The sequence below is a fragment of the Ktedonobacter robiniae genome (genome assembly GCF_016587375.1).
GTDB lineage: Bacteria > Chloroflexota > Ktedonobacteria > Ktedonobacterales > Ktedonobacteraceae > Ktedonobacter > Ktedonobacter robiniae.
On record NZ_BNJG01000001.1, the window covers coordinates 3,958,084 to 4,073,426 of the forward strand.

Here is a 115,343-nt window from a genome sequence, read left to right on the forward strand (position 1 = left end):
TATGTAGCTTATATGCGCGCTCATCGGCAGGCTCCTCCTCTTTGGCGGGCTTACGTACGTAGTAGCCGTTGATCTCTTTTAAGACGAGCAGGGCATCGGGTTCATCAAGGATGCGCGAGCCAGGCTCGCGCTCTTCACGCTCATAGTCCCAGAGGAGCGTTTGCAGACCACGATCTCTGGCCTCCTGGCTCTCGGCGTAGAGTTCTCTGAGGCGCTTGCCCAGGTGATAGGCAAACCAGAGATCCGAGCGCGCATCCCCAGGAGGATCAACGGCCTTATCGCGCCACTGCATCAAGCGTTGGGTATTGGTAAAGGAGCCTTCCTTCTCGGTAGAGGCGGCGGCAGGCAGTAAGAAGACCTCGGTCTTGATCTGCGTGGGATCTACCGGCCCTGGACCCTTATACCAGAAAGCGGCGCTCTCCACCTCGTACAGATCGCGCACGACCATCCAGTCAAGCTGCTGCAAGGCTTTACGTTGCAGACGCGCATTGGTGCTGCCCGCGGCTGGATTCTGACCGAAGAGGATATAGCCCTTAACCTTCCCATCCAGCATGGCATAGGTCGTGGCCAGGTGCGAGTGGTCGCCAGTAATCTTGGGGAGGTAGCGATAGCCGCTATCGCTCTCTTGATCAAGGACGGTCTCCTCGCCATACCAGGCGGTGAGCAGGCTCTTGATATAGGCCGGGAAGTTGACCCACCAGCCTGTCTTCTGCCCGGAAGTGGCAATATACTCCTCCAGCGTATTCTGGGCTGGCACATGCGCCGTACTCGGCTGAGCTCCTTCCAGGCGTTCAGAGGTCTGTGTTTGAGGCATGGCCGCTGGCTGAGGCATATAGCCTGCCAACAGGTCATACAGTGTCGGGACGTCAGTAGAACCCTGGATAGAGGCATGTCCGCGCAGAGCTAGAATGCCACCTCCGGGACGCCCAATATTGCCCAGCAGGAGTTGCAGGATGGCTGCCGAGCGAATGATCTGCACGCCCTTGGATTGCTGTGTCCAGCCGACCGCGTAGCAGAGTGCCGTTGTGCGCTCGCGGCCCGAGTTGTGAATGAGTGCCTGGGCCACCTGGAGCCACTGCTCACGGGGAACGCCGCAGACCTCTTCAACCATCTCAGGAGTATAGCGCGCGAAGTGGCGACGCATTATCTGGAAGACACAGTTGGGATGTGCAAGTGTGGGATCTTGTAGGGGCTTGCCATGCTCATCGCGTTGGTAGTCCCAGGATTTCTGGCTGGTGTAGGTCCCACTCTCAGCGTCATAACCGGAGAAGAGTCCATCAAGTTCTTCTGTATCTTGAAAGTCCTCGCGTACCAGCATGGCGGCATTGGTATAGTGCTGCACATACTCCTTAAAGTAGGACTCGCTTTCGAGCACATGACGAATCAGCGCGCCCAGGAAGACGATATCGCTACCCGCGCGAATGGGGAGGTGCAGGTTGGCCAGGGCCGAGGTGCGCGAATAGTGCGGGTCGATATGAATGACCGTCGTACCGCGTTCCTTGGCTTTGACTACATTGGCGAATGCCACCGGATGAGCCTCCGCCATATTGCTGCCCATGATTAAGATGCAATCGCTCTCAACGAGATTCTGCGGGAATGACGTGGCTCCGCCACGTCCATATGTTGTACCCAGACCGGGCACAGTCGAGCTGTGTCATATACGGGCCTGGTTCTCAATTGAGACAATGCCCAGGCCGCCGGAGAGGAGCTTCTTGATCAGATAATTCTCTTCAACATCCAGCGTTGCCCCGCCCAGAGAGGCGATCCCCTGGGTATGATTGACCTCGCGCCCATCAGCGAGGCGTTCGACAAAGGTCTCGTCGCGTGTCTGCTTGACCAGTTGCGCGATGCGCTCCATAGCCCAGTCGAGGGAGACCTCTTCCCAGTGATCGCTGTAGGGCGTGCGGTGAAGAACCCTGGTTAAGCGACTAGGGTTCATGGCGTATTGGAAGGTTGCTGAACCCTTGGGGCAGAGTGTGCCATGATTGATGGGACTTTCGGGGTTGCCCTCGATATCAATAACCTTGCCATCTTTGACATATACATTTAAGCCACAGCCGACTGCACAGTAGGGGCAGACACTATGGACAAGCTTGGCGTCGCGGATACGTGGAGCCTTGCTCAGGCTCTCCTTGCTAAAGGACTTTGTATTTGCGCCAACTTGCAGAAGCTCGGTAAAGGCGGATCGCACCGTCTTTGGCAGAGAAGTATGTTCATCCATCTCAATCATCCTTTGAAAAGCACAAAGCTGCTGCCAGTGGATAGCGTGTGAAAAAAGCGTGATGAAAACGGTGTATAACCAGAGCTATGTTCTTTCTATACGGATTGTAACATAGCTCTGGTTTCGTAACCAGGAAAAAGTCACCTGAATATACCTGCTTATTAGTTGCCAGTGCTCGGAGCAATCGTTTGAGCCTGGCGGCGTGCCAGCACCTGAGCCAGCAGTGGCAAGGCACAACTGACAAGCATCAGTCCCGCCAGGATAAAGAGTGTCGTCTTATAGTCGATGCTGGCAATCAGTAAGGGCCCAACGATACCGCCCGCACTCCAGGCGGTCAGCATCGCGCCATAGATCGTGCCAGAATTTTTCGAGCCAAAGAAGTCCGCCGCGAAGGCAGGCATGGTGCCGAAGCCTCCACCATAGCAGAGACCGATGAGTGAGGCTGGGATAAACAGGAGCGCGATGGCTCCGATAAAGGGTGTCGCCAGGAAGGCCAGAACCTGGACCAGGAAGATAACCAGGAAGGTATATGGGCGTCCAAGCGCGTCGGAGAGCCAGCCCCAGAAGAGCCGTCCCGCCCCATTAAAGATCGAGATGGTAATCACCAGGGTCGAGGCGACACCCGCGCTCACGCCAGTAAACTTCTGTGCCAGGGGAGAGGCTACAGATATGAGCGCTGCTCCCGCGGTCACATTGAGGGCGAGAATGAGCCAGAGCAAGTACCAGCGTGGCGAGCGCAGGGCCTCGCCCAGGGTATAGTTGCGGGCGCTTCCCTCTTCCTGTTGTTTCAATGTGGGAGTCCAACCGGCGGGAGCATAACCCTCAGAGGCGGTACGAAAGAACTGTGCTGCTACAACCACGATGATACAGTAGGCGATGCCCAGAATGATAAAAGTCGTGTTGAGTTTATACGCTGGAAGCAAGAGGTTCGCGGCGATCGGGCCAGTCAGCGCGGCCCCCGCGCCAAAGCCCGCGACCGCCAGCCCTGTAATAAAGCCGCGCCGATCAGGGAACCACTTGATGAGCATCGCGAGCGCCACGATATAGCCCAGACCCAGACCAATACCACCGATAATACCGTAGGTGAGGTAGAGTAGATAGATGTTTGGCGATGCAAACGCCGCGAGTAGAACACCTATGCCATACAGAATTCCTCCCACTGTTGCGATGGCACGTGGCCCAAAACGGCTATTCAAATAACCACCAAAACCGGCGGTAATACCCAGGGCCAGGAGGGTGATACTGAAGGTCAGATTGGCCTGGGCCTGTGAGACCTTGTAGAGACTGATTACAGGCTTGAGGAAGACGCTCCAGGCATAGACTGCTCCTAACGCTAACTGCATACAAAAGGCTGCGATGGCGATGGTCCAGCGGTTGATGCCGGTACCGGGTGCGGTATGACTCATTGAATACTCCTTTGTAGAAACAAATTGAGCATGCCGAGAATATATGGTAGAGACGTTAAGCAAGCACACATGTCCGCTACAAGATGCGAGCAGGAGTGCCTATGCTTGAACGGTCTCAATGCCATCGATGAAGATGCAAAAGTGCGTGTGCAACCATAAGGCGCATCGAGAACGGTTTCCGGGTCAGGAGCCGCACTATATTTGGAATGCGGCACTCTTTTGGCAGCGTTGCCTAAATCTTCGCATTTTTTCGGACAAATGTGTATAGTACTTCGGTACCAATGACACGCAGAGAAGAATGAAGAAACATAAACTCTTCAATTGCCGCTAGAGCAAGCGTATATGATGGGAATCTAGTTTTGTTTTCTAATAATTCTAAGGTTTCTAAGTGTTCCTTCACCTTGCTAAACAAATTCTTATACGTTATACTAGCGACAAATTGATATAAAGAGATACGGCCGATTCCGGCGTTAGATAGTTTTGGTAGTTTTTTAGCCCGTTTAGTAAGCACAATAAGCACAGTAATCACAGCGATCACAGAGTCAATCACAGAGTATAGAAGGGTCTAGCGTCTGCATGGAAATGCCTCCAAAGAATAACCGCGAAACGAGAAAATCAAACCCACAAAGTTCAGCCCAGAAGGCAGCACGAAAGAAGAATGCCATCTTGCGTTATAGCCTGGCGGGTTCGTTAATTGTTGTCGGTATTATCTTGTTAGGAGTGGCGCTGGCACGCCTGGCTGGTGTTAGCTTTGGTGCGTCAACCGTCCAAGAGAAACCGATTAGCGCCGTATTGACCATGGCGCAGCAGCATAAGCTGAAGTCGGTCTCGCTTAGTGGCAATGACGTTACCGCGACAGCCGCTGATGGCACACAGATCCACGCGGTCAAAGAAGAGGGTCAGCCTGTCACGCCTTTCTTTACCCAAAATGGCGTCACGGTTGATGTTCAGGATCCGCAGAGTGGTCAGTGGGTGCAGGGACTTGAGGCTCTGGTGTTGATTCTCCTGGTTGTTGGTTCCATGGTGTTCTTCATGCGCCGCAGTGGTGGTATGGGTGGTCAGGCAGCTCCCTTTGCACGCTCGAAGGCGAAACGTTTTAGCGAGTCTCGTCCGTCGATCCTCTTCAAGGATGTCGCTGGCGTTGAAGAGGCCAAGATGGAGCTGCAAGAGATTGTAGAATTCCTCAAGCATCCTGCCCGCTTTACTCAGATGGGTGCGCGTACCCCGAAGGGCGTCTTGCTGGTTGGTGCTCCAGGCACAGGTAAAACGCTTATTTCGCGAGCGGTCGCCGGCGAGGCTGGAGTCTCTTTCTACAGCGTCAGCGGTTCTGAGTTCGTTGAGATGTTTGTTGGTGTAGGTGCGGCGCGTGTACGCGACCTCTTCAAAGAGGCCAAAGACCATTCCCCATGTATCATCTTCATTGACGAGATCGACGCCGTTGGTCGCCAGCGTACCAATTCAGGTATGACCGGCAATGATGAGCGTGAGCAGACCCTGAACCAGTTGCTTGTTGAGATGGATGGCTTTGATAAAGAGACCAACATTGTGGTGATTGCTGCCACGAACCGCCCTGATGTGCTTGATCCCGCGCTGCTGCGTCCTGGCCGCTTTGACCGTCGTGTGATGCTTGATAAGCCTGACATTCGTGGCCGCCTGGCGATCCTGAATGTGCATGCCAAGGGCAAGCCCATGGCGCAGGGCGTCCTGATGGAAGACCTGGCACGCCAGACCGCTGGCTTCTCTGGTGCCGACCTGGCGAACCTCTTGAACGAGGCCGCTCTTCTCGCCGCGCGTAATGGCCTGACCGAGATTCAGAAGCCCCATCTTGATGAGTCCATTCTGCGTGTGATGGCTGGTCCTGAGCGTAAGAGCCGTGTGATCACCGAGGCTGAGAAATCCATCATTGCGTACCACGAGGTTGGACACGCCATCGTTATGCGCTCGGTCCCAGGTGCGGACCCCGTGCAGAAGGTTTCCGCCATCGCTCGTGGCATGGCCCTGGGTATTACGGTTCAGGCCCCTGCCGAGGATCGCTACCTCTTGCGCCGTTCGGAATTGCTTGCTAAGATGGCAGGTGCCATGGGTGGACGTGCCGCTGAAGAGATTATCTTCGGTGATATCACCACCGGTGCGAGCCAGGATATTGAGTATGTAACCGGTATCGCGCGGCGCATGGTCTGTGAATTTGGCATGACGCCTCTGGGCAATGTAGCGCTCAAGGCTGATGCCGATGGCACAAGCCCATTTAGCGCCGAGACCGCAGCCAAGATCGACGCCGAGGTCTCCATGCTGGTCAACCAGGCCTATGCTACAGCGCTCGACATCCTGCGCGAGAAGAAAGAGAAGTTGATCGAGATCTCAGAGCACCTGATCCAGGTTGAGACCATCGATGGTGCGGAACTGGACTCGATGTTATTCGCCGCATAATCAGGATTATATGACACGAACATTCATTGCCCTTGAAATGAATGATGCTCAGCAGCGCCACCTGTCGGAGGTAATCCGGCAGGTGGCGCTGTCTTTTCCCGGCATTCGCTGGGTCAATCCCGAGAGCATCCACCTGACCTTAGCCTTCCTGGGAGAGCTTGATGACGAGCGCCTGGAGAAGGCGATTGAGGCCGCACAGGAAGCTGCCCAGCAGGCGGTACCATTCAGTTACCGTTTGACGCAATTAGGGGCCTTTGGCCCCCTCACGCTCCCCGCGTCATCTGGATGGGGATTGAGGAGCCAACGGGCAAACTTGAGCGCGTCTACCGGGCGCTGAACCGCGAACTCCGCGCGCAGCGCTTTGAAGTGGAACGGCGGCCCTTCTCGCCACACTTGACGCTAGCGCGTGTCAAGACGCCCCTTGATCCTGTTGCGCAGCAGGACTTGCAAGCCTTGTTACAGAGCAAGCAACAGGGCCTGACCACGAATGAAGCGTACGCGATTACAAGCCTGCACGTCATGAAAAGCGAGCTCTCACGTGGTGGCGCGCAGTATACCCTCCTGAGAGAGTGCCAGTTTCAGCGTTAGGGCTATGATGCGCTACTTACGTACGTGCACACTGGTCGACATGGTGAAGGATGGCAGGCGTTTCGTTGGGGCTCATCGATCACGCATGAACCACGTAGGCGCGCGCGTAAGTAGCGCATCATACTTCACGGAGACGCGTAAAACCCATTACGCTGGTGGCGGCGATGATAAGGCCGCAGGTGGCGATGGCCTGGGGAACAGTGAGATAGGCATAGAGCAGAGCCGCCAGCATAGGACCGAGAATGCTGCCCAGCGAGGAGGTCATGTCGTAGAGGCTGTAGACTTTGCCGATATGCTGTGAGGGCAGCTCGGTCTGCATCATAATCGCCAAAGGAATGTCTCCCATTGGTCCACCGGTCGCCGCCAGGGCCGCGCCAAACATGGCCATTGCCAGGCTGGGCTGGCTGATCATCAGGATGAAACCACCGCCAACGATGAGGCGCCCAAGCAGCATAACTCTCACTGGGCGCCGTAAGGGCAGACTCCCAATAAGAAGATTGCTGACGACATTTCCCGCTCCGTAGGCGGCAACAATCAAGCCGTAGGCGCTGACTGTCCCTTTGAGCACCTGTGAGGCGAAGAGCGGGATGCCGATGATGAAGCCTGCGCTCCAGGCCATTGAGATGAAACCACTGGCAAAGATGGTCCAGGCGATAGGCCTATGCCCACGAATGGCCTGGAGTGCCTTCCGGATATCCAATACAAGGCCGCCCAGACCTTTGCTTGTGTGCTGCGTGCTCTCTGAGGCTTTCCAGGCGAAGTGACGACCCATAAGCAAGATGGCTCCCGCTGAAATGAGAAAGCTGAAGGCGTCTATGGTAAAAAACTGGCTTAACGGGAGAAACGTGATTAGAAGTGCCGCCAGGCTGGGGCCAAACGTACGTGCCAGGCGTCGCGTGATATCCATCAGGCCATTTGTGGCCTGGAGCATTACTTTGTCTGGGACCAGGGCGGGAAGGCTTGCCTGTAGGGCAGGGTTAAAGAAGGCTCCCAGGCTGCCTACCAGTATCGCCACGAGTGTAAGTTCCCAGAGCGCAAGTGGACCGTAGAGTGCCAGGAGCGGAAGTGTGCCCACAGCCAGGGCACGCAGAATGTCAACTGTGAGCATCGTATAACGGCGATTCCAGCGATCCGCATAAATGCCTCCTAAGATCCCGAATAGCAGCGCTGCCGCCGCTTCTACGCCTGCAATGAAGATACCTCCCTGACTGCCAGCAATTTTGATAGCTAGCCAGAGCATCGCGATTTGATAGAAGAAATCTCCCATTGCTGAGAGCACCTGCCCCGACCAGAGCAGAGCCAGGTGAGGAAGTCGTAAGACTCGAAGAAAACGCATGGCAATATATCTATCCTTGATTGTGATGTGCAAAGTATAGTGCGCGCGTATGATATTATTCAATCTGATAGCGATAATACCTGCTATCGAATTTTTCTATGGCTGAAGTGGGCTTGCAAGATGGATTATGAGCAGCTACTTACCTTTGAGCGCATTGTACGCGAGGGCAGTTTTAGCAAAGCGGCCCGTTCGCTTAATATTGCCCAACCAACAATTAGCGCCCGTATCCAGGCCCTGGAAGCAGCGGTTGGCGGAGCGCTTTTTCGCCGAGGGGGGCGCTCAGTTTCCTTAACTGAGCGGGGAGCGAGTTTTCTTCCCTATGCCCAGCAAGCCCTGACGATTCTTGCTGAAGGCGTAGAGACGGCGCGCTTGACGCAATCGGGGCAACGAGGACGCGTCACACTCGCGACAATGCAATCGCTCTCGGGAAGCTTTCTGGGTTCGGCCATTGCCAGTTTTTATCGTGCTCATCCGCAGGTTGACCTCGCTGTGCATATCGCTCATAGCCATGAGATCATCGCGATGCTCATCGATGGTATCGTAAAGCTAGGGCTGATTGGCTATCCCTTTCACAATCATAATCTGCGCATCCTCTTGCGGCTACGCGAATCCCTGGACCTGATATTGCCGGTGACGCATCCATTGGCGAGTCAGAAAGAGGTAACAATCGAACAATTACAGCGTGCTGGTTCACCCTTCTTATTTGCAAAGTGGAATGCGTCTATTGATATGCTGATGCAACAAGTTGCCGTTCCTGGTCAGCCCATGCTGGAGGTGCCTTTCAATGCAGCACGTCATCTGCTGTTAGAGGGCATTGGAATAGCATTCCTTACGCGTGCTTCAGTAGAGGAGGAGCTGCGCACTGAGCGCCTTGTTTCTATGCGTGTGAGTGATGGACCAGCTTTATATCGCGAGAGTGCGCTGGTATGCCTGGCGCATGATGAGCCACCTTCGGCAGCAGTGCGAGACTTTGTACGTACTCTAACTGCCGAGGCTGCGAACTCCTCCGCCTTTAGCGCTATCCATCAGGATAAGAAGCTATGGTCTGAAGCGTGAAATTTTTGTGTGTCCACCTTGAGCTATGGGCAATCTATCTGTATGATTGGTCTTTGGACTGTGCAATCTATCTATACTGTGTAGGGGGCCTGGAAATGACATGGAAGGGGGTTGACAAGAGTTAGTAGTTAGGGTATCCTCCACAATAAGTAAATGACACAGGTCACACGCACTGGCGAGGTTGCTATGCGCAGTGACTTTACTGTGTGCGTTATTGTTACACGAGACGTTGCTATTGGCAGGCATGGCCTTGCTAAAGATGTACAAACTTTGTAAAAGCGAAGCGGAGAGAAGATAATGGCAGCGACATACACAGCGCAGATGCGGTCAGCAATGTTTGCTGACAAATGCCACGCTCGTAGTATGTCCAGTATGCCTGAAGCGATGTCTGCTGCGTCTCAGTGTGCTGCTCAAATGAACGCGAAGAAGAGCACTGCTTCTAAAACCGACGTAATCTACACGTCGGTTTTTTTGTTGGCTGTGGTCCTTCTGACTTCCGTATTCTTCATTAACGTTGTATTCTTGCTTAGCTTGCTTGGCCTTATTAGCCTTATTGTACTTCTCCTTAGCAGCCTTACCGGACTGAACGGGTTTGCGAGTCTGGTAGGGCAGAGTAAGAAGCGAGCCACGAGAATTGCAATGGGAGATTAACGGGAGCAACGAAGCGACCAATCCAAAGAAGGTAACCTGATGAGGGCCTCCCTGGTGGAGGCCCTTTTTTTGTTATCTTTGAAAACTGCTGCGGAGGAATTATGGCAATCGCGACCAATATTATGCAGGAAGCAGGAAACACCCGCGAACGAAACGCCGGGGCACGCGAGCTGACCGGAAGCCAGATTGTGTGTGAGGCACTCGTCCGCGAAGGTGTGGATTTTATCTACGGTTATCCCGGTGGCGCTATTATACCCTTCTATGATGCGCTGTCCTCTTATCCCGCCTTACATCATGTACTGGTACGTCATGAACAGGCGGCGTCGCATGCCGCTGATGGCTATGCGCGCGCGACCGGCAAGGTAGGCGTGTGTGCCGCCACGAGTGGTCCAGGCGCGACAAATCTGGTCACAGGCTTAGCGACAGCCTTTATGGATTCAACCCCTATGGTGGCAATTACAGGCCAGGTGGCGCGTACCTTTATTGGGCGCGACGCTTTCCAGGAAACTGATATCATCGGCATCACCCAGCCAATTACCAAGCATAGCTACCAGATTCAGCGTATCGAAGAGATCGCTCCCACGATTCACGAAGCCTTTCGTGTGGCGCGGAGTGGCCGCCCTGGTCCTGTGCTGGTAGATATTCCCAAGGATATTCAGCAGGGCAAGGGCTGGTATGATCCCACGCAATATCAAACCTCAGAGGAGCAACTACGCGAAGAGCGGGAGCGGCTCGAGCGCCCGGCTCCTCGCTTGATTGTCCATGCCATCGAACTGCTCGCCTCCGCCCGGAAGCCCCTCATTATGGCAGGTCATGGTGTCATCCTATCGAGCGCCTACAAAGAGCTGAAGGCCTTTGCCGAGAAGGCCGACTTACCTGTGATCACCACGCTTCTAGGGCAGAGTGCCTTTCCTGAGGATCATCCTTTGCACCTGGGTATGCCAGGCATGCACGGCCCGGCGCACGCCAATCGCGCTATTAGCGAGGCCGATGTCATCGTTGGCGTTGGTTTGCGCTTCGACGACCGGGTGACCGGGAAGGTAGCCGAGTTCGCGCCTAAAGCTCGCATTATTCACATCGATATCGATCCCTCGGAGATGCACAAGGTCAAAATCGCGACTGTACCCATTGTGGCGGACGCACGTATCGCCCTGGAGGCTCTGGCAGAAGCGGTTCAGCCCGCAGATCACCAGGAGTGGCGGCGCGAGATCCGTTCGTGGCAGGGCGAGAGCGAGTCACGCACCGGTGTTGGTCAGTGGAACCCTGCCTTCCCCAGTCCCATAGACATCCTGGGAGAGATACGCAAGCAGACCGATGGCAACGCCATTATCGTTACCGATGTCGGACAGCACCAGATGTGGACGGCCCGCCACTACACCTGGACGCGCCCCAATAGCCACATCACCTCCGGCGGACTTGGTACTATGGGCTTCGCCCTTCCCGCCGCGATGGGTGTGAAGATGGGTATGCCGGACGACTTGGTGTGGGCTATCGCTGGTGATGGCGGCATCCAGATGAATATCCAGGAGCTGGCGACACTTCAGCAGGAGCGTGTTCCTGTTAAAGTCGTCATCATGAACAATGGCTACCTGGGCATGGTGCGCCAGTGGCAACAATTCTTCCATTCGCGCAACTATTCCGAGACGCCCATCACGGGTCCAGACTATCTCAAGCTGGCAGAGGCGTACGGGGTGACAGGTATCCGCGTCACAAAAAAGGAAGAGGTAGCCGCCGCGATTCAGCGCGCCATTGAGACACCGGGAACCGTGATTGTCGAGTGTATTATCGAAGCCGAGGCCTGTGTCTATCCCATGGTTGCCCCTGGATCGGCTATCACCAGTATGATCGAAGAGAGTGAAAGGAGTGCCTAAGATGCTGGCAGCGCCAATGTCTAATTTTTCAGCAAGCGGCCCTGCCGCACGTGCAGGCCAATCGGAGAAGGCACGCGAAACCGTCCAGGCACATACGCTCATCGCCCTGGTCCAGGATCGTACCGGCGCCGTTGACCGGGTGGTTGGCCTGATGCGGCGGCGACGCGCGAATATGCAGACGCTTGTCCTGGGTCGTAGCGAGGTTGATGACGTGGTACGCGTCACCGTCAGCGTTGACGACTCTGAAGTGGCGGTTGAGCACCTGATTGAGCAACTGCGCAAGATTCTGGACGTGCGCAACGTCATCAACATTCCAGAGCAAGAGGCCATTTCGCGTGAGCTGGCGCTGATCAAAGTCGCCTATACGCCCGCGCAAAAGGCCGAAATCTTTGAGATCGCGCAACTTTTTAGTGCGCATGTCGTCGACGTGGCTGCGGAGACCATGACCCTTGAGATTAGCGGCAGTACAGCCAGGGTCGAGAAATGCGTTGCGCAGTTGCACCCATATGGCATTCGTGAAGTGGCCCGTTCGGGACGCGTCACGATGGCACGTGGCACCAACGACTAGGTGCCATGCGCGCCTGGCCTCTGACGAGCGACCAGCAGCCAGACTTCTATCTTTATTGACATACAGAGCCCACATTACCTTTTTATACGAAACCAACCCCCATTCGGGGCATAGCGCCACTTACGTGGCTAGCGCTTCGCGCTCAGGTTTCCGATAGGCAGTACATAGAAATTATCAATGAGGAGTGAAACACTATCATGGCAGCAACTATTTACTACGATTCCGACGCAAATCTCGATTTCATCCAGCAGAAACGCATCGCCGTCATTGGTTATGGTAGCCAGGGCCACGCGCATGCGCTCAATATGCGAGATAGCGGATGCGAGGTCGTCATTGGCCTGCCCAGCGGGAGCAAGAGTCGCGCCAAGGCCGAGGCCGAGGGCCTGCGCGTAATGACCCCGGCTGAGGCCTCTGCCTACGCGGATGTGATCATGATCTTGATCCCTGACCAGCATCACCGCGAAGTCTTTGAGCGCGACATTCGTCCCGGCCTGGCTGCCGGCAAGATGATCCTGGTTGCACATGGCTTTAGCCTGCATTATGGCCAGATCGTTCCCCCCGCCGATGTCGATGTTGCTATGGTTGCTCCCAAAGGACCAGGCCATATGGTACGTCGCCTCTATGTTGATGGCGCGGGTATCCCCGGCCTCTGGGCGGTTCACCAGGATGCGAGTGGACAGGCAGAGGCGCTGACCCTGGCCTATGCACGCGCCATTGGCTGCACGCGCGCGGGCGTTCTGCATACTACCTTCAAGGAAGAGACCGAGACCGATCTCTTTGGCGAGCAGGCCGTGCTGTGTGGTGGCGTTACCGAACTGATGCGCGCGGGTTTTGAGACCCTGGTCGAGGCTGGTTACCAGCCAGAGTCGGCCTATTTTGAGTGTCTGCACGAGATGAAGCTCATCGTCGACCTGATCTACGAAGGTGGCATGAACTACATGCGCTACTCCATCAGCGATACTGCTGAGTACGGCGATTATATCACCGGCCCCCGCCTGATTAATCAGCAGGTGCGCGCTGAGATGAAGAATGTGTTGAAAGATATTCAGGACGGCACTTTTGCCACACGCTGGATTCAAGAGAACCAGGCTGGCCGCCCTGCCTTTATGGCCATGCGCCGTAGGAACAGCGAGACCCAGCTAGAGCAGGTCGGCAAAGAGCTGCGCTCGATGATGCCCTGGCTCTCCTCGAAGGAGAAAGCGTCTGAGCAACAGGCGGGGCCAAAGGCGGAAGTCGAGACCAAGAGGTAGCAGCAAGGTTGCTGCACGACCTCGCGAAGTGAGCTGAAGAAAGGGAGACACTGCACCATGGAAGCTTCTGAGGTAGTAAAGATTTTCGACACCACCCTGCGTGACGGTGAGCAGTCGCCAGGGGCAACGATGACAATTGAAGAGAAGTTGCAAGTAGCGGAGCAGCTCGTTGCGCTTCGGGTAGATTGTATTGAGGCAGGCTTTCCCGCGGCCTCCCCTGATGATCTTGCCGCGGTCCGTGAGATCGCGCGCCGGACGAAAGGGGTCGCGGTAGCCGCGCTTGCGCGTGCCACGGCAGGCGATATCGACGTGGCCTGGGATGCCATTCGCGAGGCCGAGCGTCCCGTGATTCATGTCTTTCTTGCTACCTCAGATATCCATCTTCAGCACAAGCTGAACATCAGTCGCGAAGAAGCCTTGCAGCGCGTAAAAACTATGGTAGCGCGCGCCCGTGCTTACTGCCCGACCGTCGAGTTCTCCGCGGAGGATGCCACACGCAGCGACCGCGACTTCCTCTGTCAGGTATTTGACGTGGCGATCAAAGCTGGAGCAAGTATTATTAACGTGCCTGATACCGTGGGTTATACCACGCCGGGCGAGTACGAAGCGCTCTTCCATTATGTGCGTGCACATGTACCGGGCATTGAGCAGGTCACCTTGAGCGCCCATTGCCACGATGACCTGGGCATGGCCACGGCTAATACCCTGGCGGCAATTCGGGCTGGCGCACGCCAGGTCGAGGTTACGATCAATGGCATCGGTGAGCGCGCGGGTAACACAGCTCTGGAAGAGGTCGTCATGGCATTGCGCACGCGTCCAGAAGCCTTCGGGGTCGAGACACGTGTGCAGGCTGAACAGCTATTGGACGCCAGTCGCGTGGTCAGTCGCGTCACTGGACTGCCGGTCCAGCCAAACAAAGCGATTGTCGGCCTTAACGCCTTCGCGCACGAAGCGGGTATCCACCAGGATGGAGTCCTCAAGCATGCCCTGACGTACGAGATTATGACGCCTCAGTCAGTAGGCTGGGGCGACACGAATCTGGTGCTGGGCAAGCACTCGGGGCGACACGGTCTGGATGCGCGTTTGCGTAAACTGGGATACAGGCTCTCGGCGGAGCAGCTTAAGTATGCATACAAGAGCTTTATCGCGATGGCTGAGCGGCAGAAAACCGTGGTGGATCATGACCTGGTCTATATCGCAGAGTGCATGCAAGAAACCCCCTCGGCGGTGTAGCATATATTGCTCTATGGTTGTGATTGTAACGTCTGTGAGTGCCGAGGCGTGAATACGTTTCGGCACTTTTTTCTATTATCACGGAGGAATATACGCATAATTGTGTAAAAGTATTGGCACCATAACATGCTACTTATGTAGATCTTTGATATGACTTTTGTACTGATATTGTCATTTATATTGTAAAACATGGTAGAATAGCCGAGAAGGCGAAAAGGAGAAACGCGATGCGTCTTCAAATGGAAAGGCAGGTAGCCGCCGATGGCACTGGCATTACCTGCTTCAGTAGAAGTCTTAGCGCCAGCGACGTCCGCTAACTTAGGCCCTGGTTTTGATAGCCTGGGGCTGGCGCTACAGCTATACAATCGATTTAGCGTAGTGGAAGGTGGTGTGGACCCGCTTCTTCCAGAGATCGAGGTCCTGGGACCGCTGGGTTCAGGACTAGAGCGAGGGGCTGATAACCTCTTCTTTCGCGCGTTTGCGACCTTGTTTGAGCGCCAGGGTGAGCCTCTACCGGCGGTGCGCATTCGTATGCAAATTCACATTCCTCCGGGGTGTGGATTGGGCAGCAGCGCGACCGCGGTCATTGGAGGACTTGTCGCGGCAAACGAGTGGTTGCGTAAGCGCGAGAAGGCGGTGTCCAGGGATGATTTGTTGGATCTGGCGGTTGAAATGGAGGCGGGCAATCATCCGGATAATGTCGCTCCAGCCTTGCTGGGGGGATTGGTGGCCACAACCATGATGAATGGGAAGGTGCATGCCATCAAGACGCCTTTTCCTGAAGCGTTAAAGGCCATCATCTTTACACCAACCTTTCCTATGGATACCGTGGCGGGTAGGGGACTCCTGCCAGCAAGCTATACACGAACAGATGTTACATTTAATACCGGGCGCGTGGCGCTGTTGTTATCGGCCTTGCAGATGGGGAAATATGAAGTGATTGGAGAAGCTATGCAGGACCGGCTCCATCAACCGTACCGCCAGACCCTGTTTCCCGCGATGGACAGCATCATTCAAGCAGCCAAAAACGCGGGAGCATATGGGGCCTGTCTCTCGGGTGGTGGTTCATCGCTTATCGCCCTGGCGAGTACGCGCTTCTCGGAGATTTTACGGGCCATGCAGTTAACGGCGCGTGAGCATGGGGTAGAGGGAACGGGTAGGGTGTTACGAGCTGACCAGAATGGGGCTAGAGTTTTGCAAACTCCACGAACTCGTATACGAAAGGAAGATAGTGCGCGTTATGGCGATCAATTCTGCTGGTCTCCAGCCAGGCCGGGGGCAGGTAAGGAAAATATGCAATCTCATGCGACACTTGTACCTGAAATAGCGGCTCTCTTGTCAGCCATACAACTGCGGTGCGTGGAGTGCTCAGCACTCTACCCACCAGTCGAGGCCCAGTCCTCTTCGGCGACGGGCCTGGTGCCGCGCTATCGTTGTGAATGTGGTGGAGTGCTCGATGTCGAGCTGGAGTTTACGCTTCCCAAACAGGTGGGAATGCAGGGCGATGAGGAGAGCTGGCACTTGATGGAGCGCGCCAGCAATGCCTCAGCCGTAGGAGCGCTCTGGCGCCAGGTCTTTGATGAACGCGCCTCATCTCCGCCTATCTGGTCGATCAGTACAGATAAATTATTGCTTGACTATAGCGGTGTCTGGCGCTATCGCGAATTGATCTTGCCCGCGCCCGAACGCTATGTCATTACGCGCCCGGAGGGGAATACGAATCTCTATCCTGTGGGCATGGAGAACTGTCCCGTAGGGCGTATCGGCCATCGCCAGATCGGTACATATGCAGGTTTGGAACTGTTTTTCCTCAAGCACGAAGGTGAAAATCCAAGCGGCAGTTTTAAAGACCGCGGCATGACCGCCGGGGTAACCATGGCCAATATGCTGGGGGCCAGCGCTGTGGCTTGCGCCTCCACCGGCAATACCTCGGCCTCACTGGCGGCATACGCCGCGCAGGCTGGCATGCGCAGCATCGTGTTTCTGCCCGCGGGCAACGTGGCGGCTGGCAAACTTGCGCAAACGATGGCTTATGGTGCGACAACGGTCCAGATTGAGGGCGATTTTGATGCCGCGATGCAGCTGGTGGAGCAAGTCTGTAATGAGCTGGGGATCTACCTCTTAAACTCGCTGAACCCCTTCCGTGTCGAGGGGCAGAAGGCCATCGGCTTCGAACTCTTACAGCAGCTCGACTGGCAAGCCCCCGATTGGCTGATTTTGCCCGCAGGAAACCTAGGCAATATTTCGGCGATTGGGAAGGCCTTCCGCCAGGCATATGACCTCTCCCTCATTACGCAAATCCCGCGCATCGCCGCGATTCAGGCCGCGGGTGCCAATCCTTTTTATCAGAGCTATCAACAGCAATTCCAGAAGCGGGTTAGTGTGAAGGCCTATACTGTGGCCTCAGCCATCAAGATTGGCAACCCCGTGAGCTATGCGCGCGCCCGCGCCGTCATTGAGGCCTGCGATGGCATTGTTGCCCAGGTCACAGACGAGGAGATTCTGGCTGCGAAAGAGATTATTGATCGCTCGGGGATTGGCTGCGAGCCTGCCTCCGCCGCTACCCTGGCCGGCGCGCATAAACTGGTGGCCGAAGGCGTCATCAAGCGCGATGAGCGTGTCGTTGGTATTCTTACGGGCAACCTGCTCAAAGATAATGTGACTGGTATTCCTCAGCAGCGCAATAGCGCAGTTGTGAAGCCCAACCTTGATGCTGTGCGAGCTATGCTCGTGCAGTAACGCATACCCCTTACACTCCCTACCGCTCCACCGGTAGAGCCGTGCCGGCTAGAGTGGTTGCGAGAGGTCGCGCGGTGACGAGGTCCGCGCGGCCTCTTTTTATTATTCGCGTCCCTGGCAAAACGAGAGAGGTACTGCTACAATAGAACGAAAGAATGTACATCTCATCGCGTCTCTCGTGAGGGAGTGCTGTGCCAAAGAGGGCTACCGTGAACACGTCAAAACGTTTTAAGCTCAAATCCGTGCGTGATCTTGTTCCACCCTGGAACATGCCTTCAGATCCGGTCAAAGCTGTTTTGTGGTTTTTGCACTGGTTTCTGCGTGTGCTCGTCCATTTCTTCTGGCTGCCCATTGGAGTGATGTGTGTCTATGAGCTGATGGCGAACTGGATGGCTGGGGGAGCCTGGAATGGCATTGTGAGCGCCTTTGTAACCCTGTTTGTAGGAATGCTTGTCTGGGGAATTTTGTACGCCATTACCCTGGCTGTCAACTTCGCCACGCGTGTCTCGCAAGTCATCGCCAATGTCTCGCGCTTGCAGGATCAGATGCCTGACATGTCTGGCTTTAGCCCGTTTGATACTCCCTTTAGTCAGACTCAGCAAGATCCGCCCAGAACGCGCATTGTTGAAGGGACAATCACAGATTTAGAAGAGGAGCGGCGCAGGCGACGCTCTGAATCATGACGTTGCGTTGGCCGACACGTCATGTGCTGCTAAAGCACGCGCCTACATATCATGGGACGGCGTGCTTCGTCCCATGATATGTAGGCGCGTGCTTTAGCAGCGCGGCGCCCAACGCAATTAGAGGCTGCTCTCTTTGTTTTCCTGGTTCCAGAGGCGCCATGCCGCATCCTCTGCGGAGGGGACATATGAGCGGAGCAGGAGTCCCTCACCTTGCAGGCGATACTCGCCCAGGGAGGCGGGCAAAATCATGGTCTCACCACGTTTGAGCATTTCATGCTCCACGAAATCAGCTCCGTAGGCAATCGTCAGTGTGGCACCCAGCGAGGTGAGAATGACGCAACTGTCAGTTGTGAGATCCTCGACAACACTCTGTGTCTTCAAATTAAGCTCGCGTGAGACAAAATATTTGCAAGCCACCAGGCAGCGTTCTTCGTATTGCTCGCTACTATGGAGGACGACCGGGCGCATCTTGATTTGCGGGGAGACTTGATAGTGTGAGACATCGAGCGAGCGGTCAATATGCAACTCGCGCAGCTTCCCCGAGGCTGTCAGGCGTCCATAATCATACATGCGATAGGTAACGTCTGAGTATTCCTGTAATTCATAGAGCAAAATGCCTGCGCCAATTGCATGGACGGTTCCCGCTGGCACGAAGACGACATCTCCAGCCTGTACGGCTTCGGCGTGCATAAGCGATTCAAGGGTAACGTCCTGAATGGCCTGGCGTACCTCTTCGCTCGTGGTCTCAGCCTCAAACCCATGCACGATGCTGGCCCCTGGCTCGGCGGCCAGAATATACCAGTACTCCGTTTTGCCTAGCTTGCTATGCTCATGCTGTGCGGCATAGCCATCCTTAGGGTGAACCTGGACCGAGAGCTGGGCGTTGGCGTCAATAAATTTGGCAAGGAGGGGGAAGCGCTCACCGAATATTGCGACGGCCTGTTCTCCTAGCAAGAGCGTTCCCTGTTCGGCAACAAGGGTGCCCAGGGTCTTGCCTGCATGGGGACCATTGAGTATGCGATTGCTGATCTCAGTCTCCCAGGACTCACCGATGGCTGTATCATCTTCTGGGAGTTGCTTCCAGCCGTCGTGTTCCAGGCGGCGTCCACCCCAGATGGTTTCGTGTAGCGAAGACTCTAATCGAAGTGGGTATAGTAAACTCACAAAAAATCTCCCCACGCATCCATACGTTGTGTTCTGTATGGAGCGTGTTTGTTTGTGGTAATGGGTTGCAGCGTGCGGCGCTATTTACTCGCTCGCTACGAGCAGGACACCTTCGAGCTGGCGACGAAGCTTATCACGCATCATAATACCTTTGATGCGATAGATCTCGTTCCCCCCTTTGAAGAAGACGAGGGTCGGAATGCCATCGATTGTGTACTGGTTGGTCAGGCCTTCCTCGTTTTCGACATTTACCTTCGCGAAGGTGACGCGATCCTGGTACGCTTTGCTGACCGCGACAAACTCGGGTTCCTGTATCTGGCAGGAATTACTCTTATCGGCAGCAAAGTAGACGACTACGAGCTGCGGCGCCTGGAGTACCTGCTCAGGAAAGTTTTCATTTGTAACAGAGATATACGTGTCTGCCATACCATCCTCTTGGAAAATAGTAAAGAAGCGTTGTTCGTCTCTCAAGGTACCACTCCATTGATGGTACTGTCAAGAAGAGGTTTTTCCATGTACTTCCTCATACGTCCTATTACGCTTCTGGTAAGGATGAGAGGAGCGCCTCTGCATCCTCGATGCTATAGCGATATCCCTGTTCGGTCAGGAAGAGCTGACGGTTGGTGGAGAAATCCTGGTCGCATGTATCGCGTGTCACGATGGTATAAAAGTGCGCGATCCCGCCATTACTTTTGGGGCGCAAGATGCGCCCAAGTCGCTGAGCCTCCTCCTGGCGTGAGCCAAAGGTGCCAGAGACCTGAATCGCCACATTCGCGTCGGGCAGGTCAATGGCAAAGTTCGCGACCTTGCTGACGACCAGGCGTTTGATTTGTCCCTGGCGAAACTGTTCATAGAGCTTTTCGCGCTGGCTTGTCGAGGTGCGCCCGGTGAGGAGAGGCGCCTGTAGCTCCTGGGCAAGCGCCTTGAGCTGGTCGAGATATTGACCAATGATAAGTACCTGGTCGTCTCTATGCTGCTCGGCCAGGAGGTGGGTCACCGTAAACTTGGCGGGATTCTCAGCGGCCAGGCGATATTTCTCCCGTGTCTGTGCCATGGCATAGGTAAGCTGCCCCTCATCTGGAAGGCTGACGCGAATTTCATGGCACTCGGCAGTGGCGATCCAGCCCTGGCGTTCAAGCTCGCGCCAGGGAACATCATACTTCTTGGGACCGATCAGGCTGAAGACATCGGCCTCACGCCCATCTTCGCGCACCAGGGTGGCGGTCAGCCCCAGGCGCCGGCGTGCCTGGATTTCGGCGGTGACACGAAAGACCGGGGCAGGCAGTAGGTGGACTTCATCATAGATAATCAGTCCCCAGTCATAGCTCGTCAAGAGCGAGAAGTGTGGGTAGTCAGCGAGCGACTCTGTGCCTTCCTCCTCACCATTGGCGCGGCGGTAGGTCAACATCTGATAGGTGCTGACCGTCACTGGCGCGATATCCTTGCGTTCACCCGTATATTCTCCAATCATTTCGGGGGGAAGCGAGGTTTTCGCGCGAAGCTCGTGAATCCACTGGCGTACCGCGACGGTATTGGGCGTGAGAATCAAGGTTGCACACTGAATGTCGGCCATCGTGACCAGGCCGACGATGGTCTTGCCCGCCCCACAGGGGAGTACAACCACGCCGCTGCCCCCACCCGGTGCTCCACCTGCATAGAAGGCCGCAGACGCAGCCTGCTGATAGGTTCGAGGCGTAAATGGCTTTCCTACCTCATCGCGCTCACGGAGTTTAAAGGGCAGGGGCGAGCCATCGGCGTAGCCTGCAAGATCCTCAGCCGGAAAACCGATATGGATCAGCGCTTGCTTGATATGCCCCCTCCGGCTGGCGTCTACCAGCAGGGTCGAGGCATCGCGTGGACATAGCAGGTAGGGTTGTATAAGCCGGTGATGAAGAATTTCGGTGATAAGGCGGGAATCTTCGGAGGTGAGCAGCAACTGGTCGCCATCGCGTATGAGCTTAAGACGACCATAGCGGCTGATATAGTCGTGGATATCGGTCAGTATATTTGGCGGAAGGGGGTATTTGCTATAGCGTTCAAGCAGGTCTACAATGGCTGGTGCCTGCATACCCCCGGAGGCCGCGTTCCAGAGCGAAAGGGGCGAGAGACGATAAGTATGAATGTGCTCCGGTGATTTCTCAAGCTCTGCAAAGCGTGAGAGCGCGTCACGAGCCTCGGCATGGAGTGAGTGATCAACCTCAAGTAAGACAGTACGATCACTCTGGACGATCATAGGGTTCTTGGGATTCATGGACTACACTCCAGGCATGCTCGCCCATTTATTAATATAATTCAGGATCGCGAGTACGGCAGGCTCTTCAAAGCCACGCATCAGGTGACGTGCACCAGTAATAACTTTGATACCCTTGGGGCCGCTCTGTTGCTCCACAAAGGGTTCTAGCTTGTAGAGAGGACAGATCTCGTCGAACTCGCCCGTCACAAAGAGCTTGGGGCGTTCGAAGGGACGTGGAAAGCCACTTGTCGCGCGAAAGAGAGGGAGGCTCACAGAGACAAGCGTGCGTACCCGTTGATCAAATGGAGCATAGAGGAGTCCAATATAAGCACCGAAGCCATGCCCTACAACGCAGAGCTTGGCTGGATTGGCTCCTGGGAGTGAGAGTGCCATGTCAATAGCGCCCGCCAGATCCAATGGTTCCAGGCGCCCATCGGTTTGTTGCCCCTGGCTGCGACCAACGCCACGGAAGTTGAAGCGCACAGCGTACATCCCTGCCAGTGCCAGGGCGCGTGCCAGGACAACGAGCAAACTGTCGTTCATATTACTGCTGGCAGGCTGTGGATGGCATAAAATAACGACAGGCGCGAGCTGCATCTTCTGGAGCGGTTCATGGACGACCCCCTCCAGGATAAATGCGGGTTGCCCCTTGCTATAGAAGGAGATTGCTCGCTCCGCAGGTGCTGATAAGGTCATGTTGTGCCTCTCTCCCCTGATCAAGAAGATATTTCTGGAACGTATCTTATCTCAGCCTGGGACTAGCGTCAACTTTTTATGAAAAATACCGGGGGCCAGTTCTCTTTTGCTATCTGCCTCGGCTCGCAAGCTCATCTAGGGGTAAGGGGCAAAGAGAGATGGTGGAGCATCTGTACCATTCCAGGAGCAATTATAAACGCAAGAAAATACAAAAGTGTGGATTCTTATTATTGCCCATCATTATGTAGTACAAAAGTCACTATGTTGTGAGTTCCGCAAAAAATTTGACGAAATGGGCAAAATTGAGTGGCAAATACTTTGCATGGACCACGAAGGATGTTATACTGATTAAAGACATATGTATGCATATTTATAATTATGTTCGTTCGTATGTCAACTAGATGCATGATCTCGTTCCGCTACATGTCCTTTATTTTACGAGCCTTTCTGGTAATCCGTCACTGTGCTATGAGCAGCAAGAGGCAAGCGTACAGCGAGCATGTAAGTTCTATTTTGTGGATCTATGGTGCAAGTATTGCCTCTTGTGTATGAAGCCTTCCACCCCACATATATGTGCATTGGATGGTAAGTTCTTTAAGCTTGCAGGTTTTTTGCACTCAGTACATTTTTTGTTGAGCATAGAGGCGGTGGTGGTTGTCAGGGGGCTGGTAGAGGAAAGCGCATAGTACGCTTTACTAATGAAGACATGAGTACCTATACTATGCGGCATATTTCATTGAGAACGAGTACGTGGAGAGCGGTGATAGCAGATGATGCTTACTGATGAGAGCGATATGTTAAGAGCGGGAGAGAGATTGCAATCTCACGGACAAAAAGCTTCCACAAATTGTTAGTGTTTCATGACAAGAGTGGTATACGTGAGGTATACACAATGTGTAAAATGAAACGTAGAGGCAGGAGTGCATATGTCCAGCATTTTAGTCATCGAGGATGAGGAATTGATCACTAAGCTGCTACGAGAGAAGCTAGCGTTCAAAGGTTATCAAACTGCGATGCACCTCAATGGCGATGCTGCGCTACAGTTTGCTTTACGTGATATTCCCCATGTGATTATCATTGATTTTTCGACCAGTGGTCTCGATGGATATGCTTTGCTGCGGAGGTTGCGTGCTCACCCCAAGAGTATGCACATTCCTCTTATCGTCGTCAGTTCTTCACAAGAAATAGATGATCGGGTGCGTGCCCTGGATATGGGGGCAGACGCCTACATCGCTAAACCTGTCAACAATGATGAGCTTCTGGCCCATGTGCATAGACAACTCCGTCGTATCCAGCAATACTCTCTCTCCCCCTTGACCCTGCTTCCTGGTGGCCTGCAACTTGAATGGGCACTGGATAATAAGCTCAAGAGCGCAGAACCCTGGAGCATTCTCTATCTCGACCTCGATAACTTTAAGGCCTTTAACGATGTGTATGGCTTTCTGGCTGGCAATGACATGATCCTGCTCGTAAGCCATATCTGCCAGAGCGTCGTCTATGATTATGGGAACGCGGATGACTTTGTTGGCCATATCGGGGGCGATGATTTTATTATTTTAACGACCCCTGAGCGCGCTACCGTCCTCTATCAGCACATCCTCAATCGCTATAAACGCGAGAGTCTGCAACTGTATCGGCCAGACGATGTCGAGCGCGGCTCCATTAGTGGGGTAGACCGCAAAGGCCGCCCCTATCAATTCCCACTCGTCTCTCTCTCGATTGGGATTGTCAGCGATCAACGTCGTTATCTTCACGACGAGATAGGTTCCCTAACCGCGACAGCCAAACGGCGCGCAAAGCAGTCTTCTGGGAATGTTTGCCATATCGACAAAATGCCTGCACACGACTGCGCCTATCCCTACTCTCCCCCCTCGGGCAAGCGTATAAGCCTGGTTACCAGGCCGATAGCATGCCTGAAGGAAGACGCTTTCGCGGAAAGTAAGTGACGTGAAGTAACTACTATCAGGCCTTGCCTTGGGTATGATGCCTGTTCGTAGATAGGGATATCTGCTACAATCTGAGGGAGCCGCCGGCTCACAAACTCAAACATAGAGAGAGAATGGTTGTATGAATCAGGAACCCGAGACACTACCGAACGCCTCATCTCTGGAGGAACATAGTCAGCAGCAGCGCGAGAACGCCAAGCGTATCTTTCGTGTCAGTGGCTTGCCAGAAATGCTTCAGTCAATCAACACGACCGAGTTAAAGGGGCGTGGCCACTTTGAAGAGTACGATACCATGGTCCTGTTCCGTTGGGGGACTGGCTACACGCGACGGCATATGTGGATTGAAGTCGTCGAGGAGAATATCCGCTTTCGCTTGCTCCCTCATCTTAAGCACAAGCACGAGGTCCCCATCTGTGATGGCGAGTATCACATCTTTACGCCACAGATGTGGCAGCAGCGCGATTTTCTCCAGGCGGAACTCAAAAAATATTATGACCGCCCGGTCCATGAGACGAGCGTCGATTAGGTAAAGGGCGCGCTAAAGAATTTCAAACGGTAGCGTGTGTAGCTTCCCTAACGATTGAAGAATATTCCCCAGAGCCTGGGTATGAGGGTGTTGAAAGAAGGCCTCGCTTTCCTCCTGACTACTCCAGCTAAAGAGGCCAAAGAGCGTGGTTTGCGGTTCATTGCTTGTGGATGTGGGCTGGGTGAATTGAGAGGGGCCATCAGAGACGCCATAGGCCAGGAAGGCGAAGGTCAGCGGGGCCTGGAGCGTTAATTGATGTAGGTAGCGCAGGCATTCCTGGTTGGCGCGCTTGAGTTGCTGTGGTGGTAGGGAGAGCAGGTGAACTGTCGCGAAGCCCGGTTGTCTCGTGGCACGGCTATATCCCCAGAGATAGTGCATATACCATTGCTGAGGAGGCCCGGCAAGCAGATCGGCCATACTACTACGCAGGAGGAACTGTGGATTATGACGTTCGCCCGCGCTTTTCCAGCTGGTTTCATCGTCCCAGGTGGTCAGGAGCAGGTAATAGGGCTGCTTGCCTCGACCTTGATACAGGTTGGAGGAGATGACTCCTGGAGCATTGCGTGCCGTATCAAAGACCAGGCGTATGCGTGCTATGCTATCAATATCTTTCCCTGCCTGAAGCGAGGTCAGGGTGGCGACAAGTAATTCCATACAGTCAGCATCTATCTCTATCACTAACCCGATGTGTACGTTATTGGTGTGACGCCTCTGGAGTATAACCTAAGCTTTTCAGATTGGCAAGGAAGGGGACCTGCTCTCCTATAGTTCCTCGCTGTTGGAGGTCTACCGATGCTTGATTCTGACGTGATGCGTAACTCTGTCGAATGGCGCCAGGCACTGCCACAAGATGCCGAGACCTGGGTGTCGGTTACCCGGCAGAGCGCGGACCAGCTGCACTTTGAAATGGAGGAGGCACAAATCGAGCGATATCGCAGTGAGCCGCCGAAAAAGCAGGCTCAGCGCTATCTCCTCTGGCAGGGCGAGAGGCCCGTTGGTCGCTTACGCTTCTATGTGGCTGAAGACGAGGAGGAGAAGACCGCCGTTCTAGATGGTTTTGTCTTGCTCTTTGATGCGGGCGGGAGTGTTGCGGCTCAGGTGGTAGCTGAGGCGCAGGTGCGCGCGGCTGCCCTGGGCGTACGCTATATTAAGGCTACCTATCCCGCGGCTTATACCGCCTCCTTTGCCGCCGCCAATTTTCGTGAACTACGCCGTCGCACCGTGATGGTGGCCTCGACCCAGCTCACAATGCCTCTGTTTCCCTTGCCTGCCTCCTTGCGTGTCCGAGAAATTACCCAGGGTGATGTGGAGCAGCTAGGCATCTTGTTGCAGCGTGCATACGCAGGTGGCCCCGACAATGTCCATGCCGATCTGGGAGAGTGGCGTGCTGAGGCGCGAGCCATACAAGAAGGCGCCTTTGGCCCATTTATGCCTGAGTGTTGTTTTGTCGTTGAGCATAGCCTGGACCGTTTTCACCTGGCGGGCGCCGTTCTGGTGCATCTAGAGCGGGGTGTGCCCCGCATCCGGCATATGGTGGTGGCTCCCGCCTTTCGGCACATCGGCCTGGGGCAGTACCTGGGCGTGCGATGTATTCGCCGCCTGCGCGAGATGGACTATGCAACGGTGCTGCTCAATATTACCCTCAACATTCCAGCGGTCAACCTCTACCATCGCCTGGGGTTTATTGAAGCAGGTCCGACCTATATCGAAGCCGAACGCATCTTAACGCGGTAAAAGTCCCTGGATGGATGCTGATTCACGGCGACCGTCTCTTCATAAAGCGAATTGTGGAACCGATTGCGCGCCTGACGTGAGCCCTGTCAGGCGCTTTTGCCTCATGAGCGAGAGAAGGTGCGTAGGGCATAGGTCACCTGCTGTTCGAGGGTCATGGCCTGATCCTGAGGAATTTTCGCAATGGCTGCCTGGGCCTCCGCGCTTGAGAAGCCAAGTCCCATCAAGGCCTCCAGCACCTCGGCCTGAAGCTTGCCCGAAGGGACACCGCTGATCGTGCCCGCGGGGACGATAGATGGTAGCTTCCCCTTGAGCGCGAGTATGAGCTGCGCGGCGAGGCGCTTGCCAACGCCCTTGGCGAGTCCCAGGCGCTGCTGATCCTCATCGGCGATGGCTTTATAGAGCGCGGGCGCATCCATTACCGAGAGCAGCGAGAGGGCCACGCGTGGGCCAACCCCGTTGACGGCTATGAGTTGCTCAAAAGCGTCGCGATCTATCTCGGTCGCGAAGCCGTAGAGCGCTATACCATCCTCGCGCATATGAAAATGCGTATGTAGCTCTACCTCGGTGCCAGTTTCACCCAGGCCACTAATGGTGGTGGCTGGCGCGAAGACCTGGATGCCAAAACCACCCACACGTACCGTCACGTGGTCGGGGTGGCAGGTTTGCAATATTCCATGAATACTTGTAATCATCTTTTTTACTATTCTGTTTCACGAGCTGGAAAGCGGTTACTAGCGCTGGTAGCTCGTGTAGCTCGCAAAATTTCTGGCCAGGGGCAGGGTATTCAGATGGCAAATAGCGATGGCGGCGGCGTCAGCGGCGTCATCGGGCTTGGGAACTGCGGTCAGCTTGAGTAAAATGCGCACCATTTCGCCTACCTGGTCCTTGTTGGCATCTCCATAGCCGGTAACAGCCTGTTTGACTTGTTTGGGCTTATATTCAGCGACAGAGAGTCCACCATTCGCCAGAGCCAGCATGGCGACGCCGCGTGCATGTCCTACCGTCATGGCGGTCCGGGCATTTTTGGCAAAGAAGAGCTCTTCAATGGCGGCTTCCTGGGGTTTAAAGGTGGCAATAATGTTGCTGAGTTCGGCATAAATCGTCTGAAGGCGCTGTGCGAGCGGTGTTTTGGCTGGGGTAGTGATGACATCACAGGCCAGTAAGCTCAAGTTACTTCCCTGAGCCATCACTACCGCATACCCTACAATGGCAGTGCCCGGGTCGATACCCAGCGCGATGCGCGGACGAGTTGCTGATGCTTGATCGCGTACGGTATCCATGAGGCTACTTCCCTTTTCTTTTTGTGCGCCTACTGATACGAGGCCGCGAACTCCTCAGGGAAGTCAGCGTTAGTATGGACACCCTGGACATCGTCCAGGTCCTCAAGCTTATCAATCAGGCGCATTAACTGGTGAGCCTGTTTCTCGTCTGTGATCTCGGCCTTGGTCTTCGGCACCATCGAGGTCTCGGCCTTGACGATGGTGTAGCCCTTCTCCTCCAGCGCCTTCCGCATGCTCTCCAACTCAGAGGAATCGGTATAGATGGTGAGTGTCTCACTATCGGCCGCGACCGGCTCCACATCATCGGCGCCCAGGTCGAGCGCTTCGAGCGAGAGTTCATCGGGGTCTTTGCCCGCCAGCTCAATCTCAATAATGCCTTTGAGCTCAAAGAGCCAGTCAACGCACCCATTTTCACCCATGTTGCCGGCGTTACGGTTAAAAGCGTTACGGACCTCGGCAACGGTGCGGTTGCGATTTTCGGTCATGGTCTGAACCAGGATGGCGGTGCCACCAGGACCATACCCTTCGTAGGTGATCTCTTCCAGACTGAATCCCTCGGCGCCACCCACCGCGCGTTTAATCGTGCGCTCAATATTGTCGAGTGGCATATTGGCGTCGCGAGCACGCTGAACTGCCATGCGTAGGCGGAAGTTTGCTGCTGTATCACCGCTTCCACCCTCACGTACGGCAACAACGATTTCGCGTCCCAGGCGGGTGAAGAGTTGACCACGGCGTGCATCGTTGACGCCTTTTGAGCGGCGAATCTGCGCCCATTTAGAATGACCTGACATATCGTTGCTCCCTAATTTGATCTTATTGTACGAGTGACATTGTTGAAAATATGCCTCAAGCATATGGTCACGCTCGTGTTTTAAGTGCTGCTCGATTATTGTAACACGAACAGCCGTAGAGCGTCGAGGGGGTGAGATGAGCTAGGGTACCTCCCTTGGGAGACAGCGCGTAGCTAGGCATCACCTTCGATTTCTTGTAGCCACAATGAGAGCGCCTGATAGGTTGCCTCCGCTTGCTCACACATGACGTAGTGTCCTGCGGTGGGCAGAATCTGCAAAGATGCGTGCGTAAGTTGCTGCTGGAGATAACGACTATACTTAGGAGGCGTGAGCTGATCATCCTCGCCACAGAGCAGGCAGGTTGGCGGCGTGATCCCAGGGATGCGTTCCATGACATCAAAGCTATTGCAGGCGGCCAGGTCGCGGTAGAGCATCTGCATATCATTGGCGCCTTTCTGTTGTAACAGGCGAGGTAGCATGCTGGCGCTAGTGCTGGGTGACAGGGCCAGCGCTGTCAGTCGCTCTGTGGCCATGCCTGGCTGGTGTTGGGCCTCCTCTAACAAGGTAGGATGGACGCGTAGGCGCGCTCCACTGCCGATCAAGACCAGCCCCGAGAGCATCTGTGGATACTCTAACGCAAGCGTGAGCGCGATGGCCCCACCCAGGGAGTGCCCAACGATAATCGCCGAGGAGAGATGTAGCCCATTGCTCAGGATATGGGCGACCTCCCTGGCGTAGTCGGCAACGCTCGCCGTCGCGGGCAGCGTATCTGCCCGCTTGCCATGCCCGGGGAGGTCGAGCGCGTAGGTAGGGTGTTGCCCCTGCTGCTGAAAATAGGGCAGTAGCGTATCCCATATCCGGGCATTATCGCCTGAGCCATGGATGAAAACCAGGGGCCTGGGTACTATCTGCATGTGGGTGAGTCCTCCTTGTCTTAACAGATGTCCTAATATCTCTATCATATCCTATGAGAGTGGGTTTATAGTAGCGTGCTGGCATCAATCGGCACGCTACTATAAACCCGGCACAACATTTCACCTGGTGCTTCGTACTAGCTTTGTAGAGCCATAAGAGGATGGGAGGAGTTGTGCCAGAGAAAAAGAGTGTGCAGCGAAGTCTGGGTATACTTGGTGAGGATCTGGCCGTAGCCAGGTTACAGGAGTGTGGCTATCATATAGTGGCACGCAATTTTCGTTGTGTCTTTGGCGAGATTGATATTATCGCGGAAGAGGGAGAAGACCTCGTATTTGTGGAGGTTAAGGCGCGCCGGGGACGGAGCTACGGCTTGCCGGAAGAGGCTGTGCATAAGCGTAAGCAGCACAAGCTCATTCAGGTGGCGCAATACTACCTGACTCATCACGGGCTTACTGAGCGTTCATGGCGCATAGACGTCGTCGCGATTGATCTGAATACGCAGGGGGCGACCAGAGAGATTCGGCTCTACCAGCACGCAGTAATAGAAGAGTAGTATTCTGTTAAAGCTCAATTGGAAAGGAAAAGTGGGGAGTGCAGAGGGGCGTCAGCCCCTCTGCGTCCCTTTCCTATGCCGCCACAGGCGGCATGAATACCTTTCAGTTGAACTTTAACAGAGCAGTTGGCGTGCAAAAATAGACAGATATCAAGAAAATACTATACAATGTAGCAGTTGTGCAGGCCAAAAGAACACCTGACACAGATTTTGGAGGCAGAGATGAGTGACTTTATTGAATCGGCAAAAAATTTCTTGAATACCGCTGTCAGTCGCACAAGTTGGGAAGCGCAGAAACAAATGCGTGTCCGTGGCAAGCAAGGCGAGATTGATAAACTGCTGGAGCAGCGCCAGCAGCTTTTGAATGACCTGACCGTTACAGCTATGAACTTGTATCAGCAGGGGGCTTTGACGGATTCCCAGCTCTCGCGTCTCTGCGCGAGCATTATCGAGCTTGATCATGATGTGAAGCGGCGCGAAGAGCAGTTAGATGAGGTAAAAAGAGAGATCTACCCGGCCGATCAGTATGCCCCGGGTCAGACCACCAACTACACTCCCCCTCTCCAAACCAGGGGAATCCAAACACCAATCCACAGCCTGGCACGCCTCCCCCAGCTTCAAGTGTTGCGCCAAACTATCAGCCAGTGACCGGCAATACTCCGACGGCGCAGGGGCAAACGATCTGTCCCAATTGTAAGAGCGTTGTGCGTCCCAATGCGCTCTATTGCCGTGCCTGTGGGGCCAAACTACGTTAAGTGTGGCGCTTACTTGCCCATCGACTGCTGTATTGCGCCGTTAACGCGTGAGCAGTTGCTGACTGGTGAGGTCGCATAGTCGTCACGAGGGTATGCTATAATAAGTTCACCATTCTGCCCTATGCATGCGAGGAATGTATTTTCTGGCACGTCGTTGGCAATGGTCAAATGAAATTTTCCACGAGAAAGAAGAGTAGCGCCTCCGTTCGTTGCTGGAGGCGTTGCGTTGTGGTGAAGGTTGTCTGGTTGTGACTGAACATTTGCCAAGAGAGACACTCGAACTTGTCAGCCGGAGCACGCAGCAGACGCAGCATATTGGTCGTACCCTGGGTACCTTATTGCGAGGTGGGGAGTTGCTCTTGTTTGAGGGGCAGCTAGGGGCTGGGAAAACGACCTTTACGCAGGGGCTGGCGAAGGGGCTGGGGATTACCACTACTATTAGTAGCCCCACATTTACGATTTTGAAAGAGTATCCGGGACAGCCACGTGCGCAGTCTGAGCGGATTGCTGGCTCGTGGCCTACGGTATCCTCACAGAGAGGACCGGCCCTCTATCACTTTGATCTGTACCGGCTGGAAGATCCCGATGAGATACTTGACCTGGGCTTTGAAGATTATTTTTCAGGCTCGGGCGTTTGTGTTATTGAATGGGCTGAGAATGCCGATATCTCCTGGTTACCAGAGCGCCTTGCGATCCACCTATCGGTTATCAATGAAACGGAGCGTCGCCTGCGGTTCATCGCAACTGGAACAGTCCATTGCGAGCTATTGCGACATTTACAGAAACAAATTTATGCTTCTACTGGCTTTTGATACTTCTACACGACAATCTAGCATCGCCCTTTGTACAGAAGAAGCGCTGCTTGGAGAATATACCTGGAACGCTGGCACTAATCACAGCGTGGAGCTACTGGAAAATATGCAGCGCTTGCTTGCAGATTGTCAGTCCACGTTGGCACAGGTCGATGCGCTGATCGTCGCAGCCGGACCGGGTTCTTTTAATGGTGTACGCGTTGCTGTCTCGACAGCGAAGGCGCTGGCTTTTTCTCTGCAAAAGCCCTTGTTGGCCATTCCCACCCTTGATAGTGTCGCCGCGCAGCAATCTGCCTGGCAAGGGCCTCTCTGTGCCGTTCTAGAGGCTGGGCGCGGTGAATTGTATGCCGCGTGCTATCACTCTCAGGAGGAACTTACGCCCGAGGGCGAGGTGCAGAGGCGCCTGGAGCGTGAGGGCGATTACCTCGTGTTGGAGCCTGCTGCCCTGGTAGCACACCTGCGCGCGAGCTTGCCAGGTGGGGCAGAGGCCGCCACAGAGACGCCACCATGGCTCTTCTGTGGCGAACTGAAACAGCCATCACGTGTCGCGCTTCAGGCGTTGCTGGGATCGCAGGGGCGTTTCGCCACAGCACATGAGTCAGCGCGCCGGGCCTCTACACTGGCTATGCTGGGGCTACAGCGTTTACGCATGGGTCAGAGCGACGATCCATTCACGCTTGAACCATTGTATTTGCGGCGTCCATCTATCACGAAGAGCACACGCAAACAACCGTTGCTCGCAGGCGTGACGCCACCGGAGAGTGAAGCCACACAAGCTGGCTGAACGAGAACAGAAAGGGAGAAGGGTGCGTTACGTCATTGACCGAATGACGATGGCAGACGTGCCGCGCGTCATTGAAATAGAGCGCCTGGCTTATCCATCGACCTGGCCACCAAGTGCCTATCGCAAAGAGCTTCAGGACAATCGTTGGGCGCATTATATTGTGTTGCGTGACAAGCAATTACTAGATGGAGAGCCTACAAAGACAGTTGTAGCCGCGGATCAGGAGAAACCACGCCGGAATCGCCTCTTCCCGCTCTCACTGTTGCCCAATCGCCCGGCGATATCTATGCCGGTGCCAGAGTTGGCGTCCATCCTGGGCTTCGCGGGTCTCTGGCTCATGGTTGATGAAGCACATGTGACAACCATCGCTATGCATCCCGATTTTCGCCGCCGGGGCCTGGGCGAACTGCTGCTGGTGAGCCTGATCGATATCGCCTACGAGATTGGTGCGAAGTGGGTGACCCTTGAGGTTCGTGTCTCAAATTATTCCGCGCAGAGCCTCTATCGTAAATATGGCTTCCGAGAAGCAGGCGTACGTCATCGCTATTACAGTGATAATCAAGAAGATGCACTTATCATGTGGACGGATGAGATTCATTCAGATACCTATCGTCAGCAGTTCCTGGCCTTAAAAGCAGATTTGTATCATAAGCTAGAGGCGCAATAATATTCGTGTAGGTGTTTGTGGTATCTCTGGTGGCCTTCGGCTGCCAGGAGATACCACAAACACCTACACTGACGAGCACCGCAGGTGTGAGACGTCACGCCAACACATTGCACATCGGGTTACTTCATTTATTAGGACTGTATCTATGCTTGTACTGGGTATCGAAAGCTCCTGTGATGAGACAGGGGCTGCAATTGTTCAAGATGGGCGCTATCTGCTCTCAAATATCGTGGCCTCACAGATTGAGGTACATAATCGCTATGGGGGAGTCGTGCCGGAAGTTGCCTCGCGTCAGCAGCTCACGGCCATTATTCCCGTACTGGAGGCTGCGTTAGAGCAGGCACATTGTGGCTGGGATGATGTGGACGCGATTGCAGCTACCTATGGGCCGGGACTGGCAGGCTCGCTGCTGGTAGGCCTGACCGTAGGGAAATCACTGGCCCTGGCACGTACTAAACCCTTTGTGGGGGTGAACCACCTGGAGGCGCATATTTACGCGAACTGGTTGCGCCAGGGTGAGCAACCGCAGGCAGGAGTTGAGGCCATCAGCGAGGGAGATCCAGCGTTTCCCTTGATCTGCCTGGTGGTTTCTGGCGCTCACAGCGAACTCGTGCTGGTACGCGAACATGGACACTATGAATTGCTGGGCCAAACGCGTGACGATGCGGCGGGCGAGGCCTTTGACAAGGTCGCGCGTATTCTAGGCCTGGGGTATCCAGGAGGGCCAGCTATCCAGCGGGCGGCACAGCGGGTCGAAGAGGAACTGCGTCAACAGAAGAAATCGCTGAAGCAGGCTCGTAAAGCCTATCTCTTGCCACGGGCCTGGTTGCGTGGTACCTATGACTTCAGCTTTAGTGGCTTGAAGACTGCCATGCTGCACCTGGCCGAGGGGGCAACCGGAGTCGCGCCTGAGCTACGCAGCACTGGCCAGGCTAAGCAGGGAAGCCGCTATGCTCGTATGGGCGAGCAGGCCGCGCAGGCGGGAGCGCCCGATGTGGCTCTGCTGGCCTCGAGTTTTCAAGAAGCCATTGTTGATGTACTGGCAGTCAAGACGCGCCAGGCCGCTCAAGAGTACAATGTTAAGCAAGTGGTGCTGGCGGGTGGAGTGGCCGCCAATGCGAGCCTTCGTGAGCGCCTACAACGCGAACTGACGCCGCTCCATGTGCGACTGAGCTACCCGCCGATTGAGTTTTGTACAGACAACGCTGCGATGATCGCAAGCGCGGCCTTTTTCCACCTGAGCCGGGGAGAGCGGCATGGGCTTGATCTTGATGTGCAGCCAGGTCTTAGTTTGCCATTTGTTCAAAGGTGACGTGGAAAATGCCAAAACAAAAAACTTATGCTCTCGGTATTGACCTGGGAGGAACCAAAACGCTTGCCGCTGTTGTGGATGTGCACACGGGCGAGGTCCTGGCCTCCGCTCGTAAGCGTACACGTGCTGAGCGTGGCGCCGATTTTGTCAGCCAGCGGACCATTGAGCTGGCCACAGCAGCCATTCAGAGCGCAAACCTGGACGCGAGTGATAACCTGGTGGCGATTGGGGTGGGGGCCGCGGGCATGATTGACCGCCAGAATGGAGTGATCATCGATGCCCCTAATCTGGGTGTACGCAATATGCAGCTGGGACAAATTCTACAGAAACAATTCAACGTACCAGTCGCGGTAGGCAACGATGTCGAGGTGGCGGCGCGTGGCGAGTTCTTCTATGGCTCCGGTCGTGGTTACAGCAACTTTATCTGCGTCTTTGTTGGGACAGGCATTGGCTCGGGTATCGTGCAGGAGGGGCATCTCTACACAGGGAGCACCGGGACCGCTGGCGAGATTGGGCACATGGTGATTCAGGCTGGTGGACGCATCTGTGGTTGTGGTGCTCGTGGCTGTCTGGAGGCCTATGCCTCGCGTACAGCGATCACCCGCGCCATTATGGCCGAAATCCATCATGGTCGCCAATCGGTTCTGGCGAGCGATGCGCAGCGCCAACTGAAACAGGGCGAGACGATTATTCGCTCGGGTATCCTCGCCGACGCCATTCGCCAGAAGGATGAACTGACAATTGAGGTGGTGGAGGAAGCGGCGAACTACCTCGGTATTGCTCTGGGCAGTATTATGAACGTCTACAATCCCGAGAGCATTATTCTGGGTGGCGGCGTGATTGAAGCCATCGATCTGCTCTTCGATACGGCTGAGCATCGGGCGCGTACCGCGGCTCTGGCAACGCCGGCGCGTCGTACACCTATCCATAAGGCCAAGCTTGGCGACTTCTCCGGCGTGGTGGGAGCAGCCTGCATGGGAGCCATGGCCACGGGCATTCAATTAGATGGCGATGCCCAGGATAACGGCAAGCAGAAAAAGTAGGCAGGCTGCTATGTAATGAATGTGGCGTCATCGCTCAAGGGTGGTGGCGCCGCCTATGGCCTCTAGGCCAGAAAGACTCTGGTGGCTGTTGTCATGGACGAAGAGACACCCCACATCGAAGTGCGCGCTGTGCAGGTCGATGACGCCCCGGACCTCTATAAATTAGAGCATGATTTCGAAACGGATCGTGTGTACACGCTGCATGTGCGCGATCACCTTCTCCCGCAGGCCGCGCCTGAAGAGCTGAGTCGCCTGGCGTTTGCCTTTGATTTGCTGGAGACCCAGGTCGATCCTCCTATTTACAAAGATTTCTTCGCGGGACGAACGCTGGAAGATGTCGCGCAACAACTACAAGAGATTGAAGGCGGTTATGTCGCCATAGCGGAGGGGCATATCGCTGGCGCGATCCTGCTCAGTACTGATCCCCAGCATGCCGTGATGCATATTCAAGATGTAATCGTCGGGCGACAGTACCGGCGCTACGGCGTCGGTTCGCTGTTGCTGCGCTGCGCTGCGGATTGGGCACGAAAACGTGACTGCTGGGCAATGGTGCTGGAGACACAAAACATCGACTATCCCGCCATCCAGTTCTACTTGCACAATGGCCTGGAAATCTGGGGTGTTCAGCAGCATTTCTATCCTCCTGGCTCCTCTGAGCACGAGATTGCGATCCTGATGGGCAAGCGTCTCGCCTCAAACGCTACATAGAGGATATTTGGTGAAGAAAACGTGATGCGTTCTGGCAGCCTGCGGCTGCCAGAACGCATCACGTTTTCTTCACCAAATTATTTAACCTACCGCGACCTCGGCCTGGTCGCTCTCTAGCTTGGGGAAGAGTGGCGCGGGCTTGGGTAGCGTGGCATTAGCCGCCACGCTCTCCTGGCGCCATGCCTGCTTGCTTACATCGCCCGTAAAGCCCAGGTATTCATGCAGCTTCTGGGAGGAGAAGGGCAGGTAGGGGCAGAAGAGGATGCGTAGCGCGCTCAACACCTGGAGCATCACATAGATGGTGGTGCCAGCAGCTTCACGGTCCACTTTAATCTGTTTCCAGGGAGCTTGCTCGTCCAGGTAGCGGTTCGCGGCGCGGGCGACCACCATGGCGGCCTGGAGACCATCTTTGAGGTGGCACTGCTCGATGCTATGCGCCACCTGCTTATAGCCGCGCTCAACTTCGGCCAGGATGGCGCGGTCAGCCTCATTGAGTTCGCGTGGCTCAGGCACGACTCCGCCGAATTTGCTCTGCAAGAAGGTGAGTGTACGATGGACAACGTTGCCATAGGTGGCAACCAGTTCGTCGTTGTTACGGCGCAGCATTTCATCGAAGGTGAAGTCGGTGTCGCGTCCCTCGGGCGCGGTCGCCGAGAGGTAGTAGCGCAAGGTATCCGCGCTGTAACGCTCAAGCACGTCACGCGTCCAGATGACGTTGCCGCGACTGCTGGAGGCCTTGGCCCCACTCATAGTCATAAACTCATTAGCTGGCACATCGTAGGGAAGGTTCCGATTGCCATAGCCGAGTAGCATGGCGGGCCAGATAATGGTGTGGAAGGGAATATTATCCTTGCCAATGAAGTAGTAGGCCTTGACGGCTGGATCGGTCTGGCCTGGTACCCACCAGGTCTTCCAGGCCTCGGGTTTGCCCTGTTTCTCGGCCCATTCCACACTGGCGGAGAAGTAACCGATGACAGCATCGAACCAGACATAGATGCGCTTGTCTTCGTAGCCCTCAATGGGAATGGGAACGCCCCAATCCAGGTCGCGTGTGATGGCGCGTGCGCGCAGGCCCTCTTTGATCCAGTTGAGCGCGAAGGCCAGGGTATTGGGCCGCCAGTGCTCTTTGCCCTGGTTGAGCCATTCTGCAAGTGGCTCCTGGAGTTTGGGGAGATCCAGGAAAAAGTGCTCGGTCTGGCGCATTTCGAGCGTGCTAGTCTTACTTCCGCAGAGGCGACAGCGTGGGCGAATTAGGTCTACTGGGTCAAGCGTCTTGCCACAGTTGTCGCATTGGTCGCCACGGGCGGAATCGTAGCCACAGTGGGGGCAGGTCCCTTCAATATAGCGGTCGGGGAGGAAACGCCGGTCTGTGGGGCAGTATGGCGATTGCATGGTATCTTTGAAGATGTAGCCTTTGTCATACAGGGTCAGGAAAAAGTCTTGCGTAATCCGGTAATGATTCTCTGTGCCGGTCTCGGTATAGAGATCCCAGGATATGCCCAGGCGTTCCCAGACTTCGCAAATTTGCTGATGATAGCGTGCGACAAACTCCCGGGGCGAAATGCCCTGGCGCTCGGCATCAACGAGAATGGGGGTGCCATGCTCATCGCTGCCCGATACCATTAGTACCTGGTTGCCTGCCATGCGGTGATAGCGTGCGAACGTGTCCGCAGGAAGATAGGCGCCAACAACCTGGCCTACATGGGTTGATGTCTTGGCATAGGGCCAGGCGACGCAAACGAGAATATGTTCACTCATGAGTTCCTTAGAATCTCCCTTACATAGTGGTAAAAGTCGTGTGTGATGTTATGTTTGACCCCACGTGCAAGTTATTTCGGGTAGGAGGTGTGGCGCGTGCTGGTGGCCGCAGGCCACCAGCACGCGCCACACCTCCTACCCGGGCGAGCGCCGTAGGCGCGAGAAGTTACGCAAAAAAGTTGCACATCAGGTGAGTAGTTGAAGGTCACATGCCGATGAAACGTGCGTAGAGAGAGCGTGCGACCTGTTCATCATCCGTCCCTTTGATAATGGACCGTGCATCCGGAAAGATGGTGAGTTCATAGCCATCAATGACGCAGCGCAGCAGGAAATCGTTGTACTGCACCTCTCCTACTGAAGCAAGACGCTCTGCAAGCGCGGCAAAATCCAATCTTCCTCCACCCTTCCCAAAAGTACTGCGTACCTGCACCGCGTTTCGCCCGCACAGGGTCGTGGTGACGGACCCGACTTCCGCGTCAAGAAATTCATAGTGGTGTTCACCACAGGCGGGGCAATCAGGTTGCCGTGGAAGCGCGATGCGCTCAGCCGTGTTTTCCCACAGGTCCATCCAGACCAGGTCACGACTGATTTTCTCACTCTGCAAAAGTATTTTGAGCGCCTCGGTTGAGGCGATTCCTGAGATTGCACCAACAATACCATTGAGCACGCCTGCCGTATCGCAGGTAGGCGTGGTACCGGGCAGGGGCATCTCGGGAAAAACACAACGCAGACAGGGTGTCTCACCCGGGAGAATATTCATGGTGACGCCATACGATGCAATGACCCCGCTATAGATCCAGGGGCGCTGGTGCTTGATACAGGCATCGTTGAGCAGATACCGTGTCTCGAAGTTATCGGTGGCATCGATGACCAGGTCGCTCTGGCGTACCAGCTCCTCAATGCTCTCGGCCTGGATATCCTCGACTCGAGCCTCAATGGCAATCTCGCTATTCACTTTGTGCAGTTTCTCAACGGCGGCGATGGCCTTGGGCAGGCGCCTGGCGACATCCTCTTCGTCGAAGAGAATCTGGCGCTGCAGGTTATTGAGCTCGATGTAGTCTCGGTCGGCAATAGTCAAGTGCCCAATGCCGCTACGACACAGATTCGTTGCCAGAACGGTGCCCAGGGCACCACAGCCAATGATGGCGACTGTGGAGGCATGCAGTTGCTCCTGCCCCTCCTTGCCAATGGGTCCGAAGAGTGTCTGGCGTGAATAGCGCTCGAGCATCACAATGTTTCCCTTCGCTCTGCCTGCTAAAATTTCTTGTTTTGCGAAAATGGTACGCATGTCCAGTGTATTCTAACATACATAGGCACATCTGGCATACTGGCTCTCCCCGGAGCTTTGAGGACTCATCCCAGTAGTCTGCATCAGAGGTATGTTGTTTCAAGTTGCTCCTACTGAATATATGATGTACCATACTAATATAGCAGTGTCGTTGCCCATTCGGAAGGGCGCATGTAGTAGCCAGCGAGGCGTGCGCAAATCAGAAGAATGCAGGTTGGCAGTAGAAGAGAACTGTGTTACAATGCAAAAGAGTAATAACTCTGCGAAACCTGTAACCAGTACGGTTGTGTTTTGTGATGGGGAACCTTTTATGAATAGCGGGAATGCTATAAAAAAAGTATTGGTTATCGATGACAATCCAACCATTGTGGAACTCATCAAGTATGCGGTAAACTTGCAGGGCGTCTATCAGGTTGCGGTTGCCTATGATGGCGTGCAAGGGCTGGAGCAGGTCTATGCCGAGCATCCAGATTGCGTGATTATAGATGTGAAGATGCCCCGTATGGGTGGCTATCAACTTGTGCGCTGTCTGCGTGGTGATGCTCGTACGGCTGATATTCCGCTGATTATTTTAAGCGCGATGACGCGTGAAGAAGATCAGATGACGGGTTTACTTTCAGGGGCCGATGAATACTTGACCAAACCGTTTAAGCCAACTGCCTTAAATGAGGCTATTGAGCGGGTCCTGCGCCTGACACCTCAGGAGCGCCAGAATCGTACTGACCACCTCGTGCGCACGCAGACGGATTGCGAATAGATTGTTCCTGTGTTGCTTGTGTGCATATCGAAAGGCGACAATAAATAGTACCTCTCTCTTACTCTCATCTTGAGTAACAAATTTGTAGCTCGGTCCCCGGCGGCCATACCCTGGCCACGGCGTAATACAAAGCATGTAGGTTAAAGGTATTGCGTAGGTTAAGTATTTTGCTCGTCGACAGTGAAGTGCTTGCATACGAGAAACTACAACGCGTGGTTGGCGACCAGTTCACTGTTCAATCTGTAGCCTCTCTACGAGAGGCCAAACAGGCGCTTGAAGAAGCTCCTCCCGATATCCTGGTGCTAGAAGTTCACCTGAGATCGGAAGATGGGCTAGAACTCTGTCGCTATGTGCGCGCCAGGTCCTCCCTCTCGTATCTTCCCATCTTGCTTCTCTCTTCTTTTTCAACGCTCCAGGACAAAGTCGCTGGCTTTGACGCGGGCGCGGATGACTATGTCGTCAAGCCATTTGATGGGCAACACCTGCTGGCCCGTATCCGTCTCCTCTTACGTATCAAGCGCCTCGAGCGCCGTACCCACGTTTAAGCCTTGCGGGGCTTTTTTTGTTCTTGTTGATATCTCCCCCTGTCATAAGCTATGCGCAGCGCCTGCGACACTTCGCGGGGAGTTATATGTGCTGGTGATAGAGAGGTGTGAGTGAAACACAACAGGAGAGGGGCTCTCAAATTGAGAACCCCTCTCCTGTTGTGTTTCTGTCTCTGTGTGCTCGAGTTGAAAGGGAACGAGCAGGCAGTAGCTAGCCAGGGAAGTGGCAGGCCGCAAAGTGATTGGGCTGCTTCTCCTCCAACTGGGGGATCTGCTCGCGGCAGATGGCCTGGGCTTTCCAGCAGCGGGGGTGGAAGTTACAGCCGCTGGGTGGATTGACCGGGCTGGGTACGTCACCCTCAAGGATGATACGCTTGCGGCGTGACTCAATGGTTGGATCAGGCACAGGGACCGCTGAGAGAAGCGCCTGGGTATAGGGGTGAAGTGGCGTTTCATAGAGCGTCTCGCTCTTGGCCAGCTCTACCACGCGCCCCAGGTACATCACGGCCACGCGGTCGCTGATATGCTTCACGACCGAGAGGTTGTGGGCGACGAAGAGATAGGTCAGACCAAATTGTCCCTGCAACTCCTGCAACAGGTTCAATACCTGCGCCTGAATCGAGACGTCAAGTGCCGAGACTGGCTCGTCGGCAACGATAAAGGATGGACGCAGTGCCAGGGCGCGGGCGATACCGATACGCTGACGCTGACCACCACTAAACTCGTGCGCGAAGCGGTTGACGTAGGAGGGATTGATACCTACTGTCTTGAGCAGGCTGGCGACCTCTTCCTGGACCTGCCTGGGATTGCCGCGATTGAAGTTTTCCAGCGGCTCAGACACGATCTGGCCAATGGTGAAGCGCGGGTCCAGCGAGGCATAGGGGTCCTGGAAGACCATCTGCATCTGGGCACGCCTGCGTCGAACCTCAGCCGCTGGGAGCGTCGTGAGTTCGGCGCCATCGATTTTGACGCTACCACTGGTTGGTTTGATGAGCTGAAGGATCGCGCGACCCGTCGTACTCTTCCCGCAGCCGCTCTCTCCTACCAGGCCGAGCGTCTCACCACGGCGGATGTGCAGGTCGACACCATCTACGGCTTTGACCGAACCAATCTGGCGACCAAGAAGACCGCCCTTAATGGGGAAGTGAACCTTCAAGCCTTTTACATCGACGAGAGTGGTTCCAGTCTGCTTTGGAGTTTCTACTTGCTGTTGTACCATCGTCTTTTCTTCCCTTTAGTTTGGATAGAAACAGGCTGCCGCTTGTTCTCCGCGTCCGACTGGCTGCAATACCGGAAGTTCCTTCAAACAGCGGCTCTGCGCCCGAGGGCAGCGTGGAGCATATGGACACCCGACGGGCGGGTTCGCGAGGTCAGGTGGCTGACCGGCGATAGGTGTGAGTCGGGAGCCACGCCCCTCGTCGAGGCGGGGAATCGATCTGAGTAGGCCGATGGTATAGGGATGGGCAGGGCTTTCAAAGATCTGCTTGACCGGGGCTGACTCTACGACATGGCCCGCGTACATTACGTTCACATATTGGCAGGTGCCTGCGACCACACCCAGGTCATGGGTAATAAGCATGACGGCTGTGCCAAACTCCTGCGAGAGACCCTTCATCAGTTCCAGCACCTGGGCCTGAATGGTCACGTCAAGAGCGGTTGTTGGCTCGTCTGCGATGAGCAACTGGGGATTACAGGCGAGGGCGATAGCGATCATGACGCGTTGGCGCATGCCACCACTAAACTCGTGGGGATAGTTCTTCGCGCGGCGCTTCGCGTCAGGGATACGCACCAGGTCAAGCATCTCAACCGAGCGTTTCCAGGCCTGGTCATTGGTGACATCTTTTCTATGGCGTTTGACCGTCTCAGCAATCTGGTAACCCACGGTGAAAACCGGGTTGAGAGAGGTCATGGGGTCCTGGAAGATCATGGAGATTTTGCTGCCGCGCAGGTCGGTCAACTCGCCCATGTCTTTGTCCAGAATATTTTCGCCATTAAAGTTGATCTCGCCACCCACGATCTTGCCAGGAGGGTTGGCGACCAGGCGCATGATAGAGAGCGCGGTGACACTCTTACCACAGCCGCTCTCGCCCACGACGCCGAGTGTCTGGCCTGGTTTGATAGAGAAGGACACATCGTCTACGGCCTTCACCACTCCACTGCGCGTAAAAAAGTAGGTTTTGAGGTTTTTTACATCCAACAAATTGGCTGTCATCGTTATGTTACTCCGCTAACTAGTCTTTAGATCGTGGATCGAAGGCGTCACGCAGGCCATCACCCAGGAACGAGAAGCTCAAGACGATAATTGTAAGCACAATTGAGGGCAACAGGACTTCCCAAGGATGCGTATCGACCAGGTTAGAGGCATCATTAATCATCAGACCGATGCTGGAGCCAGGAGGCTGTACACCCAGGCCCAGGTAGCTGAGACCGGCCTCGTTGATAATGGTCGAACCCAGGTCCAGAGTGACCTGCACAATAACGATGCTAAACAGGTTGGGAACGATGTGCCGGACGATGATGTTCCAGTCAGTGGTACCCATGGTGCGGGCGGCTTCCACAAACTGCTGTTCGCGCAACTGGAGGGTCAGGCCACGAACCTGGCGCGCCATGAAGGGCCAGCCGACCAGGGCCAGGGCCATCGAGACCAGCACGAGGCGTGCATTGCCGTTTGCGCCCACGAGTGGAATATGACTGAAGGTTGCATCTGCCGAAGAGCCGAAAATACCGGCGAGCAGGATAGTGAAGAGCAAGCCCGGGAAGGCGAACATAATATCGGTAAAGCGGGCCAATAGCTGGTCAATCCACCCGCCATAGAAGCCAGCGAGGATACCTACGGCCAGGCCAAGCACGACTGTAATGATCTCAACGATGATCGCGACAGCGATGGAGATCAACATACCCGCCATCAGGCGTGCAAAGAGGTCGCGGCCCACACTATCGGTACCGAGCAAGTATTGGCCTGAAGGATTCTCATCCTGGCGATCCAATTCCTGGTGGAAGGGATCATGATACTGCTGAGGGCTGATATTGCCATAGGTGGTGCTGTTATAGGTACCACCAACATGTTGGTAGATAACTGGACCAATAAGGGGCAAGATGATAAAAAAGATGAGGAACGCCAGGCTGATCATAGCGCGTTTGTCACGGCGCAGGCGGCGCATGGAATCCTGGAAAGGCGTCGGCGACTTTTTAGGTTGCCGAATATCGGGCTGGATTCCATCCTTGCCCGTTGTTTCGACCGCGTACTCACTCTCCATTGGCATGGCTGTGTCAGGCGCTATCATACCAGGGGAGGCATTGTTCTTGTCTCTTGTTTCCATATTCTAGTGTCTCCTGTCTCCTACTCGGCTTTGATGCGGGGATCAACCAACGTATAGAAAATATCCGACAAAAGGTTGCCGGACACAACACAGGTCGCGAATAGGACGGTAGTAGCTTGAATGACCGGATAATCACGGTCCGTCACCGCCTGCAAACCGGCAGAGCCGATTCCAGGAATGTTGAAGATTTGCTCAATGAAGAAGGCACCCGCTACAATGGTACCAATTGCCAGGCCAAGCACAGTCATGATTGGGATCAGTGTGTTGCGGAAGGCATGACGGTACACAACCGCACCCTCATGCAGGCCCTTGGCACGCGCAGTACGGACATAGTCCTGGCGTAGAACCTCTAACATGGTGGTGCGAGTCAGACGGGCATAGAAAGCAAAGCCAAGAGCCGCGAAGATGATCACAGGCACGATTTTGTATTGGATATCACTCCAATTGTAGCTCCACACTGTTCCCCAGTTGGCTACGGGCCAGGGGTAGCCCGTTACCTTGTCGAGCCAGACAATGAGAACCTGTGCGAAGATGGCAAGAATAAAGGCTGGAAGGGCCCAGAAAATCAGCGACGTTCCCATGATCAGGGTGTCAAGCCAGGTATTGGCTTTGAGAGCCGCGACAATTCCTGTCGGAATACCCAGGAGCAACGTCAGCGTTAAGGCCCATATTCCCAGTTCAGTTGAGGCGGGGATTCCCTGGAGGATGATCTCCGAGACTGGGCGTCCTTGTGTATGGAATGAGTAGCCAAAATCGAGATGGAACAGACCACTGAGGAAGTTCCAATACTGTTGATACCAGGGTAGATCAAGGCCGTACTGATGCTTTAGCTGGGCATACAGCACAGGATCTTGGTGCTGGCCTAAAAGTGCTCTGATGGGATCGCCTGGAGCCAAATAGCCGAAAATGAATGTGATGAAAGTCACGGCGAGAATCACAAAGACGAGCCCTATTAGCCGCTTTACGAGGAATTGAACCATGTTGTACCCCTTACTCCCTACTCGAGGTTTGGTGTTGCTAGGTTGACCACGATGGTCTTATGCGCAAATGCTAGATTTCTTGCTCATCGTACGATATCTATGAAACGGCACCTCTCCATAGACGATCTCCGATTATAACTACCCATGCATGATCGTGGATAGATGCTGTCTATTGTAAGTTAGCCTGATGCGTATGTCAAGCGAGCCGTTTGAGATATGAGTGTAAGAAATGAGTAAGAGTGTAACCAGGGTGAGTGCGCTCGTACTGTAGTTGTAGCCGTCCTGCTCTATATGCAGTGCGTGCTACATTCCAGTGAAGAGGGATACATCACTCTTTTTCTAGTCGATTTGCCTCAACTGCTCATTCGTTCCGCATTCGGTCCCAGTTCCTGCGCCTTACCTCTGTTGCTTTTTTAGCGGCAACAAGGGTTTTTGGTGTATTGATAAAGTGCTTTATCATATTCTGAATGCAATTTATCAGGGTCCTGGTACTGTTCTTATTGTAAAAGGCGCGTTAAAATGATCAGTTTCTATTGGTTTGAGTCGAGAGAAAAACCACTGCCTACGGATAAGCCTCTCTTCTTGTGCTTTCACTTTACACTACGCCGGAAGATGTCGAATTCTCTCACAGAAGAAGACCATACAAGAGACAATCGGCAGAAAGACTTACAAGAACAGAACGCAGATGGCGGTCTACCAGCGTCTACTCTTGAGCTATTATATGTTATTGTGCGCCATGGAGACGCCGTTTCCATAGGAAGAGAAGGTCATAATGAACGTTCGGATGGCCCTTATTGTGTCTCCCTTCCTAATAGGACGTTTGTCTTATGTTGCAGGCATAGATGCTAGCTGAGAAATCCTCGTCATTTCAGTCATTATCTCATTAACTACTTCTCCGAAACCCTGAGCGCGAAGCGCTAGGCACGCCAGTGACGTTGGGTTTCGGAATAAGCTCTAAGAGGGAGACAGGCCAGTGGGTAGATTCTACCCACTGGCCTGTTTAAAGCGCTACTTACTGTGTAGAGAAGACTACTTGTAAGTGTTGGTGTTGGCACAAGGAGAATCGCTGGTCTTGTAGATCTTAGACCAGTCCGCTGGCGGTACCAGACCCTGAGCGTTATCGATAATACCCTTGACGCAGGGTTTGAGGACATAGGAGCTCTGGCGCTGCAACCTGGGAATCCAGGCGGCATCGTCGACGAGCTGCTGCTCAATCTGGTTGTACTGCGAGATGCGCTCAGCGTTGTTCTGATTGGCATCCGCGGTCGTCATCAGATTCTGGATCTGCTGCTCGGTGCTAGCGTTCTTCGACTGGTTCTCGCCAAAGTTGGTCTCATTGTAGGGGGAACCCTTACCAAAGAGGAGGGTGGTCCAGTCCTGAGGATCGGGATAGTCCGCGATCCAGGCAATGGCCCACATCTGAATACCCTTGGCATTGCCAGTGGCCGCAGAGGTATCGTCCAGGAGTTTATTGAAGTCCTCGTCGTTAATGGTGACGCTGACGCCCAGAGTATCCTTCCACTGTTGCTGCACAAACTGGAATTCGTTCTTGGCTGTTTGCGAACCACCCGTGGCGACGGTCAGCGTAACCTGTGGGAAGTTCGCCGTAGTATAGTGCTCTTCCTGCATGCCTTGCTGGAAGAGCTGCTTGGCGAGATCCTTGTCGCCCTTGGTGCTGGTCACACCACCAGGTCCCTTCAAATTAGGATTGTAACCGGGCATGCCCTGGGGAACAATATGGTTAGTTGGCAGGCGCGAACCCTTATAGATGTTCTGCGAAATGGTGTCTTTGTCGATGGCAAGGGCAAAGGCCTGGCGAATCTTGATGTTGTTAAAGGGCTTCACCAGGAAGTTCAATGCGTAGTAGTCGATAGCCAACTCAGGGGCCTGGCGGAACTGCTTATTAGGCAGCGCACGTGCCTGGTCCAGGTTCGCGGTAGGAACACCAGCGGTATCGACCTGGTTGGATTGGTAGGCTTTATAGGTTGTCTGAGGATCTTTGTAGAAGGGGAAGACGACCTTTTTCAGCTGTGGCTTGGGACCCCAGTAGTTTTTATTGGGTATGAAGCTGACCTGCTGACCACTGACGTGCTTATCCAGGATGAAGGGACCCGAGCAGCCACCCTCACCGAGGTGTTTCAGGAAATCGGTATCGCCATACTTCTCGACGAAGCTCTTCTCCACTACATAGGAGGTAGAGTAGGTCAGGGCATCGAGGAAGTACTGGGCTTTCTGCGTGGTCACGATCTTGACGGTTGAGGGATCAGGGGCGAAGAGGCTGTCATTAATCAGGGTTGGGATTTTCCCCGCGAAGCGCTTGTCCGAGTCCTTGACCAGGGCCAGGTAGGCGGGAGCGACGGTGGATTTGAGTTCGGGCTTGAGGGCGCGGTCAATGCTGAAGATCACGTCGTCGGCGGTGATGGGGTTGCCATCACTAAACTTCAGCCCCTGGCGCAGGGTGAAGGTCCAGGTCAGACCATCGCTGGAGGTATTCCAGGTCTGCGCTAGTTCGCCGTATACCTTGAGGTTGTCGTCGAGTTGGACCAATCCCACGAACATCATATCCAATGCCGAGATAGATGCTGAGTCTGTAGAGAGGGCCGGATCGAGTGTGGCGACGTCGGAGAGTCCGCTGTCGGGGGAGACATAGATCTGCTTGTCATCGGAGAGCTTGTTGCTCGTCGCGGTGCTGTTGCCAGAGCTGCCGCCACAGGCGACGATCAGCATAGCTAGTAGCACCAGGATCGCTGGTAAAAATTTACCAGCATGTTTCTTGCCAGGTTGCATGTAAATACTCCTTGTCCTAAGGATAGTACATACGAGCATTTCTATGAGCTGAGAACAGCTTCTTCGAAATGCATTTTATATAGGTAATGCCTGCTTGCTCCTGAAAGGGGTAAGAGAGCATATTACCTGCCTGGTGAAGGGTATTCTGTTGAGATGACTGCTTTGGCACCCGAATTCCTGGATAAAGAGAACCCTCTTCTTTTATGGGCTGTGAGCTATATTTGCGCGCAATGCAGATATTTTTTACTGTAAATAGAAATATGCGGGAAGCAATCGACTTATCTCTCTCTCTACTCACTTTACCTTTAAAGAAAGGTGAATTCTCTAAGTCGTTTGCTTTTGGATGTGGCTTTTGTCTTCACAAACATAACTCTTGTGTGTAATTACGTAAGCATAGTCATTAAATCTCTCACGAATTTACCACAATTTTGAGCTTTTTCCTTAGTATCTATATTTCGATAAATATTGATGCGGGAAGAAAGACATAGATTTGTTGATCGTCAGACGCTTTACCGCCATTGGTACAACTTCCCGAGCCGCCACAGGCGACAACGAGCATGGCAAGTAGTACCATGACAACAGGCAGAAACCAGCTAGCAAAAAGAGGGGAGCAAGCCATATATGGCCTGCTCCCCTCTTTTTTGTGGGAAGAAGTGGCATGAGCGCCGCTCTTCCTCCCTTCGCTTAGCAGTTCTAACTTACAAGCCAGAATTTACTTGTAGGAGTTGGTGTTGCCACAAGGAGAGTCACTTGTCTTGTAGATGTTGGCCCAGTCCCTTGGCGGAGTCAGCAACTGCGCATTGTCCACCACGCCCTTGACACAGGGTTTGAGGACATAGGAGCTCTGGCGCTGGTCGATAGAGATCCAGGCGGTATCTTCGACGAGTTGCTGCTCGATCTTGTTGTACTGCGAGATGCGCTCAGCATTGTTCTGGTTGGCGTCGGCGGTGGGCATCAGATCCTGAATCTGCTGTTGGGTTGTGAGATCAGTAGGTTTGCCCAGGCCATAGTTGAAGTTATTGTTCGAGGAACCCTTGCCGAAGAGCAGGCTAGTCCAGTCCTGGGGATCGGGATAGTCGGCAATCCAGTCGAGCGCCCACATCTGCAATCCTTTGGGGTTGTTGACGGTGTTGGAGGAATCGTCAAGAATCTTGTTAAAGTCTTCGTCGTTGATATTGACCGTGACGCCTAGGGTATCTTTCCACTGCTGCTGCACAAACTCGAACTCATTCTTGGCGGATTGTGAACCACTGGTGGCTACAGTGAAGTTGATCGTTGGGAAGGTTGAAGCTGTCAGACCCTCTGCCTGTAAACCCTCCTGAAAGAGCTTCTTGGCCAGGTCCTTGTCGCCCTTGGTGCTGGTTACACCGGCCGGGCCTTTCAGGTCAGGGTTGTAACCTGGCATGCCTTGTGGAATGACGTGGTTAGAGGCGATGCGTGCCCCCTTCCAGATATTCTGTGCGATAGTGTCCTTGTCGATGGCAAGGTCAAAGGCCTGGCGGATCTTAATGTTATCGAAGGGCTTCGCCATATAATTCATCGTGATGTAGTCGATCGCAAGCGTGGGTGCCTGGCGGAACTGTTTGTTGGGGAAGGCACGAGCCTCGTCCAGGTTGGCGGTAGGTACACCAGCCTCGTCGATCTGGTTCGTCTTGTAGGCCTTGTAGGTTGTCTGTGGGTCCTTGTAGAAGGCAATGATGTACTTTTTGATCTGGGATTTAGGACCGTAATAGTTAGCATTAGGTACGAAGCTAATATACTGGCCCGGAAGGCGCTTATCCAGGATGAAGGGACCCGAGCAACCACCCTTATCAAGGTGCTTAAAGTACTCGGTGTCGCCATACTTCTGAATCAAGCTCTTCTCCACCACGTAGGAGGTAGAGTAGGTCAGGGCATCGAGGAAGTAGGCGGCTTTCCGGTTAGTGACGATCTTGACAGTGGTTGGATCGGGAGCGAAGAGACTATCGTTGATCAGAGTCGGAATTTTTCCAGTGAAGCGCTTATCCGAGTCCTTCACCAGGGCCAGGTAAGAAGGGGCGACGGTGGATTTGAGCTCGGGCTTGAGAGCGCGGTCGATGCTGAAGATCACGTCGTCGGCGGTGATGGGGTTGCCATCGCTGAACTTCATTCCCTGGCGCAGGGTGAAGGTCCAGGTCAGGCCATCGCTGGAGGTGCTCCATTTCTCAGCCAGCTCGCCATATACCTTGAGGCTGTCGTCGAGCTGGACTAGGCCGGTGAACATCGTATCGATGGCGCCAATAGATTCCAGGTCGGTCGAGAGGGCCGGGTCGAGTGTGGCGACATCGGAGATGCCGCTGTAAGGGGTAACATAGATCTGCTTGTCGTCGGAAAGTTTGCTGCCTGTGCTACTGGTACCAGAGTTGCCGCCGCCACAGGCGACGATCAACATGGCGAGCATGATAAACATGCCGGGTAAAAATTTACCTAAAAGCTTTTTGTTCGGCTTCATGTACGAAATCTCCTTGAACTGAAGAGCGAAAAGAAGATACGCCATAGAGCTATATAATAGCATAACAAGCATTATATTCAGCATTGAATATTTTGCAAGTGACGCTATTTGCTCTAGAAAGATAGATTGCTAGTATACCTGCTTACAAGGTTAAAGCTAGAAAATATATCCTCTTCTACAAAAAGAGCGCAAAGAGGAGTTTAGCCCAGAAAACAAATCTTATAGAAAGAGTCATTTTCTGTGCAGGTTACTTCTACTTAAGAGCAGATTGTGATTATTGAATACATGTATATATACGCCGGTGTTTTGCACAATCTCTCAGATTCCTTTAAGAAAAATCAAGCCCAAAAAGTTTTGCCTGATTTTTCCCTTTGATAAAGCGTTCAGAGCCGGAAAAGCGTAGAGGAGAGCAGGCCAGGCTGGCTCTTCTTTCTGGTGTTGCTCGCGTTTTATGGCCGAGACGAGGTGTGTACAGAGAAGGAGAGATGTGGGATCTCAAGCGATGTGCAGTAGCATGGAGCCGTGCATGGCACGATGCTACTAAAGTACGCGTCTACATATGAGGCTCCTCATATGTAGACGCGTACTTTAGTAGCATCGTGCTTTAACTTGCAGCGTAAGCTTAGCCTGCCTGTACGCGGTAAATCTTGGCCCAATCATCAGGTGGGGTGGTATTCTGCCCGTTATCAACGAGGCCGACGATATCGGTGGTACGCAGGAAGATGGCTGTTTCCTGCTCCATCGGTAGCCAGGCAACATCGTTCACAAGCTGTTGCTCGGCCTGCTGGTATGCCTGGAGTCGACCGCCTGTATTGGTGAGGCCATCGGCCCTGGTAAGCTGGTCCTGTAGTGCCTGCTGTTTGGCGGCCGTCGGACCAAAGTTCTGGCCATAGTTCATATTGTTGTTGACTGTGCCCTTCCCAAACTGATAAGCGAGCCAGTCCTGTGGATCAGGATATTCACCAATCCAGGAGAGCGCCCACAACTGTAGCTCCTGGTTATTCATAGATGAGGCCGTTATCTTGTCCAGGAGGGTATTGTAATCCATGGGGTTTGGTTTCACGGAAATATTGAGGACTTTCTGCCATTGCTGAATGGTTGCCTGGATCTCCTGTGCGATGGTAGGAACCCCGGTTGCGTAGCTTAGCTCGATATCTGGTAGATCGGAGACGCTGGCAATATTCTCCTCTTTGAGTCCCTCTTTGAGCAAGGTTTGGGCCAGTTTGGGGTTGCCAGAGAGCTTTTGCGTCTGGTCTGGGCCAGTGAGTTTCTCATTATATCCGGGCATACCCTGAGGGAGAATATGATTTGTCGGGAGTGCGGTCCCTTTCCAAACGTTTTGCACGATGGCCTGTTTATCAATAGCCAGGGCAAAGGCCTGGCGAATTTTCACGTTATCGAAGGGCTTGGTCAGGTAGTTCATGGTGTAGTAGTTGATCCAGAGCTGTGGAACCTGGTGAAAGTCCTTCTGTTTGCGCGCGTTCTGGTAGTTGGCCAGAGGCACGCTGGCGGTATCAATCTGGCGATTGGTATAGGCTTTATAGGCTTCCTGGGCGGTCTGGTAGAAGCGATAGGTTACTTTTTGTAGCTGGGGCCTGGCATTATAGTAGTGTGTATTGGGAGAGAAGGTAATGGATTGCCCATGTTTATAGTCTGCGACGCGAAATGGGCCCGAGGCCCCTCCCTGGCTTAAATGGTCAGTAAATTGGGCGCCATATTTTGTGACCATACTTTTTTCAACCACATAGGCGCAATTCATGCTCAGGCGCGCAAGCAAATACGTGGCAGGCTGCTCTGTCGTAATCATGATGGTACTGGCATCTGGCGTCGTAACACCTGTGCCAATGATAGATGCACTGCGGCCCGCGATGACCTGGCTTGCACCCTTGATAATGTTGAGATATAACGGTGCGACCGTCGATTGGGTCGCGGGGAGCAGCGCTCGGTTGAGGCTGTAGGCGACGTCAGCAGAGGTGAGTGGTGTGCCATCACTAAACGTCAGGTGTGGCTTGAGTTTAAAGGTCCAGGTGAGTCCGTCACTATCGGTCTGCCAGCTCTGGGCAAGCTGAGGTACGACTTCGAGTTTATCGTTGAGCTGTACCAGGCCCGTATAGAGCATCTGGACAGCATGAATTGAGGCATCATCATGCGTCAATGCCGGATCAAGAGTATCAAGATCGGTAATCCCCACCTGAGGAATGACATAAGTCTGCTTGTTCGCAGGAGCCTTGACCATGTGCGGTGAAGCATCCCCAAAGAGACTACACGCGCTGAGTAGGACGAGTAGTAGACAGAGCCCTGGTAGATAGAGGTATTGCCTGGTGAGATCGGTTTTCCTGGTAGGAAACATAAAGCGTGTCTCCTTTAACGCTTGTGATTGTGTGAAAGAGGCTGGACAGCGAAAATAAAGGCATGTGGTGCTGGATTGCTCACAATAAGAGAGGGGCACGGGTATTTAACGCGCGTGCCCCTTATACTCTAATAACGTCGCAGGCATGTCACTTCTCACATACCTGGTCGTAAATTGCTATTCGCTGCGAAAGAGGCTTGCCTCCTCTCCTCTATACAGGAGCTTCTTGGATGCAAGCTCTATGCCTCTACCCGGCTAGAAGCGTACGCTTATCTCGTCGAGAGGTCCCCCAACGATAGCGCGCAAGGCGACATGGAGGAAGGCATCGGCACTGGTTGTCGCCAGCGCTTTAGGCCAGGCCATATAGGATTCCGCTGCTGCCTGAACGATCTGCAGAGTGTGTCCCTGATCCCTGATCGCGTCGATGTAGCCAGCGGCGATTGCGATAGCTCCAAAGAGCGCGCGGGGATCATGACCAACTTTCAGGTAGCGCTGGGAGGTCGCCAGGGCGCCAGCGAAGTCTTTATTTTTGAGCTGCTCCTGAAGGGTCTCAAGCTGAGAGCTGGCGATAAAACCGCCGCCAGGAATGGTGCCAGCCGCTGTCGGCTCGGTTTGCTTGAGTGGTGAACTGGCGATCTCCTGGCGCAACGCGCTGACATAGGCTGCGGAGGTATAGAGCAGGGGCAAAGCCTCTACATCCTGCACACGGCGCATAACCTGGTGGACGGCGGAGGCGAAGAGTAGGCCATGGGCCGCCTTGATATACTGCTCATGTTCGGCGTTGTCGAGGGTACGCAGTAGCTCAGCGGCTGAGAGCGCGATGACCGCAGCCGTGGCGACAGGTGAGGTCTCGCTCTTGATCACCGTGTTGTAGACACGCTGGCAGACCTGGATTGTATCCGAGGTACTATTGACGAGCTTATAAAGCTCCAGCGCATTCTCATCTTTGGGTGTGGAGAGACGCGTGCGTACACTCTTCATGCTATTTTCGGGCTTGGAGGCAAAATCGCGTACGGTGCGCGCCCAGGCTGGCTCATCGCTGCTTGATTGGAGGGGCAGATGGGGCGCGAGCCAGTGCAAGATGTTGGGAACGCGATCGCCCCACTCAACGGCATCAAGCAGCTGAAAACCACGCACGGCGAAGATGAGTGGGTGCCCACCATGTTGGAAGGTGTCGGCAACGGCCTCAAATGCTCGGACCTCCATTGTGCGGTAATCCGCGCCAGTGCCATAGAGTCCAAAGAGCAGGCGTTCTACGGCCAGGACATCGTTGCTGTGTACTGCTTTGCGCAGAGCCTCGCCAACAGTCGTATTTTCGCCAAGATCGCTGGGAAAGAGTGGTTCAGGATAGTTAGGCTCGACGCCAGCGCCCGCGCGCAAGGCGGTTCTGGCTAGCCTGGCCGCCTGGAAAAAGAGCGGCAAGGCACGCTCTTTGACGGGAACAGTCGAGTCCACTGGTTCTGGAAGAAAGTGAATCAGGCGGCTCAGCATGGCTGCGGCAGCCAGCACGGTGGCGGGATGCCCATCGCTGTCCCCGTGAACGGTAATCATGCCCAGGCGTCCCAGGAGGACGTCGGGTGAGTTGGTGTCATGTAAAATGTCACGCACAGAGGCGATTAATTGTTCTGTATTGCCCTCAATCGCTGCGCTAAGCACGTTTGAGAGGTCTACCCTCATTTCAACTTGTGCCATGGATAAGCTCCTACAAGAAAATATATTTTGTAAAGATAGGTATGATACCTGCATCATAGCATAGCCCATGAGCAATGCTATGGGTATGAGTAGTGCGGCAGGAGGCGAGCTGCCAGGAGCTAGCCCGCATCCTTTAATTCACGAATGTCTCGCTCAATGCCGGGAATATCTGCGTATTCCTCGTCGAGGAGTTTATATGCTCGACTGAGGTAGAGACCAGAGAGCCTGGCGCCACGCTCGTTTGGCGAGATAGCTGCGGTAACAAGCTCAGAGCCGCGATACTTCTCGGCCAGGGTGCCCGCAATGCGTTGCATCTGCTGCTCTGTCTCGCGTAAGAGTTGCTGATCGTGCCCCTCGATGGCGTACCGGGCTGTCCCGATGAGCTTGCCAAGCTCAGCCAACTTCTGCCTTTCAGGCATGGCATGAAAGACGAGGGAATCGGCATCCAGTTCCTTTACTGAAAACTGTTGCGCCTCGCGTTTCCTGGTCTGGATAGTGGCAATGTACGAGGTGTACATCTGCCCATATTCCTGGCATGCCTCGGCCGCCAGGTTCATGCGCGCCATGTCATCCCTGGAGCTGACGCTACCAATGTCGCAGAGATCATCATCGCGGTGCTCCGCCAGGAACTGCATATATTCCAGGGTTTGGCCCTCTTCCGGAATAGGAGGAATCGGCATGCCAGAAACCGTGTCACTGTCTTGCAGCTCCTCCGTAGGGAGATGGGCCGCTAGCAGCGGTGGAATATATTTCGCAATGGACATAGGGATAGGGGGTATGATGCAATAGGTGCAAAAGACATTGTTGGCATCGTTGCGATTGCGCACAACAAAGATGGCATGCCCCTTGGGTGCTTGTGAATTACCGCGTAGGAATTGGATTGCCATAACGATGATTTCCTCCAATACAGGGCAGTCCGTCATGTCGATGCATGTTTCTTGCCCCCCTCTATATCAACTGTTCAACTTCCAGCGTCTGTTCTGTCGTGACAGGGTGCCTCTCTATTTTCGCATGACCAGCCCTCTTTGTACAAACTTTTATTTAAGGCCCTTATAAAGTTGCCCAATACGTCGTACCAGGTCTTTATTGGCCTGTATCTCCTCGTTGGTGAGATCCTCACCGCTGGTGGGAATAGCGCTTTCAAAGCCCTGGAGATGCTCGATGATCCCTTGGCTGCCCGCGATACGCGCAAAGTTTTCGACGAGAATACGCGCCTGTTCGTCGTGATCCTGGCGCACATCAGTCAGCGCGGTCAGCGCGTAAAGATCGACATATTGACGCAGGAAGAGGCTCCAATGCTCTGGCTTGCTCAACGTATTCATGACTCGCTCAACCTGGGTGATCGCTTTACTCTCTTCATCACGAGCGCGGTCGAATTCGTTACGTCTAAAGTAGATGCTTGCGCGAGCCGAACGCGTGTCGACCACGCCTAGTGGCTGGCGTGTCTGGTGGTACAGGTGCAGGGCCTCTTCAAAGTCGCTGAGTGCTTCGTCTAGCTCGTCTTTCCCGCGCCTGGCGAGGCCGCGACTCAGGAGTGCATCGGCATGGCCTGGTGTGTGTCCTGCCTGCTTGAAGCGCGTGATCGCGGCCTCGCTATTTTCGCTGGCCTCATCCCAGGCGGATTTGGCGATGCTGACCTGGGCCAGGCCAAGGACCGCTGAGCCATCACCAACGAGGCTCTCCAGGATCTGGAACTGACGACCAGCTGCGAGCAACGTCTCGGTCGCGGCATCTAGCTCAGCCTCTGCCAACTGTTTCTGCCCTAGACCAAGCAGGGCCTGGGCTACTACCAGCGGCTCCTGCACATGCTGAGCCTGAGTTTTGGCCTGCTCGAAAAACATGCCAGCCTGGGCAAAGTCGCCGCTCGTCAGCGCATATTTTCCCTGGATCAATGTGACCTGAGGCTGGATACGTTGTGCCAGGAGATTTTGTTGTATGGCCTCCTGCGCCCTTTGCAGGCTACGCTCGGCCTCGTGTAGATCACCACCATAGATGGCTACCTGGGCTTCTCCAATTGCGACCTGGGCACGCAGTGTTGCGCTGGCGACCGGGTCGATCTCTTCGCAGCGATTAGAGGCATCAGCATAGGCGCTCTGAGCCTGTTGCAGCTTCCCCATGTGCAGGTAGGTATTGGCGATCCCAACAATGGCACGCCCCTCGACCAACACATTCTGCAACTTATGAGCCTGCGCCCGCGCATCATCGAAGGTGGTAAGCGCGCTTTCCGCGAAGCCACGACGATATTGCACCTCACCCAGGCTGGTGGTTGTTTCGGCCTGTCCCACACGGTACGCAATGGCTTTGTAGGTGCGGGCAGCGCGTTCGAGCAGGGAATTGGCGAATGTGAGCTGACCACGGCGAGTATTTACTTCGCCCAGTACACGATTGGCATTGGCGTTGCCCAGAGCGTTGTGCTGTTTGGTGTAGAGATCGAGCGCGGTCTGTGCGCCTGTTAAGGCCTGGTCAACCTCGTTGCGCAGGAGCATCGTCTCGGCCAGGCCCAGGTCGGCGTCGGCCTCGCCCAGCTCATACTCAAGCGCGCTTGATGTTTTGTAGGCCTCAGCGAACAGGTTGGCGGCTGTCTCAAGCTCTTCGCGTTCCAGGTAGATGCGTGCCAGCCCGAGTTGAGCATCAATGGTACCAAAGATATCATTGGTGCCCTGGTAGATATTCAGCGCCTCTTGATAGCCCTTCAGTGCCTCATCAAATTTGCGCTGCATACGCTGGACATCCGCCAGACTACGACTGGCATCTGCAAGATTGATGCGGTCGTTAGACTCTTTGTAATAGTGGACGGCATCCTGGTAGTGTTCAGCAGCATAGGCGCTATTGCCGCGCTGGAGCTCGATGTGTCCAAGGGCGAGCTCGGTGTTGCCCAGTCCCTGAGGGTATGTATGAGCGCGATAGATCTGTTGTGCCTTCTGATAGGTGTCTTGAGCGCGGTCCAGGTGGGCAAGCTGGCGTTCGAGGTGCCCGATAGCGAGTAGACCGCCAGCCTCGCTGAGCGGATGGCCTGAGTCGCGGTAAAATTTGATTGCGCGCTGATAGCTGGTAATGGCCTGTTCCGGGGCATTGTTTTCGCGCTGTACCTCGGCGATGAGCATGCGGCTATCGCCTGCGCGTTTAAACTCTCCAAGGAGGCGAAAGCGTATCTCTGCGTCGCCAAAGGCGTCAGAGGCCTGGTCAAGTTTGCCTTCGTTATATGCTTCCAGTCCTGCTTGCAGACGTTTTTCTGCCTGTTGGCGATCCTTGATTTGTTTCTCTGTATCCTGTGTAGACATCGTATATCTATTCCTCAGACGGTGAGTCAGTGGATGTAAATTGAATAGGCTTATTTTTCTAGATTCATTGTAGTGCCTGAGGTCCAGAAAGTCAAAAAGCTATGAAGCAGGTGACCAGCGCGCAGGAATGTGATAGAATACCTGCTACGATAGTAAAAGAATCAGGCAAGCATTGAGCCGTCTTTTATGTACCGGGTCAAATACGTTGCCGAAGGAGCCGTAAAACCATGAAAGAAGACATCCTCTCGCGTGTAGACCTTTTTTCCACTTTAAATAAGAAAGAGTTGCAAGAGATTGCAAAGAACTGCCAGGAGCGCACATTTAGCGCGGGTTCCACATTATTTTCGCAAGGCGATCCTGGGGTTGCCTTGTATGTATTGACTCAAGGCAATGTGCGTATCAGCCAGGCAAACAATTCCGACCAATCCGAAGAGGTTATTGGCAGCGCAGGTGTCGGCGAAGTTTTGGGCGAGATGGCACTTCTTGATGAATTGCCACGCTCGGCGACGGTTGTCGCAGCAGAGGATGTGACGGTACTCGTATTGCCCGTGTGGGAGTTCCGAAGTATCTTACGCTCACATCCCGATATTACCTTGAAGTTGTTGGCTGCCCTCAGTCGGCGTCTGCGCAAGGCAGAGGCGCGTCAGCACGATTAAGTGACGCCATTGGGCCCAAACTATTTCTAGGAGGTGAAGTGATGGGTCCAGGCAACCACAGGCTGCCTGGACCCATCACTTCACCGTACTCTATAGCTTAATTTTGTCGAGATTGATCCTGCGTATCAGTCTGTGGGGTTGTGTCGCGATGCAACAGCTTTTGCATCTCTTCAAACATTGTTTCCACATCGGTAAATGAGCGATAGACGCTGGCAAAGCGAATATATGCGATTTTATCGAGATGTTGCAGGTGCTCCATAACCAGTTCGCCGATAACGCTACTGGCAACCTCTTGTTTGCCGGAGCGATCAAGTTCCTGTTCAATTTCTTCGACCGCTTTCTCTATTTCGCTAGCTGGTAGCGGTCGTTTTTCACAGGCTTTGCGCAGACCTGCATAAAGCTTTTGCCGGTCGAATGCCTCACGTCGCTGATCGCGTTTGATGACCATCAAAGGTACTTTTTCAACCCGCTCATAGGTGCTGAAACGCCCTTTGCAGTGCTCGCATTCGCGGCGTCGATGAATTGCGTCACCGATGTCACGAGAGTCTTTTACGCGAGATTCGCCACATCCGCAATAAGGACATTTCATGGTATGTCCTCCAATACTATTTTGTGTGTAATAGGCATATTTTATCACAACCTGGCGCATTGGAGGGTATTCTTAGGAGACATTCCTTAGCGAGAGCGGGCCGTAGCCAGTTTTTGCAGGCGTATGTCCGCATTTGGCACATTTGACTCAGTCTGCTCATCAGGCGGCTGCTGTTGTAATTGAGGATGGACCTTCCCCACATAGCCTGAGCGTAAGCGCGAGCCCTCACGCCAGTAGGCATACCAGTAGGGACCATGGCCAGGTCCATTGCGACAGGTGCTGCACGAAGTTTTGCCACATTTACGATACTGCAACTGATAGGTAATATGCTGATCGTTTGGTATAGCTTTCATTGATCAACGCGGCGCTTTATCTCCTGCCACCGGTGCTCCCTCGTACGTAAACGAGAGACCTCTCCTCTTGATCGTTGTCTATCAATCTGGCTGGGACGAGCGCCGCCTCTCCTTTCATGACACATAGACCATCGCTATGATGGCACACCTTTTGCCACGTTTCCGGAAAAAATCGCCAAATGTGTATGTAAGTCTTTAATATAATAACATTATGTCCTGAACATTGTATGAATTCACGCCGTGCAAATATGAAACATCGTTCATCAAATGTTCTGCGATGAAAATAAATTATAGCATGAGAAAAGTGAAAACATATTAAAAACCTATAGGTATTTGTTACATTTTTTTTAGCATTGCTCCAGGGGAGGGCATGAGCGGAAGTTCTCGTGCTTGCGGGGCTCTCAGAATTGAGAAAAGCTACGTTTAGCTTTTTAAAAGGCTTCTTGGTGATTTTGCTGCAACATGTTTCTTTTCTCTTTGGGAAATGATGTATAATATGTCTGTACATCTACCTTCGGCGAGAATCTTCTGTTCCGTTTGTTGTGTTGTGTTGTAGGATCGGAAAGAGGAAGGACACTATGCAGATCATCATCAAAGGCCGACAGATGCACGTCTCCTCACAGTTGCGCCAGCGTATTGAGCGCAAAATTCAGCGCCTCTCCCGCTTAATTGATGAGGACGTACTTGTGCAAGTTACGGTTGCGGAAGAGCAGACCAAAAGCGCACAGGATCGCTTCTCAGTACAAATCTCCCTTCCCGCACATGGACATGTGCATGCCGCGCGTAGCGAGGAACGCGCCCCCAACGCAAATGCAGCGCTCGATATTGCTATAGATAAAATCGAGTATCAACTTGGTCGTGACAAAGATCGTTTGACGCGACGTCGTCAGCACCAGACGCCTGGCATCAAGACGCTTGAACTTTCACGTACCGGGCGACTCTCTTCGCTTGAAGAGGAGCTACACTCTCCTACAGAGGAGCCTGCTACTGATCAGCTCATGATGGAGGAGCAAGAGAACGAGCAGATCTGGTCAAAAATTGTTGAGATCAAGAGCCTACCAACCAGGTCGATGACCGACAAAGAAGTAATTGCGCTGATGGAGAAGGATGGCGCTTCGTACTACCCGTTTTATAATGAGGAGACCAGTAGCGTTAATGTGATGTATCGCCTGGAGCAGGGCGGCTATGGCTTGTTAATCCCAGCTATGGAATAAGTGCTGGTCAGTGCCATATACAAGGGCTTTACAAAATCTACTTTCAACGTACGTTTTCGCGCCTATGGCGCTTACAAGAGCAAAGGATGTGGGTGTGGTAAGGGGGCAATTGCCCCCTTACCACACCCACATCCTGTATTTAGCAACATCGGACCTCTAGGGAATGTGGACTTCAAATTCCCAGGGAGGCAGAATTGGCGTCTCGAACTGGCCAAGGGGATCGGCTGCTCGCACAAGTAGCTGCTTTACCTCTGGCTCTGGGAGCGGGCGGAAGCGCGCACTTCCCTGGTACACGGTATGCTCTGGATCATTGCCCAGGTCTGTGCGGGCCACGATCATACCCCCACGATCTCCGGCCCACTGCGCGCCAGTGTCGGCATGCAGCGAGAAGATGAGGCGTGGCACAAAGGCGAAGCCAGCAGGGAATGGAGGGCGAATCCAGAGATAATGGATTTCAAAGTCTTGCGCATAATAGCAGAGCTGCTGGAGGAGCAGCGTCATCCCCTGCTGCTTTTGCTCAACTTCGAGCGTGATGACGCGATGTGGCTCATGCTGGAGGGCAGGCGGAGCGCTCTCCTTATCAGGAGTGGGCGTGGTTTGCGGGGCAGCAACGACTACTGGAGGGCGCGAGGCCAGTTCCAGAGCTTGAGGCGAGAATGGAGCAGGGTCCTTCAATATTTCATTACACAATTGTAGGCATTCATCGCAGATGTAGGCTGCTCCAGGTCCTGCGACAAGATGCTTTACCTCTGAGGCATGGCGCCCGCAAAACGAGCAACGCGCCAGAGACCGATCTGTGCTCATAACTCCATCCTTAGTGACGAGGAGAAGCACCTACTCCTGTATATGGGCGCGTATGGTGGCTGCGGCGGCATGATGCAGGCCAAGGCGCTCAAGAATATAGGCGTGGGCTTCCCACTCCAGTCTATCATCCAATGGTGCGAGTTGGAAGGAGGGAGGCGAGAGCGGCTCCTCTTCCATAACTGCCGTTACCATTATTGATTCTCCAGATGTTTCTCCAGACTTTTCAGGGAGAGTTGCCGACGAATAGCCATTGCTTGCGGGAGGAGCCTCGGCTACAACGCGGTAATATTCGCCACCATATTTACGTTTGAGTGCCAGTGAGAGTAAATGGTCCGCGAAGTGCGGATTTTTGGGTAGAAGTGAGCCATGCAGATAGGTGCCATAAGCGTTGCGGTAAATGGCTCCCTCGGTATGATCCTCGGCGTTATTGCCAGAGCCTTTGAGTACTTTTCCCAGGGGTTTGGCCGTACCCAGGTAGGTGCGACCACCATGATTCTCAAAGCCCACCAGTGTGGAACCATTCCAATTGAGAGCAATATCGCCAATACAGCGAGGGACGCGTTTCCCCTTGTGCAGGGTCCAGGCATCAAAAACGCCCAGCCCACGCATGTCTGGCCCCTCCGCGGGTCGATAGTAGTGCGCCAGCAGTTGAAAGCCGCCACATACCGCAAGAACAGGCATATCATCTTCTACGGCCGCCCATAAGCCGATGCCTTTGAGATCATAGAGATCCTGGGCAACGGGAGCCTGTTCTTTATCCTGCCCGCCCCCGATAAAGAGCATATCATACTCATCGGGAGCCAGGGCATCTCCAATGCCCAAGCCAACAACGCGAAGTTCAATGCCGCGAGCCTGGCACCGGCGTTGAAGCGTCATAATATTGCCACGGTCACCATACAGATTCAATTGATCTGGATAGAGGTGCCCGAGGGTTAGCGTGAGAGGCTTGACGGAAGCGTGCGTCATGCGTCTCTTCCTTCCCAGTAGCGGGGTGCGAGGCCCTGCTCTTCTAAAAGACGATGAATTTCTAATAATCCAGTATACGTTGGAACTACAAACAATGTCTCTCTCTCGGGTGTTTGCTCCAGGGCAATGCGTATCGCTTGTTGAACACCATAGACACGTGTGGAGGGGCCAGCAGGGTAACTCTCGCTCCCTTCCGCTTGTCCTTTCGCACGTGAGCGTCTGCGCCTGGACACATGTTTCTCACGCTCCGCGCGTAGTGGCGTGGAGGGAATAAACTGCATCTGCGTTTCGGCGATGCCAGCGTACTTGAGACGGAGCATCAGATCGCGTGCGCGCGTCCCTGAAATGGTGACTGAGGCAACATTGCCCACAGCCCTTTCAAAATCTACGTCCCAGATCCAGGAAATATCTCGCCCGTCCGCGGTGTTATCATTGAGCACAAAGAACACATGCCGTTTATCTGAAGTTGGTAAAGAAGTCACTTCAGTTGGCTTCTCTGGCTGGCTGGATTCAACAGTGGTGCCCGTTGTTGTTTCGCCTGTGTGTGTGGCGTGGGTTATGCTTACCTCAGTAGTAAGTGCCGTATGCTCCTCTTCTCTTGTAGGACTAAAGAGGGTTCTCAGCACCTCATTGAAACCCGTTGGATTTTTGGCAAGCAGCAAGCGAATGGTGCGTCCTTCGACATCAATGCTTTCACCCCGGCCAAAGACCGGCTTGAAGCGTTCAATACCCGTTTGCACAGGTATCCAGGGTAACTTGATGGCCTCGGCAACTGCGATGGCGCCTAGCGTATTATAGATATTGTAAATCCCAGGCAAGGGTACGACAAGTTCATGTTCTGTGTCACCAATGGCGATATGTAAACGCTGGCGGTCGAAGCTTTCGGGCTGGATTTTTGTGACCCGTACCTGTGGCTGCGGACGCGACCAGTCCCCGTTAGGGCAATGGTAGTGCCCAATATGGCTATAGAAACGCGCGTCATAGACATATTCCTCGCCACACAGGGGACAGGTGCGGCTATCAATGACCTGGTGTTGCTCATCCTCCTGCTTGTGGCTCAGGTCCAGAGAGAGATCATCAACACCATAGTACACGATCTGTCCCGCGAAATCTCTTCCCAACTGCGCCGTGGTTGGGTCGTCGGCATTTAAGACCAGGATGGTACTTGTGGGCAGGTTTTGCAGCGTCTTCTGCCACTGACTGGAGATGCTGTCAACCTCGCCATAGCGGTCGAGTTGATCGCGAAAGAGGTTGTTAAAGAGGAGTACACGCGGGGTGATGGCCTGCGTGACCTGGGGGAGCGTGGCCTCATCGACCTCCAGAATGGAGATAGCCTTGCCAGAGCGTTTGAGCTTTCCGCTCGGGAGGGCACGGATGACCAGGGAACTGGCGATGCCGCGCATCAGGTTGGAGCCTTCCTTATTGTGCCAGACGCGCAGGCCCGCATCGCGGATGATGTTCGCGATAAAGCCACTCGTCGTTGTCTTACCATTAGTACCAGTGACAATGATACTGCCATGTTCAAGCTGGGTTGCCAGGTGTTCTACAATACCTGGATACATGCGCTGAGCCACGATGCCAACAATGCTCGTGCCTCCACCGACATGGAGACGGCGACTGAGGGCGCCCGCGGTGCGACCCGCGACCACGGCCAGTCCTGCGCGTAACTGCTTACCCTGAGACCTGGTTGATAGCTGACTCTGTAGGTTACGCCGGGTCCGGGTAAGCGATGTGCGATTCGCGGTCTCTTCTCTTTCCGATGTGTTCCGCTCCTGTTCCACTGGCTGAGACGATTTATTCTTTCGCATATTCTCCCTCCGAGTCAGCGCTGCGTATTGTATCTTATTTATAGTATGGCTGAATGCAGAATAGCATGTAAGTTCTGTGGGGGTCAAGAGATGGCCCTCTTGCCAGAATGTGGTATGCTTCTTAAGAAAATTTTTGCGGTTACCCGACGATTTTGCTAGTATAGGGTAGCGACTTGTCAGACTATGCTATTCTATGCTTTGGAAATATTCATCAGGTATTTGCGTGTTTCGACTGACGGAAGATTGTTGTGCATGGTTTATGGTAGTCAAGCTGAGAAATAACGAAGGTCGGGGATAAGGTCGATGGCAAAGAAATTAGTGATTGTAGAGTCGCCAGCCAAGGCAAAGACCATTGAAAAATTCTTGGGGCGAGACTTCGAGGTCCGGGCCTCAATGGGCCATATTGTTGATTTGCCGAAAAAGGGGTTGGGAGTTAATACGCGCAAAGACTTTACGCCCAAGTATGAGGTGATCGAGAAAAAAGACCGCCTGATCGATGAGCTTAAGGCAGCCTCCAAGCGCGCGGATGAAGTGTTCCTTGCGCCTGACCCGGATCGTGAAGGCGAGTTTATTGCCTGGTCACTCCAAAATGTATTGGGCTTGAAAAATCCTCATCGTGCGGTCTTCCATGAAATTACCAAGCGCGCTGTGCAAGAAGCTATCAAGCAGCCGCGCCGTATTAATGAAGATCTGTTTAACGCCCAGCAGGCGCGACGCGTGCTGGATCGCCTGGTCGGTTATAAAATTAGCCCCCTGCTCTGGCGGCGTGTCCAGTCTGGTACCAGTGCTGGCCGTGTCCAGTCAGTCGCCCTGCGCTTGATCTGTGATCGCGAGGCCGAGATACAGGCTTTCGTGCCTGACGAGTATTGGAGCATTATTGCGACGCTCAGTAAGCAGCAGCGTCCCGAGCGTTTCGAAGCGTCATTGATCGCGCGCTTAAGTGATTTGGAGGCCTTGAATGCCTCTGAGTCGTCAACCGAGGGCGAGGAGAGTCCCGCCGCTGCCAGTGGCAGCAAAGCTGGGAAGAAAGGCCGCATCAAGGTCTCTTCTAAAGAGGAGGCCGATACGATTCTCTCCGATCTCAAGGGCGCGACCTATAGTGTCCTGAAATATGAGGAGCGCGAGCAGCGTCGCCAGCCACCTTTCCCCTATACGACCAGTACTATGCAGCAGGATGCCTCTTCGCGTCTCTATTTTAAGCCGAAGCGGACGATGAGCCTGGCACAGCAGTTGTATGAGGGTATCGAACTGGGCGAGCGTGGACATCAGGGCTTGATTACCTACATGCGTACAGACTCAACACGTATCTCTGACGAGGCGCAGAAGATGGTGAAGGGCTTTATCTCGCAGGAATATGGTCAGGAGTATGTCGGCGGAGGGCGCACCAGCAAGGCCAAGGCCACAACGCAGGACGCGCACGAAGCCATTCGCCCAACCGATGTCTCGCTGACACCAAAGAGCGTGAAGTCCTACCTCTCGCCCGAGCAGTATAAGCTCTATACGCTGATCTGGAATCGCTTCGTTGCGAGCTTTATGGCTCCCGCCATCTTTGATACCGTGCGTGCGGATATTGGTGCCAGGCAGTACGTCTTCCGCGCGACGGGTTCGAACTTGAAATTTCCGGGCTTCTACGCCGTCTGGCCGCGCGAGGAGGACGAGAAACTCCTGCCAACTATGAAGGTTGGCGAGGACCTGGATTTTCATGGGCTCAAACCGGAGCAGCACTTTACGCAGCCCCCGCCCCGCTTTACCGAAGCTAGCCTGATTAAAGAGCTTGAGGAGCAAGGTATCGGGCGTCCAAGTACCTATGTCCCGATCATTAGTACGCTTCAGGATCGTGGCTATGCGGAGCAAGAGCAGCGACGCTTCATGCCGACCTGGTTAGGTGTGACGGTCAATGAGGTGATGAATAAACACTTCCCCGACATTGTCGATACCAACTTTACCGCGGATATGGAGCGCAAACTCGACGATGTAGAGGAGGGACGCCGTTCCTGGATCGAGTTCCTGCGCAACTTCTATGGCGATTTCAAGGTCACCATGGAAAAGGCCGAAGCGGAGATGGATAGGGTGCAGGCCCCGGTTGAGGAGATGGATGAACTCTGCCCCGACTGTGGACGTCACCTCGTCATCCGGAATGGGCGCTTCGGGCGCTTCATCTCGTGCTCTGGTTTCCCTGAATGCCGCTATCGTCGCTCGTTTGTTAATAAGACGGGGGCGCTCTGTCCCCAGTGTGGTGGCGACCTGGTAGAGCGCAAGACGAAGCAGCGTAAGCGGCTCTTCTACGGGTGCAACAATTATCCAACCTGTAATTTTGCCATCTGGGAGAAGCCCGCGCCCAATCCCTGTCCCAACTGCGGTGGCCTGATGGTAATACCGAAGGTTGGCCAGGACCCTGTCTGCTATAACGAGGTCATCCTGCCCCAGCGGAAGACGGAGGAGCAGCCCACACCCGATGGCTCAGCCGCCAAAAAGACGACTGCGACTCGGAGTAAAAAATCAGCTGCTAGTGCGGCCTCGACTGAGGACGAGGCGCAGGCGAGCGCTAATGGCAAGACCGCCACGCGCAAAAAGACCTCGGCGACAACCACCAGGAAAGCCACCAGCACAAGCAAAAAGACGAGTACCACCGCCAGTGTGAAGAAAGCACCGGCTAAGAAAGCCACAACCAGGAAAACCGCTGCCAAGAGTACCACGGCCAAGAGTACTACGACCAAGCGTGCCACGGCGGCCAGCAAAAAAACAGCGACTCTCCCCACGGAGTAGCCAATGTATACCACGCCCCCAGGAGCAGGTGTCCGCCTGCTCCTGGGGGCGCTTTCTTTTTTATAGGCGTGTGGATGGCACTCGTCAGCTTTCCCCCGAGCAGGATATGCATGGCTTTTGTGCGGCCTTGATAGCCATTCTGCCTTTCATACCAGAGATCGCGTAAAAGTGATATAATCACAGAAAGTTGATATATTTTGTGGGATAAGATTCCACCTTTCTGGATGGCATTTTTGTGGAGGACTATTCATGCCCATGCCGCACACCGTAACCTTGATACCGGGGGATGGCACAGGTCCGGAAATTACAACAGCTACAAGGCGCGTGCTCGAGGCCACCGGGATCGAATTTGAGTGGGATGTGCGTCAGGCTGGAAGCGAGATGCTGGAGAAGCAGGGGACGGTTCTGCCTGATGATGTGCTGGAATCGATTAAGCGGACGAAGGTGGGATTAAAGGGGCCAATCACTACTCCTGTAGGGCGCGGTCAACGCAGCGCGAATGTGACGTTGCGCAAGAAGCTAGATCTCTACGCGAACTTGCGGCCCGCCAAAACCTATCCTGGCCTGCGCTCGCGCTATGAGAATATTGATCTCGTCATTGTACGCGAGAATACGGAAGACCTCTACGCGGGTATTGAGTTTCAGCGTGGGACATCGTACCAGGAAGAACTATTAGAGCTTATTGAGCGCACCACAGGTCAGAAACTCGATCCCCATTCCGCGTTGAGCATCAAGTATATCTCTGTGCTGGCGACGCGACGCATTGTGCGCTTCGCCTTCGACTATGCGCGTACCAATGACCGGCGCAAGGTCACGATTGTGCATAAGGCAAACATTATGCGCCTCTCTGATGGCCTCTTTCTCGCGACGGCTCACGAGGTCGCGAAGGAGTATCCCGATATCCAGCACGAGGATCGTATCGTGGATAATATGTGTATGCAACTGGTACAGAAGCCAGAGATGTATGATGTGCTTGTATTGCCTAACCTGTATGGTGATATTATTTCAGATCTCTCGGCAGGCTTGATTGGTGGCCTGGGAGTGGCTCCTGGGGCGAATATTGGGAGCCAGTATGCGGTGTTTGAGCCGGTACATGGGAGCGCGCCTAAGTACGCGGGTCAGAATAAGGTCAACCCGATGGCGATGATGTTTTCCGGGGTCATGATGTTGCGGCACCTGGGCGAGAAAGAGGCCGCTGTGCGCCTGGAAAAGGCCTTAATGCAGGTGATCGCGGAAGGAAAGTATGTGACCTATGATCTCAAGCCACGCCCAGACGATCCCACGGCGGTGGGAACATCACAGGTTGCTGACGCCGTCATTGAGCGTTTGCGCCGCCTGTAGAGGTAAATGAGTATGAGACGCCTGGCGGCCTTCGGCCGCCAGGCGTCTCATACTCACAACTTTACTGAGCCTGGCTGGATTTGCGCCACTTGTGGCGGGCCTGGATATAGCGAACCGTGCCAGAGCGAGAACGCATCATCACAGAGGAGGTACGTGCGCCCCAGCCGAAATACTGGACGCCATCGAGCAGTTCACCCGTGGTAATGCCTGTGGCCGCGAAGGCCACGTCGTTGCCCTTGACCAGGTCATCAGTGCGGTAGACCTGGGTGAGATCAATACCATCGGCTTTGAGCTTCTCACGCTCCTGGTCGTTGCGTGGCCAGATCTTACACTGAATCTCGCCCCCAATACATTTAATAGCAGCCGCGGCGAGAACCGCTTCAGGCGCGCCACCAATACCGAGCAAGACGTCGATACCGCGGTAATCTTCCATCGCGGCCTGGATGGCGGCGGCGACATCACCATCACCAATTAGGCGAATGCGTGCCCCCACTTCGCGTACCTGGCGAATAATCTCAGCGTGACGTGGGCGGTCCAGGATGGCCACTGTCAGGTCGTCGATGCGTGCCTCGCGTGCGCGCGCGATCCTGTCCAGGTTGACTGCAACGGGCGCATTGATGTCGATAGCGTTGCGCATGGCGGGTCCGACCGCGATCTTCTCCATGTAGAAGACTCCTGGAGGGGCAGAGTACATCGTGCCACGTTCCGCTGTCGCGACCACGGCCAGGGCGCCAGGCAAACCGAGCGCCAGCAGGCGCGTGCCATCGACGGGATCAACGGCGACATCTACTTCGGGCTTATGCCCATTGCCGACGTGCTCGCCGATGTAGAGCATGGGGGCCTCGTCTTTTTCGCCCTCGCCGATGACGACGACGCCGTCCATATCGACGCCATCGACGGCATGACGCATGGCATCGACGGCCGCCTGGTCTACCATCTCTTTATTGCCTTTACCCATCCAGCGACCAGCGCTCAGGGCAGCGGCTTCAGTGACGCGTATCAATTCCATGCCCAGGTTGCGTTCGCGTGTCCCGGACTGTTCAAAACGTTCTTCCAAAGCAATCCTCCTTCTATTGTCAGGTGCTAAAGCGTGACATATCTGGGTTGTGTGCGACAGTGCTCAGCAAGTATAATGGCGCGTACCTGCTCGACAGCTTTGTCTAGATATCCCTGGCGGTTCTCTACGACATAGTCATAGTGATCGCGTTGTGCCAGTTCTGTTTGAGCATCAAGAAGACGACGTTGTCTCTCATCCTCTGTCTCTGTCTGCCGCCTGGTCAGGCGGTAGGCAAGCTCTTCAAATGAGCCGGGAACCAGAAATAGAAAGATTGCCTCAGAAAGCTTGTGGCGAATGGTTGCCGCTCCCTGAACATCTATCTTGAGCAGGACATCACGCCCTTGACTCAGATGGTCGCGAATCTGTTGCTTGGGTTGTCCGTACCAGTTACCATGTACGTTGGCATACTCAAGTAATTCATCATTGGCTACCAGTTGATCAAATGTGTCTTGGTTCACAAAGTGATAAGGGTTGCCCTCACTCTCCCCGGCGCGGGGGGCACGTGTGGTAACGGATGCCACCACGTGAAAGTCCATCCCTTGCGCTTTGAGCGCTTGAATAACCGTATCTTTTCCTGTCCCTGAGGGGGCTGAAAGCACAAACAGAAGACCACGTTTATGAGAGGTATCGAGATGTGATTTATCAGATGGTTGAGGTACGGTAGAACCTGTCTCAATATGCATGTTTCTCTTCCCGGCAGATCTGGATGTTTTGAGGGTTGATGTACGAACAGCCAACACTTTGTTATACTGTGGTGCATCAGCGAGCGTATTTTGACAGTGGTGTCTCTACCCCTCTACAATAGCTATTCGGCAAGAGGCGATCACCACTAAAGTGCAACGCTCATTACTACTGATCCGAGACCCTGAGCGCGCTTGCCGTGTCACCGCTTGCTCCAGAATGGGGAAGCGCTAGGCACGCCAGTGACGTTGGGTTTCGGAATAAGAGCTTAGTGATATTGTACAACACGAAGCAGGCTGCACCAAAGCAAAAATGTGCTTGCCTGTTCATTGCTGCTTGCTTGTTTTTACGCGCAGCAAAAAGTCTAGATTGGAACGTCGTATGCATGTAGATGCCATGACCCTGGCGGCCGTTGCAGATGAGTGGCGTATGCTGCTGATGGGGGCGCGTATCGATACTATCATTCAGCCTACTGAGTATGCGTTGGCGTTGCAGTGCTATGCTCCCCGTCCCCAGGGGGAGGAGCAGGGAGGCGGACGCAACTATTGGGTCTATTTCTCTGCTCATCCCCAACTGGCGCGTGCGCATATCACGGCGCGTAAACCCCCTCGCATCGCCAGCGAGCCGCCTGCGTTTGTGATGTTGCTGCGCAAATACCTGGAGGGCGCACGTATTGAAGCGGTCAAGCAGCCACGTGGCGAGCGCGTGATTGAGATTATTGCGGGTTATCGCAGCTCACCCGAGAGCGAGGAACGTACACGTTTCCGCCTGATCATTGAGATTATGGGGCGTATCAGTAACATTGTCTTCTGTGACGAGGGGGGGATGATCCTGGGTAGCCTCAAGCGTGTAAGCGCGGAGGTGAACCGCTATCGCGTGATCACACCGAATGTCCCCTACGTTGCCCCACCACCCCAGCAGCGCACCCTGGCGGGCCAGGCGTTGCCGCGCCTCGATCCTCTGACCGTCACAGCGGCCCAACTGGCGATCTGTGCCGCTGAACAGCCAGAAGAGGCGAGTACAGAGCCACAAAAGAAGCGTAAGAAGGGACCAGCGAAGGCGACACTCTGGCAATTGCTGACGCGCCACCTGGAGGGATGTAGCCCGCTGCTGGCCCGCGAAATGGTCTACCGGGCGACAGAGAACGCCGAGCTGCCGGTCGAAGAGGCCAGTGAGGCAACCTGGGAGGAACTGGCCTGGGTCATTCGTGATCTCTCCTCGCTCTATGAAAGCCATCAGTGGCAGCCGCAACTGGTGGTGCGTGAGAAGGCCGGCGAGGGGCTGGAGGCCCGCGAAGAGGTTCTCGCTTTTGCCGCCTATCAACTGGAGCAATACGCGGCCCGTGAAGATGTCACCTTCCGCTCGTCGCCCTCGATCAATGTCGTACTGGACGACTATTTCGCGCATGCCGAGTGGCGGGATGCCATGGATGGGGTTCGCTCACCGGTGCGCAAGATACTCCAGACGCAGCGTGATCGCTGTGTGCGTAAGGCCGAACTCCTGCGCCAGGAGATGGCCTCCTCCGAAGAGGCAGCGCGCTATCGCCTCCAGGGTGAATTGTTGCTGGCCCACCAGCACGAGGTGGTGCAAGGCCAGGTGAATGTCGAGCTGGAGAACTATTTTGAAGAGGATGAGAGCGGGAACGTACCCAGGGTGAGTATGACTCTGGACCCCCGTTTTGATGCCGTAGGCAACGCCAACCGCCTCTTCAACAAGTATCACAAGCTCCGACGCGCTCTGGGACTCCTGCCGGATCAGATTGAGCAGAACAACGCGGAGCTGGCGACCATCGAACAGCTCTTGCTGGATCTCTCGCTGGCTGAAACGCCTGCCGAGGTGGCCCTGGTGAAGGCAGAGGTCCAGGCGGCGGGCTACATTCGTGGAAAGGCTGCCCTGGACAAGAAGGCCTTGAAGGCGGCGAAGAAAGGCAAGCCTGCCAAGGGAGGCAAAGGCGCCAAAGGAAAGGCCGCCGCGCCCGGTGGTGGTGTGCCGCTCTCCTTCCAGAGCCGCGAAGGCTTTACGCTCCTGGTTGGGAAGAACAGCCGCCAGAACGAGGAGGTCACCTTCCACCAGGCGAACGGCAATGATGTCTGGCTGCACGCGCGTGGTGTGCCGGGGGCGCACGTCATCGTCAAAGCGGCCGGGCGTGAGATTCCACGCAGCACAATTGACCAGGCCGCGAGCCTGGCGGCGTATTATAGCCAGGCGCGTGGTATTACCAATGCCCCGGTCGACTACACGTTGCAGCGCCACGTGCGCCATATGAAGGGTGGCGGTCCCGGCATGGTTGTCTATGAGCGTGAGCGAACGCTCTACGTCGATCCTGAAAGCGCTCAGGGATTGCTCGAACGCGCGAAGTAACGAGAGCGCCACATGCAAACGTATTCAGGAACCCGGCATTCATAGGTTCTTCACGGGAGCGCGATTGCGCTCCCGTGAAGAACCTATACCCATCTCCTCGCGATACTTGGTTACAGTACGCCGGGCCATGGGAATACCCTGGGCGGTCATCAAGCGGGCCAGTTCATCGTCGCTATAGCGGTGGCGCGCCTCCTCAGAGAGAATCAGTTCGCGTAACATATCCTTGACCCCCAGCGAGCCATCGAAAAAGTCTGCCATGGGGAGCAGGCGCCCATTAGGGAGCAGGGCGTATTTATTAGCTGTCGCGCGGCTGACGGTGCCCTCATCCAGGCTTAAGCGCGTCGCGACCTCTGCGCGTGTGAGTGGCCGGAGGTAGCGCACCCCTTTCTCGATAAATTCGCGCTGGTAGTTGACAACCAGCTCGGCGACGCGGCGCAACGTTTGCCAGCGGCGTTGGACGCAGTCAATAAAGAACTTTGCGCGGTCATTATGGTAGTGTATGTAGCGTTGCACATCACGTTGCACATCGTTGCTGGGGGCCTCGTTGGTTGGGAGGGGATAGCGTGAGCCAATCGAGAAGTGATAGCGTCTCTCTTCCACCAGCTCAATTTCAAGGCCGTTCTCTCCCTGGCGAATAATAATGTCGGGACGAATATAACTTGTGCCATGACCTGAGCGTCCATAGCTTTGGGTCACGCTATAGGTCTGTGCTGGATAGGGGTGGAGTGTGGTGCGGATATAGTGATAGGCCTCTTTGACACTCTCCTCGGAAACCTTAAGCTGGCGCGCAATCTCGTGAAACTGGTTATGGGCCAGTTGGTCAAGATAGTGGGTGATCAGCGTCTGGGTCAGAGCGGGTGCATCATCGACCTCTGCCAGGGCCTCCAGTTGTAGGAGAAGGCATTCGCGTAGATCGCGGGCGCCAATTCCCAGTGGTTCGAGTGTCTGAAGCTGTTTGAGGACATAGCTCACGCGTGTTACAGGCACTTCGAGATGGGTAGCGATCTCCTCAATGGAGACCTCCAGGTAGCCTCGCTCATTCAGATTGCCAACAAGTTGCTCAGCGATTAAGGCATCCTCGGGCGCGATCAGTGCCTCAAGCTGTTGTAGGAGGGTCTCGCTTAGGGATTCATTGGTCGCGATCCTTGCCATGGGATCAAAGGCGTCCTCGTCATCAATGGCCACGAAGCCGTAGTTGTCAATATCAAAGAAGGTATGTTGTTGATAATTCCAGTGGGCGCTTTCGGGCGAAAGGAGAGGTTCCTCGGTCGTGGTGGAGGGTTGCTCCTGTTGTATGAAGTTGCCACACGCGGCGCATACCTGCCCATACTGGCTATACAAGGGGGTGCCACAGGAGAGGCAGATGCGTTGTTCTTTCACCGAGAGTGCGGGATTCTCTGCCTGTTCCTTACTGACTGCATGTTCAAGCTCTTCAGAAGAGAAATGTAAAATTGTGCTGGATGTGATGAGCTTTGCGTTGACGCGGACGACCTGTTCTGGCCTGGGTGTCGGCTCTAGTCGCATACTCTGCCCTACTTCCCCTCTTACTTCTTCTCCGAAAACCCTGAGCGCGCTTGCCGTGCCACCTTTAGGTGGTCCCCGAATGGGGGAAGCGCTGGACACGCCAGTGACGCTACGCCCCCGAATGGGGGTTGGGTTTCGGAATAAGATCTCTGTCCGGCGACGGACGGGACATAGCACGTACCTCTGCGCTTCATTGCGCCCTGGATGGGTAACGGACTAACTGGTTACTTCGCTATGAGATCCATCCCCGGCTGAGTAAAGCCTGGCGTGCGGCCTCTTGTTCCGCAGATTGTTTATTGCGCCCCTGGCCTCGTCCCGCGACCTGTTCACCAAGGAGTACCTCGATAGTAAACTCGCGGTTGTGGGAAGGACCTTCCTGATTGACAAGACGGTAGGATGGGGTAATACCGTCATGAGCCTGCGCAAGTTCTTGAAAGAGCGACTTGTTATCCTTAAAGAGGCGATTCCTGACGATAGTGTGAGCCAGAGGTTCAAGGCGTTTGAGGAGGAATGTCTGCACTGCATCCAATCCCTGATCGAGATAAATCGCGCCTAGTAGGGCCTCAAACGCTGAGGCAAGGACACGTTGACCTCCACCGCTATGTTGCTCCCCTTTGCCCATAAGCAGGAAATTGCTCAGGTTAATGTCACGCGCAAAGTTCGCCAGCGTCTCGGTGCGCACCAGGACTGCACGGGCATCGGTCAATTCGCCCTCCGCCAGGTCGGGAAATGTGCGGTAGAGAAAGTCCGCGCTAATGAGAGCGAGAATGGAGTCTCCCAGAAACTCCAGGCGTTCATTTGAGCTTCTCCCTTCACCCGCTGCCTCATAAATATAGGAGCGGTGGGTGAGGGCAAGGGTGAGCAGATTGGGATTATGAAATTGTATATCGAGAATAGCTTCCAATTCTTCGTGCATTCATATACCTCTAGCAACACTTGAGCCTCATCATGCACTTTTGTATCAGTATCGCGACGATGTGCCAGAATGAAACTTTGGGGACCAGGGACAACGATATCCAGGTCCCCTATATAATAAGTTATTCACCGCTGACATTTTAGCGCGTTTTGTGCCAGTTCGCAATGCTGTTCAGGGCACTCTACTCCATGGTCGTCATCTTAACTATGCTTGTAGTAAGGCTTCTTTGCCTTCTCAAAAGAGCTTTGTATCCACCTGTTTGTATATGACTGATATTGCCATTCTCGATTGCACGGGAAATTTCTCTTTCACAGGGGTGCCGCAGGCGCCTGCGGCACTCAGGGGTAAGGGGTGAGAAGCGGAAGGCTTTGTGCATATTATTGCCCTCTGGACGATCCAGGAGAGATATGGTACTCTGTACGACGGTGGATTTGAGGAAGCCTGGCAATCGCGTGTAGCATACAGCTATGCGAGGAAAGTCCGAACTCCACAGAGCGGGATGCTGGCTAACGGCCAGTGGGGGTGACCTTAAGGAAAGTGCAACAGAAACATACCGCCTGTGCTCAGCGCATATGTGAGGGCACAGGTAAGGGCGAAATGGTGAGGTAAGAGCTCACCAGCAGCCGAGTGATCGGCTGGCTGGGCAAACCCCATCCGGAGCAAGACCGAGCAGAGGGGATAGCTTCCTCGCACGTCGAGGAGGCTAGCAGGCGGCTCGTCTGTCAACCCTCGGGTTGGTTGCTTGAGATGCTGAGTAATCAGTGTCCCAGATAGATGATTGCCACCCGTGTAATCGAGAGGTTGCGCGGGAACAGAATTCGGCTTATGGCTTCTCTCAACTCCACACGCACAAAACAAGAAGGCAGCGGAGATCATGTCTCCGCTGCCTTTCTTTGCGTTCTAGGAACTACGTATCCGAAATCCTGAGCGCAGAGCGCTAGTCACGAGAGTGACGTTGGGTTTCGGAATAAGAAGGAAGCAAATTTATGATGAAAAGCCGCGCCCTGATCGTAACCAGACCTTTAGCGACTCATACGGTTGTGTTCGAGTAACCAGCGAATAAAGTTGAGGCGCCGACTCTCTTCAAGCATCTCGCGGTACTCAATCTGCTCATCAACATGCTCACGCATGAAGAGGAGCTTACGGGCCTCGGCTTCACTGAAACCGGCAGACAATAGACGCTGAATATCCGAAGCACGTGTGGTGTAGGACTGTTCTGGCATAACATGCTCCCTCAATCAATAAGGACAATGGGACAAACTACGATGGCGAACATTCCTGGTTGGCATCGGCCTCTCTGTTCATATTACATTTCGTCGACCTCATCGAGAGATAAGTGGAACTTAGTGAGGCTAATGGTAATAAAAAGAACAATACAACTAGAAAATGTGTACGTATACGAGGGATACCTCATTGTACCACGATTTTGCTTTCTTGTAATAAGACGTCCACAAACCAGTAATTTAGTAATAGCAATTTGTAATAGCAATTTTGAGATCCGTTCCTGGTATTATTTTTTCGCGGATTCTTGAGCGGTTCGGAAGAGGCGGAGGGCGCGTTCAGTCGCCTCCCGTGCCAGCTTATAGGCATGCTGCATCGCATATTCAAGCGTCATGGGGCCATCAGGAATAAGTATCAGGCCGTCTATGCCAAGCTGATAGACCTCTTGATAATTTTCGCCCAGACCACCTGCCAGGACAAGCACTGGGAGATGATAGCGTTTCGCCAGTTGGGCGACCGCACCTACGCTTTTTCCGTATGCTGTTTGTCCATCAAGGCGTCCTTCGGCGGAGATGACAAGATTCGCAGTGGGGAGATGCTGCTCTAAAGCGACCGCCTCCAGGACAATCTGTGCCCCTGGACGCAAACGCGCCTTCAAGAAGGCGACCAGCCCCGCGCCCATGCCGCCGGCTGCGCCCGCGCCAGGTAAATCCTTTACTCTGATGCATAGATCACGCTCAATGATCTCCGCATAGTGTGCTAACGCGTCGTCAAGTTCCTCAACCATGGCGGGATCGGCACCCTTCTGTGGACCATAGATCGCTGAGGCCCCCTCTGGCCCACAGAGGGGATTGGTGACATCACAGGCCACATCAAAGGTACATTCCTGTAGGCGCGCATCCAGGTTCTCAATATCAATATGATGTAGCCGCCGAAGTGCAGCTCCGCCATAAGGAAGCTCTTGTCCTTGCCTATCCAGTAAGCGCACGCCCAGGGCCTGAAGCATGCCCGCACCTCCATCGTTGGTGGCGCTTCCCCCCAGACCAATAATAAAATGGCGGCAACCCGCATCGAGGGCTGCACGAACCAGCTCCCCCACACCATAGGTTGTCGTGATGCGTGGATCGCGTGCCTCTGCCGCAACCAGGGGCAGGCCCGCGCTGGCGGCCATCTCTATTACCGCAGTCTCCCCATCGCCCAGTAACGCGTAAAAGGCCTTGACCGGAGCACCCAGTGGACCAGTCACAGTGCGCTCTATGATGCGGCCACCCGTTGCATCGGCCAGCGCCTGGGCTGTGCCCTCGCCACCGTCCGCGATGGGAATAATCTCGATGCTGGCCTGGGGATAGATGGTTTGCGCGCCTTCTGCAATGGCTTGCCCGGCCTCAATAGCGCTCAGGCTCCCTTTAAGGGACTGTGGTGCGATTACAATATGCATTATTTTCTTTCTCCTCTAGTGCCTACCTCGGCTCGTTGCGTGAGAACTGGGGAATGTGTTCCCAGAATTTGCATGCACTATATGTCTGCACTATACTACGAGGTGGTGCAGACACGTCGTTCTGTTGCTAGATGTTAGCTTTCTGGAGATTTCTCATAATGGTGCAAGCATGGTCCTGGAACATTCCTGCTCTCTGTATTCTGCTTCTTCTCACGATATTCTACGTTGTGGGCGTGGTACGCCTACGACGTCTCTCTTTATCTGAAGCGCACGCCTCTCCGGTGAAGGCGCGCCATATCATCTTTTTTGTGCTGGCATTGGCCTGTTCAATCGGAGCGTTCTTTTCGCCCATAGATGCTATCGCGCGTACGCAGCTCTTCTCGGTGCATATGACCCAGGTGGTGATCTTGATCACTCTCTGCTCGCCGCTTTTTATGGCGGCCTGCCCCGAAGAGATGTTGCGTCTCCTGTTCGCATTGCCTCCTATGCGCGTGCTGGCGCGGGTTCTCTTGCGCCCGCTAACGGCTTCGATTCTCTTCAACCTGATCTTCTTATTATGGCATACGCCGCTCTTATATAGCAGGAGCGTGACCAGTGCTGGGGTTTATCATGGCTGGTTGACCCTGGTTTTTGTGGCCTCGTTCTTAAACTGGTGGCCCCTCATTGGCCCCATGGTGGGCCAGCGTGCTTTAAGCCTGCCTATGCAGATGTTGTACGTCTTCCTGGATGGGCAGCCAGTCGATATCCTGGCCTTTCTCCTGGTGGTGACCGAGGTCCCAATCTACTCTCACTATATCATCCCCTATCAGCTTGGACTCTCGCCCTTTTCAGACCAGGCTGTAGGCGGCTCGATCTTGCTTATCCCAGGCATTGTCGACTTAATTGTGATGTCGCCGCTCTTTATCCGCTGGCTTAAGACGATTGAGCAGCGCGCGCGCGAGCGGGACTTGCAACGCCAGGCCGAAGAGGAAGAGTATGAATACGTAGAAGAGTGGGAGGAGGACGAGGCCGAAGACGTGGCGCATAGCTCGTCACGCCTAGCGGAGTAAGGGCGTGACGAAAATGACAGCTGTATTTGCAACATGCCTACCGTTGCCTGCGTATGTATGGAGGACACAGGAGATTCCCTTGAGATCATGAGTGTGTCCCCCTATTTTCGTGGAGGATTTGCATGTACCAGGACCCAGCCAGCCAGTCATCGGCGCAAGACATAAATATTCACCATTATGTGACAACAGGTTTCGAACTCCCCAATCATCGCATCGTGCGTACACTTGGGATTGTACGTGGTATCATTGTTCGCTCGCGTAGCGTAATAGGCACCGTTGGCGCCTCCTTTCAGCAGTTAGTTGGTGGAAACATTTCATTATATACGGAGCTTTGCGAGGAGACGCGAAACGATGCCTATGAATTGATGATTCAGCATGCACAACAGGTTGGGGCCAACGCGATTATTGGGGTGCGCTATGACGCGACCGAGATTACGCAGGGGGTAACCGAGGTGCTGTGCTATGGCACAGCGGTAGTGGTAGTATCCCAGGACCAGGGGTAATATGCTGGTTGAGAGAAATAGTGAAGGCCATAAACGAGAGCCCCTTCGAGAAGCAATACTTGGAGGGGCTCTCGTTTATGCGCACCATCTATCTAGCGTGCAAAGTGCTGCAGATAGTTGGTCCCGGCTTGATGCTCTTGAGCAGCGCGATATCCTGCTGGTTGAGCGGCTTGAGGCCAGGTTCCAGGTCAGATAACTACTTGTGAAAGTTTGGTAAAGTTCCCGTGTCCCGGTACCGCCGCGCTACGCCAGAGATAGAAATGACCCATGCCAAACGAGTTCCAGAATGGGATCGTTGCGATCAGATCATAATTTCTGGTCGCGATCATCTGTTTTGCAATGAAAGTTGCCTCATACGGATAGTAGTTAAAACTGAGTTCGATAACCGCGAAATAGCGATCTTTGATCGCCTGCGTTAGCGCTGGATCACCGAGGAGAGGCTGAGCACCGGGAGGAGCGTAATAAAAGTAGTTGACGCCGTTCCATTGCCAGGGCTCTGTAATATCTTTCGCATCGTAGCGAGACACTTCAATATCCTCAGCCAACAGGCGTCCACCTCCATCACGGATCTGGGTGTGCAGTTCTCTGCTTAACCCCCTGTATGAGCCCACTGAGTATAAATGGTCTGGGACTGCTGCGAGCCTAACATAAAGATGAGCAGGATCACTGATAAGCCTACGAGCCAGTGACGACCCTTGACCCGAGCAAAAGAAAAAGAATGCTGTACGTGACCTGATATCCAGGCTAGGGCAAATCCTGCCAGAGGCGCGGCAAAGAATAGACCAAAGGCAAGATGCTTATCGAATGAAACACCTTCTTGCTCGTAGATATGATACGCTGGCACTAGCCAGGACGAACCAAAGAGCAAGAGAGCTGTCAGACGAAACCGCTTATCCATCCGGAAGATAAGCACTAGTGCAACCAGCGCGGCTGCCCAGACAAGACCCCCCATCTGGAGCGCATGTAAAAACAACTCGAGGCGTGGCTTGATAATCTCAGCAACTCGGTTGGTAGTTGTGCCAGAGATGGCGTGAAAAGCCGATTTATCCACAAAGTAATAAGTTGTCACCATGCTGCCAGCCAGAGAAATCAGTGCCAGAACCAGGCGCAGGATCATCCGCCACCAGCCCAGAAAGGCCAGGCTAGTGAAGACGAGAACACCCAGCACTGGTAGCGAAAAGAGCATGGCAGCGTATTTGGTTAGAATTGAGAGCATCAGCAATGGCCCGATGAGTAGTGCCAGCCAGCTATGACGGCTCGTACCTATTTTAATGGCCAGACCAGTCCCCAGGGCGATTAAGAAAAGGCACATGGCATCAAACGTTGCCAGACGACTGAGATAGAGAACGGTCCCCAAAGAGGCGTAGGCAGCCGAAGCAAAGATCGCCGCCGGGCGCTGAAAAATTTTTTTTGTGCAAAAGTAGACGATCGTGTTCACGCCCATCATACAGAAGAGGCTATACGCCCGAGCTAATTCCAGCCCACCGACCTTATCTAATATCCCTCCGATAACTGGATAGACCCATGGATAACCTGAGAAGTAAAAGGCATAGTTCTCAAGCGGAGCCGGGCCACCCATCCAGTAACGGAAAAGTTGCTGCCCCGCATAGATGTAAAGGCCCTCGTCCTGGAAAGCCGTGTTGTGTAACGTCGCCAGCGAAACAATGGCTTGCGTAGCCAGGATGAGAAACAGTGGCCAGGCGGTCGGAGGGGAAAGAGTCCAGGGCTTTTTTCTTGTAATACTTCTGGTTATTGCTTTTGTTGTTGATGTTGATATTACTGCCATATATTGAGACTCCTATACTCCCGCATATCGCTGTTGGAGTTGAGATGCAAGCTGGCTCATCACAGCAAGCGAGTTGGGATCTGAGGTTATCGACCATTGCTTATCTAGAGCCTGGTTCGGCTTAAGGGCGGGAGAAGCATCGTGGTAGATCAATGCATATACCACGTGATTTGTCATCGCGGTAACGCCGATCTCAGAGAGCCAGGTTGATTTCTGGTCGGCCCGTCCAGAGGCGCTCACCTTCAGGATAATCGGTTTGCCGGGAAAGTGCAGGCCCGCCTCTTGTACAAGTGTCTCTGGATCACCCCAGTCAGTCCCAGGATAGTGAATCAGGTCGAGCACAACAGCACTGATGGAGCCCAAAGGTGGCTCATAAATTTGATCATTCAACGGATCAGCTGGCTCCCAGAGCCAAGAAACGTTGTTCGTCCCAAGTTGTTTGAAAAGAGACACAGTATGTAGCCAGGCGGGAGCCACATCCTGCGGGATACTACCGTTGGCGACGGCCGAGGTGAGTGCCCAGTTGCGATCAACTTGGAGCAAAATGGTAATCAAAACCGGCTTATTGTACGCGCGGATGTCCAGAGCCCAGCGAGTAAGGTCGTTGTCGTGCAAGCCATGACTAATGGATAGTAAGCCAGCATCGTTAGTGGGTCTGCCATTGGCCTGAAATCGCCCGAACTGGAGCGTAACCCAGGGAATAGCGTGATGTGCGGCTAGATTGTTGGCCCAAGAAAAATCGAATTTATCGGTCACGCTCTGAGTACGCCCGATGATTGCAAAGTTGGCCTTCAGTTCTTTCTCTGCTGCGGTTGGACGCGTCTTTAAGAGAGAAAATGGCAGGTCTAGCCCGAAATAGGGTGCGCTCCCAGCTGGCAGGACAAGCGGATAAGCCCGTGATGGCGCTCCCATCCAGTGATATGTGCCCGTAAGTAAGAGCAAGCTAGCTAGACCAACCGAAACTACTGCATTGCGTAGCGAACGCAGGCCGCGCGCGCGTTGAGGGACACGAGCAGTATAGGAAAATTGCTCGGATTGAGCAGATCCCGTCGCCCTGCGTTCAGCCCTGTGTTTTCGCCAATCCAGGAGATAAAGCGCGAGGAAACTGAACAACATGATCAGTGTATAGGTGACCCACATCAAGCTGATGAACAGTGCGGTGTAGACTTTTGCCTTGGCTTGCGAAGAATAAGCCAGCGCAGCCAGGCAAAGTACAATGAAAAAGATGTACACCCAGAGATACCTGCTCGCTTTGCTCGAGCGTTTCTTCGAGGTGACGGCGAAACCGACCTTACGTCGAAAGATGACTGTCATCAGGCTCTCGATCAAAACTGGGAAGCTTCCAAAGCCTATGATTATGCCTCGGATACCCGTGATTCCACGGCCAGCATACCAGATCGTCGCAGCACTGACCAGGAAATAGGGCAAGAAATGCAGCAGAAAGGAGTTTAAGGTCGAGCCCTGAACAGCTGGTACGCCCGTAAAAATGAAGAGGATAGGGCAGAGCAGGTAGAGCAGGTCGCGTAAGCCACATAAGTAATGCGTGCAGGCCAGAAAGTATTGCAAACGCTGGCCGATTTGCAAACCATTCTTTTTTGGCAAGAAGAGATCTCGCCAGTGCGTACGTAGGACCCCGATCGTACCTGTCGCCCAGCGGCGCTGCTGTTTCAGATACTCTGATAGATCCATTGGCCCCAGTCCAGTTGCTAGTACATCAGACACATAGACGCTACGCCAGCGCTGATGGAGCGTAATCGAAGCAGCAAAATCTTCCGTCACAGAATCCTGGGGAAGGCCGCCGATTTCATCCAACGCCTGCCCGCGAATCACCACATTGGTGCCGCAGATAAAGGCCGAGTTCCAGGTAGCTTTCCCGGGACAGAGTAGGTTATAAAACAGAGACTGCTGATCGTCAGCCCAGCGGGTTACTGGGTTATCCAGATTGCGATAATATTGGCCAGTCTGCACCCATCCAACCTTTGGATCGGCCAGATTTGGTACCGTTTTGAGCAGGAAATCTTCCGTAGCTACCTGGTCGGCGTCAAAGATCACAACCAACGCATTGCCGGTAGCTCCAACAAGCTGACGAGCATTTTCTATATTTCCAGCTTTGGCCCCTCCGGGCGTCTTACGAGTCACGCACACCACGCCCATTCTAGCGGCCAGTTCTTCAACTGTTTGCCAATCTGGTATTTGTGCGACATAGCCATCGTTGCAGATGACAATGGTTACCTCACCCCAGGGATAGTGCGAAAGATAGTTCTCGCGAGCTGAGAGCGCTCCTCGGATTGTTGGTTCAAGGATAGTCACTCCTTCGTTGACAGTGGGGATAAAGATGAAAATCGGGGCATGGGTCGGATTGACCGCGTAGTTTAATTTAGGCTGAGCACGAGGCCAGAACGTAAACTGCAAGCCCAACGTATGCAGCGCACCCAGGAATTCCGCAAACAAGAGTGGCAGCGCCAACCACCAGCCCGTCCAGTTAATGACCTCAACACGCCAGCTCATATAATCCATAAAGGTGATTGCCATGGATATTCCAAGCAGCATAGTAATCACCTTGTGCAGATCTATTTTTTTGCGCGTATTGGCTGTTATAATACACGCACCCAAAGTCATTGTTGCCAGTACTACCCAGACATTGGGAATCGTATATGCCGTCATATCAAGCGCCATATATCCCACTACTCCTAATGCCATCAGTACCAGCAGAAACGAGATCATCATAAACACCCTGTTCAGCCTGACGATCCTGTTGACACGCTGCCGCGCTGATCGAGGTTTGCGTGCAAGAGTTTTAAGCGGTACTGTGGGCGTCTCAGGCAGAAGTGCAGGTAAGGTTGCCACGACTGGCATCGGCAGCGTTTTCAACTGGTCCACAGACATACGAACATGATTTAGTTTTTTGGTGCTCAGCAACGCCTCTTCTGTCGGTGGAGAAACGAGCGCGTTTAAAACCTGGTCTATGGACGTCAAAGCAGAAGACGAATCCTGCTCCACCTGAGAAAAAGGATAAATCGCTCGGTTTAACAAAAAGAAATTGAACAAAGCCACAAGCGCAAAAACAGTAAGGCTAAAAGGTACCCACGGTTCGACCCCCCCTAAAATAGGCAGCGTGAATGGCTCCCAGAAACCGAACACTATGGGATAGAGGATATAGAGTACCGCCATGACCAGAATGTTGCATAGGACCAATGCGCTGATCTTCCAGATACGCCCGGCAGCTGGAACCTCGCGAAAAAGGCGTGCCATGTGCTTTAAAGTCATGAGTCCCTGACGCAAATCTGCCTTGCTCTGTCCATGTTTGCGCTGCTGAAAATGGTAGGGAACCTCAACTAGATGTTGCCAGGGACAGCGCAGCAGAATCTCCAACAAAATTTTATAACCGATAGGGCGCAAGATCACCTTTTGAAGAATAGATCGTTTGAGCAGGAAACAGCCGCCTAACGGGTCAGAGATGCGAGAAAGCTGCTCGGGAAACAGACTTTTGGCCAGCCACTTGAGCCCAAGCGAAAAGAAGAGGCGACTGAACCCATTCAGACCTCCACTGCTCCCGCCTTTTATATATCGGCTCGCCAACACCAGGTCCACCTGCTGGGCCACCGCTTCCTCGTAAAAAGTGCGCAATAGCTCCGGTGGATGCTGGAAATCTGCGTCAAGCACTGTAATATATTCGGCCTTTGCTAAGTACAAACCCTCTACCACTGCAGTTGCCAGACCTCCCGAGCGTGCTGGCCCAGGTAAACGATGCTCCAACTGGATAAACAGCCGAAGCGAATTCATTGCTTCTGCTGCGTTCCTAATTATCTGTGGCGTATCATCATCGCTATCGTCAACAAAAATCACCTCAACGCTCACATTATCCAGTACTTGCTCCAGAGTTGAGAGCAAAGGGACGACGTTGTCCCGCTCGTTCCTGGTCGGGATTATGATACTCAGGTCATATTTTGCTGAACTATTGACGTGTAAATGAGGGTCGCTGTCACTCTGTGGCTCCATTTGAATGTTTTGACTGCTATACATACTATTACTCGGAGTTGTGTTCTTAGATTCTTCTATCTCATCTAATAATTTTCGGCTCGCTATTGTGTGTTCATCATGGCTATCAATCGTCATGTAAAGCTCCACTTTTTTGAAATGCCAGAAAGAAAAGGAGGGCGACAGTACTGGTGAGGAGTCTACAACGATCCCTTCGACTGGAGTATAGTGAAAATGTTGAGGTAAGGATAAGCTGCGAAAGTATCAGAAAAGGGCTCTATCGTATCTTTGATTTTTCATCTCCTGAAAAGCCTTCGCTAAAACGCAGGATTTTTTTAGATATCGATGCTCACAAATTGGCTCTATAGGCTGCACGAAAAGCCATCCTCTATTGTGCTTATCTGTACCATTACCCCGAGGGAAATCTCAGTCAAAATTTGCATTTGGTCAGGTAAATATGTACCATTACCCTTACTTTATAGAATTTTTAGAGCCATAGCCATATATTCGTTCAGTGGTTTCTACAAATTCTCTTTACTTACACTCTCTTTATCATCATATGTATTTTCTAATTGCTCATCATTGACGAAGAGGAGATGAGTTGTTTATGAAGCAAAAGTCCGATCCAAAGAAGCTTCTGGCCTTTTGTGTTGCCCTCATAACGTTCGCAAGTAACCTGCTTTTCGCACTTGAAGCAACATTGCACGTATATGCACAGGCCTCACAGATCGCAGGCATTAGTAGCCTGAAGACCTATAGCACTCCCGGCAATGATCCCTGGGGAACAGCATTCGATAGCAAAGGGCGCATCTGGGTGGCGTTGCCAGGTTGTGATATTGGCTCAACCTGTTCCAGCACATCCGCCCCCGGCAAAATCGCGCTCTTTGATCCCTCTACAATGAGTTGGGTCTCGGTGGTCACGCTGCCCACAGGATACGGTCAACCGCTTTTTATTACGGCCGATCCATCTGACAATGTCTGGTTCAGTATGCCGGTGACCAACACGATCGGGGAGTATATTCCTTCAACTACCAGTGTAGCCCAATGGGCTGTGCCAACAGCTGGCTCAGGCCCATGGGGGATCGCATCGGATTCAAAAGGCAAAATCTGGTTTGCCGAACATTATGGCTACAAAATTGGCTCGTTTAATCCTACAACTCAGGCCTTTCAGGAGATTGCTACCCCTGCTACCAATAGCCAGCCATATGGCATTACGGTGGATAATTCCAATAATGTCTGGTTTACTGAAAATGCGGATTCTGTTGCCTTGATTGGAGAATACACCGCTGGCGGAACATTGCTGGAATATAAAATCCGCAACACTGCTACATCTGGTACTGGCCTGACACCTCATTTGATCACCATCGATCCAAATGGCAACCCATGGTGGTCTGAAGGGTGGGTCGGTGGTGTTGGCAGGTTAAATCTTGTCTCCGCTCTGCCTGGCACAAATAACGGTGTGACTGAATACTTTTATCCCCATTGCAATGGGTGCTCGTCGCATACCTCTGGGGTCAGTACTGATACACTGGGCGATGTCTGGATCGATGATTCTATACTCAACCAGTACGGCTACATGCCGCTGAGTGGGGGAGCGTTCTCTCTCTACTACGCCGCTCCCGGCAGTCATCCCCACGATGGCCTGAGAGTCGACTCCCAGAATAGAGCCTGGTTTACAGCAGAGTTTGCGAATACACTCTATCTCGCTATCCCTTCAACTGGCTCATCGACTCCCACTCCCACGCCGACTAGCACGCCTACAGCAACCGCAACAAGCACATCTACACCCACGCCAACCAGTATGCCTACATCCTGGACTACCCAGGCGAGAGACACCTTCCAGCGTGCGAATCAGGGCCTCTGGGGGACGGCGTCGGATGGGCAAACCTGGGGTGGCGACGCGAATGCGCAGAACGCCTTTTCCATCTCCGGGAACGCTGGCCTCGTCACTAATACTGGCAGCAATTCCTACAGCGCGGTTCTCGGGGCGAGCGAGACCAACGCAGAGGTGTACCTGACTGGCTCGCTCAGTGCCTTTAGCAATAGCAACTTTGGCAGTGTCCTGCGCTGGACCGATGGAAATAACTGGTACAAGGCCTATATCGATGGTTCCCAACTGATCATCCAGAAAAAAATCGCTGGTGTAACCACGCTCCTGGCCAGCGTTCCTTTCACGGCCACCGCTGGTACGCTGTATACCATCCACTTCCGCGCTGTTGGCACAACCCTGAGCGCCAACGTCTGGGCCTCATTCGGTAGCGAGCCGAGCAGTTGGATGGCAACGGTGACCGACAGTAGCCTGACTTCTGGTTTCTCTGGTCTGCGTGCGCTTACCCAGAGCGGCACGCTGATGGTGACTTCGTTCACCGCCAATGCGCCCTCCAGCACAACCCCAACGCCAACCTCGACACCAGCACCAACGCCTACGGCCACGGTCGGAGTAACTCCAAGCGCTACGCCAACATTTACGCCGACGCCAACCTCGACACCTGGCACGACGGTGGCAACGGATACCTTCCAGCGTACGAATCAGAGCCTTTGGGGGACGGCGTCAGATGGGCAAACCTGGGGTGGCGACGCGAATGCGCAGAACGCCTTTTCCATCTCCGGGAACGCTGGCCTCGTCACTAATACTGGCAGCAATTCCTACAGCGCGGTTCTCGGGGCGAGCGAGACCAACGCAGAGGTGTACCTGACTGGCTCGCTCAGTGCCTTTAGCAATAGCAACTTTGGCAGTGTCCTGCGCTGGACCGATGGAAATAACTGGTACAAGGCCTATATCGATGGTTCCCAACTGATCATCCAGAAAAAAATCGCTGGTGTAACCACGCTCCTGGCCAGCGTTCCTTTCACGGCCACCGCTGGTACGCTGTATACCATCCACTTCCGCGCTGTTGGCACAACCCTGAGCGCCAACGTCTGGGCCTCATTCGGTAGCGAGCCGAGCAGTTGGATGGCAACGGTGACCGACAGTAGCCTGACTTCTGGTTTCTCTGGTCTGCGTGCGCTTACCCAGAGCGGCACGCTGATGGTGACTTCTTTTGTAGCGAAGCAGGATTAGGGTTCTTCCTTTCTGTTTGGGTACGAAGGATGCGAGCCCACGTTCTTCGTGCCCAAACAGAATAAGATGGCTTGGAGAAAGGGAAAATGATGGTTGTCAGACGGTTTATCTTGAGTGGACTCTGTATCATTGCACTTTTGGCGCTGGCTGCCTGCAACTCTGGTGGAGACAACGGTGCCTCCGCTCAGAGTTCAAGCTCTGCGAACGCTGGAGCAACGAAAACGCCGCTGTTGGTGACACCCAAAAGCAGTAGTGGCAAACCAGGACAGGGGGCGCAAGTGATTGCTACTCCGTCGCCAGTGTCTGGAGGTCCGAAAGGAAGTCAGGAGGTCGTCTTGGGCGATCGCACCCTGATCATTTATAAAGTGAGTAAACAGAAAAGCGCGAATGCGAATTCCACGTTCGTCAAACTGGATCTTGCCATAATGAACGCGAGCGAGAAAGAGATACAGAATCTGCCCGCTTTCTTCCAGTTAATCGGACTCGAAGGAGATATTTTCTCATACCAATACAACAGCACTGATACCTTTTACGGCTCGGTCGCTGTTCACACAACTGCTACTGGTTCGATTGTGTTTCAATTGCCTACAGCAGCCGCTACGGGATTGAATTTGCTCTATCGTCCTGAAGTTGCGCAGGAGACGGTGATTGTCCCTTTAACCGTCACTTGATGGCTTCTCGCAAAAATGATACGTTCGTATCTCTTCCAGATACCATTGCTCGTTGAGAAGAAAGCGGTTCTTTTGTTACCTTCTTGTTCAGATGGCCAGTAAAAACTGCGGGAAAGGGAAATATTGGGATCTCTATTTGAGCCTCATTTATTTCGGCCACTGATAGCCCGCCTGTGTTTGTGAATAATATAAAGAAAGAGAATACCTGATTATGGTAGCAACACAACCCCATACAGTTACTGATACCATCGCAATTACTCGCACTTTTGATGGCATTGAGGAGGCGGCTCACCGCGTTATCGCTCAGGCAGGTGGTATGGCTTCTGTGGTTAAAGATGCTCATATGGCGATTCTCAAACCCAATTTTGTGGCTGGTCGATCCGCTGAAACGGGTTCTACTACCAGCTTTGCCCTCCTCAAGGCAGTTGCTGAAGAGGTACGTGCCTGCGGAGCTGAACCAGTGCTCTGTGAAACCCCTGGGACCGAGTTTGATCGCGAGGCGACTTACACTATCCTGGGAGTGGAGAAATTCTGTACAGAGAACGGCATCCGCATTGCGCGTGTAGATCCCGAGGGAGGTGAACAGGATTGGCTGACTCTTCATCCTGCTGGCGCCAAACGTCTGCGCCGCTTCCATATCCCTAAGTTTATGCAAGACGCCTGCTTTATTAATCTACCAGTGCTCAAAACCCACGTTGTTTCGGCCATGACCCTGAGTATGAAAAATTCAATGGGCATCCTGCCCCGTCCCGACCGGCGCGCCATGCATACCTTTGGCATCGATCAGTCGATTGTCGATATGAACCTCGGCATCAAGCCCGATCTGATCATTGTCGATGGCAGTGTTGGACAGGATGGCGAGGGGCCGCTCTATGGCGATAAGGCCGATTTGCAAGTCCTGGTAGCCGGACATAATAGCCTGGCCGTCGACCTGGCCTGCTGCAAACTCGTGGGCATTCAGCCGGGCTTGATCCCTCACTTGAGGCTAGCTCTGAAGCAGATGGGCATGCCTGAGTGGCGCGTGGTAGGAGAAGATCCAGGGCTGATCAAGCAGTTCCGCTTGCCAGAGCAAAAGCAACTCTACCGCTTTATATTCTGGCTGATGTATCCCCTGGACTATCCATATACCTGGATCACGGAGCGCGGAAAGCATTTCTGCACAACTCTCTATGGCACAGGCCTGGTTGGCAATCGCCCGCAAATCAAAGTTGACAACTGTACCCACTGCGGCAAATGCGTCGAAGCCTGTCCACTCCCGAATGTGATCAATCTCCAAACATTGAAGGTGAACTACAAGACCTGCCAACGCTGCCTGCTGTGTTTTGAGGCCTGCCCCGAGGACGCGATCAGCGTCAAAGGCTATTCGGGACTCAGAAAAGCCTGAGTTATATCAGTAAACTTCAGACAACTATGAACTTTACAAATCAAAGTATACACGCAATCAACTTGTGGATGCTTTACAAGAGTGGGAGAAATGAAATGAAAATTCTAATGACCGGTGCAACAGGCTTGTTGGGAGGACATCTGGTGCAATCGCTCCAGCAGCGGGGTGAGCAGATTCGCGCGCTGGTGCTGCCGGTGGAAAATGTCTCGAAGTTGGAAGCACAAGGCGTTGAGGTAGTACGCGGCGATGTGACGGATGCCAGTACCCTGACTCCTGCTGTGAAGGACGTCGAGGTTATTATCCACCTCGCGGGTATGATGGGCGTGAATCGTCCTCTGGCGGATTATCGCCTGGTGAACGTGATGGGCACCGAAAATCTCTATCGCGTCGCCCAAGCCGAGGGTGTGCGTCGTTTCGTTCATACGAGCTCACATACGGTCTACGGGCTCGGCCACGGACGCTTTATGACAGAAGAAGATCCGCTGAAACCCGATCCTGATCCTTACGGGATCACCAAAGCGGAAGGCGATCGCTTGCTTCAACGCTTGCAGCAGGATAGCAAGGTAGAGACGGTTATTCTGCGCCCCGGCACATTCTTTGGACCCGGTGACCGCTTGCATTATGGGCGCATGGCGCAACGGGTCAAAGCTGGCAAAGGCGTGATCATTGGACGCGGCAACAACGCGCTGCCTTTCTGCTACGTCACCGATATTGTGCAGGGGTTTCTCCTGGCCACCTATCACAAGAACGCTCCTGGTAATATTTATAACATTACCAATGATCATCCCATGACTCAGTTGGAGATCTTCAATGCCATCGCGGATGATGTCGATGTGCCACATCCGACACGGCGCCTGCCCTATCTCCCCATCTATTACGGCAGCATGGGCGCGGAAATCATCGCTAAGATCACTGGCACCAAACCGATCGTGACCCGTTTAGGCGCGTTGATGTTCGGCTCGGATAACAAACATAGCGTCGAGAAGGCCCGCCGCGAGCTAGGCTACGAACCGGCGGTCCCGCTACGCGACGGTCTGAAACTGGCAGCGGCATGGTTCAACTCAGGCGGTATGGATCAGCCGCTGGTCACACAGGCCAGCCAGTATGCTCCGCTGGGAGGAGCCAGAAACTAAGTGTCCCTGTCTGGAGAGATCCGTATCTATTCTTAAGAAAGCGGAAAGAGTACATATGAAAGCACTCGTAACAGGAGCAGCTGGTTTTCTCGGCGGTCATCTCGTGGAAATGCTGGTCGAACGTGGCGATGAAGTGCGCGCGTTTATTCAGCATGGTCAGGACCCAACATTTTTGCAGACCCTCTCCGGTGTTGAGGTCATTCAGGGCGATTTGACGGATCGTACCTCCCTCAAATGTGCTGTCCAGGGAATACAGCGCGTCTATCACGTGGCAGCTAAAACGGGCCCGTGGGGGCCCGAAGCAGCCTACGAGGCAGTCAATGTCCGGGGCGTGCTTGACCTGATTGCAGCCGCTATGGAGGCTGGGGTACAACGCATTGTGCATACCAGCTCAATTACTGTGTATGGCCATCATCTGCGCGGCGTTATCACCGAGGACAACCCCTATCACGCCGAGGACAACCCCTATAGCCGCACCAAAATCTCCAGTGAGCACCTGATCTTCCAGCGCGTCAAAGAGCACGGTGCGCCCGTCGTGATTATACGTCCCGCGTGGATCTACGGGCCGCGTGATACAGCCAGCTTTGGTCGTTTCGTCAAGCTCGTCGAATCCGGCAAAGGCTTCATTCTAGGTAATGGAAGAAATATTGTACCTGTCGTGTATGTACGTGATGTGGCTCAAGGCCTGATCAAAGCCGGAGACGCTGGTAATCATGCCGTTGGACGAGCATATACCATCGCCAATGATCAGCGGGTAACACAGGAGGATTACTTGAACCTCATTGCCGATGAACTCCATGTGCCTCATCTCACGCGTCAATATCCTTATTCAGCCGCGTATTTGGCGGGCAGGATTGCCGAAACAATCTGGAAAGTCAAAGACCCTCAGAGGCAAACACCACCGCCAGTTTCCACCTATGGGATTACCCTCTTAGGCGGGGATCAGCGATTTTCTATTGACCGGGCGCGGCAGGAATTAGGTTATAATCCCGAATTCGATGTAAAACGTGGTGTAGCTGAAGGAGTCGCCTGGTATTTGAACCGGGAAAGTCGCACGACCAGACAAAACGAAGCTGTTTCGTCTGGAACTTGAAACTCACAGTAAGCATGTAGGAAAACTCAAGATACGATAGTACGCTTGATGCGATACCTTTGTCGCTAGTCTTCTTCCCCAGGTTTTAATACACTACGAGAGTGAGAGACAAAATCGTCGCTGAAAATCTTTTTATCTAACCTGTGTTTTGTTGAATGCGCGGGTTGAGCATAGGGTGGGGTCTGCAAATAACTGATTACAGAAGCCGCTGGCTTGCTCTAGATTGTCGTGGATAGAGGCAAACAAGGAATTTGACCAGTTTAACAGGGAGAAAAATATGCTCGAAGTATTGCCTAAAATAGCAAAGATGCAAGCATCGTATGCACTTGGAAAGCCGCTGGCGCTTCCTATGAACTATACTATCAGCGTCAGCTACCGCTGCAATTCACGCTGTAAAACATGTAATGTTTGGCAAAGACCGAATGATGATTTCACGCTGGAAGAATATGAAAAAACATTCGCATCAATTGGCAGAGATGCCTACTGGTTTACGTTCAGCGGTGGTGAACCAACCCTGCGCAAAGATCTGCCAGATATGGTAGCCTCGGCCTATCGCCATTGTCGGCCCGGCATCATTAATATCCCAACTAACGGCATTCAGGACAGTATCATCCCTGGTCGCATCGAACAGGTCTTGCTGGCTGCGCCAACTAGCGAAGTAATTATTAACCTGTCCCTGGATGGCGTGGGCGAAAAGCATGACATCATCCGAGGTGTCAAAGGAAACTTTGAGCGGGCCATGCGCACATATGCAGGTCTGAAGAACTTGAAGGGGCGCTATAAAAACTTCACGCTGGGCGTTCATACGGTTATCTCAAACTTTAATGTGCATGAATTTGAAAATATCTATTCATTTGTGCGCGACGAGCTCAAGCCCGATTCGTTCATCAGCGAAATCGCGGAAGAGCGCGTTGAACTGGACACAGTAGGCATGGGCATTACCCCTCCGATCGAGAAGTATCAGCCGGTGATCGAGCGCTTGCAGCAGGGCATTCGTAATGCTGAGTTCAGCGGCGTCTCCAAGATAACGCAGGCCTTCCGGGACCGCTATTACGATATGGTGAAACGCACTCTGGTTGAGCAGCGCCAGATCATTCCCTGCATGGCTGGTGTGGCATCCGCGCAGATTGCCCCGAACGGTGATGTCTGGACCTGCTGTATCCGTGCGGAGTCGGTTGGCAACCTGCGCGAACACAACTATGATTTCCGCTCGGCCTGGATGACCAGCAAGGCCAATGAGTTGCGCCAGAGCATTAAAGCTGGTGAATGCCATTGCCCTCTAGCTAACGCAGCCTATACCAATATGGTCTGCCATACTCCTACTCTGGCCGGCGTGGCCACACAGGTCGGCAAAGAGATTGTCGCCGAAAGGCTCCCTGGTAGATCTTCCAGCAAACGACGCAGCCTGCCAGTGCTCAGTGCTACCGATACAGCCGTGGCAGTCAGCAGCAACGGCAACGGCCATCGCGCTCCACGTAGCCTGCCGATGCTAAACGCCACTGACGTACAGGATGGGTGTGCCAATGATTAGCGAGAACGCTATTATATCGTGTCTTTTTGAGGATGAATAGTGAGATTTAGAGGCTGAATCATGCAAGACCAGTATGTATTCCAAAATGACGAAACTGCTGGCATGAAACAAGATGAGGACGTGTGCAGTTGTAGTGTCGGTATCATGGCTTACAACGAAGAGGCCAATATCGCCCACACTATCAATCTGGTTCTGGCGCAGCAAGGTCCAGCCCTGCACATCAAAGAAATCATTGTTGTGGCCAGTGGATGCACCGACCGTACTATACCGATTGTCATGGAAATTGCCCGCACAGAGCCACGCGTACACTTGTGTATTCAGGAAAAACGTGAAGGCAAGGCTTCTGCGATCAATCTATTTCTCAAACAGGCAAAATGTAAAATAGTCATTCTAATAGGAGCAGATGTTATTCCAGCTGATGGCGCATTGAATAACCTCTGCGCACCACTCAGAGACACGACTATCGGCATGGTTGGAGGTCGCCCAGTCCCGGTAAATGACCAGGAGACTTTTATGGGCCATGCCGTCCATCTGCTCTGGCGTCTGCACGATCGCATGGCGCGAATCCAGCCGAAGTTGGGCGAAGTAATCGCCTTCAGAAACGTCATTTCGGGCATTCCAACCGGTAGTGCTGTTGACGAAATATCGATACAGGCGCTCATTTCTCAGCTTGGGTATAAGACGATCTACGAGCCTGGTTGTGTTGTCTATAACAAGGGTCCGCTAAATATGTACGATTTTCTAAAACAGCGCCGCCGCATTTACGCGGGTCATTTGCAGGTGCGCGATCAGCAGCATTACGAAGCTTCGACCATGAAAACCGCCTCGATCTTCCGCGAGTTGCTGCGGCATCGCGATTTTACGAGGAGCGGTCCCAAACAGATGCTCTGGACGCTGGGAACAATATGTCTCGAAGGCATGGCTCGTCTGCAAGGTTACTACGACTACCTGCACAAGCGGGAGCATCATATCTGGCAAATGGTGGAATCCACCAAGGACCTGGATGCAGATAAACGCATGTTGCGACGCTTGAGTGACGTTGTGAGTGTGATTATCTTTCGCTTCATTCTAGATGACCCTGAAGGTAACCTCCTGAATCCTGATAGCAATGACCGCGATGCCACAGAGGCGGTACGCAAACTCTTTCCTGTGCTCCGCAGCCAGGTACACTCCGTCGGCAAACTTGCCCTTTCGATCAGCGAAGCTGGTATCCTGACCGCCATTATCCGGGCTGAACAAAGTGAAGTGGAAGAGATCTCCAGGCAGATCCAAGAAATCGTACAAAGCACGCCTGTGCGCATTAGTACACACGGACGAAAGGTCAAGATGATGGCCGTGTATAGCTCTCTGACATTTAAGGGGAAACACAACAATATAACCATAACAAGCCCGCTGGTAACCGAGACACGAATTGCTACGGGTGTGGGCGAAACGATTCTCTAAATAAATAGAAAAGTAGAAGAAACAAAAGGCATGAAGGCGATCTTCGAAGCGCTTGTAGCAGCTTGTGAGCAGAAAGTAAGGAGTACCGTATGACGATCCTGGTGACAGGGGCCACCGGCTTCTTAGGCAGCGCATTGGTGGTCGAATTGATCAAGCGCCAGCAAAAAGTGCGCGTGCTCGTTCGCGATTCCAGGAAAGCGCGTGAGCAATTTGGCGAGAAGGTGGAAATCATATCAGGGGACATTACCAACGCCAGACAGGTGCAGCTGGCGGTTGGAGGCGTTGATACACTTTATCACCTTGCTGGTCGACTCTATCATCCCGCGACTCCGGCAGCGCTCTATTATCAGACGCATGTCGAAGGCACACGCACATTACTCAACGCATGCCAGAGCCAGTCAAGCCTACGAAAGATTGTTCATGTCAGCACTACCGGCGTCCACGGTGTCACCGGGCCAACACCTGCGGCTGAAGATGCTCCTTTTGCGCCTACCAATCCCTATGAGCGTACAAAACTGGAGGGAGAGCAGCTGGCGCTTAAAGTTTTTCAGGAGCAAGGATTGCCGGTCAGCGTCGTTCGGCCGGGGCTGGTCTACGGTCCTGGCGATCTCCACCTGCTCGGTTTTTTTCGCACTATTCAAAAAGGTTTTTTTCGTGTAATTGCTGGCGGGAAATCGTGCCTTCATCCAGTCTATATCGATGACATGGTCTCCGCTTTTTTGCTAAGCGCCGAATCCGAAAAGTCACTCGGGCAGGCCTACAATATCGCTGGTAACCAGGTTGTGAGCATGCACCAGCTGGCGACCGCGATAGCAAAGTCGATGGATCGCAACCTGCCTGGGGGAAGTATTCCGCTCTGGCTGGCTAGGCTGGCCTCAGACATCTTCGCTATTACTCCTGGTTTGCAAGGAGAGAAAGCTCCCCTGACGCGCAGCCGAGTCGAGTTCCTGACGAACAGCCGCGTCTATGACATCAGCCGGGCCAGGGCCGAGTTGGGATACTCCCCCAGAGTGGAACTCGAAGAAGGTCTGAAACAAACTGCTGCCTGGTATGAAAAACACGGTCTTTTAGCAAGCTAAACATTATGTTATCTTGTTTGCATAATGAGAAAGTAGATAGGCATGAAACGTGCGCTAAACTCTCCTGCTGTCAAAGTTATTATTGGTCTCTTGATAGGCGTCGCCTTATTATTGCCAATTTCTCGCTTTGTCAATCTGGCTTCGAGCCTCTACCTGGTTCAGCAGCATATTATGACCCCCGCCGGCATAACCTTCACTCTCCTCTCAGGCGCCTTCTTCATCCTGGCCTTCGCCATTCGCGGCGCGCGTTGGAAACTCTTCCTGAATCCGAATGACCAGGTGAAAACTAGCACGGCTGTGCGCCTGGTCCTGGTGAGTACTTTTATCAACTTCCTGCTGGTGACTGGAAGTGGCGAACTGGCGCGCTCGCTCATTCTCAAGCGCACACACAATATCCCTGTGAGTAGTTCGCTGCCTTCGGTCACCGTGGATCGATCCCTGGACCTGTTGCCTGCACTGATTATTATGATCATCGTGCCATTCCTCGGTCTGCAAATGGATCTCAAACTCTGGGTAATCATGGGCACCGTCGCTGGCGTCTTTGTCGGCCTGGTTGCTTTTGTCGGCCTGACTATCTGGAAGCGTGCAACTGCTATCAAGCTGCTCCATGCCACTTTAGGCTTGCTTCCCAGAAAATTTTCCAGCAAGATCGAGGCCTTCGCAACCAACCTGGTCGACTCATTGATTGTTGCCGCCAGTCGCCCCAGGATCTTTCTCCCCGCAATCTCTCTGACCTGTGTGGCGGTAATTTGTGATGGCCTCTTTGCCATGTTTGTCTTCTGGGCCATTGGCCTGCCAATGTCGTTTGGGGCTGCCATCTTCGGCTATACCGTCTTCAATATGTCCTTCATCCTTCCAACTACACCTGGCCGTGTTGGCAGCAACGAAATTGTGGGCCTGCTGGTCTTTACCGGACTCCTCCATTTCCCCGCTGACAAGGTGACGGCCATGTTTCTTGTTTCTCACCCCTGGTCCGCTGTGCTCATGTGTGTCTCCGGTCTGGTCTGTCTGAAAAGCCTGGGCCTGACCATTTCTGCCGCCTTGAAAATGCGTCCCCAAAATGACTCCCAAGATATCTCACAGGCCTCCTCACCAACTATCTCTTAAGGCGTTTTCAAAGAGAACACCTACGCAGCACCATGGAAAATATCCTTGATGAGGAGGATGAGGAAACAATGAAACTCCCCCAATCAAAGTCTGAGCGTACACCATTCCGCTTTTCACCAGGGCAATCTCATCTCTCATAAAATGAAGCTGCAATTGCCCTGCTCTTTTCACTAGAATCACGTGTGACCTTCCTTCCCAATCATCGGTTGCCAAAATTCTTTCTACGAGCGTTTCTCATATAGGCAGTTGCCAACCTCATCTCGAAGGCAAATAAGCCGAAAAGGATACCAAATCAACCCCAGTGTAGACGCCACCAAATATGCACCAAAGGTGCACCATAATATAACCCGGAATATGGAAACATTTAAATGGATGTGATATAGTGATAATAGTTTCACGGCAAAAATAACATTAGCCAGAATTCAAGGCAGAGATGCTAAATTGCTGGTATAAGTAGGTGCAAAAGCAAGTGCAAGTAGTACGATGCAATCCTGAAAATGAGGATCGTGCTACAACTGTTCAAAGGGCAATGGTCCTTGATCTAGATTTGCCGAGAATATGAAGTGGCTTCCAATCTGGTGTATCATTGGCGTGATATAATTTGAGAACGAGCTCCCCAGGTCTTTGCCGATCCACGAACTAGAGGGAATGCCAACAAAGCGCGCTTTCCAGCAGCGTCGCCCGGAGATCCGCCGCCTGGATCAGGGCATGCAATATGCGGTAACCCGGTTAGCCTCGTTGTTGCAGAAGCACGGATACGAATCAGTTATAGCAGCATGTGGGAGATCAACTGAAAATGCCTGCCTACATTGATCTCTTTACATGGACCCCTCAAAGAGGAGGAAGTCTATCTGCATGAATATGAGGACTTGGAGGATACTAGGACTCATATTGCGCGCTTTCTCGATCTCGTATACGTGCCGAAAAGGGTTTCGCTTAGCGCTCAATTCTCGACTGCCTACTGAGGTTTGAAGCATTGTAGATAGCTGAGTGCCTTGAAACTTGTCTCCTAAACAGTGTCCAAGTTTAGGGATAAAGCACATGTGATGCACACTTATCATAAGCCTGGTGCCAGGGGGGCACATTAACCTCAGAGATAATTTTGGACGCACGACTGATTGCTTTTTGTCTCAGGTTGAGTACGCACCGAAGCGACCACTATGTTTTGTGGAGTGTTCCGCAAATCCTCAGAAAGAACTGGATCTCCATTACCAGACGCTTATGGAACATTAGATTTTGTTTTTGTTTCCCGTTTTTGTCTGCCTTTGTGACTCTGTTTCCTCAGGATGCGAAATAGACCAGAGGCAGTGGTACAAGTAGTACAGTGATATCCAAGTGCGAGGCAGGTACGTGCATATGGAAACGAACTCGATCTACAAGAAGGTATCTGTTCGTTTGGTAGTTGTCGCTGATCATATAATTTTGCGTCAAGGCATACAGAAAATGCTCAACGACAAAAACGACTTTGAAATAGTAGGAGAGACGGAAAATGGGAAGGCCGCGCTCGAACTAGTAGCAGAATTAGCGCCCGATATTGTTTTGATTGATATCTCCATGGAAACCACGAATGGATTAGATATAGCCAAACAATTATTGAGAAAACCTTCAAATGCTCGAATCGTCTTATTCGCTGGTCCTAATGACGAGAAACGGTTGTTTGAAGCCCTGAGTATTGGCGTCCACGGCTATTTGCAAAAAACATTATCAATCGATGATATGCGAGAAGCCTTGCTTGCCATACAAAGCGGTGAACGTGTTGTTGGTAAATCACAGGCTGTGACGCAGATCATAGTTGAATTTCATCGGCTCGCCAAAGAGCAGAATCGCCTGAGTCGAGGACTAAGCTCCATAGAGATCGAACTTATTCATCTAGTCTCTAAAGGGTATACCAATAAAGAAATTGGCCAGCAGCATTTCTGGAGCGAGGTTCAAGTGAAACGGAAAATGCAGGACATTTACCGGAAATTGCAAGTTACTGATCGTGCTCACGCTGTCGCGGAGGCGATGCGCCAGGGTCTGATCTAAAGCAAAGGCCCACCCGCATTTTCCGTGAAAGCTCTATCATACGTAAGAGTCGCGCGTACATAAAGTGTTTTCACCACATGTTTACTGTTGCGAGCCTTATGTCCTCACCTCAGCATTACGCAAAGTGGGGGAGAGCCAGGCAGATCTGCAGCATTTCTTTGCTGCTTGGTTCTTGTTTTGTATTTATCCAACTACTAGAAAGGAAACAGCCATGATAGAATGTCCACAATGCGGAGCAATGAATGAAAATGACGTGAAAAATTGTGCTATGTGCAGGATCAATATATACTGGGCTTTTCAACATTATAATGAACTGTCCACAATACGTGAATCAAGCAAACTCGCTCCGTCTCCCCTGACTCCTTCATTTTTGATTGAGACCAGCAAGAAAGTGGATACCGGCCCAACAGCTGGCTGGCTCTATAAGACAATCAAAAAATTTGGCCTTATAGATGCTGGCAAAAAAGTTTCGACGATGTCATAAACTCACATCAACAATTTTTGAAGGTTACATTTATCACCTCCCGTCCAGGTTGTTACACTTTGCTAGATTCGCAAGCAACCTCATTCCAGGTAAATACAGTTGAGTGAGAAGAGAGATACAATTTTCCTATATCTCTCTTCTCGCTTCACAACGGCAGCAACGTCCCCCCATCTTTCTATGCCAGCTCTGCGACATACTCATGCTCACAAACAAGCTTCTTTTTCTCTTCCCAGAACTTTCCAACAGCTCTATTGGTTTCTCACAAGCCTTGATACCAAAGTATGTTGGCTTGATACATTAGAAAGTTGTAAATGCAGGTATTTCTAGGTACATTTAACAGACAGATACTTCCATTATAATCGTTGTCAGTTACTTGGAATCTGAACAGGACCAGGTTTATCGTGACAAGCAGGAGTTTGAAAAAACAGAAGAATGAACCCTCACGGGCCAGTAAAAGGATATTGATTGTAATCTGGAAACAATGGTCCACCCTACTTTTCACTTTTCTGTCAATTACCCTGCGGAATGTGGCGTTCATGATAAAATTTCGTATTTGTGCATCCGTATGCAGATAAGGAGTCAGGATTGCCATGCGTATCGGAAAATATAAGTTCCATATAGAAGGGACAAACTTAATCCTTACCCACTCAGCAGGAATCAGTTTTGATATGACTCCTGATGAGGTTGCTGGACTCTCAACATTTATCAATATTTACCAGAAAGTAATAGATTCACCTCGATATGAATCAGAGCCGAAATTGAAAGGCACCTTCAAAGAAGAGGTGGAAACTGAATCGAGCAATAATACAAAACCTTAAATTTAGGAAGGATATTGATTAGATATACCCATGCGCATTCAAGAACATATAAAGTTATCAACGGCGGCAGCGCTTGTTGCTTTCCCGTGGCTGAAAAAAGACGGCTGGATTCCGCTGGCATCCAGTGTGCTTATTGATGTTGATCACTATCTCTGGTACTCCGTGACACAACGTACACTCAGTCTGCGAGCCGCAGTGCGTTATTTTGGTCAGGCTGACCCTCCCCAATTGCCACAGGCACGACTCTTGCATCATCCGCTTATCCTGGGTATTCTCTTGGTAGTAGCTGTACGCACCCGCTCAAAGCTTCTCTGGCTAATCCTGGCCGGTTTCCTTTTTCACGTCAGTCTGGACTTGGTCCACGCCACTCAGATGAATAACCTGAAACGTACGCTGAGTGAGCAGGCTCAATCTATTTGCCCCGAATGCGGTCAACACTACGATGGATTGCAATTGCACACGATCCATTTCGCCAGCAATTTGCTCGACCGTTACAATCCTCAGCATTTTATTGTTCTCTGTCCAACATGCCACGAAGAGGCGCATAGCCTCGCACACAAGCCCAAGCTCATTGGCATATCTTAAAGTTATGTCTGACCTCGCTCCAGTTCTATAGAGTTATAGCCAAGTGTTGTGAGAACCCTATAAAAAAGCAACTCCTGCTAGATCTTTTACCTGGCAGGAGTTGCTTTTTTATAGGGTTCTTTAGCGTGCAAAATGGCGCAAGTATTTGACCAGTCCCGGCTTGATGCTCTTGAGGAGCGTGATGTCCTGCTGATTGAGCGGCTTGAGGAGACGTAGTATGCCAATACAGCAGGCGAGGAAGAGCCCACCCGAGATTCCCAGCGAGCCAAGCAGGACCAGGCGGTTAGCGGGCTGCCAGAACAGGGTGAGCCAGAGCGTGCTGGGAATGGCAGCCAGCACCAGCGAGGCCAGGAAACGTAGTGTAAAGGCCAGGGGATACTTGCGTGGCAGATCTTTGCGCAGAAAGAAGAGCATCAATAGACCTGTGGCGAGGCGTCCCACGCCATCGGCAATCAGCGCGCCAGCGGCTCCCATATGCAGAAGTCCGATAAGAATCGTGCCCATCACAATGACGATGCCCAGCCCTATCCACTGACTGAGCACAGCCAGGGGGGCTTTTCCGACGACGTAGAGCGTGGGCTGGTGAATATACGTTCCCAGGACGCGCATCAGCAGGTTGAAGAAGACAAAGATGCCGAGGAGCAGTCCCACATCACTATAGCGCTGGGAGTAAAGCGCGGTGGCCAGGTTATTGGCGCTAAAGAGACAGAAGATGAGTCCTGGAGCGGCCAGGAGAGTCTCGATTTTTATCAGGGCCTGCCAGGAGAGGGAGAGACGCTCATGGTTCTTGCCGATGAAGGCCGCCGCCAGGGCCGAGCCTGCGACGCCACCAAAACCGGCTACCAGCAAGAGATTTGCGGCATCCGCAAGCTGGAAGGCCAGGTTAAAGTAGCCAATTTCGATCAATCCAACTGCGAAAATTTTCAACAGATTGATAGAGACCTGCTTGAGGAGCGCGCCCGAAACCAGGTTGGTTAGCCAGGCATTCATCCCAAGGGCGAACAGCGGGCGTAGTGGTTGCTTGTAAATGCTTTTAACGCTGTCAGGGGCGCCTCGCTGGAAGAGGAAAGGCGTCAGCCAGATAAGATAGCCTACCATCTGGAGCAGCGAGACGATGCCCAGCATCCACAGCACGCCATTGACTCCCCAGCCCAGTTGGAGCAGGATATAGCCAAAAATTAGCAGCGCTACCTGGACCAGGCTGCCAAGGATAAAGACAATGCGCATGCGCATCAGGCCAGTACAGAGCGCCGTTAACAGGCTGGCGACGCTGCTACCAAAAATATAGATGGTCAAAGGAGCCAGGTTGGTGCGCAGATAGGGGTCGCGTAGGGCCGTGACCGTCCCCTGGCTGCCTGGAATGTGCAATTGATCGATGAGTGTGGCCAGAACGGGCAGGCTGTAGAGCAAGAGCGCGCTCACCACAACCAACACCAGAATACGCAGACCCACAAGACGGCGAATAAGCCAGCCAGCTGAAGCACGCCCATGCTCGGCAAAGACGCGAGGGATATAGGTATAGGTCGCATCTTCAAAGCCAAAAGCCACTATATACAAGATCGTGTTATAGGCCGTGGTAACATCTGCATAAATACCATACTGCTCTTTGGGAAGTTTACTCGTCAAAATAATAGTCAAGAGGAACCACGAAATATAGACCCATAAGCCATAAGCCTGGTTTAAGAGATAACTATTGGGTGTGCGTTGTAGCAAGCCCCTGGCCTCTGCCTCAGTTTGCGCCTGGTGGACGGATGCTAATGGCTGCTCATGTATGGGCGCCTGGCCTATCTGAAGTTCTGCTTGCTCCTCCCGCTGATGAAATTCCTTTTTCGCATTTTGTTCAGAGTGTGTTGCTATGTAGTTTTTTTCTTCCATTGATGTCAATAGCTCATGCTGAGATAATGCGTTTAGACGTATGAGTCGTAAACGTTTGAACGTCGTCTTGTGCATGATCTATTTTATCTCAATTTAAAGATTTGTCTTGCTAACCAGCCCATACTTCCCAATGCCGCGAAGAGTTCCAGTACACTGACATTTTCGGTTACATGGTCGGTTGAGACAAGATAGAAGATTCCTACTTTTGAGGTTGCGGCAATCAGAAAAAGCCCCAGTCCGATCCAGGCGGGCAGGGTCGCGAAAAGCAAGGCCTTTTGCCAGTTGCGGCAGAGAAAGCCAATGATCGCGGGAAGAAGATACAGGAGGGCTGTAATCAGAGGCGCGATGGAGGCCGGAAATGGACCATTGAGTGCCGCCCCACTCGATTGGGGGAGCAAGCGTGTCCATAGCTGCGCCGGAATAAGCGCCAGCGTCACAATAATAGTTTCAAGAACTACACAGGTAATAATAGCTGTGTCTATATATTTTTCTTTACTGATCTTTTGCGCTGCCCTTTTCTCTGGCGCCCTGGTACTGGTGCTAAGCATAAAAGAATCCCTTTCACAGGTGTATTCTGTAATCCGATGCGCACATCTTTGGCATGGCTTCTTGTGCCTGTGGCGCTCGCCTGGGTAGTGGATGTGGTGCATACTGGTGGTCTGCCGCCACCAGTATGCACCACATCCACTACCCAAATACATTACATAAGAGGTCAGTTAGTTTTTTGGTAAGGCAAGAAGCCCCATCTGATATTTCATGAGCAAAATACGGCGCACAGAGTCATCGATGTGCTGCTGGGTAATGGTGCCATCATGGAGCGCTTGCTTGATGCCTTCGATCATGGAGGCGACCTGGCTGGCACTGGAGGCACCCATCAGTAGGTCGCAGCCTGCTGCGATGGCCAGAGCGGCTGCCTGAGACTGAGAGACGTAGTTCGTGATGCCTTTCATTGTCAGGCTATCTGTCATAATGACGCCCTTGAAGCCAAATTCATCGCGGAGGATATTCTTGATGACCTTGGGTGAGAGCGTCGAAGGCTGGGTTGGATCGATAGCGTCGAGGATCTCATGGGTGACCATGATGGACTGGACCTTGTTTTGCTTGATCAAGGCGCGGTAGGGCGCCCAATCGACCTGTTCGAGCTCACTCTTCGAGGCGGTAATTTGCGGGATAGCAAAATGAGGATCAGTTGCCGAGCGGCCCAGGCCGGGGAAATGTTTGAGGGTGCCGACGACCTTTCCCCCTGCCTGCAAACCATCTAAATACGCGCCAGCCATCTGCGTCACCTGTTCTGGCGTGGTGCCAAAGGTTCGCTGGTCAGTATGCATTTCAGAATAGGGCAGCGTATCAACGTCGACGACTGGAGCTAGATTCATATTGATGCCATAGGAGAGCAGGTCCTGGGCGTCCTGCTGGCCCGCTGCTTTGGCCTTGGCTGGATCATTGGAGGCTCCGATGGTGGCGGCGGAGGGTCGCATTCCATCAAGTTGGGCTAAGCGGTCGACATAGCCACCTTCCTGATCGATGGAGACGGCCATGGGGATGGTACTATTGCTCTGCATCTGCTGGATGAGCCCCTTGAGCTGGCCTTTATCTATGATGTTGCCATTGGCGTAGAAGATCAGTACCGCTCCTACTCCATACTGACTTACCATCGTACTAATGTCTGATGCGTAGGTCGCACCCGTAAATTGCACCAGCATCATTTGACCAATTTTTTGCTCAATCGTCATGTTATGTAGAACTGTGTCAATATACTGCTGAGGCGTAATGCTTACATGCTGCTGGTTTTTCTGATTGTCCTGTAACTGCTTATTAATAGTGTGGAGTAGGTCAGGGTTATTGGCGCTGACGGGATCTCCGAGCAGTGAGGCCCAGCCCTGGGGACCCGCAAACTGTGCTCCACCCAGGGAGAGCGCATGAAAAAGCACGATGAGTAGCAAAGGGAGGAGGATGGCCACTTTGCGCCAGGAGAATGTCTCGCCAGATGGAGAGGAGGGAAGGGACGATGTTTTGATGGTTTCCAGGGTCGCGAGTTGCGCTTTATGTTGTGCGGCGGCTACTTTGTCTTTAAAGCGTGAAAGTGCACCGGGGCTTGCCGGGCGAGGAACAACAGGGTAGACATGTGTATCAATTTCATCTGGACCCGTTGCTGGCGGCTGTGCGCCAGCCTGAAAAGCGGGCCGCATCTGTGAACTGGCATTATTTCTTGTTGGCACTGGTATCCCAGGGGGGGCATGCTTGTGTGACGGCTGTCCCTCTAATGGCCGGGAGTTTATATGAGGCATAAACGGGCGAGCCCTTTCGCTAAAATCTTTTTCTTCGTAAATAGTAGTATATAATACTATAAATATGAGAAGCCCGAAAAAGGTTGCTCTATTATCTCTAACGCGCCTATGCGTCTGATGGTCTCAGCAACATAGAGGACTTACCCTGTAGACGTCGATGTCTAGCATGCGAGTTTAGTGCCATCCCTGAGATGCGCGAGAGATTGCGAAAAGGTAGCTCTTTGTCCCCTATTATAAAGATCGCTTCAGGCGGATATTTGTAACACTCTTTTCATGATAACGTTGGTGACAACGTGTACGTTTGGCAAACTCAGGAAGTGCGACTGGGAGATGCTCGCACTGATGATGATACCACATTGCTGAGCTTCCCTGGCGTGTTTTACCGTAGTGGTCTACATGCGTGCTTGTTCAGAATCAAAAACTGGGCTATACTGTTTTTACCATATTGCTACGAAAGGTTTCTGGGTCACTATGCTACAGGAGCAACCATTCGTGCAGCCTCCTTTGCCACGTGGGAGCCGCGACGCACGTAAGCTCTCCAAGACACGCACGCTACCACAGCGGATATTGAGGAGCCTGCTCTTTGCCTTCGGAGTGTTGTTGGGGGCGGGGCTGGTCCTGGTCCTGGTCCTCTTGCTGCTCAATACCCAGCATCATCCGGGGGGAGCCAGCATCTCCTCTGCGTTAGCATTGCTTCTGCACGCGCCTCTCTTGCTGATCTTGTTGTGCCTCCTGTTTATAGCGACCTTTGGCAGCACGCTCTTTGGAACGCGTTTATATGCGCTCTGGCGCTATGCCCGCGCCGTAGAGCAGGTCCAGAAACGCTTTCAACTCCTCTACACGCCCCTGGAGGCTATGGCCAACATCCGCCCAACGGCCGAGCAGAACCATCATGAAGTAACGGCACCAACGATTGCGGTGCAGAGCGAACATGTCTCTATTCTTGATCTCTTAGAGCAGAGCTATGCGCATCAATTGATTCTCGGGGTTCCGGGGGCCGGGAAAACAATGGCGCTGCGCGTCTATCAATATCGCGCGGTGACTCACCCCTGGCGCCTCATCTTTCGTCGAGGCTATATTCCCGTATTTGTACCTATGAAGAACTATAGCCTTTATCTCAAGCGCTATAGCGAGGTTCCGCAAGAAGCCTGGGTCGATAGCAATATTGGCCTGCTCAGCTTTTTACAGGAGAGCGACCTACCAGGCATGGAGCACCTGGCTCCGTATTTACGCCAGCTCGCGCAGCAGGGACGCCTCCTGCTGCTGTGTGATGGCCTTAATGAGGTGGATAGTAATTACCTGACCTACGTGAGCCATGAAATGGCTGAGCTGATGCTGCACTCAAAGAACCGCCTGGTGATGACGTGTCGCGAGATTGATTATCGTGAGCAGCCTGAGTTTATGCGCCTGGTCGCGCGCGGTCAGGCGGCCTGTGCCACTATTTATCCTTTGCAGCCGGAGCAGATCCAGCAATTTATTGAGCGCTATATCGTCGTTCAGGATCAACCATGGCGTCATACTGCTGGTCAGATTATGCAGGTGATTGATCGTAGCCGCTTGCGCTACCACTGCACCAATCCCATGATGCTCTTTACCCTTATGGAGATCATTGATCAGATAGGCGTCGAGCGTGGGAAGCAGATTGACACGCGTGGTCGTCTCCTGCGCGAATCGGTTGTGCAGCTTGTCGCGCGTGAGCGGCGGCAGGGGCGTTGGCAAGGGAGCGAACTGCGCGAACAACTGGTGATCCGCTTTTTGAGCGTGGTGGCCTGCGCGGCGCGCTGGGCCAATGATCGCAACGCGATTCAGCTCTCGGTTTCGAGCGCCAGTGGGCGCTGGCGCGAGGCTGAACTGGAGGCTTTCGCTGACGAGCTTATTATCTGGCTCAACGAAAATCCTGCCCAGGGTCCCTATCCAGATATTGAGGAGCCTGATGCGCTGGAGGAGATGCGCGACGATCTGCCGCAGCTCTTACAATTCACGATGACCGCGGACCTGATAGATATTAGCCCCAATGGCGTGTTGAGCTTTCGACATGAGCTGATCGCTGAGTATTTTGTCGCCGAGTACTTTCAGGCGGCTGAGCAGCAGACTACAAAGCCAGAGATCCGCGAGGAACTCCTGGAAAACGTTGGGCGCTGGAGCGAGCCAGTCGCGATCTGGGCGGGCTTGCTGGATGATCCATTGGTGCTAGCCGAGCAGCTCGGCTCGCGTGGCCTGGAGAATCGTGTCCACCTGCTCCAGGCTTTGTCCCTGGCCCTGGTATGTGTTGGCGTGCTCTGGACGCCACCCCAGGCCGATGCCAAGCGCCTGGTGATGCTCCCGCCAAGCGTTGAGGAGGCGCTCTCCATTGCGGTACGCAACCGGGCCGCGCGCGAAGAGTTGGCGCGTATCTTCACGCGTTGCGCTGAGGAGGGAGGGCAGGAGGTCTATCGCTCGCTCCTACCACTGATTATGGTGGCGGGTGTTGATGACCTGTTGCTGCTGCTTGATAAGGCTGTGGTCCCAGTCTTGCTGTTTTCTTTCCTGGAAGATGTGGTAGATGATGTGGCCTATGAGGCGCAGGTGAAGCACTTGACCCAGGTGCTAGGCCGATTTGGGGCCGTTGTGGTCGATCACGCGGTCGAACTCAGTCGCCCCCATGCTGAACGGAGTACGCGTATGCGCGCCTCCGCGGTCAATATTCTGGGTGGCACCTATCATCCACGCGCTGTTGAACCGCTGATTGAGCGGCTTCAGGACACTGATATCTTTGTGATGCGACGTGCGACCAATGCTCTCTATCGCCTTGGGCCAGAGTTGACGCTTAAGCGCCTGCTCCAGGTGGTGGAGCAACGCGATGCAACCGTCGCAACGGTCTACATGCATTTAGCGGCCCTGGCCATTTTAGAACGTTTTATGAGTGGTCAGGATATGCAACGGCGTGTCACGCAAATGCAATATCTGCGCATCGTGGAAGCGATTGTGCCAATGCTGACCTCTAATTATCAGCAGGAGCCACAGACGCAGCAGCGGGCACGCGATATACTTGTCCGGCAGGCCCTCCAGGAGGAGGGGGCCAGTTCGCGCGCTGATCGGGGCGAAAAGGTGATTGATGCCTTGCTCCTGTACCTTCCCTCGCAAAATGAGGTGGCGGTGGGGAATGTGGTCCAGGCCTTGCGCGCGATAGGTCCGCTGACAACACCGAAACTGCTGCCGTTCTTGCGCCAGCCCTCTGAGGAGGTGCGCTTGCGTGTGCTGGACGTCTTGAAGGAGACACGCGACCTGGAGGCGCTACCTGATGTGCTGCAACTGCTTACGGAAGCGGGGCCAACTCTGGTCCGGCGCGTCTCTGAGACGCTCTATGCCTATGCTCCTGACAGCATTCCAGGTTTATTGGAAAGTATTCTACACGCTACGCGTGAGGATAGCGCTGAGCGTGCGGCAAGTATTTTGAAGCTGATCGGTGAACCCGCCATCGCGCCGATGATTGAGGCCCTCTCTCCCGTCGTTCTAGGACGGACACGTATCCTGGTGCAGGTCCTGGCTGATATGCATGCGACACAGGCTGTCACACGCTTTATTGAACTGGTGCAAACTCCCCCTGATGAGCCATTGCTGACCATTGCGCTGGTACGAGCCCTGAGCCAATTTCGCGAGCCACATGTCGTCTCCCCTCTCTTACAGATGCTGACGAGTACGCATCCGCAAATTCTGGAAGAGGCGATTGAAGCCTTGAGCCAGCTAGGCGAGGTGGCGTTGCCCGCGCTGATCGATGCGCTTGATACTTCTCATCCATCTCAGCAGGTGCAGCGTGTACAGCGGGCGATCCTGGGTATGAATCCCTTCCCTGGCGAAGAGCTTATCGAGGCCCTGGCGCTCAGCAGCGATAGCCAGGCAAGTGCCTTGCTCACGATCTTTCGTATGCGCGCAGACAAATCGGCGGATGTGCTGGTGCAACACCTGCTCTCTCCCGATCAACGCATCCAGTCCTATCTCTATCAGGCACTGGAGGAGCTACCAGGCGTGGCGGTCGTACCTGCACTAATCAATGGCCTGGCCCAGCCAGCATTGCGTGAGCCTCTCTCTCCCCTGCTGCTCAAACATCCCGATGTCGCCATTGCGCGCCTGGTCGAATTGCTAGGAGCGGAAGAACTGGGGGAGGTGGCGGCAGAGCTTTTACCGCGCTTTGGTCCCGGAATTTTGCGGCCCTTAGTGGAAGGCCTGGACGATAGGCGTCAGGTGGCGTGTACACGGGCACAGGAGGTGATCGTGGCTCTTGTGCATCAACATGGCGATACACAGACAATGCTGACTGCGCTGGTCAAGCTCTTTGCTCTCATTCTTCCTGATCGTGTACGCGAGGTACTTTTTTATGTCTTGACCAATGAGCTTGCTGCTATCAGTCTACCTGCTTTATTGGAGGGGCTGGAAACTGCCCAGTTGCTCGAAGGGGTCGCGGAAGCTCTCAAGCGCCTGGTCTACCTCCAGGAACACCGCGAGCGTGTACTTGATAGCCTGGTTGAAGCGCTCAAGGATGGCGAGCGCCGGCGAGGGGCGATGCTTACTCTTGTGCAGATTGGCGCACCGGCCGTTCCCAAAATGGGCGAGCTGATTACCTCGCATGACGCGATGCTGGTGCGCTCCTCAAAGGAGGTCTTGCGTGACCTGGGCGTTGTTGCTTTGCCTTTTATCATGAGTGCCTTGAGTGATTATACCTCGCTGGAGCGGCGTGAGGCGGCGCTTGAGGTCTTCAATACCATGTCTCCTCAGAATATCAAGGAGCAACTGGTGACGCAGCTTTCGCATGATGATCCCTCTGACATGGGAATGGCTGTCACACTCTTGTTACAGCGCATCATGGGAGAGTCTGACGCTTTCGGTGATCGGGCCATGGTCTCTGATCTAATTGCGCATATCCAGACCCATACGGAGGAGACAACAAACCTGCGTCTCCTGGCCCTGCTCTTGTTGCTGGGTGAGCCATTGATCGTTACGCCACTGCTCCAGGCGCTGGATAGCGACCCACGCCAGAGCAAGCTTCTGACGGCCCTCTTTTTACTGCTAGGGAGGTCCGCCCAGGATGAAGCACTCCAGGTGTTTAAGCGAGGGGAGACAGCGCTGGAGCTGCGCGAGGAACTGGCTGCGGTGCTTGGGATGAATACGATGTCGGGTGTTATTCAGGAATATGCCCAGAGCACGCATCTCTATGGCCCTGGTGCTTCTCGTCCTGGGATGCAGCAAATGGAGCGGCTCTCAGTGGCTTTACGTGCCCTGGGCGGTTTGCTCGCGGGTGGTCAGTGGGATGTGCCGCGTTTACGCGAGTTGCGCGAGCGCATACCCGAGGGCGCGCCAGAGCATGAACTCTTCAGCATGCTCCTGGGGGTACGCTATGGTCCCCAGATTCAGCAGCTCAAGCGTGCTTTGCGGGATGAGCAAGAGACGCACGAAAAGCAATTGCTTCTGGTTATTCAGCAGGCACAAGCCGAAAAAGAGCGCGCTGATAAGCTTGATAGTCAACTGGAGGAGTTAAAACAGGAGCATACTGAGCGTGAGGGTGACCTTGAACGCGGCAAACGCGAGCGACAGAAAATGCAGGGAAATATTACACAGTTGACGCGTGAGAATGACTCACTGTCCGCGCGCCTGGAGCAGATGACGCGTGAGCGCGATAGCTTGCAGCGTGAGCGCGATACGTTGAGCGGGCAACTGCGAGCATTTACGGGTGAACCCTCTTCATCTGCGGATACCAGGCGCTCAAAGAGGCGTTAACATGTTCTTCATCAAAACGAACAATCGTAAGCGAGCTGGCATACGCCGTTTTTCGATGCTAGAAGGTATGAGTCAGGAACCCCATGCCTAAAGGCAGGGGCTTGTTTCGGCAAGCCTGGACCTGACCAGTCTCAGTCTTGAAACACAGGCTACGTTAGGAATGAAATTAGGTACGTTGGGGTGCTTTGCCAGCCCCAACCGCTACGGCGCAGCATTAAACAGGTGTAGAGGGTGAAGCCAGTGTGTTGTGCGTTAAACCGTTCGCTAACATTGACGAGGCAAACATCACCTACGAAAGTAGAGGCTCAACTTGAGCAACGTTTTTGTGATTGATAGTAACTACAAACCATTACATCCGGTGCATCCAGCACGTGCAAGGCTCTTGCTCACGCAAGGCAAAGCCGCCGTGTTTCGACGTTACCCGTTTACCCTTGTGCTGAAGCGGGTAGTTGAACAGCCAGAGGTGCAACCCTTGCGCCTCAAACTCGATCCTGGCAGTAAAACAACAGGTATTGCCCTGGTGAATGATGCCAACGGGAAGGTTGTTTTCGCGGCTGAACTTCACCATCGTGGGCATGCCATTAAAGACAGCCTGGAGAGTAGGCGTACAGTTCGTCGTGGCAGAAGAAATCGCAAAACACGCTATCGTAAGCCACGATTTCAGAATCGAAAAAGAAAGAAGGGATGGTTGCCGCCATCGTTAGAAAGTCGGCTTGCCAATATCCTGACGTGTGTAGCTCGTTTGTGTCGCTATGCCCCCATTGAAGCTATGAGCCAGGAATTGGTGAAATTTGATTTGCAACTGATGGAGAACCCTGATATTGCAGGCGTGCAATATCAGCAAGGCACCTTGCAAGGCTACGAAGTCAGGGAATACTTGCTCGAAAAATGGGAGCGAACCTGTGCCTATTGTGGCAAACAAAATATTCCGTTGCAAATCGAGCATATTCATCCTCGCGCCAACGGTGGCACGCATAGGATCAGCAATCTTACGCTAGCTTGCGAGCCGTGCAATCTCGCCAAAGGCACTCAGGAAATCGAAATATTCTTAAAAAAGAAGCCAGATGTGCTCAAGCGTATTCTGGCTCAGGTGAAAAGGCCCCTCAAGGATGCCGCTGCTGTCAATTCCACACGTTTTGCATTGCTCGAACGATTGAAAACCTTTGGCTTGCCTGTCGAGTGTGGCAGTGGAGGATTGACCAAGTACAACCGCACCACAAGAGGCTTGCCAAAAACACACTGGCTGGATGCCGCTTGCGTAGGCAAGAGTACACCTGATGTCTTAGTGCATAAAGGGAACATCCCTTTGCTGATTACAGCCACAGGGCACGGAAGAAGGCAAATGTGCATACCTGATAAATATGGATTTCCTGCAAAACACAAACAACGCAAAAAGACATTTCTTGGATATCGCACAGGCGATATGGTGAAAGTCATTACACCCAAAGGAACGTTTGAGGGGAAAATTGCTATTCGTCATCGGCCTTCGTTTCGGCTTGGGAAGGTCGATATCCACCCTAAATATATGCGCCGAGTACATCAAGCCGATGGCTATGAGTATAGAAGCAAAGGAGTGCGCAATGTTCCTCCACATGTCTAAAGCCAGGGGCACCCACATTGCGCGATTTTATGGTGGATATCTATGCTAATGGCTGGCGAGCGCTATGAGCGCATAGATCTCCTCTATCCGGGGAATATGAGCGAGGTCTGGCTCGCACGCGATATGCGTACGCACCAGGAGGTTGCGCTAAAAATCCTCAAGCCTGTCATTGAGGATGATCAGCTCAATCACAAGGCTCAGGAGCGTTTTCAGCGCGAAATTAAGATCGCCAGGAGTCTGAAGCATCAACATATTCTGCCCTTGCTCGATTCGGGATGGACGCATTATAATCAGCGCAAGGTGCCCTTTCTCATCTCTCCCTATATGCCTGAGCGTTCATTAGCGTCTATGGCGAAGAAGCAAGCTCCCTGGCAATACTGGACGTTGGCGCAGACGGGGGATGCGATTATGCAGGCCGCTCAGAGCCTCTGGTATTTGCATACACGTCAGCCTGCGATTATTCATGGCGATGTCAAACCTGGGAATTTTCTTGTACGTGTGGTGAGGGATGCCCGACCGACGCAGCGCTGTGTCGAACTCTTCCTCTTCGACTTTGGGATCGCGCATCTCAAAGATGTGTCCGTGGAATATATTGAAGTAAGCGATGTGATTGGCACTTATCAGTATATGGCGCCTGAGCAGGTGAATCAGCGAGCGTATTGTGCTTCAGACCAATATTCGCTGGCGATTATGGCTTGCTGGATGCTGACAGGACGCTTTCCCATCAATGTAGGTGCTAATCCACTGGCACATGTCGTAGATCCTCCCCTGGCGCCCAGCCAGTTGAACGCTGAACGTATCTTCTCATCCGCGATTGATGCGGTCATCCTTCGCGCGCTCGCGAAGGACCCCGAGCAGCGCTTTTCCACAGTGCTGGCATTTGCCCAATCCCTACAACAGGCGATTGAGCAGCAGGCAAGCGAGGAGACGACGGCGCGAACAATCAGCGTTGACCTGGCGCTAGATGTGCTCCCCGAAGAGCGCTCGCGAGTGCCAGAAGCCACTATGCATCCACGCTATACACTCCCTCCCGAGCAGATGCAGTTCTCACTTGATCCTATCGATATCAGGGAAGGGCTGGTGCTTGACGAGCCAATCGCACCAGCGCCTGTCAAGGCCGCCACTACTTCTGGACGGCGCGAGATCTCTGGTCGCTTATATACTCCACTGGCGCTTCAGACCCTGGCGCATTTTGATCTTCCGGCACGTCTGCGTATGTTAAGTTGGCAACCTCAGGGGGAGATACTGGCCTGCGCACTCTATGGCGAGCCGCCATGTATCTTGAGCCGTAATGGGCCGCTAGAGCATCTGCCACGTGTCTCGCAGGTGGAAGATACGCATGAACTCTGCTGGTCTCCAGATGGGCGCATCCTGGCGTTAAGCAAAGGGGGAGAGGTGCGCTTCTGGGATCGTGTCGAGCAACGTCTGTTACCCCTGGTGATGCGTTTTCAGGCGCGTTCGATTGTGGCCTTCTCCTGGTCATCGACCTGGAATATGGCCCTCTGGGTAGGTGAGCGGGTGGTCTTGTATGCTCTGCCCCTGCACCAGTTACATATCCCCCAGCCACCACTACCCGTTACCCTCTCACGCGAGGAAATGAGTGGGAGTGGAGTGCTCTGCTGGTCTCCCGACGGCAAACGCCTTGTAGCCGGGACACGCAGCGGACGCCTCATGTGCTGGCGAATCGGGCAACGCATTGAATTTCTCTATGACCATGAGGATGGAGAAATCGTACGAGGCATAAGCTGGGCGCCTGATAGTTCATTCTACGCCGTGGCTTTTCGTGATAACCGTGTGGAGGGCTGGGAGCGTTCAGGGCAGCAACGGATTTTTCAGTGGAGCAATCTTCCGAGTCTGCCACGTATGGTGAGCATTGCCCCTGATGGGCGTGTTGCCGTCGTATTGAACTCACAGCGAACGCTTTTTGGTTTTCCGGGCGAACTGGCGCCTCTCTACACTCTGCCCGTGTCCTTTCAAGCCACCTGGTCGCCGACTCGTATCGAGCTTGCCGCGCTGGATGAGGGGAATGATACACGATTGACTATCTGGGGTGGATAGGAGAAGTAAGGGTATCGCTTTTGTAACATGCCTCGTGAACTCTGCGTGCCACTAACGTGGAGTGAATACGTTATGACCTCCTATTGCCTGGCAAGGTGTGATACGAGAAAGGAAGACCCTCATATGGCTGGCCCCGAGAAAAAGAGCGATGTGAAGCTTCTAGCTGATAAGATTAAAGATATACGTATTGCCATGATGACCACGCAGGAAGCGGATGGCACGTTGCGTAGTCGCCCTATGGCGACCCAGGATGTTGAGTTTGATGGTGATCTCTGGTTTTTCACGTCATCGGATGCCCCCAAGGTGAGCGAGGTGTCGCAGCATCACCAGGTCAATATCAGCTACTCCAAGCCCGGTGATAACCTCTTTGTTTCCGTCTCAGGCGTCGCGGAGCTAGTGCGCGATCATGACAAAATTAAGCACTACTGGCGGCCTTTCTACAAGCCCTGGTTCTCCCAGGGCCTGGATGATCCTACACTCGCGTTGCTCAAGGTACACGTTGAGGGCGCGGAATACTGGGATGTTCCCTCAGGGAAGATGACCCTGCTCTATAGGTTAACGAAAAAGGCGGCTGGCGCACGGGAAGATATTGGAGAGGATATAAAGCTCGACATGCGCTAGCATGAGGCAAGGCGTACGCAATGAGCTTTCGCGTGAAGGGGTGTGTGTGGAACCTGGGGTCTGGCCCAGGTTCCACACACACCCCTTAATGGTATTCTCTGCGCAGAAAGTGGTAGAAATGAGAACAGGGCGCAGGCGTAGAGTTGATGAGTCAAATAACGAAGGAGAATTTGCGAAAATCGCGGAATAAGTATATACTAGATGTATAGAATACTCTATAATAGGCATGCGTGCAGAAAAATACCTTGCAAGAAATATGCAACATGAGCCTTTGAGTATAAGATTACTCTTTAGCAAGAGCAGATACGGCTCTTTCGTTTTTATTTGGGGCGTTTGTTGGCAGGGCGAGAGTCGGTGTCAGGCTATTTTTATTGGTCTCTGGCAACGACGACTCCACTGAGATCAGGACGTGGCGTTCTTTGACAGGTGGTTGTGGTGTTTATAACTCTCTTCTTAAAGACACTCTTTACGGCCTCGCCTTCCCTCCTGTTTGGGGGGGTAGTGTTGGTGCAGTATGGGATTGTGATGGCGGTAATATGCCTGTTTGTG

The 115,343-nt window shown here is 53.5% G+C and carries 90 protein-coding genes and 1 other RNA gene (2 of these 91 only partly in view); 49 read left to right on the plus strand and 42 right to left on the minus strand.

Annotation, left to right across the window (positions count from 1 at the left end):
- Positions 1 to 2,221, minus strand: partial view of a formate dehydrogenase-N subunit alpha gene (gene fdnG / locus JMJ04_RS16500; protein ID WP_307811688.1) — the 5' portion only. It extends 980 nt beyond the left edge of the window; only the first 2,221 of its 3,201 coding nucleotides appear in the window; its start codon is at positions 2,219 to 2,221; its stop codon lies beyond the left edge, outside the window.
- A 161-nt stretch (positions 2,222 to 2,382) separates the two neighbouring features.
- Positions 2,383 to 3,627 (minus strand): L-lactate MFS transporter, encoded by a 1,245-nt coding sequence (locus tag JMJ04_RS16510; protein WP_201371550.1) that lies wholly within the window; start codon positions 3,625 to 3,627, stop codon positions 2,383 to 2,385.
- A gap of 576 nt (positions 3,628 to 4,203) precedes the next feature.
- On the opposite strand from JMJ04_RS16510, the gene ftsH reads away from it, so the two are divergent.
- The 3 genes from ftsH to JMJ04_RS48035 are packed head-to-tail and all read left to right on the plus strand — an operon-like array spanning position 4,204 to position 6,642.
- Positions 4,204 to 6,054, plus strand: a complete 1,851-nt coding sequence (ftsH, locus tag JMJ04_RS16515) for an ATP-dependent zinc metalloprotease FtsH (protein ID WP_201371551.1) — start codon at positions 4,204 to 4,206, stop codon at positions 6,052 to 6,054.
- Between the two features lie 10 nt (positions 6,055 to 6,064).
- Positions 6,065 to 6,391: an RNA 2',3'-cyclic phosphodiesterase gene (thpR, locus tag JMJ04_RS48030; RefSeq protein ID WP_201371552.1), complete on the plus strand. Its 327-nt coding sequence runs from the start codon at positions 6,065 to 6,067 to the stop codon at positions 6,389 to 6,391.
- The gene (locus JMJ04_RS48035) at positions 6,340 to 6,642 is read left to right on the plus strand and encodes a 2'-5' RNA ligase family protein (RefSeq protein WP_201371553.1); all 303 of its coding nucleotides are present in this window, start codon (positions 6,340 to 6,342) and stop codon (positions 6,640 to 6,642) included. The genes thpR and JMJ04_RS48035 overlap by 52 nt, the downstream gene beginning before the upstream one ends.
- Before the next feature lie 118 nt (positions 6,643 to 6,760).
- Here the strand turns inward: JMJ04_RS48035 and JMJ04_RS16530 are convergent, their stop codons facing one another.
- A complete protein-coding gene (locus JMJ04_RS16530) occupies positions 6,761 to 7,978 on the minus strand; it encodes an MFS transporter (protein WP_201371554.1) in 1,218 nt (405 codons plus the stop codon).
- A gap of 120 nt (positions 7,979 to 8,098) precedes the next feature.
- Between JMJ04_RS16530 and JMJ04_RS16535 the strand changes: the two genes are divergently transcribed.
- From JMJ04_RS16535 to JMJ04_RS16565, 7 genes are all read left to right on the plus strand, one after another.
- Positions 8,099 to 9,034 (plus strand): LysR family transcriptional regulator, encoded by a 936-nt coding sequence (locus JMJ04_RS16535; RefSeq protein WP_201371555.1) that lies wholly within the window; start codon positions 8,099 to 8,101, stop codon positions 9,032 to 9,034.
- A gap of 773 nt (positions 9,035 to 9,807) precedes the next feature.
- Complete coding sequence (ilvB, locus tag JMJ04_RS16540; RefSeq protein ID WP_201372380.1) at positions 9,808 to 11,556, plus strand: biosynthetic-type acetolactate synthase large subunit; 1,749 nt, start codon at positions 9,808 to 9,810, stop codon at positions 11,554 to 11,556.
- Position 11,557: 1 nt separating this feature from the next.
- Positions 11,558 to 12,124 carry an acetolactate synthase small subunit gene (gene ilvN / locus JMJ04_RS16545; RefSeq protein ID WP_201371556.1) on the plus strand — a complete coding sequence of 189 codons (567 nt, stop codon included), beginning with the start codon at positions 11,558 to 11,560 and terminating at the stop codon, positions 12,122 to 12,124.
- Positions 12,125 to 12,321: 197 nt separating this feature from the next.
- Positions 12,322 to 13,374 carry a ketol-acid reductoisomerase gene (ilvC, locus tag JMJ04_RS16550; RefSeq protein ID WP_201371557.1) on the plus strand — a complete coding sequence of 351 codons (1,053 nt, stop codon included), beginning with the start codon at positions 12,322 to 12,324 and terminating at the stop codon, positions 13,372 to 13,374.
- A 57-nt stretch (positions 13,375 to 13,431) separates the two neighbouring features.
- Positions 13,432 to 14,607, plus strand: a complete 1,176-nt coding sequence (locus JMJ04_RS16555) for a 2-isopropylmalate synthase (protein WP_201371558.1) — start codon at positions 13,432 to 13,434, stop codon at positions 14,605 to 14,607.
- Between the two features lie 261 nt (positions 14,608 to 14,868).
- On the plus strand, positions 14,869 to 17,346 hold the full coding sequence (gene thrC / locus JMJ04_RS16560; RefSeq protein WP_201371559.1) for a threonine synthase: 2,478 nt from the start codon (positions 14,869 to 14,871) through the stop codon (positions 17,344 to 17,346).
- A 209-nt stretch (positions 17,347 to 17,555) separates the two neighbouring features.
- Positions 17,556 to 18,029 carry a hypothetical protein gene (locus JMJ04_RS16565; protein WP_201371560.1) on the plus strand — a complete coding sequence of 158 codons (474 nt, stop codon included), beginning with the start codon at positions 17,556 to 17,558 and terminating at the stop codon, positions 18,027 to 18,029.
- Positions 18,030 to 18,146: 117 nt separating this feature from the next.
- Here JMJ04_RS16565 and JMJ04_RS16570 read toward each other — a convergent pair whose 3' ends face one another.
- The 4 genes from JMJ04_RS16570 to JMJ04_RS16585 form a co-directional block, all read right to left on the minus strand.
- Positions 18,147 to 19,193, minus strand: a complete 1,047-nt coding sequence (locus tag JMJ04_RS16570) for a type I phosphomannose isomerase catalytic subunit (protein WP_201371561.1) — start codon at positions 19,191 to 19,193, stop codon at positions 18,147 to 18,149.
- Positions 19,194 to 19,277: 84 nt separating this feature from the next.
- Positions 19,278 to 19,619 (minus strand): thioredoxin family protein, encoded by a 342-nt coding sequence (locus JMJ04_RS16575; protein WP_007906035.1) that lies wholly within the window; start codon positions 19,617 to 19,619, stop codon positions 19,278 to 19,280.
- A gap of 109 nt (positions 19,620 to 19,728) precedes the next feature.
- On the minus strand, positions 19,729 to 21,444 hold the full coding sequence (locus JMJ04_RS16580) for a DNA repair helicase XPB (protein WP_201371562.1): 1,716 nt from the start codon (positions 21,442 to 21,444) through the stop codon (positions 19,729 to 19,731).
- 3 nt (positions 21,445 to 21,447) lie between these two features.
- The gene (locus tag JMJ04_RS16585; protein ID WP_201371563.1) at positions 21,448 to 22,122 is read right to left on the minus strand and encodes an alpha/beta hydrolase; all 675 of its coding nucleotides are present in this window, start codon (positions 22,120 to 22,122) and stop codon (positions 21,448 to 21,450) included.
- A 926-nt stretch (positions 22,123 to 23,048) separates the two neighbouring features.
- On the opposite strand from JMJ04_RS16585, the gene JMJ04_RS16590 reads away from it, so the two are divergent.
- Together JMJ04_RS16590 and JMJ04_RS16595 are read left to right on the plus strand one after the other, a co-directional pair.
- Entirely contained in the window at positions 23,049 to 24,068 is a 1,020-nt protein-coding gene (locus tag JMJ04_RS16590) for a GGDEF domain-containing response regulator (protein WP_201371564.1), read from the plus strand.
- A gap of 121 nt (positions 24,069 to 24,189) precedes the next feature.
- The gene (locus JMJ04_RS16595) at positions 24,190 to 24,594 is read left to right on the plus strand and encodes a hypothetical protein (RefSeq protein ID WP_201371565.1); all 405 of its coding nucleotides are present in this window, start codon (positions 24,190 to 24,192) and stop codon (positions 24,592 to 24,594) included.
- 12 nt (positions 24,595 to 24,606) lie between these two features.
- On the opposite strand, the gene JMJ04_RS16600 is transcribed toward JMJ04_RS16595, so the two are convergent.
- The gene (locus JMJ04_RS16600) at positions 24,607 to 25,248 is read right to left on the minus strand and encodes a hypothetical protein (protein ID WP_201371566.1); all 642 of its coding nucleotides are present in this window, start codon (positions 25,246 to 25,248) and stop codon (positions 24,607 to 24,609) included.
- 138 nt (positions 25,249 to 25,386) lie between these two features.
- Between JMJ04_RS16600 and JMJ04_RS16605 the strand changes: the two genes are divergently transcribed.
- Positions 25,387 to 26,328: a GNAT family N-acetyltransferase gene (locus JMJ04_RS16605; protein ID WP_201371567.1), complete on the plus strand. Its 942-nt coding sequence runs from the start codon at positions 25,387 to 25,389 to the stop codon at positions 26,326 to 26,328.
- A 101-nt stretch (positions 26,329 to 26,429) separates the two neighbouring features.
- Here JMJ04_RS16605 and ruvA read toward each other — a convergent pair whose 3' ends face one another.
- The 4 genes from ruvA to JMJ04_RS16625 all read right to left on the minus strand — a co-directional run bounded on the left by ruvA (position 26,430) and on the right by JMJ04_RS16625 (position 29,313).
- Positions 26,430 to 27,020 carry a Holliday junction branch migration protein RuvA gene (gene ruvA / locus JMJ04_RS16610; RefSeq protein ID WP_201371568.1) on the minus strand — a complete coding sequence of 197 codons (591 nt, stop codon included), beginning with the start codon at positions 27,018 to 27,020 and terminating at the stop codon, positions 26,430 to 26,432.
- A 39-nt stretch (positions 27,021 to 27,059) separates the two neighbouring features.
- Positions 27,060 to 27,608 carry a crossover junction endodeoxyribonuclease RuvC gene (gene ruvC, locus JMJ04_RS16615; protein ID WP_201371569.1) on the minus strand — a complete coding sequence of 183 codons (549 nt, stop codon included), beginning with the start codon at positions 27,606 to 27,608 and terminating at the stop codon, positions 27,060 to 27,062.
- A gap of 29 nt (positions 27,609 to 27,637) precedes the next feature.
- Positions 27,638 to 28,399, minus strand: coding sequence for a YebC/PmpR family DNA-binding transcriptional regulator (locus JMJ04_RS16620; RefSeq protein WP_201371570.1), 762 nt, complete (start codon positions 28,397 to 28,399; stop codon positions 27,638 to 27,640).
- A gap of 173 nt (positions 28,400 to 28,572) precedes the next feature.
- Positions 28,573 to 29,313, minus strand: coding sequence for an alpha/beta fold hydrolase (locus JMJ04_RS16625; protein WP_201371571.1), 741 nt, complete (start codon positions 29,311 to 29,313; stop codon positions 28,573 to 28,575).
- A gap of 173 nt (positions 29,314 to 29,486) precedes the next feature.
- On the opposite strand from JMJ04_RS16625, the gene JMJ04_RS16630 reads away from it, so the two are divergent.
- From JMJ04_RS16630 to JMJ04_RS16665, 8 genes are all read left to right on the plus strand, one after another.
- Positions 29,487 to 29,867 (plus strand): YraN family protein, encoded by a 381-nt coding sequence (locus JMJ04_RS16630; protein WP_201371572.1) that lies wholly within the window; start codon positions 29,487 to 29,489, stop codon positions 29,865 to 29,867.
- 222 nt (positions 29,868 to 30,089) lie between these two features.
- Positions 30,090 to 30,515 carry a hypothetical protein gene (locus JMJ04_RS16635; protein WP_201371573.1) on the plus strand — a complete coding sequence of 142 codons (426 nt, stop codon included), beginning with the start codon at positions 30,090 to 30,092 and terminating at the stop codon, positions 30,513 to 30,515.
- A 355-nt stretch (positions 30,516 to 30,870) separates the two neighbouring features.
- A complete protein-coding gene (gene tsaE, locus JMJ04_RS16640) occupies positions 30,871 to 31,434 on the plus strand; it encodes a tRNA (adenosine(37)-N6)-threonylcarbamoyltransferase complex ATPase subunit type 1 TsaE (protein ID WP_201371574.1) in 564 nt (187 codons plus the stop codon).
- Entirely contained in the window at positions 31,415 to 32,218 is an 804-nt protein-coding gene (gene tsaB / locus JMJ04_RS16645; protein WP_201371575.1) for a tRNA (adenosine(37)-N6)-threonylcarbamoyltransferase complex dimerization subunit type 1 TsaB, read from the plus strand. Before tsaE ends, tsaB begins: the two co-directional genes overlap by 20 nt.
- A 22-nt stretch (positions 32,219 to 32,240) precedes the next feature.
- Complete coding sequence (gene rimI, locus JMJ04_RS16650; protein WP_201371576.1) at positions 32,241 to 32,885, plus strand: ribosomal protein S18-alanine N-acetyltransferase; 645 nt, start codon at positions 32,241 to 32,243, stop codon at positions 32,883 to 32,885.
- Positions 32,886 to 33,030: 145 nt separating this feature from the next.
- The gene (gene tsaD, locus JMJ04_RS16655; RefSeq protein WP_201371577.1) at positions 33,031 to 34,197 is read left to right on the plus strand and encodes a tRNA (adenosine(37)-N6)-threonylcarbamoyltransferase complex transferase subunit TsaD; all 1,167 of its coding nucleotides are present in this window, start codon (positions 33,031 to 33,033) and stop codon (positions 34,195 to 34,197) included.
- A gap of 8 nt (positions 34,198 to 34,205) precedes the next feature.
- Positions 34,206 to 35,240, plus strand: a complete 1,035-nt coding sequence (locus tag JMJ04_RS16660; RefSeq protein WP_201371578.1) for an ROK family protein — start codon at positions 34,206 to 34,208, stop codon at positions 35,238 to 35,240.
- A gap of 93 nt (positions 35,241 to 35,333) precedes the next feature.
- On the plus strand, positions 35,334 to 35,948 hold the full coding sequence (locus JMJ04_RS16665) for a GNAT family N-acetyltransferase (protein ID WP_201371579.1): 615 nt from the start codon (positions 35,334 to 35,336) through the stop codon (positions 35,946 to 35,948).
- Between the two features lie 81 nt (positions 35,949 to 36,029).
- Here the strand turns inward: JMJ04_RS16665 and metG are convergent, their stop codons facing one another.
- On the minus strand, positions 36,030 to 37,706 hold the full coding sequence (gene metG / locus JMJ04_RS16670; RefSeq protein ID WP_201371580.1) for a methionine--tRNA ligase: 1,677 nt from the start codon (positions 37,704 to 37,706) through the stop codon (positions 36,030 to 36,032).
- Between the two features lie 205 nt (positions 37,707 to 37,911).
- Complete coding sequence (locus tag JMJ04_RS16675) at positions 37,912 to 38,934, minus strand: ThiF family adenylyltransferase (RefSeq protein WP_201371581.1); 1,023 nt, start codon at positions 38,932 to 38,934, stop codon at positions 37,912 to 37,914.
- Between the two features lie 370 nt (positions 38,935 to 39,304).
- Here JMJ04_RS16675 and JMJ04_RS16680 point away from each other — a divergent pair, with 370 nt between their 5' ends.
- Both JMJ04_RS16680 and JMJ04_RS16685 read left to right on the plus strand, forming a co-directional pair.
- The gene (locus JMJ04_RS16680; RefSeq protein WP_201371582.1) at positions 39,305 to 39,751 is read left to right on the plus strand and encodes a response regulator transcription factor; all 447 of its coding nucleotides are present in this window, start codon (positions 39,305 to 39,307) and stop codon (positions 39,749 to 39,751) included.
- A gap of 167 nt (positions 39,752 to 39,918) precedes the next feature.
- Positions 39,919 to 40,296, plus strand: a complete 378-nt coding sequence (locus JMJ04_RS16685; protein ID WP_201371583.1) for a response regulator transcription factor — start codon at positions 39,919 to 39,921, stop codon at positions 40,294 to 40,296.
- Between the two features lie 211 nt (positions 40,297 to 40,507).
- Here JMJ04_RS16685 and JMJ04_RS16690 read toward each other — a convergent pair whose 3' ends face one another.
- From JMJ04_RS16690 to JMJ04_RS16740, 11 genes are all read right to left on the minus strand, one after another.
- Positions 40,508 to 41,515, minus strand: a complete 1,008-nt coding sequence (locus JMJ04_RS16690) for an ABC transporter ATP-binding protein (protein WP_201371584.1) — start codon at positions 41,513 to 41,515, stop codon at positions 40,508 to 40,510.
- 15 nt (positions 41,516 to 41,530) lie between these two features.
- Positions 41,531 to 42,508 carry an ABC transporter ATP-binding protein gene (locus JMJ04_RS16695; protein WP_201371585.1) on the minus strand — a complete coding sequence of 326 codons (978 nt, stop codon included), beginning with the start codon at positions 42,506 to 42,508 and terminating at the stop codon, positions 41,531 to 41,533.
- A gap of 19 nt (positions 42,509 to 42,527) precedes the next feature.
- Positions 42,528 to 43,616 (minus strand): ABC transporter permease, encoded by a 1,089-nt coding sequence (locus JMJ04_RS16700; protein WP_201371586.1) that lies wholly within the window; start codon positions 43,614 to 43,616, stop codon positions 42,528 to 42,530.
- 20 nt (positions 43,617 to 43,636) lie between these two features.
- Positions 43,637 to 44,596 (minus strand): ABC transporter permease, encoded by a 960-nt coding sequence (locus tag JMJ04_RS16705; protein ID WP_201371587.1) that lies wholly within the window; start codon positions 44,594 to 44,596, stop codon positions 43,637 to 43,639.
- 1,029 nt (positions 44,597 to 45,625) lie between these two features.
- Positions 45,626 to 47,383 (minus strand): peptide ABC transporter substrate-binding protein, encoded by a 1,758-nt coding sequence (locus tag JMJ04_RS16710; RefSeq protein WP_201371588.1) that lies wholly within the window; start codon positions 47,381 to 47,383, stop codon positions 45,626 to 45,628.
- Between the two features lie 448 nt (positions 47,384 to 47,831).
- Positions 47,832 to 48,002, minus strand: coding sequence for a hypothetical protein (locus JMJ04_RS16715; protein WP_201371589.1), 171 nt, complete (start codon positions 48,000 to 48,002; stop codon positions 47,832 to 47,834).
- A gap of 93 nt (positions 48,003 to 48,095) precedes the next feature.
- On the minus strand, positions 48,096 to 49,853 hold the full coding sequence (locus JMJ04_RS16720) for a peptide ABC transporter substrate-binding protein (RefSeq protein ID WP_201371590.1): 1,758 nt from the start codon (positions 49,851 to 49,853) through the stop codon (positions 48,096 to 48,098).
- A gap of 622 nt (positions 49,854 to 50,475) precedes the next feature.
- A complete protein-coding gene (locus JMJ04_RS16725) occupies positions 50,476 to 52,203 on the minus strand; it encodes a peptide ABC transporter substrate-binding protein (protein ID WP_201371591.1) in 1,728 nt (575 codons plus the stop codon).
- A 255-nt stretch (positions 52,204 to 52,458) separates the two neighbouring features.
- Complete coding sequence (locus JMJ04_RS16730; protein ID WP_201371592.1) at positions 52,459 to 53,895, minus strand: hypothetical protein; 1,437 nt, start codon at positions 53,893 to 53,895, stop codon at positions 52,459 to 52,461.
- A 119-nt stretch (positions 53,896 to 54,014) separates the two neighbouring features.
- Entirely contained in the window at positions 54,015 to 54,782 is a 768-nt protein-coding gene (locus JMJ04_RS16735) for a hypothetical protein (RefSeq protein ID WP_201371593.1), read from the minus strand.
- Positions 54,783 to 54,932: 150 nt separating this feature from the next.
- A complete protein-coding gene (locus JMJ04_RS16740) occupies positions 54,933 to 57,176 on the minus strand; it encodes a tetratricopeptide repeat protein (RefSeq protein WP_201371594.1) in 2,244 nt (747 codons plus the stop codon).
- A 227-nt stretch (positions 57,177 to 57,403) separates the two neighbouring features.
- Between JMJ04_RS16740 and JMJ04_RS16745 the strand changes: the two genes are divergently transcribed.
- The gene (locus JMJ04_RS16745; RefSeq protein WP_201371595.1) at positions 57,404 to 57,832 is read left to right on the plus strand and encodes a cyclic nucleotide-binding domain-containing protein; all 429 of its coding nucleotides are present in this window, start codon (positions 57,404 to 57,406) and stop codon (positions 57,830 to 57,832) included.
- 97 nt (positions 57,833 to 57,929) lie between these two features.
- Here the strand turns inward: JMJ04_RS16745 and nrdR are convergent, their stop codons facing one another.
- Positions 57,930 to 58,421 carry a transcriptional regulator NrdR gene (gene nrdR / locus JMJ04_RS16750; RefSeq protein ID WP_201372381.1) on the minus strand — a complete coding sequence of 164 codons (492 nt, stop codon included), beginning with the start codon at positions 58,419 to 58,421 and terminating at the stop codon, positions 57,930 to 57,932.
- Between the two features lie 86 nt (positions 58,422 to 58,507).
- The gene (locus tag JMJ04_RS16755; protein ID WP_201371596.1) at positions 58,508 to 58,774 is read right to left on the minus strand and encodes a DUF6788 family protein; all 267 of its coding nucleotides are present in this window, start codon (positions 58,772 to 58,774) and stop codon (positions 58,508 to 58,510) included.
- A gap of 578 nt (positions 58,775 to 59,352) precedes the next feature.
- On the opposite strand from JMJ04_RS16755, the gene hpf reads away from it, so the two are divergent.
- On the plus strand, positions 59,353 to 59,988 hold the full coding sequence (gene hpf / locus JMJ04_RS16760) for a ribosome hibernation-promoting factor, HPF/YfiA family (protein WP_201371597.1): 636 nt from the start codon (positions 59,353 to 59,355) through the stop codon (positions 59,986 to 59,988).
- A 156-nt stretch (positions 59,989 to 60,144) separates the two neighbouring features.
- Here hpf and JMJ04_RS16765 read toward each other — a convergent pair whose 3' ends face one another.
- Genes JMJ04_RS16765 through JMJ04_RS16775 form a run of 3 tightly spaced genes read right to left on the minus strand, consistent with a single transcriptional unit; the run spans position 60,145 to position 63,566 of the window.
- Positions 60,145 to 60,792 carry a ClpX C4-type zinc finger protein gene (locus JMJ04_RS16765; protein WP_201371598.1) on the minus strand — a complete coding sequence of 216 codons (648 nt, stop codon included), beginning with the start codon at positions 60,790 to 60,792 and terminating at the stop codon, positions 60,145 to 60,147.
- A 30-nt stretch (positions 60,793 to 60,822) separates the two neighbouring features.
- Entirely contained in the window at positions 60,823 to 61,758 is a 936-nt protein-coding gene (locus tag JMJ04_RS16770; RefSeq protein WP_201371599.1) for a type 1 glutamine amidotransferase, read from the minus strand.
- On the minus strand, positions 61,755 to 63,566 hold the full coding sequence (locus tag JMJ04_RS16775; RefSeq protein ID WP_201371600.1) for a Mur ligase family protein: 1,812 nt from the start codon (positions 63,564 to 63,566) through the stop codon (positions 61,755 to 61,757). The genes JMJ04_RS16770 and JMJ04_RS16775 overlap by 4 nt, the downstream gene beginning before the upstream one ends.
- A gap of 303 nt (positions 63,567 to 63,869) precedes the next feature.
- On the opposite strand from JMJ04_RS16775, the gene topA reads away from it, so the two are divergent.
- Together topA and JMJ04_RS16785 are read left to right on the plus strand one after the other, a co-directional pair.
- On the plus strand, positions 63,870 to 66,332 hold the full coding sequence (gene topA, locus JMJ04_RS16780; protein ID WP_201371601.1) for a type I DNA topoisomerase: 2,463 nt from the start codon (positions 63,870 to 63,872) through the stop codon (positions 66,330 to 66,332).
- A gap of 255 nt (positions 66,333 to 66,587) precedes the next feature.
- Positions 66,588 to 67,673 carry an isocitrate/isopropylmalate dehydrogenase family protein gene (locus JMJ04_RS16785; protein WP_420799483.1) on the plus strand — a complete coding sequence of 362 codons (1,086 nt, stop codon included), beginning with the start codon at positions 66,588 to 66,590 and terminating at the stop codon, positions 67,671 to 67,673.
- Between the two features lie 61 nt (positions 67,674 to 67,734).
- Here JMJ04_RS16785 and glpX read toward each other — a convergent pair whose 3' ends face one another.
- Positions 67,735 to 68,730: a class II fructose-bisphosphatase gene (gene glpX, locus JMJ04_RS16790; protein WP_268887339.1), complete on the minus strand. Its 996-nt coding sequence runs from the start codon at positions 68,728 to 68,730 to the stop codon at positions 67,735 to 67,737.
- 26 nt (positions 68,731 to 68,756) lie between these two features.
- Positions 68,757 to 69,413, minus strand: a complete 657-nt coding sequence (gene gmk / locus JMJ04_RS16795) for a guanylate kinase (RefSeq protein WP_201371603.1) — start codon at positions 69,411 to 69,413, stop codon at positions 68,757 to 68,759.
- A gap of 379 nt (positions 69,414 to 69,792) precedes the next feature.
- On the opposite strand from gmk, the gene JMJ04_RS16800 reads away from it, so the two are divergent.
- Positions 69,793 to 71,772 carry an Rqc2 family fibronectin-binding protein gene (locus JMJ04_RS16800; protein WP_201371604.1) on the plus strand — a complete coding sequence of 660 codons (1,980 nt, stop codon included), beginning with the start codon at positions 69,793 to 69,795 and terminating at the stop codon, positions 71,770 to 71,772.
- A 39-nt stretch (positions 71,773 to 71,811) separates the two neighbouring features.
- On the opposite strand, the gene rpoN is transcribed toward JMJ04_RS16800, so the two are convergent.
- Both rpoN and rnc read right to left on the minus strand, forming a co-directional pair.
- Complete coding sequence (gene rpoN, locus JMJ04_RS16805; protein WP_201371605.1) at positions 71,812 to 73,296, minus strand: RNA polymerase factor sigma-54; 1,485 nt, start codon at positions 73,294 to 73,296, stop codon at positions 71,812 to 71,814.
- Positions 73,297 to 73,528: 232 nt separating this feature from the next.
- Positions 73,529 to 74,212, minus strand: a complete 684-nt coding sequence (gene rnc / locus JMJ04_RS16810) for a ribonuclease III (protein WP_007905931.1) — start codon at positions 74,210 to 74,212, stop codon at positions 73,529 to 73,531.
- A gap of 432 nt (positions 74,213 to 74,644) precedes the next feature.
- Between rnc and rnpB the strand changes: the two genes are divergently transcribed.
- Positions 74,645 to 75,054, plus strand: an RNA gene (gene rnpB, locus JMJ04_RS16815) — RNase P RNA component class A.
- 180 nt (positions 75,055 to 75,234) lie between these two features.
- Here the strand turns inward: rnpB and JMJ04_RS16820 are convergent.
- Both JMJ04_RS16820 and JMJ04_RS16825 read right to left on the minus strand, forming a co-directional pair.
- On the minus strand, positions 75,235 to 75,435 hold the full coding sequence (locus JMJ04_RS16820) for a hypothetical protein (protein WP_201371606.1): 201 nt from the start codon (positions 75,433 to 75,435) through the stop codon (positions 75,235 to 75,237).
- Between the two features lie 287 nt (positions 75,436 to 75,722).
- Entirely contained in the window at positions 75,723 to 76,871 is a 1,149-nt protein-coding gene (locus JMJ04_RS16825; RefSeq protein WP_201371607.1) for a glycerate kinase, read from the minus strand.
- A gap of 158 nt (positions 76,872 to 77,029) precedes the next feature.
- Between JMJ04_RS16825 and JMJ04_RS16830 the strand changes: the two genes are divergently transcribed.
- Positions 77,030 to 77,920, plus strand: a complete 891-nt coding sequence (locus JMJ04_RS16830) for a cytochrome c oxidase assembly protein (RefSeq protein ID WP_201371608.1) — start codon at positions 77,030 to 77,032, stop codon at positions 77,918 to 77,920.
- A 122-nt stretch (positions 77,921 to 78,042) separates the two neighbouring features.
- Entirely contained in the window at positions 78,043 to 78,423 is a 381-nt protein-coding gene (locus JMJ04_RS16835) for a YbjQ family protein (protein ID WP_201371609.1), read from the plus strand.
- Between the two features lie 188 nt (positions 78,424 to 78,611).
- Here JMJ04_RS16835 and JMJ04_RS16840 read toward each other — a convergent pair whose 3' ends face one another.
- From JMJ04_RS16840 to JMJ04_RS16850, 3 genes are all read right to left on the minus strand, one after another.
- Positions 78,612 to 78,950 (minus strand): hypothetical protein, encoded by a 339-nt coding sequence (locus JMJ04_RS16840; protein WP_236038049.1) that lies wholly within the window; start codon positions 78,948 to 78,950, stop codon positions 78,612 to 78,614.
- A gap of 62 nt (positions 78,951 to 79,012) precedes the next feature.
- Entirely contained in the window at positions 79,013 to 80,209 is a 1,197-nt protein-coding gene (locus JMJ04_RS16845; protein ID WP_201371611.1) for a glycosyltransferase family 39 protein, read from the minus strand.
- A gap of 12 nt (positions 80,210 to 80,221) precedes the next feature.
- Entirely contained in the window at positions 80,222 to 84,325 is a 4,104-nt protein-coding gene (locus tag JMJ04_RS16850) for a glycosyltransferase (RefSeq protein WP_201371612.1), read from the minus strand.
- Between the two features lie 469 nt (positions 84,326 to 84,794).
- Between JMJ04_RS16850 and JMJ04_RS16855 the strand changes: the two genes are divergently transcribed.
- The 13 genes from JMJ04_RS16855 to JMJ04_RS16915 all read left to right on the plus strand — a co-directional run bounded on the left by JMJ04_RS16855 (position 84,795) and on the right by JMJ04_RS16915 (position 100,601).
- A complete protein-coding gene (locus JMJ04_RS16855) occupies positions 84,795 to 87,248 on the plus strand; it encodes a virginiamycin B lyase family protein (RefSeq protein WP_201371613.1) in 2,454 nt (817 codons plus the stop codon).
- Between the two features lie 86 nt (positions 87,249 to 87,334).
- Positions 87,335 to 87,919 carry a DUF4352 domain-containing protein gene (locus JMJ04_RS16860; protein ID WP_201371614.1) on the plus strand — a complete coding sequence of 195 codons (585 nt, stop codon included), beginning with the start codon at positions 87,335 to 87,337 and terminating at the stop codon, positions 87,917 to 87,919.
- Between the two features lie 211 nt (positions 87,920 to 88,130).
- Positions 88,131 to 89,303: a DUF362 domain-containing protein gene (locus tag JMJ04_RS16865; RefSeq protein WP_201371615.1), complete on the plus strand. Its 1,173-nt coding sequence runs from the start codon at positions 88,131 to 88,133 to the stop codon at positions 89,301 to 89,303.
- A gap of 95 nt (positions 89,304 to 89,398) precedes the next feature.
- Positions 89,399 to 90,436: an NAD-dependent epimerase/dehydratase family protein gene (locus JMJ04_RS16870; protein WP_201371616.1), complete on the plus strand. Its 1,038-nt coding sequence runs from the start codon at positions 89,399 to 89,401 to the stop codon at positions 90,434 to 90,436.
- A gap of 55 nt (positions 90,437 to 90,491) precedes the next feature.
- The gene (locus JMJ04_RS16875) at positions 90,492 to 91,529 is read left to right on the plus strand and encodes an NAD-dependent epimerase/dehydratase family protein (protein ID WP_201371617.1); all 1,038 of its coding nucleotides are present in this window, start codon (positions 90,492 to 90,494) and stop codon (positions 91,527 to 91,529) included.
- Positions 91,530 to 91,806: 277 nt separating this feature from the next.
- The gene (locus JMJ04_RS16880; RefSeq protein ID WP_201371618.1) at positions 91,807 to 93,060 is read left to right on the plus strand and encodes a radical SAM protein; all 1,254 of its coding nucleotides are present in this window, start codon (positions 91,807 to 91,809) and stop codon (positions 93,058 to 93,060) included.
- 102 nt (positions 93,061 to 93,162) lie between these two features.
- Positions 93,163 to 94,503 carry a glycosyltransferase family 2 protein gene (locus JMJ04_RS16885; RefSeq protein WP_201371619.1) on the plus strand — a complete coding sequence of 447 codons (1,341 nt, stop codon included), beginning with the start codon at positions 93,163 to 93,165 and terminating at the stop codon, positions 94,501 to 94,503.
- 89 nt (positions 94,504 to 94,592) lie between these two features.
- On the plus strand, positions 94,593 to 95,582 hold the full coding sequence (locus JMJ04_RS16890) for an NAD-dependent epimerase/dehydratase family protein (protein WP_201371620.1): 990 nt from the start codon (positions 94,593 to 94,595) through the stop codon (positions 95,580 to 95,582).
- 42 nt (positions 95,583 to 95,624) lie between these two features.
- The gene (locus tag JMJ04_RS16895) at positions 95,625 to 96,689 is read left to right on the plus strand and encodes a lysylphosphatidylglycerol synthase transmembrane domain-containing protein (RefSeq protein ID WP_201371621.1); all 1,065 of its coding nucleotides are present in this window, start codon (positions 95,625 to 95,627) and stop codon (positions 96,687 to 96,689) included.
- A 1,356-nt stretch (positions 96,690 to 98,045) separates the two neighbouring features.
- Entirely contained in the window at positions 98,046 to 98,714 is a 669-nt protein-coding gene (locus tag JMJ04_RS16900; RefSeq protein ID WP_201371622.1) for a response regulator, read from the plus strand.
- A gap of 211 nt (positions 98,715 to 98,925) precedes the next feature.
- Entirely contained in the window at positions 98,926 to 99,198 is a 273-nt protein-coding gene (locus JMJ04_RS16905) for a hypothetical protein (protein WP_201371623.1), read from the plus strand.
- A 590-nt stretch (positions 99,199 to 99,788) separates the two neighbouring features.
- Complete coding sequence (locus JMJ04_RS16910) at positions 99,789 to 100,016, plus strand: hypothetical protein (RefSeq protein ID WP_201371624.1); 228 nt, start codon at positions 99,789 to 99,791, stop codon at positions 100,014 to 100,016.
- A 30-nt stretch (positions 100,017 to 100,046) separates the two neighbouring features.
- A complete protein-coding gene (locus JMJ04_RS16915) occupies positions 100,047 to 100,601 on the plus strand; it encodes a hypothetical protein (RefSeq protein ID WP_201371625.1) in 555 nt (184 codons plus the stop codon).
- 120 nt (positions 100,602 to 100,721) lie between these two features.
- Here the strand turns inward: JMJ04_RS16915 and JMJ04_RS16920 are convergent, their stop codons facing one another.
- From JMJ04_RS16920 to JMJ04_RS16930, 3 genes are all read right to left on the minus strand, one after another.
- A complete protein-coding gene (locus tag JMJ04_RS16920) occupies positions 100,722 to 102,476 on the minus strand; it encodes an oligosaccharide flippase family protein (RefSeq protein WP_201371626.1) in 1,755 nt (584 codons plus the stop codon).
- A gap of 83 nt (positions 102,477 to 102,559) precedes the next feature.
- The gene (locus tag JMJ04_RS16925) at positions 102,560 to 103,024 is read right to left on the minus strand and encodes a hypothetical protein (RefSeq protein WP_201371627.1); all 465 of its coding nucleotides are present in this window, start codon (positions 103,022 to 103,024) and stop codon (positions 102,560 to 102,562) included.
- A gap of 168 nt (positions 103,025 to 103,192) precedes the next feature.
- Positions 103,193 to 104,764: a glycoside hydrolase family 3 protein gene (locus tag JMJ04_RS16930; protein ID WP_201371628.1), complete on the minus strand. Its 1,572-nt coding sequence runs from the start codon at positions 104,762 to 104,764 to the stop codon at positions 103,193 to 103,195.
- 471 nt (positions 104,765 to 105,235) lie between these two features.
- On the opposite strand from JMJ04_RS16930, the gene JMJ04_RS16935 reads away from it, so the two are divergent.
- From JMJ04_RS16935 to JMJ04_RS16955, 5 genes are all read left to right on the plus strand, one after another.
- Positions 105,236 to 110,515: a HEAT repeat domain-containing protein gene (locus JMJ04_RS16935; protein WP_201371629.1), complete on the plus strand. Its 5,280-nt coding sequence runs from the start codon at positions 105,236 to 105,238 to the stop codon at positions 110,513 to 110,515.
- 310 nt (positions 110,516 to 110,825) lie between these two features.
- Complete coding sequence (gene iscB, locus JMJ04_RS16940; RefSeq protein WP_201371630.1) at positions 110,826 to 112,115, plus strand: RNA-guided endonuclease IscB; 1,290 nt, start codon at positions 110,826 to 110,828, stop codon at positions 112,113 to 112,115.
- Between the two features lie 42 nt (positions 112,116 to 112,157).
- Positions 112,158 to 114,173: a WD40 repeat domain-containing serine/threonine protein kinase gene (locus JMJ04_RS16945; RefSeq protein ID WP_201371631.1), complete on the plus strand. Its 2,016-nt coding sequence runs from the start codon at positions 112,158 to 112,160 to the stop codon at positions 114,171 to 114,173.
- Between the two features lie 123 nt (positions 114,174 to 114,296).
- Complete coding sequence (locus tag JMJ04_RS16950) at positions 114,297 to 114,794, plus strand: pyridoxamine 5'-phosphate oxidase family protein (protein WP_201371632.1); 498 nt, start codon at positions 114,297 to 114,299, stop codon at positions 114,792 to 114,794.
- 435 nt (positions 114,795 to 115,229) lie between these two features.
- A protein-coding gene (locus JMJ04_RS16955) for a sensor histidine kinase (RefSeq protein ID WP_201371633.1) crosses the window boundary here: on the plus strand, positions 115,230 to 115,343 show its 5' end (the start). Its footprint extends 1,596 nt past the window's final position; only the first 114 of its 1,710 coding nucleotides appear in the window; its start codon is at positions 115,230 to 115,232; its stop codon lies off the right edge, out of view.

Coding starts and splice junctions, on each gene's coding strand:
- JMJ04_RS16605 (WP_201371567.1), top strand. CDS start 25,387: ATGCTTGATTCTGACGTGATGCGTAACTCTGTCGAATGGCGCCAGGCA.
- JMJ04_RS16895 (WP_201371621.1), top strand. CDS start 95,625: ATGAAACGTGCGCTAAACTCTCCTGCTGTCAAAGTTATTATTGGTCTC.
- JMJ04_RS16755 (WP_201371596.1), bottom strand. CDS start 58,774: ATGAAAGCTATACCAAACGATCAGCATATTACCTATCAGTTGCAGTAT.
- JMJ04_RS16890 (WP_201371620.1), top strand. CDS start 94,593: ATGACGATCCTGGTGACAGGGGCCACCGGCTTCTTAGGCAGCGCATTG.
- JMJ04_RS16935 (WP_201371629.1), top strand. CDS start 105,236: ATGCTACAGGAGCAACCATTCGTGCAGCCTCCTTTGCCACGTGGGAGC.
- ruvA (WP_201371568.1), bottom strand. CDS start 27,020: ATGATTACAAGTATTCATGGAATATTGCAAACCTGCCACCCCGACCAC.
- JMJ04_RS16620 (WP_201371570.1), bottom strand. CDS start 28,399: ATGTCAGGTCATTCTAAATGGGCGCAGATTCGCCGCTCAAAAGGCGTC.
- JMJ04_RS16710 (WP_201371588.1), bottom strand. CDS start 47,383: ATGCAACCTGGCAAGAAACATGCTGGTAAATTTTTACCAGCGATCCTG.
- JMJ04_RS16845 (WP_201371611.1), bottom strand. CDS start 80,209: ATGGCAGTAATATCAACATCAACAACAAAAGCAATAACCAGAAGTATT.
- tsaB (WP_201371575.1), top strand. CDS start 31,415: ATGCTTCTACTGGCTTTTGATACTTCTACACGACAATCTAGCATCGCC.
- JMJ04_RS16770 (WP_201371599.1), bottom strand. CDS start 61,758: ATGACGCACGCTTCCGTCAAGCCTCTCACGCTAACCCTCGGGCACCTC.
- JMJ04_RS16660 (WP_201371578.1), top strand. CDS start 34,206: ATGCCAAAACAAAAAACTTATGCTCTCGGTATTGACCTGGGAGGAACC.
- JMJ04_RS16705 (WP_201371587.1), bottom strand. CDS start 44,596: ATGGTTCAATTCCTCGTAAAGCGGCTAATAGGGCTCGTCTTTGTGATT.
- JMJ04_RS16680 (WP_201371582.1), top strand. CDS start 39,305: ATGAATAGCGGGAATGCTATAAAAAAAGTATTGGTTATCGATGACAAT.
- JMJ04_RS16665 (WP_201371579.1), top strand. CDS start 35,334: ATGGACGAAGAGACACCCCACATCGAAGTGCGCGCTGTGCAGGTCGAT.
- JMJ04_RS16835 (WP_201371609.1), top strand. CDS start 78,043: ATGTACCAGGACCCAGCCAGCCAGTCATCGGCGCAAGACATAAATATT.
- JMJ04_RS16850 (WP_201371612.1), bottom strand. CDS start 84,325: ATGACGATTGATAGCCATGATGAACACACAATAGCGAGCCGAAAATTA.
- JMJ04_RS16880 (WP_201371618.1), top strand. CDS start 91,807: ATGCTCGAAGTATTGCCTAAAATAGCAAAGATGCAAGCATCGTATGCA.
- JMJ04_RS16730 (WP_201371592.1), bottom strand. CDS start 53,895: ATGGCACAAGTTGAAATGAGGGTAGACCTCTCAAACGTGCTTAGCGCA.
- JMJ04_RS16600 (WP_201371566.1), bottom strand. CDS start 25,248: ATGGAATTACTTGTCGCCACCCTGACCTCGCTTCAGGCAGGGAAAGAT.
- JMJ04_RS16875 (WP_201371617.1), top strand. CDS start 90,492: ATGAAAGCACTCGTAACAGGAGCAGCTGGTTTTCTCGGCGGTCATCTC.
- JMJ04_RS16825 (WP_201371607.1), bottom strand. CDS start 76,871: ATGCATATTGTAATCGCACCACAGTCCCTTAAAGGGAGCCTGAGCGCT.
- JMJ04_RS16830 (WP_201371608.1), top strand. CDS start 77,030: ATGGTGCAAGCATGGTCCTGGAACATTCCTGCTCTCTGTATTCTGCTT.
- JMJ04_RS16725 (WP_201371591.1), bottom strand. CDS start 52,203: ATGTTTCCTACCAGGAAAACCGATCTCACCAGGCAATACCTCTATCTA.
- JMJ04_RS16535 (WP_201371555.1), top strand. CDS start 8,099: ATGGATTATGAGCAGCTACTTACCTTTGAGCGCATTGTACGCGAGGGC.
- ftsH (WP_201371551.1), top strand. CDS start 4,204: ATGGAAATGCCTCCAAAGAATAACCGCGAAACGAGAAAATCAAACCCA.
- JMJ04_RS16900 (WP_201371622.1), top strand. CDS start 98,046: ATGGAAACGAACTCGATCTACAAGAAGGTATCTGTTCGTTTGGTAGTT.
- ruvC (WP_201371569.1), bottom strand. CDS start 27,608: ATGGATACCGTACGCGATCAAGCATCAGCAACTCGTCCGCGCATCGCG.
- nrdR (WP_201372381.1), bottom strand. CDS start 58,421: ATGAAATGTCCTTATTGCGGATGTGGCGAATCTCGCGTAAAAGACTCT.
- JMJ04_RS16530 (WP_201371554.1), bottom strand. CDS start 7,978: ATGCGTTTTCTTCGAGTCTTACGACTTCCTCACCTGGCTCTGCTCTGG.
- JMJ04_RS16595 (WP_201371565.1), top strand. CDS start 24,190: ATGAATCAGGAACCCGAGACACTACCGAACGCCTCATCTCTGGAGGAA.
- JMJ04_RS16800 (WP_201371604.1), top strand. CDS start 69,793: ATGCATGTAGATGCCATGACCCTGGCGGCCGTTGCAGATGAGTGGCGT.
- thrC (WP_201371559.1), top strand. CDS start 14,869: ATGGCACTGGCATTACCTGCTTCAGTAGAAGTCTTAGCGCCAGCGACG.
- JMJ04_RS16885 (WP_201371619.1), top strand. CDS start 93,163: ATGAAACAAGATGAGGACGTGTGCAGTTGTAGTGTCGGTATCATGGCT.
- JMJ04_RS16860 (WP_201371614.1), top strand. CDS start 87,335: ATGATGGTTGTCAGACGGTTTATCTTGAGTGGACTCTGTATCATTGCA.
- JMJ04_RS16925 (WP_201371627.1), bottom strand. CDS start 103,024: ATGCTTAGCACCAGTACCAGGGCGCCAGAGAAAAGGGCAGCGCAAAAG.
- JMJ04_RS16910 (WP_201371624.1), top strand. CDS start 99,789: ATGCGTATCGGAAAATATAAGTTCCATATAGAAGGGACAAACTTAATC.
- JMJ04_RS16775 (WP_201371600.1), bottom strand. CDS start 63,566: ATGCGAAAGAATAAATCGTCTCAGCCAGTGGAACAGGAGCGGAACACA.
- JMJ04_RS16575 (WP_007906035.1), bottom strand. CDS start 19,619: ATGGCAGACACGTATATCTCTGTTACAAATGAAAACTTTCCTGAGCAG.
- topA (WP_201371601.1), top strand. CDS start 63,870: ATGGCAAAGAAATTAGTGATTGTAGAGTCGCCAGCCAAGGCAAAGACC.
- JMJ04_RS16945 (WP_201371631.1), top strand. CDS start 112,158: ATGCTAATGGCTGGCGAGCGCTATGAGCGCATAGATCTCCTCTATCCG.
- ilvB (WP_201372380.1), top strand. CDS start 9,808: ATGCAGGAAGCAGGAAACACCCGCGAACGAAACGCCGGGGCACGCGAG.
- gmk (WP_201371603.1), bottom strand. CDS start 69,413: ATGCATATTGAGACAGGTTCTACCGTACCTCAACCATCTGATAAATCA.
- JMJ04_RS16695 (WP_201371585.1), bottom strand. CDS start 42,508: ATGACAGCCAATTTGTTGGATGTAAAAAACCTCAAAACCTACTTTTTT.
- JMJ04_RS48035 (WP_201371553.1), top strand. CDS start 6,340: ATGGGGATTGAGGAGCCAACGGGCAAACTTGAGCGCGTCTACCGGGCG.
- JMJ04_RS16765 (WP_201371598.1), bottom strand. CDS start 60,792: ATGAGCACAGATCGGTCTCTGGCGCGTTGCTCGTTTTGCGGGCGCCAT.
- tsaD (WP_201371577.1), top strand. CDS start 33,031: ATGCTTGTACTGGGTATCGAAAGCTCCTGTGATGAGACAGGGGCTGCA.
- JMJ04_RS16915 (WP_201371625.1), top strand. CDS start 100,047: ATGCGCATTCAAGAACATATAAAGTTATCAACGGCGGCAGCGCTTGTT.
- JMJ04_RS16785 (WP_420799483.1), top strand. CDS start 66,588: ATGCCGCACACCGTAACCTTGATACCGGGGGATGGCACAGGTCCGGAA.
- JMJ04_RS16865 (WP_201371615.1), top strand. CDS start 88,131: ATGGTAGCAACACAACCCCATACAGTTACTGATACCATCGCAATTACT.
- JMJ04_RS16745 (WP_201371595.1), top strand. CDS start 57,404: ATGAAAGAAGACATCCTCTCGCGTGTAGACCTTTTTTCCACTTTAAAT.
- ilvN (WP_201371556.1), top strand. CDS start 11,558: ATGCTGGCAGCGCCAATGTCTAATTTTTCAGCAAGCGGCCCTGCCGCA.
- rpoN (WP_201371605.1), bottom strand. CDS start 73,296: ATGCGACTAGAGCCGACACCCAGGCCAGAACAGGTCGTCCGCGTCAAC.
- JMJ04_RS16950 (WP_201371632.1), top strand. CDS start 114,297: ATGGCTGGCCCCGAGAAAAAGAGCGATGTGAAGCTTCTAGCTGATAAG.
- ilvC (WP_201371557.1), top strand. CDS start 12,322: ATGGCAGCAACTATTTACTACGATTCCGACGCAAATCTCGATTTCATC.
- JMJ04_RS16855 (WP_201371613.1), top strand. CDS start 84,795: ATGAAGCAAAAGTCCGATCCAAAGAAGCTTCTGGCCTTTTGTGTTGCC.
- JMJ04_RS16585 (WP_201371563.1), bottom strand. CDS start 22,122: ATGACCTTATCAGCACCTGCGGAGCGAGCAATCTCCTTCTATAGCAAG.
- JMJ04_RS16690 (WP_201371584.1), bottom strand. CDS start 41,515: ATGGTACAACAGCAAGTAGAAACTCCAAAGCAGACTGGAACCACTCTC.
- JMJ04_RS16625 (WP_201371571.1), bottom strand. CDS start 29,313: ATGCAGATAGTACCCAGGCCCCTGGTTTTCATCCATGGCTCAGGCGAT.
- rnc (WP_007905931.1), bottom strand. CDS start 74,212: ATGCACGAAGAATTGGAAGCTATTCTCGATATACAATTTCATAATCCC.
- hpf (WP_201371597.1), top strand. CDS start 59,353: ATGCAGATCATCATCAAAGGCCGACAGATGCACGTCTCCTCACAGTTG.
- JMJ04_RS16675 (WP_201371581.1), bottom strand. CDS start 38,934: ATGCTCGAGCGCTATTCACGCCAGACACTCTTCGGACCCATTGGCAAG.
- JMJ04_RS16920 (WP_201371626.1), bottom strand. CDS start 102,476: ATGGAAGAAAAAAACTACATAGCAACACACTCTGAACAAAATGCGAAA.
- JMJ04_RS16635 (WP_201371573.1), top strand. CDS start 30,090: ATGAGTGACTTTATTGAATCGGCAAAAAATTTCTTGAATACCGCTGTC.
- JMJ04_RS16580 (WP_201371562.1), bottom strand. CDS start 21,444: ATGAATCCCAAGAACCCTATGATCGTCCAGAGTGATCGTACTGTCTTA.
- JMJ04_RS16740 (WP_201371594.1), bottom strand. CDS start 57,176: ATGTCTACACAGGATACAGAGAAACAAATCAAGGATCGCCAACAGGCA.
- metG (WP_201371580.1), bottom strand. CDS start 37,706: ATGAGTGAACATATTCTCGTTTGCGTCGCCTGGCCCTATGCCAAGACA.
- JMJ04_RS16735 (WP_201371593.1), bottom strand. CDS start 54,782: ATGGCAATCCAATTCCTACGCGGTAATTCACAAGCACCCAAGGGGCAT.
- JMJ04_RS16905 (WP_201371623.1), top strand. CDS start 98,926: ATGATAGAATGTCCACAATGCGGAGCAATGAATGAAAATGACGTGAAA.
- JMJ04_RS16820 (WP_201371606.1), bottom strand. CDS start 75,435: ATGCCAGAACAGTCCTACACCACACGTGCTTCGGATATTCAGCGTCTA.
- JMJ04_RS16700 (WP_201371586.1), bottom strand. CDS start 43,616: ATGGAAACAAGAGACAAGAACAATGCCTCCCCTGGTATGATAGCGCCT.
- JMJ04_RS16715 (WP_201371589.1), bottom strand. CDS start 48,002: ATGGCTTGCTCCCCTCTTTTTGCTAGCTGGTTTCTGCCTGTTGTCATG.
- JMJ04_RS16930 (WP_201371628.1), bottom strand. CDS start 104,764: ATGCCTCATATAAACTCCCGGCCATTAGAGGGACAGCCGTCACACAAG.
- JMJ04_RS16555 (WP_201371558.1), top strand. CDS start 13,432: ATGGAAGCTTCTGAGGTAGTAAAGATTTTCGACACCACCCTGCGTGAC.
- JMJ04_RS16590 (WP_201371564.1), top strand. CDS start 23,049: ATGTCCAGCATTTTAGTCATCGAGGATGAGGAATTGATCACTAAGCTG.
- JMJ04_RS16510 (WP_201371550.1), bottom strand. CDS start 3,627: ATGAGTCATACCGCACCCGGTACCGGCATCAACCGCTGGACCATCGCC.
- thpR (WP_201371552.1), top strand. CDS start 6,065: ATGACACGAACATTCATTGCCCTTGAAATGAATGATGCTCAGCAGCGC.
- JMJ04_RS16870 (WP_201371616.1), top strand. CDS start 89,399: ATGAAAATTCTAATGACCGGTGCAACAGGCTTGTTGGGAGGACATCTG.
- JMJ04_RS16720 (WP_201371590.1), bottom strand. CDS start 49,853: ATGAAGCCGAACAAAAAGCTTTTAGGTAAATTTTTACCCGGCATGTTT.